The organism is Novosphingobium sp. HR1a, assembly GCF_015594425.1.
Taxonomy (GTDB): domain Bacteria; phylum Pseudomonadota; class Alphaproteobacteria; order Sphingomonadales; family Sphingomonadaceae; genus Novosphingobium; species Novosphingobium resinovorum_A.
The window spans coordinates 1-97,692 of the sequence record NZ_JABXWS010000049.1 but is presented as its reverse complement, the minus strand read 5'-3'; the positions used below and the strand labels follow the sequence as shown (position 1 = coordinate 97,692).

General features: G+C 67.2%; 83 protein-coding genes, 1 pseudogene and 1 riboswitch. Of the genes and pseudogenes, 49 read left to right on the top strand and 35 right to left on the bottom strand.

The annotated features are described in order from the left end of the window. Positions 1 to 3 precede the first annotated feature (3 nt). The 6 genes from HWN72_RS13180 to HWN72_RS13155 all read right to left on the bottom strand — a co-directional run bounded on the left by HWN72_RS13180 (position 4) and on the right by HWN72_RS13155 (position 5,288). Positions 4 to 636 (bottom strand): class I SAM-dependent methyltransferase, encoded by a 633-nt coding sequence (locus tag HWN72_RS13180; protein ID WP_008832590.1) that lies wholly within the window; start codon positions 634 to 636, stop codon positions 4 to 6. Between the two features lie 117 nt (positions 637 to 753). Beyond that, positions 754 to 1,098: an arsenate reductase (glutaredoxin) gene (gene arsC, locus HWN72_RS13175; RefSeq protein WP_008832591.1), complete on the bottom strand. Its 345-nt coding sequence runs from the start codon at positions 1,096 to 1,098 to the stop codon at positions 754 to 756. Next, complete coding sequence (locus tag HWN72_RS13170; RefSeq protein ID WP_008832592.1) at positions 1,095 to 1,634, bottom strand: (2Fe-2S)-binding protein; 540 nt, start codon at positions 1,632 to 1,634, stop codon at positions 1,095 to 1,097. Before HWN72_RS13170 ends, arsC begins: the two co-directional genes overlap by 4 nt. A gap of 1 nt (position 1,635) precedes the next feature. Next, entirely contained in the window at positions 1,636 to 2,370 is a 735-nt protein-coding gene (locus HWN72_RS13165; protein WP_008832593.1) for a metallophosphoesterase, read from the bottom strand. A 56-nt stretch (positions 2,371 to 2,426) separates the two neighbouring features. Then, positions 2,427 to 4,472 (bottom strand): TonB-dependent receptor, encoded by a 2,046-nt coding sequence (locus HWN72_RS13160; protein WP_037521355.1) that lies wholly within the window; start codon positions 4,470 to 4,472, stop codon positions 2,427 to 2,429. A 123-nt stretch (positions 4,473 to 4,595) separates the two neighbouring features. After that, positions 4,596 to 5,288: a fumarylacetoacetate hydrolase family protein gene (locus HWN72_RS13155; protein ID WP_211150415.1), complete on the bottom strand. Its 693-nt coding sequence runs from the start codon at positions 5,286 to 5,288 to the stop codon at positions 4,596 to 4,598. Positions 5,289 to 5,448: 160 nt separating this feature from the next. Between HWN72_RS13155 and HWN72_RS13150 the strand changes: the two genes are divergently transcribed. Next, on the top strand, positions 5,449 to 5,958 hold the full coding sequence (locus HWN72_RS13150) for a YqgE/AlgH family protein (RefSeq protein ID WP_008832596.1): 510 nt from the start codon (positions 5,449 to 5,451) through the stop codon (positions 5,956 to 5,958). On the opposite strand, the gene HWN72_RS13145 is transcribed toward HWN72_RS13150, so the two are convergent. The 5 genes from HWN72_RS13145 to HWN72_RS13125 all read right to left on the bottom strand — a co-directional run bounded on the left by HWN72_RS13145 (position 5,955) and on the right by HWN72_RS13125 (position 10,316). Beyond that, positions 5,955 to 6,509, bottom strand: coding sequence for an NTP transferase domain-containing protein (locus HWN72_RS13145; protein ID WP_008832597.1), 555 nt, complete (start codon positions 6,507 to 6,509; stop codon positions 5,955 to 5,957). The genes HWN72_RS13150 and HWN72_RS13145 overlap by 4 nt on opposite strands. Then, positions 6,506 to 7,531, bottom strand: coding sequence for an XdhC family protein (locus tag HWN72_RS13140; protein WP_008832598.1), 1,026 nt, complete (start codon positions 7,529 to 7,531; stop codon positions 6,506 to 6,508). Before HWN72_RS13140 ends, HWN72_RS13145 begins: the two co-directional genes overlap by 4 nt. Then, a complete protein-coding gene (locus tag HWN72_RS13135) occupies positions 7,531 to 8,148 on the bottom strand; it encodes a TetR/AcrR family transcriptional regulator (RefSeq protein ID WP_211150414.1) in 618 nt (205 codons plus the stop codon). The genes HWN72_RS13140 and HWN72_RS13135 overlap by 1 nt, the downstream gene beginning before the upstream one ends. A gap of 77 nt (positions 8,149 to 8,225) precedes the next feature. Then, the gene (locus HWN72_RS13130; protein WP_036526369.1) at positions 8,226 to 8,942 is read right to left on the bottom strand and encodes a murein L,D-transpeptidase catalytic domain-containing protein; all 717 of its coding nucleotides are present in this window, start codon (positions 8,940 to 8,942) and stop codon (positions 8,226 to 8,228) included. Between the two features lie 129 nt (positions 8,943 to 9,071). Continuing rightward, positions 9,072 to 10,316: a polyhydroxyalkanoate depolymerase gene (locus HWN72_RS13125; protein ID WP_036526367.1), complete on the bottom strand. Its 1,245-nt coding sequence runs from the start codon at positions 10,314 to 10,316 to the stop codon at positions 9,072 to 9,074. A 256-nt stretch (positions 10,317 to 10,572) separates the two neighbouring features. On the opposite strand from HWN72_RS13125, the gene HWN72_RS13120 reads away from it, so the two are divergent. The 14 genes from HWN72_RS13120 to HWN72_RS13055 all read left to right on the top strand — a co-directional run bounded on the left by HWN72_RS13120 (position 10,573) and on the right by HWN72_RS13055 (position 25,870). Further along, positions 10,573 to 12,372 carry an ABC transporter transmembrane domain-containing protein gene (locus tag HWN72_RS13120; RefSeq protein WP_069709215.1) on the top strand — a complete coding sequence of 600 codons (1,800 nt, stop codon included), beginning with the start codon at positions 10,573 to 10,575 and terminating at the stop codon, positions 12,370 to 12,372. Between the two features lie 249 nt (positions 12,373 to 12,621). Then, the gene (locus HWN72_RS13115) at positions 12,622 to 14,772 is read left to right on the top strand and encodes a M13 family metallopeptidase (RefSeq protein ID WP_008831598.1); all 2,151 of its coding nucleotides are present in this window, start codon (positions 12,622 to 12,624) and stop codon (positions 14,770 to 14,772) included. A 220-nt stretch (positions 14,773 to 14,992) separates the two neighbouring features. Further along, on the top strand, positions 14,993 to 15,805 hold the full coding sequence (locus tag HWN72_RS13110) for an undecaprenyl-diphosphate phosphatase (protein WP_008831597.1): 813 nt from the start codon (positions 14,993 to 14,995) through the stop codon (positions 15,803 to 15,805). Positions 15,806 to 15,809: 4 nt separating this feature from the next. Further along, positions 15,810 to 16,598 (top strand): polyphosphate kinase 2, encoded by a 789-nt coding sequence (gene ppk2 / locus HWN72_RS13105; protein ID WP_008831596.1) that lies wholly within the window; start codon positions 15,810 to 15,812, stop codon positions 16,596 to 16,598. Positions 16,599 to 16,754: 156 nt separating this feature from the next. After that, on the top strand, positions 16,755 to 16,922 hold the full coding sequence (gene rpmG, locus HWN72_RS13100) for a 50S ribosomal protein L33 (RefSeq protein ID WP_008831595.1): 168 nt from the start codon (positions 16,755 to 16,757) through the stop codon (positions 16,920 to 16,922). A 42-nt stretch (positions 16,923 to 16,964) separates the two neighbouring features. Next, positions 16,965 to 17,621: an outer membrane lipoprotein carrier protein LolA gene (locus HWN72_RS13095; protein WP_037520569.1), complete on the top strand. Its 657-nt coding sequence runs from the start codon at positions 16,965 to 16,967 to the stop codon at positions 17,619 to 17,621. Positions 17,622 to 18,222: 601 nt separating this feature from the next. Beyond that, entirely contained in the window at positions 18,223 to 19,011 is a 789-nt protein-coding gene (gene xth, locus HWN72_RS13090) for an exodeoxyribonuclease III (protein WP_008829120.1), read from the top strand. Further along, positions 19,008 to 20,069 carry a GTP cyclohydrolase II gene (gene ribA / locus HWN72_RS13085; protein ID WP_037518491.1) on the top strand — a complete coding sequence of 354 codons (1,062 nt, stop codon included), beginning with the start codon at positions 19,008 to 19,010 and terminating at the stop codon, positions 20,067 to 20,069. The genes xth and ribA overlap by 4 nt, the downstream gene beginning before the upstream one ends. Positions 20,070 to 20,204: 135 nt before the next feature. Beyond that, positions 20,205 to 21,017 (top strand): bifunctional DNA-formamidopyrimidine glycosylase/DNA-(apurinic or apyrimidinic site) lyase, encoded by an 813-nt coding sequence (gene mutM, locus HWN72_RS13080; RefSeq protein ID WP_008829122.1) that lies wholly within the window; start codon positions 20,205 to 20,207, stop codon positions 21,015 to 21,017. Positions 21,018 to 21,233: 216 nt separating this feature from the next. Beyond that, the gene (gene rpsT / locus HWN72_RS13075) at positions 21,234 to 21,494 is read left to right on the top strand and encodes a 30S ribosomal protein S20 (RefSeq protein ID WP_008829123.1); all 261 of its coding nucleotides are present in this window, start codon (positions 21,234 to 21,236) and stop codon (positions 21,492 to 21,494) included. Between the two features lie 592 nt (positions 21,495 to 22,086). After that, positions 22,087 to 23,523 carry a chromosomal replication initiator protein DnaA gene (gene dnaA, locus HWN72_RS13070; RefSeq protein ID WP_008829124.1) on the top strand — a complete coding sequence of 479 codons (1,437 nt, stop codon included), beginning with the start codon at positions 22,087 to 22,089 and terminating at the stop codon, positions 23,521 to 23,523. Positions 23,524 to 23,752: 229 nt separating this feature from the next. Next, positions 23,753 to 24,604, top strand: a complete 852-nt coding sequence (locus tag HWN72_RS13065; protein WP_008829125.1) for a GGDEF domain-containing protein — start codon at positions 23,753 to 23,755, stop codon at positions 24,602 to 24,604. 61 nt (positions 24,605 to 24,665) lie between these two features. Next, a complete protein-coding gene (locus HWN72_RS13060; RefSeq protein ID WP_008829126.1) occupies positions 24,666 to 25,082 on the top strand; it encodes a DUF983 domain-containing protein in 417 nt (138 codons plus the stop codon). Beyond that, on the top strand, positions 25,079 to 25,870 hold the full coding sequence (locus tag HWN72_RS13055; protein WP_008829127.1) for a HesA/MoeB/ThiF family protein: 792 nt from the start codon (positions 25,079 to 25,081) through the stop codon (positions 25,868 to 25,870). Before HWN72_RS13060 ends, HWN72_RS13055 begins: the two co-directional genes overlap by 4 nt. A gap of 91 nt (positions 25,871 to 25,961) precedes the next feature. Here HWN72_RS13055 and HWN72_RS13050 read toward each other — a convergent pair whose 3' ends face one another. Next, a complete protein-coding gene (locus HWN72_RS13050; RefSeq protein WP_036526351.1) occupies positions 25,962 to 26,663 on the bottom strand; it encodes an NAD-dependent deacylase in 702 nt (233 codons plus the stop codon). Positions 26,664 to 26,756: 93 nt separating this feature from the next. Between HWN72_RS13050 and dapB the strand changes: the two genes are divergently transcribed. The 3 genes from dapB to HWN72_RS13035 all read left to right on the top strand — a co-directional run bounded on the left by dapB (position 26,757) and on the right by HWN72_RS13035 (position 28,612). After that, positions 26,757 to 27,485 carry a 4-hydroxy-tetrahydrodipicolinate reductase gene (dapB, locus tag HWN72_RS13045; RefSeq protein WP_008829129.1) on the top strand — a complete coding sequence of 243 codons (729 nt, stop codon included), beginning with the start codon at positions 26,757 to 26,759 and terminating at the stop codon, positions 27,483 to 27,485. Then, positions 27,482 to 28,141 (top strand): endonuclease III, encoded by a 660-nt coding sequence (nth, locus tag HWN72_RS13040; RefSeq protein WP_008829130.1) that lies wholly within the window; start codon positions 27,482 to 27,484, stop codon positions 28,139 to 28,141. Before dapB ends, nth begins: the two co-directional genes overlap by 4 nt. Before the next feature lie 81 nt (positions 28,142 to 28,222). Then, positions 28,223 to 28,612: a hypothetical protein gene (locus tag HWN72_RS13035; protein ID WP_008829131.1), complete on the top strand. Its 390-nt coding sequence runs from the start codon at positions 28,223 to 28,225 to the stop codon at positions 28,610 to 28,612. Positions 28,613 to 28,732: 120 nt separating this feature from the next. On the opposite strand, the gene HWN72_RS13030 is transcribed toward HWN72_RS13035, so the two are convergent. Together HWN72_RS13030 and dapE are read right to left on the bottom strand one after the other, a co-directional pair. Beyond that, positions 28,733 to 30,052 carry a dicarboxylate/amino acid:cation symporter gene (locus tag HWN72_RS13030; protein ID WP_008829132.1) on the bottom strand — a complete coding sequence of 440 codons (1,320 nt, stop codon included), beginning with the start codon at positions 30,050 to 30,052 and terminating at the stop codon, positions 28,733 to 28,735. A gap of 148 nt (positions 30,053 to 30,200) precedes the next feature. Continuing rightward, positions 30,201 to 31,358: a succinyl-diaminopimelate desuccinylase gene (gene dapE / locus HWN72_RS13025; protein WP_008829133.1), complete on the bottom strand. Its 1,158-nt coding sequence runs from the start codon at positions 31,356 to 31,358 to the stop codon at positions 30,201 to 30,203. Positions 31,359 to 31,409: 51 nt separating this feature from the next. On the opposite strand from dapE, the gene HWN72_RS13020 reads away from it, so the two are divergent. The 3 genes from HWN72_RS13020 to HWN72_RS13010 all read left to right on the top strand — a co-directional run bounded on the left by HWN72_RS13020 (position 31,410) and on the right by HWN72_RS13010 (position 34,816). Then, the gene (locus HWN72_RS13020; RefSeq protein WP_008829134.1) at positions 31,410 to 31,856 is read left to right on the top strand and encodes a cupin domain-containing protein; all 447 of its coding nucleotides are present in this window, start codon (positions 31,410 to 31,412) and stop codon (positions 31,854 to 31,856) included. Between the two features lie 93 nt (positions 31,857 to 31,949). After that, positions 31,950 to 32,345, top strand: coding sequence for a peptide-methionine (R)-S-oxide reductase MsrB (msrB, locus tag HWN72_RS13015; RefSeq protein ID WP_008829135.1), 396 nt, complete (start codon positions 31,950 to 31,952; stop codon positions 32,343 to 32,345). Between the two features lie 245 nt (positions 32,346 to 32,590). Further along, positions 32,591 to 34,816: a PBP1A family penicillin-binding protein gene (locus HWN72_RS13010; protein WP_008829136.1), complete on the top strand. Its 2,226-nt coding sequence runs from the start codon at positions 32,591 to 32,593 to the stop codon at positions 34,814 to 34,816. Positions 34,817 to 35,036: 220 nt separating this feature from the next. On the opposite strand, the gene HWN72_RS13005 is transcribed toward HWN72_RS13010, so the two are convergent. From HWN72_RS13005 to hflK, 3 genes are all read right to left on the bottom strand, one after another. Continuing rightward, positions 35,037 to 36,578, bottom strand: a complete 1,542-nt coding sequence (locus HWN72_RS13005) for a Do family serine endopeptidase (protein WP_008829137.1) — start codon at positions 36,576 to 36,578, stop codon at positions 35,037 to 35,039. 171 nt (positions 36,579 to 36,749) lie between these two features. After that, a complete protein-coding gene (gene hflC, locus HWN72_RS13000) occupies positions 36,750 to 37,604 on the bottom strand; it encodes a protease modulator HflC (protein ID WP_037518486.1) in 855 nt (284 codons plus the stop codon). After that, complete coding sequence (hflK, locus tag HWN72_RS12995; protein WP_008829139.1) at positions 37,601 to 38,761, bottom strand: protease modulator HflK; 1,161 nt, start codon at positions 38,759 to 38,761, stop codon at positions 37,601 to 37,603. Before hflK ends, hflC begins: the two co-directional genes overlap by 4 nt. 215 nt (positions 38,762 to 38,976) lie before the next feature. Between hflK and HWN72_RS12990 the strand changes: the two genes are divergently transcribed. Genes HWN72_RS12990 through HWN72_RS12965 form a run of 6 tightly spaced genes read left to right on the top strand, consistent with a single transcriptional unit; the run spans position 38,977 to position 47,148 of the window. Beyond that, positions 38,977 to 39,981, top strand: a complete 1,005-nt coding sequence (locus HWN72_RS12990) for an Mrp/NBP35 family ATP-binding protein (protein WP_008829140.1) — start codon at positions 38,977 to 38,979, stop codon at positions 39,979 to 39,981. Then, the gene (locus tag HWN72_RS12985) at positions 39,981 to 42,251 is read left to right on the top strand and encodes a xanthine dehydrogenase family protein molybdopterin-binding subunit (RefSeq protein WP_069708215.1); all 2,271 of its coding nucleotides are present in this window, start codon (positions 39,981 to 39,983) and stop codon (positions 42,249 to 42,251) included. The genes HWN72_RS12990 and HWN72_RS12985 overlap by 1 nt, the downstream gene beginning before the upstream one ends. After that, complete coding sequence (hemH, locus tag HWN72_RS12980) at positions 42,248 to 43,279, top strand: ferrochelatase (RefSeq protein ID WP_008829258.1); 1,032 nt, start codon at positions 42,248 to 42,250, stop codon at positions 43,277 to 43,279. Before HWN72_RS12985 ends, hemH begins: the two co-directional genes overlap by 4 nt. Positions 43,280 to 43,339: 60 nt before the next feature. Then, positions 43,340 to 44,296, top strand: coding sequence for a hypothetical protein (locus tag HWN72_RS12975; protein ID WP_008829257.1), 957 nt, complete (start codon positions 43,340 to 43,342; stop codon positions 44,294 to 44,296). Positions 44,297 to 44,350: 54 nt separating this feature from the next. Then, positions 44,351 to 45,976 carry an NAD(P)/FAD-dependent oxidoreductase gene (locus tag HWN72_RS12970; RefSeq protein ID WP_008829256.1) on the top strand — a complete coding sequence of 542 codons (1,626 nt, stop codon included), beginning with the start codon at positions 44,351 to 44,353 and terminating at the stop codon, positions 45,974 to 45,976. Next, positions 45,973 to 47,148 (top strand): NAD(P)/FAD-dependent oxidoreductase, encoded by a 1,176-nt coding sequence (locus HWN72_RS12965; protein WP_008829255.1) that lies wholly within the window; start codon positions 45,973 to 45,975, stop codon positions 47,146 to 47,148. Before HWN72_RS12970 ends, HWN72_RS12965 begins: the two co-directional genes overlap by 4 nt. A 153-nt stretch (positions 47,149 to 47,301) precedes the next feature. On the opposite strand, the gene HWN72_RS12960 is transcribed toward HWN72_RS12965, so the two are convergent. Further along, positions 47,302 to 48,372: a LacI family DNA-binding transcriptional regulator gene (locus HWN72_RS12960; protein WP_008829254.1), complete on the bottom strand. Its 1,071-nt coding sequence runs from the start codon at positions 48,370 to 48,372 to the stop codon at positions 47,302 to 47,304. A gap of 60 nt (positions 48,373 to 48,432) precedes the next feature. After that, positions 48,433 to 49,761 (bottom strand): MFS transporter, encoded by a 1,329-nt coding sequence (locus tag HWN72_RS12955; RefSeq protein WP_008829253.1) that lies wholly within the window; start codon positions 49,759 to 49,761, stop codon positions 48,433 to 48,435. Positions 49,762 to 49,934: 173 nt separating this feature from the next. Between HWN72_RS12955 and HWN72_RS12950 the strand changes: the two genes are divergently transcribed. The 3 genes from HWN72_RS12950 to HWN72_RS12940 all read left to right on the top strand — a co-directional run bounded on the left by HWN72_RS12950 (position 49,935) and on the right by HWN72_RS12940 (position 57,052). Beyond that, on the top strand, positions 49,935 to 51,083 hold the full coding sequence (locus HWN72_RS12950) for a glycoside hydrolase family 68 protein (RefSeq protein ID WP_211150413.1): 1,149 nt from the start codon (positions 49,935 to 49,937) through the stop codon (positions 51,081 to 51,083). 16 nt (positions 51,084 to 51,099) lie between these two features. Further along, positions 51,100 to 52,002 carry an ROK family protein gene (locus HWN72_RS12945; protein ID WP_008829251.1) on the top strand — a complete coding sequence of 301 codons (903 nt, stop codon included), beginning with the start codon at positions 51,100 to 51,102 and terminating at the stop codon, positions 52,000 to 52,002. Positions 52,003 to 52,318: 316 nt separating this feature from the next. Further along, a complete protein-coding gene (locus HWN72_RS12940) occupies positions 52,319 to 57,052 on the top strand; it encodes an NAD-glutamate dehydrogenase domain-containing protein (protein WP_211150412.1) in 4,734 nt (1,577 codons plus the stop codon). Positions 57,053 to 57,107: 55 nt separating this feature from the next. On the opposite strand, the gene HWN72_RS12935 is transcribed toward HWN72_RS12940, so the two are convergent. Continuing rightward, on the bottom strand, positions 57,108 to 57,572 hold the full coding sequence (locus HWN72_RS12935) for an Lrp/AsnC family transcriptional regulator (protein WP_008829249.1): 465 nt from the start codon (positions 57,570 to 57,572) through the stop codon (positions 57,108 to 57,110). A 106-nt stretch (positions 57,573 to 57,678) separates the two neighbouring features. On the opposite strand from HWN72_RS12935, the gene phhA reads away from it, so the two are divergent. From phhA to maiA, 4 genes are all read left to right on the top strand, one after another. After that, positions 57,679 to 58,533 carry a phenylalanine 4-monooxygenase gene (gene phhA, locus HWN72_RS12930; RefSeq protein WP_036526326.1) on the top strand — a complete coding sequence of 285 codons (855 nt, stop codon included), beginning with the start codon at positions 57,679 to 57,681 and terminating at the stop codon, positions 58,531 to 58,533. After that, positions 58,530 to 59,630 (top strand): 4-hydroxyphenylpyruvate dioxygenase, encoded by a 1,101-nt coding sequence (hppD, locus tag HWN72_RS12925; RefSeq protein WP_008828271.1) that lies wholly within the window; start codon positions 58,530 to 58,532, stop codon positions 59,628 to 59,630. The genes phhA and hppD overlap by 4 nt, the downstream gene beginning before the upstream one ends. Positions 59,631 to 59,707: 77 nt before the next feature. After that, positions 59,708 to 60,262 carry a VOC family protein gene (locus HWN72_RS12920; protein ID WP_008828272.1) on the top strand — a complete coding sequence of 185 codons (555 nt, stop codon included), beginning with the start codon at positions 59,708 to 59,710 and terminating at the stop codon, positions 60,260 to 60,262. A 5-nt stretch (positions 60,263 to 60,267) separates the two neighbouring features. Further along, on the top strand, positions 60,268 to 60,933 hold the full coding sequence (gene maiA, locus HWN72_RS12915; RefSeq protein WP_197524355.1) for a maleylacetoacetate isomerase: 666 nt from the start codon (positions 60,268 to 60,270) through the stop codon (positions 60,931 to 60,933). Here maiA and HWN72_RS12910 read toward each other — a convergent pair. The 6 genes from HWN72_RS12910 to HWN72_RS12885 form a co-directional block, all read right to left on the bottom strand. Next, entirely contained in the window at positions 60,911 to 61,588 is a 678-nt protein-coding gene (locus HWN72_RS12910; protein ID WP_008828274.1) for an HAD family phosphatase, read from the bottom strand. The genes maiA and HWN72_RS12910 overlap by 23 nt on opposite strands. Before the next feature lie 102 nt (positions 61,589 to 61,690). After that, on the bottom strand, positions 61,691 to 62,944 hold the full coding sequence (locus HWN72_RS12905; RefSeq protein ID WP_069708212.1) for an N-succinylarginine dihydrolase: 1,254 nt from the start codon (positions 62,942 to 62,944) through the stop codon (positions 61,691 to 61,693). Between the two features lie 108 nt (positions 62,945 to 63,052). Next, positions 63,053 to 64,063: an arginine N-succinyltransferase gene (locus HWN72_RS12900; protein ID WP_008828276.1), complete on the bottom strand. Its 1,011-nt coding sequence runs from the start codon at positions 64,061 to 64,063 to the stop codon at positions 63,053 to 63,055. Continuing rightward, positions 64,060 to 65,265 carry a hydrolase gene (locus HWN72_RS12895; RefSeq protein ID WP_069708211.1) on the bottom strand — a complete coding sequence of 402 codons (1,206 nt, stop codon included), beginning with the start codon at positions 65,263 to 65,265 and terminating at the stop codon, positions 64,060 to 64,062. The genes HWN72_RS12900 and HWN72_RS12895 overlap by 4 nt, the downstream gene beginning before the upstream one ends. Continuing rightward, a complete protein-coding gene (gene astD, locus HWN72_RS12890) occupies positions 65,262 to 66,683 on the bottom strand; it encodes a succinylglutamate-semialdehyde dehydrogenase (RefSeq protein ID WP_211150411.1) in 1,422 nt (473 codons plus the stop codon). Before astD ends, HWN72_RS12895 begins: the two co-directional genes overlap by 4 nt. Then, on the bottom strand, positions 66,680 to 67,702 hold the full coding sequence (locus HWN72_RS12885) for a 2-oxoadipate dioxygenase/decarboxylase family protein (protein ID WP_036526438.1): 1,023 nt from the start codon (positions 67,700 to 67,702) through the stop codon (positions 66,680 to 66,682). The genes astD and HWN72_RS12885 overlap by 4 nt, the downstream gene beginning before the upstream one ends. A gap of 154 nt (positions 67,703 to 67,856) precedes the next feature. On the opposite strand from HWN72_RS12885, the gene HWN72_RS12880 reads away from it, so the two are divergent. Continuing rightward, positions 67,857 to 68,921: a nitronate monooxygenase family protein gene (locus HWN72_RS12880; RefSeq protein ID WP_036526312.1), complete on the top strand. Its 1,065-nt coding sequence runs from the start codon at positions 67,857 to 67,859 to the stop codon at positions 68,919 to 68,921. Positions 68,922 to 69,146: 225 nt separating this feature from the next. Here the strand turns inward: HWN72_RS12880 and HWN72_RS12875 are convergent, their stop codons facing one another. From HWN72_RS12875 to zwf, 5 genes are all read right to left on the bottom strand, one after another. After that, a complete protein-coding gene (locus HWN72_RS12875; RefSeq protein WP_036526310.1) occupies positions 69,147 to 71,957 on the bottom strand; it encodes a phosphoenolpyruvate carboxylase in 2,811 nt (936 codons plus the stop codon). Continuing rightward, positions 71,957 to 72,583, bottom strand: a complete 627-nt coding sequence (gene eda, locus HWN72_RS12870; protein WP_036526308.1) for a bifunctional 4-hydroxy-2-oxoglutarate aldolase/2-dehydro-3-deoxy-phosphogluconate aldolase — start codon at positions 72,581 to 72,583, stop codon at positions 71,957 to 71,959. Before eda ends, HWN72_RS12875 begins: the two co-directional genes overlap by 1 nt. Next, positions 72,583 to 73,575, bottom strand: a complete 993-nt coding sequence (locus HWN72_RS12865; protein ID WP_036526305.1) for a glucokinase — start codon at positions 73,573 to 73,575, stop codon at positions 72,583 to 72,585. The genes eda and HWN72_RS12865 overlap by 1 nt, the downstream gene beginning before the upstream one ends. Continuing rightward, a complete protein-coding gene (gene edd, locus HWN72_RS12860) occupies positions 73,572 to 75,386 on the bottom strand; it encodes a phosphogluconate dehydratase (RefSeq protein ID WP_036526302.1) in 1,815 nt (604 codons plus the stop codon). The genes HWN72_RS12865 and edd overlap by 4 nt, the downstream gene beginning before the upstream one ends. A 131-nt stretch (positions 75,387 to 75,517) precedes the next feature. Continuing rightward, positions 75,518 to 76,960, bottom strand: coding sequence for a glucose-6-phosphate dehydrogenase (gene zwf / locus HWN72_RS12855; RefSeq protein WP_008828285.1), 1,443 nt, complete (start codon positions 76,958 to 76,960; stop codon positions 75,518 to 75,520). Positions 76,961 to 77,273: 313 nt separating this feature from the next. Here zwf and HWN72_RS12850 point away from each other — a divergent pair, with 313 nt between their 5' ends. Continuing rightward, on the top strand, positions 77,274 to 78,260 hold the full coding sequence (locus tag HWN72_RS12850) for a cell wall metabolism sensor histidine kinase WalK (protein ID WP_036526301.1): 987 nt from the start codon (positions 77,274 to 77,276) through the stop codon (positions 78,258 to 78,260). Between the two features lie 114 nt (positions 78,261 to 78,374). Here the strand turns inward: HWN72_RS12850 and HWN72_RS12845 are convergent, their stop codons facing one another. Then, positions 78,375 to 79,754, bottom strand: a complete 1,380-nt coding sequence (locus HWN72_RS12845) for an OprO/OprP family phosphate-selective porin (RefSeq protein ID WP_248005990.1) — start codon at positions 79,752 to 79,754, stop codon at positions 78,375 to 78,377. Positions 79,755 to 80,259: 505 nt separating this feature from the next. On the opposite strand from HWN72_RS12845, the gene HWN72_RS12840 reads away from it, so the two are divergent. The 6 genes from HWN72_RS12840 to phoB are packed head-to-tail and all read left to right on the top strand — an operon-like array spanning position 80,260 to position 85,769. After that, the gene (locus HWN72_RS12840) at positions 80,260 to 81,306 is read left to right on the top strand and encodes a substrate-binding domain-containing protein (protein ID WP_036526299.1); all 1,047 of its coding nucleotides are present in this window, start codon (positions 80,260 to 80,262) and stop codon (positions 81,304 to 81,306) included. A 30-nt stretch (positions 81,307 to 81,336) separates the two neighbouring features. After that, positions 81,337 to 82,710 (top strand): phosphate ABC transporter permease subunit PstC, encoded by a 1,374-nt coding sequence (gene pstC, locus HWN72_RS12835; protein ID WP_036526298.1) that lies wholly within the window; start codon positions 81,337 to 81,339, stop codon positions 82,708 to 82,710. After that, a complete protein-coding gene (gene pstA / locus HWN72_RS12830) occupies positions 82,703 to 83,590 on the top strand; it encodes a phosphate ABC transporter permease PstA (RefSeq protein ID WP_036526297.1) in 888 nt (295 codons plus the stop codon). The genes pstC and pstA overlap by 8 nt, the downstream gene beginning before the upstream one ends. Before the next feature lie 4 nt (positions 83,591 to 83,594). Beyond that, on the top strand, positions 83,595 to 84,356 hold the full coding sequence (gene pstB, locus HWN72_RS12825) for a phosphate ABC transporter ATP-binding protein PstB (protein ID WP_008828291.1): 762 nt from the start codon (positions 83,595 to 83,597) through the stop codon (positions 84,354 to 84,356). A 25-nt stretch (positions 84,357 to 84,381) separates the two neighbouring features. Beyond that, positions 84,382 to 85,083: a phosphate signaling complex protein PhoU gene (gene phoU, locus HWN72_RS12820; RefSeq protein WP_008828292.1), complete on the top strand. Its 702-nt coding sequence runs from the start codon at positions 84,382 to 84,384 to the stop codon at positions 85,081 to 85,083. Beyond that, positions 85,080 to 85,769, top strand: a complete 690-nt coding sequence (phoB, locus tag HWN72_RS12815) for a phosphate regulon transcriptional regulator PhoB (protein ID WP_008828293.1) — start codon at positions 85,080 to 85,082, stop codon at positions 85,767 to 85,769. Before phoU ends, phoB begins: the two co-directional genes overlap by 4 nt. A 171-nt stretch (positions 85,770 to 85,940) precedes the next feature. On the opposite strand, the gene HWN72_RS12810 is transcribed toward phoB, so the two are convergent. The 3 genes from HWN72_RS12810 to HWN72_RS12800 form a co-directional block, all read right to left on the bottom strand. Then, on the bottom strand, positions 85,941 to 86,516 hold the full coding sequence (locus tag HWN72_RS12810) for a TMEM165/GDT1 family protein (protein WP_036526437.1): 576 nt from the start codon (positions 86,514 to 86,516) through the stop codon (positions 85,941 to 85,943). 95 nt (positions 86,517 to 86,611) lie between these two features. Further along, positions 86,612 to 86,722, bottom strand: a riboswitch (yybP-ykoY riboswitch). A 107-nt stretch (positions 86,723 to 86,829) separates the two neighbouring features. Continuing rightward, entirely contained in the window at positions 86,830 to 89,505 is a 2,676-nt protein-coding gene (locus tag HWN72_RS12805; RefSeq protein ID WP_211150410.1) for a TonB-dependent receptor domain-containing protein, read from the bottom strand. A 91-nt stretch (positions 89,506 to 89,596) separates the two neighbouring features. Continuing rightward, the gene (locus tag HWN72_RS12800; protein WP_211150409.1) at positions 89,597 to 91,222 is read right to left on the bottom strand and encodes a hypothetical protein; all 1,626 of its coding nucleotides are present in this window, start codon (positions 91,220 to 91,222) and stop codon (positions 89,597 to 89,599) included. A 307-nt stretch (positions 91,223 to 91,529) separates the two neighbouring features. Here HWN72_RS12800 and HWN72_RS12795 point away from each other — a divergent pair, with 307 nt between their 5' ends. The 7 genes and pseudogenes from HWN72_RS12795 to HWN72_RS12765 form a co-directional block, all read left to right on the top strand. Next, the gene (locus HWN72_RS12795) at positions 91,530 to 91,904 is read left to right on the top strand and encodes a hypothetical protein (protein WP_211150408.1); all 375 of its coding nucleotides are present in this window, start codon (positions 91,530 to 91,532) and stop codon (positions 91,902 to 91,904) included. Between the two features lie 288 nt (positions 91,905 to 92,192). Continuing rightward, entirely contained in the window at positions 92,193 to 92,537 is a 345-nt protein-coding gene (locus HWN72_RS12790; RefSeq protein ID WP_008831074.1) for a TrbC/VirB2 family protein, read from the top strand. A gap of 18 nt (positions 92,538 to 92,555) precedes the next feature. After that, positions 92,556 to 92,837 carry a type IV secretion system protein VirB3 gene (locus tag HWN72_RS12785; RefSeq protein ID WP_008831075.1) on the top strand — a complete coding sequence of 94 codons (282 nt, stop codon included), beginning with the start codon at positions 92,556 to 92,558 and terminating at the stop codon, positions 92,835 to 92,837. Positions 92,838 to 92,868: 31 nt separating this feature from the next. Beyond that, complete coding sequence (locus HWN72_RS12780) at positions 92,869 to 95,286, top strand: VirB4 family type IV secretion/conjugal transfer ATPase (RefSeq protein ID WP_211150407.1); 2,418 nt, start codon at positions 92,869 to 92,871, stop codon at positions 95,284 to 95,286. 5 nt (positions 95,287 to 95,291) lie between these two features. Beyond that, entirely contained in the window at positions 95,292 to 96,542 is a 1,251-nt protein-coding gene (locus tag HWN72_RS12775) for a type IV secretion system protein (RefSeq protein ID WP_211150406.1), read from the top strand. Further along, the gene (locus HWN72_RS12770) at positions 96,539 to 97,426 is read left to right on the top strand and encodes a TrbG/VirB9 family P-type conjugative transfer protein (protein ID WP_211150405.1); all 888 of its coding nucleotides are present in this window, start codon (positions 96,539 to 96,541) and stop codon (positions 97,424 to 97,426) included. The genes HWN72_RS12775 and HWN72_RS12770 overlap by 4 nt, the downstream gene beginning before the upstream one ends. Positions 97,427 to 97,429: 3 nt before the next feature. After that, positions 97,430 to 97,692, top strand: a pseudogene (locus HWN72_RS12765) (type VI secretion protein); the annotation flags it as partial.

The following is a 97,692-nucleotide window of genomic DNA, read 5'->3' as shown; positions in this document are numbered from 1 at the left end:
AGGTCAATCCTCGTCCTTCCAGCCCCACCACATGAAGCAGGGCGGGACGTTGATCGGTTCGATCGCGTCGTCGATGCGCTTGAAGTGCGGGGCCATGTAGCTGCGCGCCTTGGGGCGGAACTGGTAGACCAGGAACGCGCCGCCCTTGCGGATCACGCGGTAGGTGGCCGAGGCGATGGCGGGCGCCACGCCCTTGGGCAGGGTCGAGAACGGCAGGCCCGACAGGACGTAGTCCGCCTTTTCGTGCCCGTGCGCGCGCACGATCTCCTCGACGTCCGCCGCCGAGCCGTTGACCGCGACGAAGCGGCTGTCGCTGATCGTGCGGCGCAGGTAGTCGATGAACATCGGGTTGGTGTCGATGACGATCAGCATGCCGTCGCGCGGCAGGCGGTCGAGCACCGGCTGGCAGAAAGTGCCGACGCCGGGGCCGTACTCGACGAACAGCTTCGTGTTCGCCCAGTCCACCTTCGACAGCATGCGGTTGATGGTGAAGCGCGAGGACGGGACGATCGAGCCGACCATCACGGGGTTGCGGATGAAACCTTCGAGGAACACGCCCCAAGGCCCCATGCCCTGCTTGATCTTCTGCCTGATCCGGTGGGCCAAAGGCTGTCGGGCAAGCTCGGTGCTGGTCATGCTGAGGAAGGCTCTCGCAATATTGTCATGTCACGGATTTGCCATGCGGTGGCAGATTGTCCCTGCCAATGCAAGGCGATGGCGCGTTGCCGGAACGCGCCGGATGGGGAAACCGGGTCAGAGAATCTGGTGAACCGTTTCCTGTGGGCGACAAAGCCGCACGCCCTTGTCGGTCTCGACCAGCGGGCGCTCGATCAGGATCGGGTCGGCGGCCATCGCGGCGAGGACGGCGGCGTCGTCCGCTTGCGGCAGGCCCCGCTCCTCGGCATCGGTGCCGCGGATGCGCAGGCCCTGCTGCGGGCTGATCCCGGCGTCGCGGTAGAGCTGCGCCAGCTTTTCAGCGCTCGGCGGGGTCTTGAGGTATTCGATCACCGTAACCTCGACGCCCGGCGTTTCCTCGAGGATCGCCAGCGTCTTGCGCGAGGTGCCGCACTTGGGGTTGTGCCAGATGGTGGCTCTCATGGGGTCTGTCCTTTCGTGTCCGGGACCATCGCCGGAATTCTGCCAGAGCCGCCGGGGACCGGCGCGGCGTCGATCTTCTCTTCGCGGCGGGCGACGGCGGCGGCGCGCTGGATGGCGCGCACGAGCCGGGGCTGGACGCCGCAGCGGCACAAGTTCGGGATCGCCGCCTTGACCTCGGCCTCGCTTGGGTTGGCGTTGCGGGCGAGGAGGGCGGCGGCGCTCATCACGATACCGGGCGTGCAGAACCCGCACTGAACCGCCTGCTCGGCCACCATCGCCTGCTGCACCGGATGCGAGCGGTCGCGCGACAGGCCCTCGACGGTGACGACGAAGCGGCCCTCGCACTCGGCCAGCGTGATGAGGCACGATCGCAGCGCGGCGCCATCGACCATGACGGTGCAGGCATGGCAATCGCCCACACCGCAGCCGTACTTGGTGCCGGTGAGGTTGGCCGCATCGCGCAGCGCCCACAGCAGCGGCGTGCGCGGGTCCATCTCGAACTGGACGGGGCGGTCGTTGACGGTGAAGCGGGTCATCTCAGGCGTATCCCGTGGCCAGCGCGCGCGCCCAGTCCTCGCGCCCGCCCTCGGCAGCGCGGCGGGCGGCGGCGGTCCAGTCGTAAGCGACGGCGCGCAGCTCCGCTTCCCAGCCATCCGGCCCGCGCTCGATCACGGCATAGCGCGCTTCGGGCGAACCCGATTCGATGACGTAGGGATGCGGTTGGTCGTCGGCGAAGGCGGGCAGGCCGACCGAGCCGGGGTTCACCACCAGCCGCCCGTCATCGAGGCGCACCGCCCGCTGCTTGTGCGAGTGGCCGCAGAGCACCAGCGGGGCGTCGATCCCGCCCAGCCGCTCGGCGATCTCTTTTGGGGTGGCGGCGCGGCAGCCGGTGGGCTCGACCGTTTCCAGCAGGAATTCCAGATCGCCGCGCGGGGAGCCGTGGCAGGCGTAGAGGTCGCTCTCCAGCCACATGTCCACCGGCAGCGAGGCCAGCCATTCGCGGTGGCGCGGCTGCAGCACGGCATCGGTGGCGGCGTCGGAAAGGTTCATCTCGGCGCGCGATTGTTCGAGCAGCTGGCGCTCGTGGTTGCCCCGGATCGTCTCAAGCCCGAGTGCCATCAGCCGCTCCGCCGTGCCTACGCTGTCGAGCGGGCCGCTGAGGATGTCGCCGAGGTTCACCACCCGGCGCACCCCGCGCGCGGCCACGTCCGCCAGCACCGCGTCGAGCGCGCCGAGGTTGCCGTGAATGTCGGAGATCACCGCGATGGCCATGCCCTCGCGATGCCCCGCCTTGCCGATCAGCGCAACCCCAGTCAGTTCAGGCCCAGTCAGTTCAGGCCCAGCTTGAACCCCGCCCACAAGGTGCGCGGCTGGCCCAGATCCATCGAGCCGCCCGCATTGCGCGTCACGATCGTCTCGTCGGTCAGGTTCTCGGCGCGCAGGACCAGCGAGGCAAAGCGCGTGATCGGCACTTGCGCGTAAAGGTCCAGCGTCGTCGCGGCGGGCAGGGTGTCGACCTGAAGGTCGTCCTCGTACTGCGCACCGGTGCGGCGCAGGGTAGCAGCAAGGCGCCAGCCGTCGGCGGGTGCCCATGCCACCGTCCCGCTGGCCGCGAGCTTGGGCACCTGCGCCGGGCGCATGCCGTCGAGCGCGATCTGCGCGGCGGTCGCCTTCACCTTGGCGTCGGTCCACGACAGCGAGCCGGACAGATCGACCTTGCCCAGCTTGAGGTCGGCGCTTGCCTCGATCCCGCGCGCATGGATCGAATCGACGTTCTGCCGCTCGCGCACGGTGGAGGACAAAGTGACGTTGGCGATGGCGTCCTTGAGGTAGTTGTCGAAGGCCGTGATCGACAGGTTCAGCGCCTCGGAGGGGTGGAAGTCCACGCCCGCCTCGTAACCGCGCAGGCGTTCAGGCTTGAGGCCGGCATTGGCATTGGTGGTGATCGGGAACACCACGAAGGGCCGGTACAGCTCGTTCAGCGTCGGCAGGCGCAGCCCGGTATAGGCGGCGGCGCGCAGCGACACGGCGGTGCCGGCATTCCACACGATCCCGCCGCGCCCGTTGGCGTTCCAGCCGTCGCGGTCGGCGTAGCGGGTGTCCTGCGTCACCACGCCCGCGGGGTTCACCTGATGGTAGTAGCCGTCGGTGATGGTCCAGCGGTCGAGGCGGCCGCCAGCGGTCAGCACGAACTGGCCGATGGTCCAGTCGTCCTCGATATAGAAGCCGAGGTCGGACTGCCGCCCGCCCGCCTTGCGGAACGCGGTGGCGAGGCCGGTGACGGCGCTATAGGGCGCTTCCACGAGGTTCCCGCGCGAGAGCTTCACGTCGGTGCCGATGCGCAGCACGTGGTTTTCGCCCACCGGCGGGCGCAGTTCGGCCTTGCCGCCGACCGCCAGCGTCGGGGTCTTGGCCTGATCGAGCGTCTTCTTGTAGCTCGTCGAGCTGATGACGATGTTCGAGAAGTCCTGCGCCTGCACGAAGCCCAGCACGTCGAACTGCCAGTCGCCCCGGCCCACGAAACGCAGCGAGCCCTGCTGACCCGAGGACGTCGAATCCGCGCCCTTGAAGCGCAGCGTGCGCGCATCGTCATAGACGAGGCCCGATGCCTGAACCTCGATGTTGTCGGTCAGCGGCGCGACGGCGCGCAGCGAGCCCGACAGGCTTTCATACTTCGCGCGCGCGGTGGCGGCGACGCGCTGGTCCTTCGGCGTGGTCCAGAAGCCCTGGCCGCGATCCCACTGCACGCCCGCCACGACGAAGCCTTCGCCAAGGCGCGGCGCCACCGTGAGCGAGCCTTGCGTCTCGCCCCGGTTGTTGACCAGCGCCTCCGCGCTTACCGGGCCGAGTTCGTCAGGGCTCGCGCTTTCCATCTCGATCGTGCCGGAGACCGCGCCCGTGCCGAACGCGCCCATACCGCCGCCGCGCGTCACCCGCACGGAGCCGAGGCGGTCGGGGGTGAGGGCGCTCAGTGGAATATAGCCGAAGAACGGGTTCGCCACCGGCACGCCGTCCAGCAGCACTTGCGCGCGGCTCGATGCATTGCCGCCCAGTGCACGCAGGGTCACGCCCTGGTTCGAGGGGTTGGACGATCGGCTGTCGGAGCGGCGGAACTGCTGGAATCCGGCGACAGAGGCCAGCACATCCTCGATCCGGCCCGAGGCACTGGAAACCAGCTTGTCGCGGGCGATCGTCTGGACGTCGTAGGCGGGCGTCGCCGGACCTTCCGAAAGCCCGCGCCCGGTGACGACGATGGGCTCGCGCGGGGCGGCGTCATCGTCCTCGGCCAGCGCGGGATGCGCGAGCGCGACGAGGGGCAGGGCGAGCAGCGACCGGCCCACGGATGGCAAAATGCGACGTCGAATCGTTGTCATGTTCTTCCGGCTTTTAGGCATCGTTCTCCGCCCGGGTATGTCCAGCAACGCGCGGCGGCTGACAAGACGGACAAGAAGCAGGCGACCCAAGGGATAATCCCCCCCCGATTGGGGGAAGGAACGTCATTCCGCCTGGGCGATCTCTAGCCGCAGCGGGGTCAGGCCATCGATCGTGCCTTCCAGCACGTCGCCCACCGCCACTGGCCCGACGCCGGCCGGGGTGCCGGTATAGATCAGGTCGCCGGGCGCGAGGTGGTAGAGGCGCGAGAGGTCGGCGATCAGCTCGGGGATCGACCAGATCATGTCCGAGAGCACGCCGTCCTGCCTGACCGCGCCGCCCTGCGTCAGTGCGATGCGCTGGCCTTCAGGCGTGAACGCAGCGGCGGGCGTGATCGGCGCGATAACCGCGCCATTCTCGAAGTCCTTGCCGGTGTCCCAGGGATAACCCTTGGCCTTGGATGCGTTCTGCAGGTCGCGCCGGGTCATGTCGAGGCCGCAGGCATAGCCGTAGACCACCTCCATTGCCCCCTCGGGGGCGATCCGGAACGCGGGGGCGCCGATGGCGACGACCAGTTCCATCTCGTAGTGGCAGCTTTCGGTGCCCGGCGGATAGGGGATCGCCCCGCCGTCGAGGCACAGCGCTGCGGGCGCCTTGTTGAACCAGATCGGCGCCTCGCGGTCGACTGCGTTGCCCAGTTCCAGCGCGTGCGCGGCATAATTGCGCCCGACGCAGAAGATGCGGCGCACCGGATAGGCGGCCGCTTCGCCGACGACGGGCACGGCGGGGGCGACGGGAAGGTCGAAAAGCAGGGTCACGGGGCTGGGTTCTCCTTTGTGCCGGGGCATAGGCCGCTCCGTCGCATCGGGAAAGCGCTCTCTCGGATACGGGGGTTGTAGTCGGCGCAAGGGGGCATAGAGTGGGCGGGTGACGACGCAGCAGTATCTTGCAGGCCGCATCCTATTGGCAATGCCGGGGATGTTCGACCCGCGCTTCGAGCGCTCGGTCAACGTATTATGCGTGCATGACGAGGACGGCGCGCTCGGCGTCGGCATCGGCCATGTGCGTGAAGGCGTGCGTTTCCACGACGTGCTGGAGGAACTGGGCCTCGACCCGGGCGTCTCGCCCAACCGCGAGATCATGCACGGCGGCCCGGTTGAACCGGGGCGCGGCTTCATTCTGCACTCGACCGACTGGGGCGGCAGCGACACTATCGAGGTCGCGCCGCTTTGCGGGCTGTCCGCCTCGATGGACGTGCTGCGCGCGATCGCGGCGGGGCAGGGGCCGTCGCAGTGGATCATGGCGCTGGGCTACGCCGGATGGGGCGCGGGCCAACTGGAGGGCGAGATGCGGCACCACGGATGGTACGCCGCAGAGGGCCACCGCGAAGTCCTGTTCGAAACGCCGCCGGAGGGGCGCTGGTCCGCGACATGGCGGGCGGAAGGGATCGATCCCGCGCTGCTTTCGAACGAGACGGGGCGGGCTTAGGCCCCTTCGAGATCGCCCGGGCGGTCCACGTCGAAGTGGATCGCGGGCGAGGAGACCTCGACTCTCACCACGTCATCGCGGCTGCGCAGCAGGCGTCCCGCGCCCTCGTCTCCGGTGAGCGCGGCGATGGCGGGGAAGGCGGCGGGGGACAGCAGGACCGGATGGCCGGGCTTGCCCCCGTGGCAGGGCATCGCGGCATAGGCATCGCCGATCGCGGAGGCGAGTGTCGGTGCGACTTCTGCGGGAATGCGCGGCATGTCACCGAGGAAAACGAAGGCGGCCTTTGCCTCTCCGGCCGCCGCGATGCCGGCCTTCAGTGTCTCGGACAAGGCATCGCTCTCCAGCCGCAGTGTCTCCACCGCAGGCGTGCCGGGCCATTCGCCCGTATCGAGCCCGGGCCGCGCGACGACGATCACTCGCTCGACAGGTGCGGCGCGGGCGATGCGGATCGCGTGATGGAGCAGGGGCTCGCCATCGAGCCGGGCGGAGAGCTTGTCGCTGCCGAATCGGGTCGAGCGCCCGGCTGCGAGCACCAGTGCGACCGCGCTCAAGCCCGTTCCCGCGCCGGGTTCAGCGCCTGCATGATTTCGGCGATGATGCCGGTGGCGACTTCCCAGGGCGACTTGCCCAGCCCGGGGACGCCCGGCGAAAGCTGCAGCCGCGCCAGTTCCTCCGCGCTCGCGCCTGCCGCTTCCAGCGCGCCGAGGCGTTGGGCCGCGCGCGATTTCGCGCCGATCATGCCGACATAGCCCGCTCCGCCGCGCAGTGCGGCAAGGCAGCCGCCGAGGTCGTGGTGATCCTCATGCGTGGCGCCGAGGTAGGCAGTCCAGCGATCGACCTTCAGGTGGGCGAGGGCGTCTGCAGGCTCTTCGCGCAAGTAACGCGAGACGGGGAAGGGCGGCGGCGCATGCGGGCCGCCGGGGCGCAGCAGGATCGTCTCGAACTGCGCCATCGCCCCGAGCTTCGCGGCGGCGAGCGCGCCGGGATCGCCGCCCGAGACGATCAGGCGGCGCGGCGGATCGTATCGGCGGGCGATGCGGAACGGGTCTTCGTGAAGCGCGAGCAACGGGCCGTGGTCCTCGCGCGCCTCTTGCGTTTCGCCGTCGCTCGCCCAGAGGCAGGTGCGGCGCTCGGCGGCGTGGTCCAGCAGCGCGGCGGCGGCGGGCGAATCCGGCGCGATCCGTTCCAGCAACACGTGCAGCGCGCCGCCGCAGCGCAGGCGAAGGTCGATCCAGGGGCTGCCCATGCCGTAATGCAACCGCTTCGGCTTGCCGTCGGCAAGCACTTGCGCGGCGTGGTTGGCGACGTCGCCCTCGATGCAGTCGCCCGAGAAATAGCCGGTCGCCGCCACGTGCCCGCCGGCCCCTGCCGCGAACAGCATCTGCGCACCGGGACCGCGCGGGGCGCTGCCCGCGACCTTGTAGAGTGTCGCCAGCGCCACCGGACGGCCTGCCGCGAGGGCCGCGCGCAAAGCGGGGCGCACGTCGTCGATCCAGCCGAACTCGGGCCAGTCCGCGTCCTCGATCATGCCGCTGAGGGCAGGGTTAAGGACAGGGTCTTCGGTCAGCGTCATCACGCGCGCGCCGCCTGGCGCTCCACAGTGTCGCCGATCAGCGGGGCGATGACCAGACGGTGCAGGATCGTCGCCACTTCCTCGGGGCTGCGGGTGGAGGCAGGCTTGTCCCCGCCCTGCGCCAGCCACCACGCAAGGATGTCGATGGTCGCGCCGGTGCCGTGAATGGTCCCGAGGTCAGAGGGCAGCCAAGGGTGGTGCGACTGAGCGCTTTTCGCAAGGCCCAGCGCCTGGCGGATGAACTCCTCACGTACGATGCCCGCTGCACCGCCGATCAGCAGTGCTGACCACAGCATCGCGTGCTCGTGGACATGGCGGCAGACTTCCAGCGTCGATTCGTAGCTGTTGGCGGCGTAGAGAATCGGAATCGTGCGGCCGAGCAGATCCTCGATCTCGTGCGCGGCGACGTCGGCCAGCAGCGCTTCCTTGGTCGGATAATGTCGGAAGAAAGTGGCGTACCCGGTCCCGGCGCGGGCGCTGATCTCGCGGATCGTCAGTTGGTCGAACGGCTTGATTTCAAGCAGCGCCAGCAACGCCGAGGTCAGCGCCTGCCGCGAGCGGACCTGTCGTGCATCGGTGGGAGCCTCGCGCTTGAGGCCGGTCAGGCTGGTGTCCATGATACGATGCGTATCATTGCGACGGAGGCGTGTCTAACCGCAGGCGCCGTGAGACAGTCGCAACGCGGCGTTGAGATTCATCCTTCGCCGATGCGATCCGCGAACAGCAGGCGACCGCCGGAAAGGTGCCAGAGCGCTTCGTTGAAATCGTTGTCGCTCATGGCGAAGCAGCCCTCGCTGCGACCGAGCTTGCCCCACTTGTCGATCATCGAGGAGCCGACGTACCAAGCCGGATGCATGACGATCGCGCGCGGCAGCGCCATCGAATTGTCGTTGTCCAGACCCATCAGACGGATCGAGGTGCCGTACTTGCCCTTGTACCACTCGGCGGTGAGGTAGGCACCGCGCGAGGTCGCTTCCGAGCCGGGAACGTTGGAAAAGCTCTGCAGCCAGCCGCTGTGTGCCGGGTCGGAACCGCGCCCGTGCGCGACGAGGAACGAGCGCATCGTCCCGTTTTCCAGATTGGCGAAGTGGAGGCGCGGTTTCCACGAAGGTTGCGCAAAATCGACGATTCCGACCACGTCGGCGCGCCACAGATGATTGCGCACGCGCCCGGCCTGCTTCGACGCGACGTCGAGTACACGGCGCTCGTAAAGCGATAGTCCAGTGGGCGATGCGGGAACCGATGTCAGGCTGCTTGGAAAGGCACCGGCGAGCGGCGCAAGAGCCTCACCGGGCGCGGTCGAATCGGGAAGGACACCTTCGGAGGCGAAAGCCCGCGCGGGCAAAGCCAGACCGATGCCGGCGACAAGCCCGCCCTTCAGTATTTTCCTTCGACTATGTGCGCGATCCATAGTGGCGGTAATACCACAATCGGTCCCGGTGATCCACCATCTCGTCGCGCGATCGGCGCTGGGCGGGAGCGTTCCGCCGCAAAAAACGTTTGACGGGGCCGCGACTTAGGCGCGACCCCACCACAAAAATCAGGCAACCACCTTGAGCGCCTTGCGCTGGTGCTGGGCGATCCAGTCCTCCAGAACCGGGGCGATTCGCGTCCGCCACTTGCTGCCGTTGAAGATGCCGTAGTGGCCCACCTCGGCGGCGAGGTAGTACTTCTTGCGCTTCTCGGGCAGGTGGCTGGCAAGGTGCAGCGCGGCGCGGGTCTGGCCGATGCCGGAGATGTCGTCCCTCTCGCCCTCGATCGCCAGCAGCGCCGTGTCGCGGATGCCGGACAGGTCGATCCGCTCGCCGCGATGGACGAACTCGCCCTTGGGCAGCGAGTGGTTCTGGAACACGTGTTCGATCGTCTGCAGGTAGAATTCCGAGGTCATGTCGCAGACCGCGCGATATTCGTCGTAGAACGCCTTGGTGGCATCGGCGCTGTCACCGTCGCCCGCGACCATGTGCTTGAACATGCCGTAGTGGCTCATCATGTGGCTGCCGAGGTTCATCGCCATGAACCCGGCAAGCTGCAGGAAGCCCGGATAGACGCGGCGGCCGCCGCCCGGATAGGTCGCCGGAACTGTGGCGATGACGTTCTGCTGGAACCACGAAAGCGGCTGCTGCATCGCCACGTCATTGACGCTGGTGGGCGCCTCGCGCGTGTCGATCGGGCCGCCCATCATGGTGAGAGTGGCGGGACGGCAGGGGTGCTCCTTGGCGCCCATGATCGCGGCGGCGGCGTAGGCCGGAACCGAGGGCTGGCACACCGCGAGGACGTGGGTGCCGGGGCCGATGTGTTCGAGGAAAGAAATGACGTAATCGATGTAGTCGTCGAGATCGAAGCGCCCGGCGCTCATCGGCACCAGCTTCGCGTCGGCCCAGTCGGTGATGTAGACTTCGGCGCTTTCCACCATGCGCGCGACGGTGCCGCGCAGCAGGGTGGCATAGTGGCCGCTCATCGGTGCGACGATCAGGAGCTTGGGCGCGTCCTTGCCGAGTCCGGGATGCTCGAATCGAAGCAGGTTGCCGAACGGCTTGTGGAGCACGATCGATTCGGTGACCGGCTGGATCTTGCCGTCGACGGTCACGGTCTCGATGTCGAAGGAGGGCTTTCCGCGGGGGGAAGCGGCGTGCGCGAAGACGTCCAGTGCGGAGGCCATGACCGGGCCGAGACCCGAATAACCGAATGGAAGCGAGGGGTTGGTCAGCAGTTCGGCGCCAACCGACGCCCATGCGGCAGCGCTGCTCATCATGGCGCGCTGCAACTCGTAGGCATTGTAGAGCAAGTCGATTCTCCTGGCCGTTTCGGGGGCGAACGCGGCCTGTGTGCGGGGGTCTTACCTCATGATTAGGGAACTAGAGGTTACCGTTGCAACGCGGCAATTCCGATTTCAGGCAGGTGATCTTCGCAAGAGAGACACGTTTCGCCGCGAATCGGGCAGTATGTCCATGGCTACAAGGAAGCCTTTTCCTCCGCTTCGCTAGGCTGTAAGGCGCGGCGCCATGGATGGGACGCAAGGCAATGCCCCGGGGCAAGAGACCATGATCGAAGAGCCGAAGCGGCCCCGCCGCAGTCTCGGCCCGCTGCGCATGGTCTGGCGCGAGATGCTCAAGTATCCGGGCCGGATGGCCACGGCGGGCGGGGCGCTGATCACGACGGCGACCTCGACGCTGGCGATCCCTTATGGATTCCGGCAGATCATCGACAAGGGCTTCGCGCAAGGCGCCGACCCGAACGCGATCCGCTCGTGGTTCCTGATGCTGATGGGCGTGGTCGTGGTGCTGGCCGTTGCCACCGCGATCCGGTTCTACTCGGTCTCGTGGCTGGGCGAGCGCGTCGTCGGCGACATTCGCCTGCGCGTGCAGCGCCACCTGCTGACCTTGGCGCCGAGCTTCTTCGAGGAGAACAGCCCCAAGGAAATCTCCTCGCGCATGACCGCCGACACCGCGATCATCGAGCAGATCGTGGGCACCACCGTCTCGGTCGCGCTGCGTAACGCGATCATGGCGCTGGGCGGGGTGATCTATCTCTTCGCGCTGGAGCCGGGGCTGACGGCGTGGCTGGTCATCGCCATTCCGGTGGTGATCCTGCCGATCGCCGCTTTCGGTCGCAAGCTGCGCGCCGTCTCGCGATCCAGCCAGGACCGCGTGGCAGACATCGGCGCGCTGACTGCCGAAGTGCTGGGCGCATTGAAGGTCGTGCAGGCGTTCAACCAGGAAGGCCGCGAGCAGGGCCGCTTCGCCGCCGCTGTGGAGCGCACGTTCGATACCGGCCGTCACCGCATCATGATCCGCGCGATCATGACCGCGGTGATCATGTTCCTGATCTTCGGATCGATCACCATGATCATGTGGCGCGGCGCGATCGGCGTGGCCGAGGGCTCCATCACCGGCGGCACCATCGCCGCGTTCGTGGTAACGGCGGGCATCGTCGCAGGCGCGTTCGGCTCGCTCACCGAGGTCTACGGCGATCTCGTGCGCGGCGCGGGTGCGGCCAGCCGCCTCGCTGAACTGCTGAGCGAACATCCGACGATCGCCCCTCCGGCGCGCGCTCTGGTGCTGCCGAGCCCGGCGCGCGGCAAGCTGGCGTTCGAGCGCGTGACCTTCCGCTACCCCTCGCGGCCCGAACTTCCGGCGCTGCACGACTTCAATCTGACCATCGAGCCGGGCGAGACCGTCGCTATCGTCGGCCCCTCGGGCGCGGGCAAGTCGACGCTGTTCCAGCTGGCCGAGCGGTTCTACGATCCGCAGGGCGGCGCCATCAAGATCGACGGCGTGCCGCTCGCCTCCGCCGACCCGGCCGAGATTCGCGCGCGCATCGCTCTGGTCCCGCAGGAAGGCGTGCTGTTCGCCGCCTCCGCGCGTGACAATCTGCGCTACGGCAATTGGCACGCCGATGACGAGGCGATCTGGCAGGCGGCCCGCGCGGCCAACGCCGAAGGTTTCCTGCGCGCGCTGCCGCAAGGCCTCGACACGTTCCTCGGCGAAGACGGTGCGCGCCTTTCGGGCGGCCAGCGCCAGCGCATCGCCATCGCCCGCGCGCTGCTGCGCGACGCGCCGATCCTGCTGCTCGACGAAGCCACCAGCGCGCTCGACGCCGAGAGCGAGCGGCTGGTGCAGGACGCGGTCGAGACGCTGATGGCGCAGCGCACCACGCTGGTCATCGCTCACCGCCTCGCCACCGTGCGCAAGGCGGACCGTATCGTCGTGATGGATGGCGGCCGTATCGTCGAGCAGGGCACGCATGAAAGCCTGAGCGGGCAGGGCGGCCTCTATGCGCGGCTGGCCTCGCTACAGTTCGACGCTGTCGTCTCGGGGCAGCCGATCGCGCCGCTGGGCTGAGGCGCCCCTTTCGTCATTGCGAGCGCAGCGAAGCAATCCAGGGCAGCACTACGCCGCCCTGGATTGCTTCGCTGCGCTCGCAATGACGACGTGAGGGGAGCGTCCTCCCTGCCAGACAACGCGCGATTTACCTCCATCACTGCTGCTTTTTCACTGGCGTTGCGCGCGCGTGTAACTAAGTTACGCGCCATCGCCGGTCGTCCTGATCCGGCCGAAATATCCTGTCGCCCCCGTCCGAAAGGTCACGACATGCTTCGTTATGCCGGCAAGGCGCTCCTTGCGAGCGCCGCGCTTTCCGTTCTCGCCTTCTCCGCTCCCGTCTTCGCGCAGGACGCTGCGCCCGCAGCCAAGCCTGCGCTCGCGCCCTCGGCCGACTGGGGCAAGTTCGGCGTCCAGACCCAGTGGATCGACACTGGGGCCAAGCCGGGCGACGACTTCGACGCCTACGTCAACGGCGTGTGGAACAAGACGGCGGTGCTTCCCGCCGACCGCACCCGCTGGGGCTCGTTCATCGAACTGAGCGACCTTTCGGAAAACCGCGTCCATGGCATCCTCGACGATCTGCTTGCCGCCAACCCGGCGCCCGGCAGCGACGCGGCGCGTATCGCGGCGGCCTACAAGGCGTTCATGGACGTCGATGCAATCAACAAGGCGGGCCTCGCCCCGGCGCAGCCCTACCTCGCCGCGATCAAGGCGGCGAAGACCCCCACCGACATCGCCACGCTGTTCGGCAAGCCCGGCTATGCCTCGCCGATCGGCCTCTATGTCGGCGCCGACGACAAACAGAGCGACATCTACGCGCTCAATGCCAATATCTCCGGCATGGGCCTGCCCGACCGCGACTACTACCTGAAGACCGACGCACGCTCGATCGAACTGCGCGACAAGTACAAGGCCTACCTGACGTTCGTGCTCGGCAAGGCGGGCTACGCCGATGCCCCGGCCGCCGCCGCTTCGGTGCTGGCGTTGGAAACGCAGCTCGCCAAGGCCGACTGGGACCGTGCCGCCGCCCGCAACCCGGACCTCACCTACAACAAGGTGCCGCTCGCCGAATTCGAAGCAATGGGCTCGCCCGGCGTCGTCAAGGCGTTCCTGTCGGCCGTGGGCGCGGATAAGGCCAGCTACGTGCTGATCGGCGAGATGCCGCCGACGGCCGAGGAGTTCAAGGCCGCCGGGATCGACCCGACCAAGGCGGGCGACCAGTTCGGCCCCGGCATGCCGGCCGTCGTCAAGCTGATCGAGACCACCCCGATCGCCACCTGGCAGGCCTACCTCGCCGCGCACTTCCTGCGCGACAACGCCTCGGTCCTGCCCGGCGACATCGATACCGCCACCTTCGATTTCTACGGCAAGACCCTGAGCGGCCAGCCCGAGCAGCGCCCCCGCTGGAAGCGCGGCATCGCGGCGGTCGAGGGCATGGCGGGCGAACTCGTCGGCAAGCTCTACGCGGCGAAGTACTTCCCGCCCGCGCAGAAGGCGGCGATGGCCGACCTCGTCGCCAACTTGCGCAAGGCGATGGCCGCCAACCTCAAGGATCTCAAGTGGATGAGCCCGGTCACGCGGGTAAAGGCCGAGGAGAAGCTCGACGCCTTCACCCCCAAGATCGGCCAGCCGGACGTGTTCAAGACCTATGAGGGCCTGACCTTCTCGCCCACCGACCCGTTGGGCAACACCATGGCGGCGGGCAAGTGGCAGACCGCCTTCGACATGAACCGCATCGGCGGTCCGGTCGATCGCACTGAATGGGGCATGCTGCCGGAGACGGTGAACGCCTACTACAACCCAGCGATGAACGAGATCGTGTTCCCGGCGGCGATCCTGCAGCCGCCGTTCTTCAACCTCTCGGCCGACCCGGCGGTCAACTACGGCGGCATCGGCGCGGTCATCGGCCACGAGATGAGCCACGGCTTCGACGACCAGGGCGCCAAGTACGACGGCACCGGCAACTTGCGCGACTGGTGGACGCCGCAGGATCTCGCCGCGTTCCAGAAGCTGCAGGCGGCGCTGGCGGCGCAGTACGATGCCTTCTGCCCGTTCGACGACGGCAAGGATGGCAAGGCCTGCGTCAACGGCAAGCTGACGATGGGCGAGAACATCGGCGATCTCGGCGGCCTCAGTCTCGCCTACCGCGCCTACAAGCTCTCGCTGAACGGCAAGGAAGCGCCGGTGATCGACGGCGTCACCGGCGACCAGCGCTTCTTCATGGGCTGGGCGCAGGTCTGGCGTTCGAAGGTGCGCGAGGCGCAGGCGCGCCAGTTCCTCGTCACCGACCCGCACTCGCCGCCGCAGTACCGGGTCAACGGCATCGTGCGCAACTTCGACGAATGGTACAAGGCGTTCGGCGTGAAGCCGGGCGACAAGCTGTACCTCGCGCCCAAGGACCGCGTGCGGATCTGGTAAGGCGGAAGAAGGCCGACCCCTCCCGCAAGCGGGAGGGGAGCAGGTGAAGTACGCCCTCCCGCTTGCGGGAGGGCAGGGAGGCTTGAGAGCGAAGCGAACTAGCCGGACGGGGTGGGCACCGCCGCGCAGCGCCACCCCAACCCGTCTTCCACCTCACATTTCTGCAATGCAGCACGTCCCCGGTTGACTTGCCCGCCCGGTGCGGCATGACCTCCAGCTTATGGACCTGACCCTAACCGCGATCCTCCTCGGCATTGTCGAGGGCCTCACCGAGTTCCTGCCCGTCTCCTCGACTGGCCATCTCATCCTTGCCACCCGCCTGTTCGGCTATGATTCGAGCCAGTGGGCGACCTTCAACATCGTCATCCAGCTGGGCGCGATCCTGGCCGTGATCGTGCAGTTCTGGCGCACGTTCTGGGCCGTGGGCATGGGGCTGCTCAAGCTCAACCCCACCTCGATCCGCTTCGTGCGCAACGTGCTGCTGGCCTTCATCCCTTCGGCGGTGCTGGGCCTGCTGTTCAACAATTATATCGAGGGCCTGTTGGGCGAGCCCGCGGTGGTCGCCTGGGCGCTCATCATCGGTGGCATCGCGATCCTCGGCATCGAGAAGGTCGCCAAGCCCGGCCCGCTTACCGGCGTTTCGGAACTGCCCGCAGTCAAGTGCATCGGCGTCGGTTTCGCGCAGTGCCTCGCCATGGTGCCGGGCGTCAGCCGCTCGGGCGCGACGATCATGGGCGCGCTGTCGATGGGGATCGAGCGCCGGACGGCGGCCGAGTTCAGCTTCTTCCTCGCCGTGCCCACCATGGTCGGTGCCACGACTCTGGAACTTCTCAAGCACCACAAGGAACTGATGGCGGGCGCGGGGCCAGTGGGCTGGAACGAGATCGCGGTCGGCTTCGTCGTCTCGTTCATCGTCGCGCTGGTGGTGATCAAGGCGTTCATGGCCTTCGTCAGCAAATCCGGCTTCGCACCCTTCGCGTGGTATCGTATCGTCGCCGGCGCACTGGCGCTGTTCCTGCTGTCGAGGATCTGAAGACATGAGCAAAGAGGAGAAACTCGGCCGCAAGGATTACGAGAAGCTCCTCGAGCCGATGGAGGAGGAACTCGTCGGCATGGCGCGCTGGGCGCAGAAGAAGGGCGCGCGCATCGTCATCCTGTTCGAAGGGCGCGATACGGCGGGCAAGGGCGGCGCGATCAAGGCCGTCTCCGGCCAGCTCAACCCCCGCCAGTGCCGCACCGTGGCGCTGGCCGCGCCGAGCGAGCGCGAGCAGGGCCAGTGGTACTTCCAGCGCTACGTCGATCACCTGCCGGCCAAGGGCGAGATCGTCCTGTTCGACCGCTCGTGGTACAACCGCGCCGGGGTCGAGAAGGTGATGGGCTATGCCACCGAGGACGAGGTCGATGCGTTCCTGCGCCACGCGCCCACCTTCGAGAAGATGCTGATCGACGACGATATCCTGCTGTTCAAATACTGGCTCTCCTGCGATCAGGACAAGCAGGAGGAGCGCCTGCACGAGCGGCTGGACGACCCGCTCAAGCGCTGGAAGCTGTCGCCGGTCGATATCGCCGCGCGCGACAAGTACGGCGAATATACCAAGGCGCGCGAGGCGATGCTCAAGGCCACGCATACCGATCATGCGCCGTGGACGCTGGTGGACTTCAACGACCAGCGGCTCGGCCGTCTGACCCTGATTCGCGATCTGCTGGCGCGGCTGCCCGATACGAAAGTGGAAGCGCCCGAACTCGACCTGCCGCCGCTCGATGCCGAACCGAAGCGCGAGAAATTCGGCGTCCTGGAGCCGATAAAGCCGTTTCCGCTCTCCTGAGCATCACGCGAATCGGTGCCGCGCCCTTGACTTTGCGAGGCCAATCCAGCAAGGGGCGCAACCTTGAAGGGCGGCGCCTCGGTGTCGCCCCTTTATAGTTTTTCGTAACGCCGGCCTGCCAGGGCGGCTGCAACTTAGAAAGTACAGGATACCGCCATGGCGAAGCCCGCAACCGTCAAGATCCGTCTTGTCTCGACCGCCGACACCGGCTTTTTCTACGTGACCAAGAAGAATCCGCGGAACACGACCGAGAAGTTCAGCTTCAAGAAGTACGATCCCGTCGTGCGCAAGCACGTCGAGTTCAAGGAAGCCAAGATCAAGTAAGGTTCACGGTCGGTTCAAGGCTGTGGACCCAACGGGAAAGCCATGAACCACGTGACAAAAACCTTTCGATCCTGTGTGAGCGCGGCCGCTTTGGCCGCGCTTTCCGTGTCCGCCGCTCTCGTCCCCGCGCAGGCTGTCGCAGCCGCGCCCGATGACGCGAAACAAGTCGAGCAGGCCGTCGCGGCCTTGCGCGGCATCGGCACGATGAAGGCGGACTTCGTCCAGACCGACCGCTCGGGCCAGACCGTCAGCGGCGTGCTGACGATGAAGAGCCCCGGCAAGATCCGCTTTCAGTACCAGCCGAGCGCCAAGATGCTGATCGTTGGCGACGGCAGGGCGCTGAACTTCATCGACTACGAAGTGCGTCAGGTGCAGCGCTGGCCGATCAAGAACAGCCCGCTCGGCGCGCTGCTCGATCCCAGCCGCGACGTCGCGAAGTTCGGCAAGCTGATCCAGACCGGCAATCCGGGCGTCGTCAGCATCGAGGTGCGCGATCGCTCGCACCCCGAGTACGGCGTGATCACCCTGATCTTCACGCGCAAGGCGTCGGCCCCGGGCGGGCTGGAACTGACCTACTGGGTCTCGCTCGATTCGCAGAACAAGCGCACCACCATCAGCCTGTCCAATCAGCGCTATGGCGTCCCGGTGACCGACAACGACTTCCGCTGGAACGACCCGCGCCCGCGCAATCGTCGTTAAGAGCGTCTGGAAAATGCCTGCAGGGCATTTTCCACTGCGGCACCGGCCCACGCCCCCACCCGGCCTCCCATCAAGTATACTTCCGTGGGAGGCCGGGTAGGGGCGTGGGCCGGTGCCGCAAAATCCGCTTTCGGCGGATTTCAAACCCAACCCCTGATCGTCGATGACGGAAGGCGTTTTATCGCCGAATGTGCGGCTCTAGCGACAAACGGCGACAGTTTTCTTAACTTCGTTCACTTGGCAGTCAGGAGCCACGCCCCATATAGGTCTTGTCAGAACGGTTGTGAGGCGGGTTTCCCCCCTGTTGCCCGCGCCTCCTGAGTGACCGCTCTGATACTAGCGTGACGAACGCTTACAGGAACCCTCGAGCCTCTGCCCCCGGCTCGAGGGTTTTCTGTTTTCTTGGGTCAGGATTGGCCCATGCCGGGCTGCGAACGGCACCGTTCTCGCTCCGGCCTGAGCCAATCCTGACCCAAGAAAAGCACACGCATCCTCCCCGGAACGGGGAGGGGGACCATCCGCAGGATGGTGGAGGGGCACCCTCGGTTTATGCGAGGTCGGGGACTGGCAATTCCCGCAGGCGATGCCTAAAGCCACGCGCATGAAGATCGCCACCTGGAACATCAACTCCGTCCGCCTGCGCATCGACCAGGTCGAACGTTTCCTCACCGAGCAGGCCCCCGACGTGCTGTGCCTGCAGGAGATCAAGGTGGCGGAGCCCCTGTTCCCCCACGAGATGTTCGAGCGCCTCGGCTACACCCACCGCGCCATCCACGGCCAGAAGGGCTATCACGGCGTCGCGACGGTCTCGAAAGTGCCGTTCCGCGACTTCTCGAAGCACGACTGGCAGGACAACGGCGAGGCCCGCCACATCGGCGTCGAACTGCTCGGCCCCGGGCAGGGCATGGTGCTGGAGAACGTCTACATCCCGGCAGGCGGCGACATCGCCGACCGGGAGGTGAATCCCAAGTTCGGCCAGAAGCTCGACTTCCTCGAACGCATGTCCCGCTGGGCCGACAAGATCGACCGTCCGACCCTGATCGTCGGCGACTTCAACATCGCCCCGCTCGAATCGGACGTCTACGATCACAAGGCGCTGCTCAAGGTCGTCAGCCACACACCCATCGAGGTCGAGACGCTGAAGCGCCTGCAGGACGCGGCGGGCTTCGATGATCTCGGCCGCCGCTTCATCCCGGCGCCGGAACGCAACTATTCCTGGTGGTCCTACCGCAGCTACTGGCGCCAGAAGGACCAGGGCCGCCGCCTCGATCACATGTGGGCCTCGCCCGACCTCGCCCCGCAGGCGCGCGGGCACCACTTCGTCGAGGAAACGCGCCGCTGGGACCAGCCGAGCGACCACATCCCGCTCGTCACCGAGTTCGAACTCTGAGCGAGGAGGTCGCCTCGACGCGCCGCGTGGCGCTGGCGCTCGACGCGCTGCGCCATGGCTGGCCGGTGCGGGTGGCCGGCGCGGTGCTGCTTCCCGCCGAGACGGCCTTCGCGCCCGGCGTCACCGCCCCGCGCATGCTGATTTCGGCCGCCCGCGCGGCGACGCTGAAGCTCGCCAACCAGCGCGAGGCCGCCGTGCCCGAAGCGCCGGTCCTGATTCGCGCCGCCGAGCCCTTCGACCTCGACACCGGGCGCGCGGTGGCCGATCCTGCGCTCGACCTCGCCTACCCGATGAAAGGTCCCTTCGCGGCCGAGCATATCGAGGATGGCAATGCGGCGCACACCGCGATGGAACTGGCGCGGCTTGCCGGTATCCTGCCCGCCTTCCTCGTCGCGCCGAATCAGGATGGCGAGGCGCAGGACGTTTCCAGTGCCGACCTCGCCGCGTGGAAAGACACCGCGCACCTCGCGATAGCCTCGCGAGCGAAGCTGCCCGTCGAGGCGGCGGAGAATGCCGAGATCGTCGCCTTCCGCGCGCTCGACGACTTGCGTGAGCACGTCGCGCTCGTCATCGGCACGCAGGACGGCGACCGGCCGCCGCTGGTGCGCCTCCATTCCGAATGCCTGACCGGCGACATTCTCGGCAGCCTCAAGTGCGACTGCGGGCCGCAACTGAACGCGGCGCTGCGGGCAATGTCGGCGGAGGCCGGAGAGGGGGGCTGGGGCGTGCTGCTGTACTTGCGGCAGGAGGGGCGCGGCATCGGCCTCGTCAACAAGCTGCGTGCCTATGCGCTGCAGGATGCGGGCTACGACACGGTGGACGCCAACAACCGTCTCGGTCTGCCGACCGAGGCGCGCGATTTCCCGGTGGCGGCGCGGATGCTGGACCTGCTGGGGGTGCGGGCGATCCGGCTGATGACCAACAACCCGGCCAAGGTCGCGGCGCTGAAAGGCGTCGGTGTCGAGGTAGTCGAGCGGGTGCCGCACCAGTTGCCGCCCAACCCGCACAACGCGCGCTATCTCGAAACCAAGCGCGACCGGACGGGGCATATTCTCTGACCCTTCGACAAGCTCAGGGTGAGCGAGTTTGCGCTATACTCCCAGTCCCGCTCAGGCTGAGCTTGTCGAAGCCCCATCGGCAAAGCGCCGCGTTCACGATTGGCGTCCGGCCTCAAGCACCCTATCTACGGTCCGATGCCTGAACTTCCTGAAGTCGAAACCACCGTGCGCGGCCTCGAGCGCTTCCTCGACGGTGAGCGAATCGCGCGCGTCACGCTCAACCGTGCGGACCTGCGCCGTCCGTTCCCGCCCGATCTGGTGCAGGTACTGACCGGCGCGCGGGTTACCGGTATGGGGCGGCGGGCCAAGTACGGGCTGATCCATACCGACCGCGAACAGACCATGGTGTTCCACCTCGGCATGTCTGGTCGCTGGCGGATCGAGCCGGAGACGCCTGACAAGCACGACCACCTCGTGCTGGAGACGGGCTCCGGTCACGTATTGGCGCTCAACGATGCGCGGCGCTTCGGTTCGGTCGATCTGGCTCCGACCGCGACGCTCGACGCCTGGGGCGCGTTCGCTTCGCTCGGGCCGGAGCCGCTGGGCGAGGGCCTGACTCCGGCGCATCTGCGCGCGGCCTTCGCGGGGCGAATCGCGCCGATCAAGCAGATGCTGCTCGACCAGACCATCGTGGCGGGGCTCGGCAACATCTACGTGTGCGAGGCGCTGTTCCGTGCCGGGATACGGCCGGACAAGGAGGCGGGGCGCGTCAGCCTGCCCGCGCTGGCCCGGCTGGTGCCCGCGATCAAGCAGGTGCTGGGCGAATCGATCGCGGCGGGCGGCTCGACCATCAAGGACTACGCGCAGCCGAACGGCGAACTCGGCTACTTCGCGGCGTCGTGGCAGGTCTATGGGCGTGAGGGCGATCCTTGCGGTTGCGGCGCGCCGGTCCTGCGCTTCGTGCAGGGCGGGCGGAGCACCTTCTGGTGCCGGCGCTGCCAGCGGTAGCGCCGCACCGGAATGTACTATGGCCGCGCGGCGTCTGAGCGTGGCCGCTTGCGGCCACGAACGCCAGAAACAGGCGGTTTCGCGCCGCCGCCTCGGCTTGACGGAACCCCGCCCGAACTGTAAGGGGCGCGCTTTCCGGCGAGTCCGTTCGCCGAATAGATTCGTTAGGCAATTGGGGCCGCTCACCGTGTTGGCCGCCCAGACAGAGGAATATCGATGGCCAATACGCCGCAAGCTCGCAAGCGCATCCGTCGCAACGATCGCCGTGCAGAGATCAACACCAACCGCGTGAGCCGCATCCGCACCTTCCTGAAGAAGGTCGAAGGCGCCCTGGCCGGTGGCGACAAGGACGCGGCTGTTGCCGCCCTCAAGGAAGCGCAGCCCGAGCTGGCTCGCGGCGTTGCACGCGGCGTGCTCCACAAGAACACCGCAGCGCGCAAGATGTCGCGTCTGACGAAGCGCGTCGCCGCTCTCTGATTCGAGCCACCCTCTCCGATTCGAGAGGGTGATTCGCCGACTGGGATAGGTTGCTAGCTACCTGTCTCAGGACGAAACAAGAACGGAGCCGGGGTCGCCTGACCTCGGCTCCGTTCTCGTTTTTGCGGCATCGCAACATGGGGCAAAGCAAAGCCCCGGAAACACTGCGATTCGGAGTGCTGCAATGCGCAACGCGCTGATTTTTAAGCGTATTACAGTTTGGCTACGGATTTTAGGCACTCCCACGTGAGTCAACCTTCATAATTTTTTTTATTTGGGGATCGCCGTCTTGCCTGCGCTGCAAACCGGTTCCTAAAAGGGTCCCCGGCCGTTGCGGAACGGGCCGGGGATACAGCGATTCACAGTGGAACAACCGCCGCGGACAAGCGTTCGCGGTGAGGGGAAGTTTTTACTTTGGATGCGCTGGTCGCTCTGTTTCGCGTCACCGGCGGGATCACGCCAACACACGCGAACAAGGGGGTTCGAAACGATGTCGAATACATCAGCAGGACACCCCTCGGTGAATCCCCCAGTGACCGCGATGGTCGAAGGTACGAACTTGAATAGGAAGTCGAAGGCGGTGCGAGTGGCGATGGAAGAGGATCAGGAAGCCGTAAACCTGGCGGCGGACTGGGCGGACATCAGCCAGGGCCTGCGCAAGGATCTTGGGCATCAGGCTCACAGCCAGTGGATCAAGCCGATCCAGCCGGGCAACTGGTGCAAGGAAACCGGTACGCTCGATCTGTATCTGCCGACGGAGTTCTCGGCGAACTGGGTCAACGACCGCTTTGCCGATCGTCTGTCGCTGGCATGGAAGATCGCGCGGCCCGACGTGCGTCACGTGCGCATCCTCGTGCATCCCGGCCGTCGCCAGCTGCCCGAACTGCGTCTGGGTGGCGGTGGTGGCCGTCCCGCCAGCGCACCGGCCAACGATTCGGCCGCCGGCGTCGCGGACCCGCTGTCGGTTGCGCTTGCAGGCGAATCGTTCGCCTCGCTCGGCCAGGGTCCTGCAGGCATCGACGCTTCGCAGACCTTCACCAGCTTCGTCACCGGCACCTCCAACGTGCTGGCCTGCAACGCCGCGCAGCGCATGGCCGCTACCGAGCAGCCGCAGTTCTCGCCGCTCTACCTCAAGGCCGCTACGGGTCAGGGCAAGACGCACCTTCTGCACGCGATCGGTCACGCCTATCTTGCAGCGCACCCCCATGCGCGAATCTTCTACTGCTCGGCCGAGCGTTTCATGGTCGAGTTCGTGCAGGCGCTGCGCCAGAACCAGATGATCGAATTCAAGTCGCGCCTGCGCGGCTTCGACCTGCTGCTGGTCGACGACATCCAGTTCATCATCGGCAAGGCATCGGCGCAGGAAGAACTGCTCTACACGATCGATGCGCTGCTGCAGGAAGGCAAGCGTCTGGTCTTCGCCGCCGACCGTGCGCCCCAGGCGCTCGACGGCGTCGAGCCGCGCCTGCTCTCGCGCCTGTCGATGGGCCTCGTTGCCGACATCCAGCCCGCCGACATCGAACTGCGCCGCTCGATCCTCGAGAATCGCCTCGGCCGCTTCGCCTCGGTCGAAGTGCCTGCCGACGTCATCGAGTTCCTGGCGCGGACCATCAATCGCAACGTGCGTGAACTGGTCGGCGGCCTCAACAAGCTGATCGCCTATGCGCAGCTGACCGGGCAGGCGGTTTCGCTCCAGCTCGCCGAAGAGCAGCTGACCGACATCCTCTCGGCCAACCGCCGCCGGATCACCATCGACGAGATCCAGCGCACGGTCTGCCAGTTCTACCGCATCGACCGCACCGAGATGAGCAGCAAGCGCCGCGCGCGCGCCGTCGTGCGCCCGCGTCAGGTGGCGATGTACCTCGCCAAGGTGCTGACGCCGCGTTCCTATCCGGAGATCGGCCGCAAGTTCGGTGGCCGCGATCACTCGACGGTGATCCATGCGGTGCGCCTGATCGAGGAATTGCGCACGCGCGATGCCGACATGGACGGCGACGTACGCTCGCTGCTGCGCCAGCTCGAAAGCTGAGGCTTGTCCCGGCGCCATGCCGGGATATGAACGCCTTTGCACGGACTTGTCCGCGCATTTGTCCACAGGGGCCGAGGACGTGTTCCTCGGCCTTTTCGTTTGGGCGCCGTCAAAGGTTAACCGCCCGTTTCATCACGTAATTTAACGTTTGCATAAGATTCGGCTCCGTAAGCGGGAGGCGGCGCAATCGCGTTTCATTCTCAGCTTCAGCAGAAGAGGCATTCCCCCCATGCGCTTCTACCAGGCCACGACTTTCCTGTTCCCCCGCAGTTATGAGCGGCGGCTTCTTTTCGTATGCTTCGGCGCCGTTCACGTGCCTCTGATCGCCTGCATCGTGCTGCAGGCGACGACCGGGCATTGGCAACTCGATACCCTGCTCACGCTCCTCGTCGCCACGTTGGTGGGCACGGGCCTGGGGCTTGCGGCAATTCATGCGCTGCTCGCCCCGATCGCGCAGGCGACGACGATGCTCCAGTCGATCCAGATGGGCGAGCGGATCCCGCTGATCCCGCAAGGCGCGGACGATCTCGTTGGCCGCCTGCTGACCGGGGTGACCACGGCTGCGCATGAAAACGCGGCGCGCATCGAGCGCCTTGTCGATGCGGCCGAGCGTGATCCGCTGACCGGCATCCGCAACCGCCGCGGGTTCCTTGATTCGGCCAAGCAGATACTGCGCGGGCGCTCCAATGCAGTGCTGGCGCTGATCGACATCGATCATTTCAAGCGCATCAACGACGAGTGCGGCCACGATGTCGGCGACCTCGTGCTCAAGGCGCTGGCCCGCCGCATCGAGGACCACGTGCGCCGCAGCGATGTCGCCGCGCGCTGGGGCGGCGAGGAATTCGCCGTGCTCCTGCCCGACACCACGCTCGACGAGGCGCGCCTCGTCATGGAGAGGCTGCGGGCGACGGTCGCGCTCGATACCAATCTGGGCGTCGAGGATCGCGCCGTGACGTTCTCCTGCGGGCTGGCGTCGGTGCGGGACTTCGCGCTGCTGGAAGATGCCACGAAGCATGCGGACGCGGCGCTCTATGCGGCCAAGCACGGCGGGCGCAACCGCGTCCACGTGCTCAGGCCCTGACCCTTTTGCCGCCGGCGCAATCTGCTTCACCGTCCTGCCCGTATGATGTAGGCGCTTGGACATGATTCCCGCCACGTTCTCGCAGGCCCTGCTTCGCGGCCTTCGCAGCCGTTGCCCGCGTTGCGGCGAGGGCAGTCTGTTTTACAAGTGGCTCAAGCCGCGCGAGCGTTGCCCGGTCTGCACCATGGACCTCACGCCGCAACGTGCGGACGACTTTCCGGCATACATCTCCATGATCGTCACCGGCCACCTGATGGCGCCGCTGATCATAGCGCTTTCGGTGGACTACGACCTGGGGCCAATGGCGATGTTCGCGATCCTGGTGCCGCTGGCCATCGCGATGATGATCGGCATGCTCCAGCCCGCCAAGGGCGGCGTCATCGCGGTGCAGTGGTGGTTCGGCATGCACGGGTTCGTGAAGGAGCGGCTTGTGGAAGCGGCCGTGCCTGAAGCGCCCGGAGACGAACAGGCGAAATGACGCTCACCGCCGATCGTCTCGGCCGCTTCGCGCGGCATATCGTCCTGCCCGAAGTCGGCGGGGCCGGACAGGTCGCGCTGAGCGAGGCGCATGTGGTGCTGGTCGGCTGCGGCGGGATTGGCAGTCCTGTCCTGCAGTATCTCGCCGCAGCCGGCATAGGCCGTCTCACGCTGGTCGATGATGACGTGGTCGACGTCAGCAACTTGCAGCGCCAGACGATTTATACGCCATCGGATATCGGCAGGCCCAAGGCGGAAGCGGCGGCCGAATGGGTGCGGCGTTTTGATCTTGGCCTGAAGGTCGATCCCGTCGTTGCGCGGCTGGGGGATGACAACACGCGTGACGTCCTTTCCGGCGCGGACCTCGTACTGGACGGCTGTGACAACTTCGCGACTCGGCTCCTCGTGTCAGATACGTGCGTAAAATTGGGCATTCCGTTGACGACGGCGGCGATCGGGCGGTTCCAGGGGCAGGTCGCGAACTTCGCAGGTCATTTGCCGGGGTACGCCTGCTACCGTTGTTTCGTGGGCGATGCCTTCGACGCGGTGGACTGCGATACCTGCGCCGCCGACGGCGTGCTCGGGGCGATGGTCGGCATGGTCGGCACCTTCGCGTCGATGCACGCGATGCGGGTGCTGCTGGCGGGACACACGGTGCTTGGGGAGCCTCAGTTCGGGACCTTGCATCTGATCGACGGGCTGGCACCGTCGATGCGGCCGCTCAGGATCGCCAAGGATCCGGCATGCCGGGGCTGTAATGCGCATGGGGCTTCGACAAGCTGTGCTTGACCCTTCGACAAGCTCAGGGTGAGCGGAGGTAGTGCAAGTTTCCCAATTCCGCTCAGGCTGAGCCTGTCGAAGCCCCGTGCGGCAGGGCGCCTTACCGTGACAGAACCTCCTCCACCCACGCAGGCACCAGTGCGCTTGCCGGTCCATGCCGCGCCTCGTCGAACCATCCGGTGCCTTGCGAGGGTTCGAGATTGAGTTCCAGCGTCTCGACGCCCAGTTCCCGCGCGTTGCGCACGAAGCCCGCCGCCGGATAGACCGCGCCGGACGTCCCGATCGAGACGAACAGGTCCGCCTCTTCCAGCGCCGCGAATATCTCGTCCATGCGATAGGGCATTTCCCCGAACCATACGATGTCCGGCCGCAGCGCCGCTTCTCCGCATTCGGGGCAGGCGGGGCGGTCGATCAGTGGGCCGGTCCAGCGCGGGCGTTCGTCGCAGGCCATGCACCAGGCGTTCAGGTGCTCGCCGTGCATATGGAGCACGCGTTTCGCTCCGGCGCGTTCGTGCAGGTCGTCCACGTTTTGAGTGACGATCAGCAGGTCGCCTTCCCATTCCGCGTCCAGCTTTGCCAGCGCGCGGTGGGCAGCGTTGGGCTGCTTGGTCTGGATCGCTTCGCGGCGCATGTCGTAGAAGCGCAGGACGAGGTCGGGGTCGCGCGCGAAGGCCTCGGGCGTGGCGACGTCCTCGACGCGGTGCTGCTCCCAGAGACCGCCGCCGTCGCGGAAGGTGTCGATGCCGCTCTCGGCCGAAACGCCCGCGCCGGTGAGAATGACGATGTTGCGGATGCTGCTCATGGCTCACCTTAGCGTGCGCGCGGCGCTTGTCGAACCGGCGCGTTTGCGCCATGCGGCCGTGACAGGACTTTACGCCCGGACGGAGACAGCAGCGTGGCACGAATCGGAATCATCGGCAGCCAGGGGCGCATGGGGCAGGCGATCGCGGCCGCCATTGCCGATGCGGGCGAGGATCTGGCGGGCGGCGTCGACAAGGACGGTGACACCTCGGCCGTCGCAGCCAATGCCGACATCCTGATCGATTTCTCCAGTCCCTCGGCGCTCGAAGGCAACCTCGATGCCGCCATCGCCGCCAAGCTGCCGATCGTCATCGGCACCACCGGGCTGGAGGAGCGCCACCACTGGCTGATCGATTCGGCGGCCGAGCACATTCCCGTCCTGCAGACCGGCAACACCTCGCTCGGCGTCACGCTGCTCGCGCATCTGGTGCGCGAGGCGGCGACGCGGCTGGGAGAGGACTGGGACATAGAGATCGTCGAGACGCATCACCGCATGAAGGTGGACGCTCCCTCCGGCACCGCGCTGCTTCTGGGTGAGGCAGCCGCCGACGGACGCGGCGTCGGGCTGGCGAACAGCGCGGTACGTGGCCGCGACGGCATCACCGGCAAGCGCGAGGCGGGCACCATCGGTTTCGCGGCCCTGCGCGGCGGCACCGTCGCGGGCGACCACACCGTCCATTTTCTTGCCGACAACGAGCGTCTCTCGCTCTCGCACCTCGCCGAGAACCGGGGCATCTTCGCGCGTGGAGCGGTGAAGGCGGCGCAGTGGCTGCTGGCGCAGGGGCCGGGCCGCTACACGATGCCGCAGGTGCTGGGCCTTTGAAGAAGGCGGACGTCTTCGAGTTCTTCCGCCGTCTGGCGGAGGCCAATCCCTCGCCCGAGACGGAGCTGGAATTCGGCAACACCTATCAGTTGCTCGTCGCCGTCACGCTCTCGGCGCAGGCGACCGACGTGGGCGTCAACAAGGCGACGCGTGCGCTGTTCGAGTATGTGAAGACGCCGCAGCAGATGGTGGACCTCGGTGAAGAGGGGCTGAAGGAGCACATCAAGACCATCGGCCTGTTCAACACCAAGGCCAAGAACGTCATCGCCCTTTCGCAGATTCTGGTGGACCGGCACGGCGGCGAGGTTCCGGCGGATCGCGACGCCATGGTCGAGCTGCCCGGCGTCGGCCGCAAGACTGCCAACGTGGTGATGAACTGCGCCTTCGGGGCCGAGACCTTCGCGGTCGATACCCATATCTTCCGCGTCGGCAACCGCACGGGGCTCGCCAAGGGCAAGACGCCGCTGGCGGTGGAGAAGCAGCTCGAGAAGAAGGTGCCGCAGCCATTCCGGGTCGGCGCGCATCACTGGCTGATCCTTCACGGCCGCTACATCTGCAAGGCGCGCACGCCCGAGTGCTGGCGATGCCCTGAGGTGGACTTGTGCGCCTTCAAGGACAAGGTGCTCGACCGGGGTGCGAGGAAGGCTGCGGCCTGAGGCCTACGTCCTCTTGACGAAGGCGGCATTCGGGGAGCCAATGGGGCTTGCCGGACGTTCGCCCAGCGAGAGGATGAGCCGATGAGAACTCCCGTTGCCCTGCTGCTTGCCACCGTTGCCCTCGCCGCCTGTTCGCAGGAAGGTCCGGGTGAGACGCTGCCTCCCGAACCTGCCGCAGAGGCGACTGGGGCCGCCGTCGATTGCCTGTCGGTGACGCGTTTCAATACCACCCGCATTCGCGACGATCACACGATCGACTTCATCGGCGGTGCGGGCGGGCAAGTCTGGCGGGTGACGCTGCCCAACCGGTGCAGCGGGCTAAAGTCGGCGGGCACGTTTACGTATGAGACGTCGCTCTCGCAGCTGTGCCGACAGGACATCATCTATCCGCTGCAACAGATCGGCAACCAGTGGCAGCGCATGGGCGGCTGCGGCATGGGACCGTTCGTGCCGGTGAAGCTGGCGAAGTAGCGGGGCTTTTCGATCAGCGGATGACCGAGGGGGCTTCGACAAGCTCAGCCTGAGCGGGATTTAAAGACCTGCTCTCAAAACCGCTCAGGCTGAGCCTGTCGAAGCCCCCTCGGCCTATCCTTACCCCTCGTACTGCTCGGGATCGATGTTGAGCCCGCGCCGCCCGTCGGCGACGGTGTGCGAGGGTGAGTGCAGCACTTCCGCATCGGGGTCCATCAGCGGCTGCAGCATGCCTTCCGAGCGGGTGATCACCGCCGTCGCCACTGCGTTGCCCACCACGTTGGTGGCCGAGCGGCCCATGTCGAGGAAAGTGTCCACGCCCAGCAGCAGCGCGATGCCTTCGACCGGCAGGCCGAACTGCGTCAGCGTCGCGGCGATCACCACGAGGCTGGCGCGCGGCACGCCGGCGATGCCCTTGGAACTGACCATCAGCGTCAGCAGCATCAGGATCTGCGTCATAATCGGCACATGGATGCCGTAAGCCTGGGCGATGAACATCGACGCGAAGGTCATGTAGATCATCGAGCCGTCGAGGTTGAAGCTGTAGCCCAGCGGCAGGATGAAGCCCGAGATGCGGCGCGGCACGCCGAAGCGGTCGAGCTGCTCGAACAACTTGGGCAGGCTCGCTTCTGAGGAGGCAGTCGAGAACGAGAGCAGCAGCGGCTCGCGGATATAGCGGAACAGCGTGACCACGCGCTTGCCCAGGAACAGGCCGCCCGCGCAGAACAGCAGCACCCACAGGAGAGCCATCGCAAGGTAGAACTCGCTGACCAGCACACCGTAGGTCACGATGATGCCGAGGCCCTGCGTGCCGATGACGGCGGCGATCGCGCCGAACACCGCGAAGGGCGCAAAGCGCATGACGTAGCCGGTGATCTGCAGCATCAGTTCGGACAGCGCTTCGGTGGCGCGCACGATCGGCGCGCCGCGCTCCCCGATGGCGGTGAGGCCGACGCCGACGAAGACCGAGAAGACCAGGATCTGCAGGATGTTGTTCTCGGCCATCGCCGCCAATGGGCTGGCCGGGAAGATCTCGAGGATGAAGTGGCGCAGCGTCAGCTCGCCCATCTCGAGGTCCCCCACGTCGGCGCTGCTTTCGAGGCCGACACCGACGCCGGGCTGGAACAGGTTGACGAGGATCAGGCCGAGGCTGAGCGAGACGAGGCTGGCGGTGATGAACCAGCCCAGCGCCTTGCCGCCGATGCGGCCGAGCGCGGCGCTGTCGCCCATGCCCGCGATGCCGGTCACGATCGTCGCGAAGACCAGCGGCGCGAGGATCATCTTGATCAGCTTGAGGAACACGTCGGGCAGCAGCCGGAAATAATCGGCCCACTGCTTGAGGTGCGGATCGTCCGCCGGAAGGCTCGCGTGGAGCATGTAGCCCGCGGCGATGCCGAGGACCATGCCGATGAGAATGTAGAGCGTCAGGCGCCTGCCCATTGCGAACCCCTTGTTAATGGTGGCGTCGTGAAAGCGCCGGAGCCTATCAGTGTGGCCGGTGCGGTCAATGACGGGGGCGAGGTTTCACCCGGTTGCAAGACGCAGGGCCTTGCGTTTCGGCCCGCTCGCCTCCGAAACAAATCCCCCGTCAGCCCGCCAGAGCGGCCAGCGTCACCTGCTCGTAGATGCGGGCGAGGGCCTCGAGGTCGGCCACGGCCACGGCTTCGTCGCGCTTGTGCATCGTCGCGTTGCACAGACCGAACTCGATCACCGGCGAGAGATCCTTGAGGAACCGCGCGTCCGAAGTGCCGCCGCTGGTCGAGAGTTCGGGCTCTACCCCGGTCTCGGCGCGGATCGCTTCGGCCAGCATGGCGGAGAACGCGCCGGGCTGCGTCAGGAACGCCTCGCCCGAGATCACGGGGCGGGCGGTGCCGCCGTGCCGCTGCGCGATCTCGGCGACGCGCGCGGCAAGGCCCTCGCCGGTGTGCAGGTCGTTGAAACGGATCGAGATGCGCGCCGAAGCCTTCGCCGGGATCACGTTGGTGGCCGGGTTGCCGCAGGAAACGTCGGTGACTTCGAGGTTGCTCGCCTGGAACCAGTCGGTGCCCTCGTCGAGCACGATGGCGTCGAGTTCGGCGAGCATCGCCACCAGCTTGGTGATCGGATTGTCGGCGAGGTGCGGGTAGGCGACGTGGCCCTGCACGCCCTCGACTTCCAGCCAGATGTTGACGGAACCGCGACGGCCGACCTTCATCATGTCGCCGAGGCGGTTCACCGAGGTCGGCTCGCCGACGAGGCAAAGGTCGGGAATCTCGCCCTTTTCGCGCATCAGGTCGATGAGGGCGAGGGTGCCGAAGCGCGCCGGGCCTTCCTCGTCGCCGGTGATGATGAAGCTGACAGTGCCGGTTTCAGGCGGGATATGCGTGACGGCCGCGACCATGGCCGCGATCGAGCCCTTCATGTCCACGGCGCCGCGCCCGTACAGCAGTTCCTGCCCCTCGGGACCGCGCCTCTCGGGCAGGAACGGCGCGCTGGTCCAGCCTTCGCCCGGCGGCACCACGTCGAGGTGGCCGGCGAAGGCGAAGTGGCGCGAACCCTCGGGGCCGCGACGGATCGCGAAGAGATTCTCGACCGGGCCGTCCGGCGCTTCTCCCGCGATGAAGCGGGTGACCTCGAAGCCGAGCGGCGCCAGCTGGTTTTCCAGGCAGTCGAACACCATGCCGGTGGCCGGGGTAACGCTGGGGCAGGCGATCAGCGCCTCGGCGAGATCGGCGACGGTTGCGGCGAGAGGAGCGGTCTGGGACATAGGGGCAGCGCCATCGCATAATAGGCGCACCATGACCATAGGAGACCGTCCATGCCCCGGCTCGACATCGAGGCCATCCCGCAGGCCAACCGCACCGGCTATCCGGCGCCTTTCGACGCGGCGGTGGAGGGCCGCTGGTGGCGGCGCCTCGCTCCTGCCGGCGGACTGACGCAGATGGGCGCGAGCCATGTGGTGCTGAAGCCGGGCGCCTGGTCCAGCCAGCGCCACTGGCACGACGACGAGGACGAATTGCTGGTCATGCTCTCGGGCGAGGCGGTGCTGGTGGAAGACGGCGGGCGCACGCTGCTGCGCGCGGGCGACGTCTGCGCCTGGGCGAAAGGCGTGCGCGACGGGCACCACCTCGTGAACGAAAGCGAGGCCGACTGCACCTTCATCGCGATCAGTGCGGGCGATCCGAACGGCAGCGGCGCCTATTCGGACATCGACATGAAGTTCGACGGCGAGGGCTACTTCCACAAGGACGGCGCCCCGTACTGATTGGTCGTCGTCCCGGACCTGATCCGGGACGACGGACTCACTGGAATTTGGCCTCGTTCCGCCCCATATCGGCGCCAAAGGAGAGCCTCCCCGATGACCGACAAGATGCACCTCACCGACGAAGAATGGCGCGAGCGCCTGAGCCCAGAGCAGTACTATGTGCTGCGTCAGGCAGGCACCGAGCGGGCCTTCACCGGCAAATACGACGGCAACAAGCAGCAAGGGCTCTATACTTGCGCGGGCTGCGGTGCGCCGCTGTTCGAATCCGATGACAAGTTCAATTCGGGCTGCGGCTGGCCGAGCTACACCGCGCCGGTGGACGAAGCCGCGATCGACGAGCACCGCGATACCTCGCACGGGATGATCCGCACCGAAGTGACTTGTGCGAAGTGTGAAGGACACCTCGGCCACGTGTTCCCGGATGGCCCGGCGCCGACGGGGCTGCGGTACTGCATCAACAGCGCCTCGCTGGACTTCGAGCCGAAGTGATCGGTTCCTCCCCGAGCTAGTCTCGGGGAGGTGGCAGCGCGTCAGCGCTGACGGAGGGGGAAATGCCTCGCCTCTTCCCCTCCACCACCGCTTCGCGGCGGTCCCCCTCCCCGAGACAAGCTCGGGGAGGAAGTTCTTGCTCTGCCCTTTCCCCCGCACCCGTGTTCACCTCGGGTTACAAATCGCCATGCAAAGTGTAGGAGCGACCCGACACATCCGTCCTTATTGGGGTTTGCATCCTACCCATGGCCAAGAATTCCGGCCGCAGCCGCGCACCCCGCGGCGCATCGTCGCAAGCTGAAAGCAAGCCGCTCTGGCGCCGCATCCTGCGCGGCGTGTTCGTATGGGGCGGCGCGCTGGCGCTGCTCGGCGCGATCTTCCTGGGCACCGCCGTGTTCTTCACGATGCGCGAACTGCCCGACTATTCGGCGCTGAAGAGCAGCCAGAACGGCCAGATGATCGTCGTGCGCGCGCGCGACGGGCGCGAACTCGTCTCGCTCGGGCCGAGCTACGGCAAGTGGATGCCCTATGACGAGATCCCCGCGATCATGCGTGATGCCATCGTCTCGGTCGAGGATCGCCGCTTCCGCGAGCATCCCGGCGTCGATGTGATCGGTCTGGCCCGCGCGGTCTACATGTCGATCACCACCGACAGCCGCGCCAAGGCGACCTCGACGCTGACGCAGCAGCTGGCGCGCAACATCTTCCTCACCAACACCCGATCGTGGAACCGCAAGGCGCGAGAGATGGTGCTGGCGCTGGCGCTCGAGAGGAAGTTCACCAAGGACCAGATCCTCGAACTGTACCTCAACAAGGTCTACTTCGGCGGCGGCGCCTATGGCATTGACGCGGCGAGCCGCAAGTTCTTCGGCCACCCGGCCACCGAACTTTCGACCGCCGAATCGGCGATCATCGCCGGACTGGTGAAGGCTCCGTCGAACTACTCGCCGACCGCCGACGTCGAGGCTGCCAAGGGGCGCGGCAAGGTCGTGCTCGGCCTGATGGCGCGCGAAGGCGTGATCTCGCAGGCGGAGGCCGACAGCGTCGATTTCTCGGACGTGCAGGTCGCCAAGGAAAAAGGCCAGAACTCGGTCCGCTATTTCACCGACTGGGCGCTGCCGCAGCTCGACATGTTGCTCCCTGAGAACAACGAGCCGATCGAGGTGTGGACCACGCTCGACCCGGCGATGCAGGACGCGGCGACCAAGTCGATCGACGCCAACGTGCCCAAGGGGGCGCAGGGCGCGCTCGTCAGTCTCGACAAGGATGGCGCGGTGCTGGCGATGGTCGGGGGCACGGATTACGTGAACTCGAACTACAACCGCGCCACTTCGGCGCTGCGCCAGCCGGGTTCGTCGTGGAAGCTGTTCGTCTACCTTGCCGCGCTGGAGGCGGGCTACACCCCCGACGACCGCGTCGTGGACGAGCCGGTGACGATCCAGGGCTGGAGCCCGCAGAACGACGGCCGCAACTTCGCCGGCCAGATCGACGTGCGCACCGCCTTCGCCTATTCCAAGAACACCGTCGCCGCGCAGCTGGGCAACGAGGTCGGCTTCGGCACCGTCGCCAGCATGGCCAAGCGCTTCGGCATCACCACCAATATCAACACCAAGCCGGCGATGGTGCTGGGGACCTCCGAAGTGCGCGTGATCGACATGACACGCGCTTTCGCGGCGGTCTCGGCGGGCGGCACTTCGGTGGAGCCTTACGGCATCACCAAGGTCACCACGACTTCGGGCGAGCTGCTCTACGAGCACAAGTCGGTGCAGGGTCAGGTGCTGGTGCCGCATTACGTGGCGGCTGGCATTACCGACCTGCTGCAGACCGCCGTGGCGATCGGCACGGGCCGCGCCGCGCAGATCGGGCGGCCGGTGGCGGGCAAGACCGGCACCACCAGCTCGAACAAGGACGGCTGGTTCCTCGGCTTCTCCAGCGGCATCACCACCGGCGTGTGGATGGGCCGTGACGATGCCAAGCGGGTTGCGGGGCTCTCCGGCGGCCATGCTCCGGCGCGGGCGTTCTCGGACTATATGAAGGTCGCCGTCGCCAAGCGCCCGGTCGAGCAGTTCGACACCGAACTCAAGCTGCCCGAATGGCAGCTGGAGCCCGATGACGAGCAGATGCAGGGCAACCCTGACGACTATTATTACACCGACGAGAATGGCAACCTCGTCCACCCTGACGGCGCCACGCCGGACCAGCCGCCTTATGGAGGGGTTCCGAACGGGCAGGCGCCGAACGGCGGCGTGGTTCCGCCGGACTACGGGCCGCAGGGTGCGCAGGCCGGGCCGCCGCCCGCTGCGGGCAACGACTTCCTCGACCGCGCCACCGGGCGCGAGCGGGAAGATCCGGGCCTGCGTCCGGGGCAGGGCACCGGGGCCTATCCGGGGGCGCGTCCCACGCCGGTCCCGCGCGTGATGCCGACGCCGCGTCCTACGCCGACCCGGATACCCGGTACAACGCAGCCCTGACCGCCGCGTCGTTTCAAGCCAAACCGCGTCATCCCAGCGAAGGCTGGGACCGCTCGCCTATTACTGCCAACTATCGTTAGGGCGCCCTGCCGGTGGTTGGGTTTTACGCGGCCAGCGGTCCCAGCCTTCGCTGGGATGACGTTGGCCCATCTCCCACACACGAAAAGGCCCGCCGGATCGCTCCGGCGGGCCTTTTCCATTTACGCCTCGGCGCGTCGTGTCAGCGCAGGCGCACCGGCACGAAAGTCGCCTGCTGGCCACGCGGCTGGACGCGCAGGAGGAGGGCCGAGCGGCCTTCCGCCTTGGCGGCGTTGATCGCTGCGGTCAGGTCCGCTGCGGTCGTCACCGGACGGCCGTTGGCCTGCAGGATGATGAAGCCGCGCTGGAAGCCCTTCTGGCCCGCGTCCGAGTTCGGATCGACCGCGACGATGACCACGCCCTTGGTGCCGTCGGCCGCGCCGAGCTGGCGGGCGATGGTGGCCGTCAGCGGGGTCACGGTCAGGCCCAGCGAGTTCTCGATCACGCCCTTTTCCTGCTTCTGGGGCGGATTGTTGAACGCATCGCCGTCTTCGTCGCCATCGGGCGTGAAGGACTGCGAAAGCTCGTCCTCGCTCGGGCGCTTGGCGACCGTGGCGGTCAGCGTCTGGCGCTTGCCGCCGCGGATCACCTCGACCGGGATGCGTGCGCCCGGCTTGGTGTTGGCGACGATGTAGGACAGCGTCTGGTCCTTGGTGACTTCCTTGCCGTCGACCGTGACGACGACGTCGCCCGCCTGCATGCCGGACTTGGCCGCCGGACCGTCAGGCTCGACCATCTGGATGAACTCGCCCTTGTTGTGAGCGATGCCCAGCGAATCGGCGATGTCCTCGGTCACCGGCTGGATGCGCACGCCAAGATAGCCGCGCTCGATCGCCTCGCCCTTGATGAGCTTCTGGACGAGCGGGGCCGCGATCTCCGCCGGAATGGCGAAGCCGATGCCGACGCTGCCGCCCGTGGGCGAGAAGATCGCGTTGTTGATGCCGATCACCTGCCCGTTCATGTCGAACATGGGGCCGCCCGAGTTGCCCCGGTTGATCGCCGCGTCGGTCTGCAGGTAGCGGTCATAGGCGCCGCCGCTCTGGGTGGAGCGGTAGACGGCCGAGACGATGCCCGAGGTCACCGTGCCGCCGAGGCCGAACGGGTTGCCGATCGCGATGATCCAGTCGCCCACGCGCGCCTTGCGGCTGTCACCGAACTTGACGAACGGCAGGCTCTTGCCCGCGTCGATCTTGAGCACCGCAAGGTCGGATGCGGCGTCCTTGCCGATCAGCTTGGCGGGATACTCGGCGCCGTCGGGCATGGTGACGGTGATCGATTCGACCTGGCCCTTGCCCTCGGCGGTGATGACGTGATTGTTGGTCACGACATAGCCGTCCGCCGAGATGATGAAGCCCGAGCCGAGCGACTGGGCCTCACGCGTCTGGGGCGCGCCGTTACCGCCACCCTGTCCGCCGAACAGCCCCTCGAACGGAGTGCCCGCGAAGGGGTTGGCGCCGCCGCCCGCGACCTGCACCTTCTGGCGGGTCGAGATATTGACGACGGCGGGTTGCAGCTGCGCGGTGAGATCCGCGAAGCTGGCGGGGGCACCGGCACGCGGCACCACCTTCGAAATTTCGCTGGCCTCGTTCTGGGCCACCTGGGCACCTGCGGGGTAGCCGGTGACGAGCGATGCGGTAGCGCCTCCGATGAGGAGCGCTGTGGTCAGTCCATAGGCATATCGCACTGGCTTCACGTCCTTTGATTCCTCCGTTTCGGCGGCTTGCGCCAAGATCCGACTGGTAACCCCGAAGCGGTTTCACGCCCCGCGAGCTTAACCGGATTTGAATGATGCGGAAATCCGCCACTTTTACGAAGTTCCGGCCGCCAACTCCCGATGGGCAACGGCCGAAACCGCTCACGGCTCCCTGAAATGATTCAGATAGGCATTGTCCGGCGAGAGCAGGATGGTCTTGGCGCCGTTCGGGCTGCCGGGCGCGCCCTTGCCGAACGACACCGCGTAGCTCTGCATCGCGCGGTAGAAGTCGTAGAACTGCGCGTCCTTGCCGAAGCTGTCGGCGTAGATTTTCGCGGCCTGGGCCTCGGCTTCGGCGCGGATGATCTGCGCGTCGCGCTGGCCCTGCGCGGCGATCGTCTTAGCCTCTTCCTGGCGGCCCGCTTCCATGCGCACGAAGGCGGCGGCGAGCGCGCCCTCGGGCAGGTCGGCGCGCTTGATCCGCACGTCGACGACCTGCGCGCCGTATTCGGCGGCCTCACGGTCGAGCAGCTTGCGGATGTTCTCCATCGCCGCGCCGCGTTCGGCGGTGAGCAGCGACTGGAAGGTCCGCTTGCCCAGTTCCTGGCGCACGACCGAGGAGAGGATCGGTTCGAGCTGCTGCGTCACCCGCTCGCTGGTGCCGGCGGAGCGGACCATCTTGATCGGATCGACGATGCGGTAGCGGGCATAGGCGTCCACGTTCAGCCGCTGCTGGTCGGTGGAGAGCACCTGCTGTTGCTGCATGTCGACCGAAAGCAGGCGCTTGTCGATGCGGATCACCTGCTCGACCAGCGGGATGCGCCAGTGCACGCCCGCGCCGGTCTGCCCGTAGGCCGCGTTGGCGATATAGGGGTTGTAGACCCGCACCGGGCGGCCGGTCTGGACGACGACCGCCTGCTCGTCCTCGGGAACGACGATGGTGCTCATCATCAATCCGACGACGACGACGCCCGCCGCGATCCACGCGGCCTTGTAGTCATGCCACAGGTTCATCACTGACCTCCCGTGCTGGTCGGTACGCTGACCGAGGTGTCGGGAGCGGGTGCGGCACGGCGCTGCATCTCGGGCAGCGGCAGGACGGTGTTCACGCCCTTTTCGCCGACCACCGTGTCATTGTCGCGCAGGACGCGTTCCATCGTTTCGTAGTACATGCGGCGCTTGGTCACTTCGGGGGCGAGCCTGTATTCCTCGTAGACCTTGTCGAACGAGCTGGCATCGCCCTGGGCGCGGGCGATCACCTGCTGCGCCCAGGCGCGGGCTTCGGAGCGGTCGCGTTCGGCTTCCTGCTGGGCGACGTTGACGTTGTCGAACGCGCCCTTGGTCTTGGCCGGCGGATCGGCCTTCTTGATCTCGACGCCCTGGATGGCGATGCCCGAGCGGTAGAAGTCGAGGATGCGCTGCATGCGCTCGCCCACGTCCTGCTCGACTTGCGCACGGCCTGCACCGGACAGAGCCTGGCCCAGCGAGACTTGCGCGATCGAGGCGCGCATCGCGGCCTCGGCCACTTCCTGTACGGTGCCGTCTGGGTCGGCGAGGCGGAAGGTGTAGTCCTTCAGGCCCTTGATGTTCCAGCGCACGAGGTAGCTGAGATCGACCAGGCTCTTGTCGCTGGTGAGCATCAGCTTCTCGTTCTCGTTGTCGGGCACGGCCACGACCTGGAACGAGCTGACGTCGACGACCTTCACCTGCTCGATCGGCCAGGGGAGGGTCAGGCTCACGCCCGAATCGACGGTGCGCGAATACTGGCCGAGCGTGGTGACCACGCCCTGTTCCTTGGGGCCGAGCATGTGGACGCTGGAGAAACCGAGCACCACCAGCACGGCGGCGCCGATGCCGAGCGGCAGCCACGACTTGCCGTCCGGACGGCGCGGCAGGTTGGGGAAGCCGCCGGGGCCGCGCGGGCCGCCGCCTCCGCCACCGGGGCGCCGCTGGTCGCCGCGCCGAAAGATATCTTCGATGCTGGCCGAGCGGCGGGGCGGGGCGCCCTCTCCGCTGGGGAGCCAGGGATTGCGGGGGCCTTTGCGCTCGGGGGTTTCGGACTGCGGCTCGTCGGGCTGGCTGCCGGATGCGTCTGCGCCGTCGGACCCGTCGCCGTCTCCGCTACCGCCGCCGTCATTGCCGCCGCCGCCCCACGGGCTGTTGCGTCCCGTCATCTGGGAAATTCCCGTTCCGTCCCCCGGCACGCCGCCAGGCGTGTCTGCACCACCGATAGCTGTCATGAGGCTATCTATAAGAACCCCTCGGGCAAATAACAGTGCCTCTCTTGCCCTTTTTCCCCGCGTACGCCACCTGAGCGGCGAGCGCCGGGGTATCCCTCGGCCATGACGGACACGCCGGAAACGAACCGGCAATCTACTGGAGACGACGAGTGAGCAGCGCCGAAGGTCTTGGGGCAGGCACCGAAAGCGACGATCTCAAGGCGCTGCTTCGGCCCGATGCCGCAGCGCGTGTCCAGTCGCTGCGCGCGGCGGACGGCCGCGCGACGCTGGTTCTCGATGCGACCGGCCTCGATGCGGCGGCGCGGGCAGGACTGGAAGCGCATGTGCGCGATGCGCTTGGCGGCAAAGTCGCCGAAGTGCGCGTGGCGATGATGGCGGATAAAACTGAGCCCGCACCACCCAAGGGACCACGCATCATCGCGGTTGGATCGGGCAAGGGCGGCGTCGGCAAATCCACGCTTTCGGCCAATCTCGCGGTGGCGCTGGCCCGGATGGGACGGCGTGTTGGCCTCGTCGATGCGGACATCTACGGCCCCTCGCAGGCGCGTCTGCTCGGCACCGAGGGCCAGCGCGCCACGGCGCACGAAGGCAGGCTGGTCCCCGTCGAGAGCCGCTGGGGCGTCCCGGCGCTGTCGATGGCGCACCTCTCCAATGCCGGGCAGGCGATCGCCTGGCGCGGGCCGAAGATTTCCGGCGCGCTGCTCCAGCTGGTCGAGGGGCACTGGGAAGGCGCCGAAGTGCTCATCGTCGATCTGCCGCCCGGCACCGGCGACGTGCAACTCACCATGCTCCAGCGCTGCAAGCCTGCGGGCGCGGTGATCGTCTCCACCCCGCAGGACCTCGCGCTGATCGACGCGACCCGCGCGGTCGAACTGTTCGAGAAAGGCGGCGTCCCCGTCGTCGGCGTGGTCGAGAACATGGCGGGCTATGCCTGCCCCCACTGCGGCGAAGTCAGCGATCCCTTCGGCTGCGGCGGCGCGGAAGCCTCCGCGAAGGAGATGGACGTGCCCTTCCTCGGCCGCATCCCCCTCGACATCGCAATCCGGCGCGAGGCTGATGCGGGCACGCCCACCGCGGCCGGGACCGGCCCGCAAGCCGAAGCCTTCACCGGGCTCGCCGCGCAAGTCGCGGCCTGGCTGGACGCCAACCCCTGATGGCGGTGAGCCGCCGTAACGTGCTCATCGGAGCGCTGGCAGGCGGCGGGCTCGCGCTCGGCTACATGCTGCGCCCACGCAGCTATCCGCTGCCGCTGCAGCCGCGCGAGGGTGAATTCGCTTTCGATGCGTGGATCAGGATCGGTACGGACGGTGTCGTCACCGTTTCGGTCCCGCAAGTGGAGATGGGGCAGGGCGTCACCACGCTCATTCCGCAGATCGTCGCGCATGAACTCGGCGCGGACTGGCGGCAGGTCGCCGCCGAGCCAGCCCCCGTCAGTGCCCTTTACGCCAACCTCGCGCTGGCGGCGAAGTGGGCTCCGCTCTGGATGCCGCTGCTGCCCTCGCTGGCGGATGAACCGGACGACCTCCTGACCCGCCGCTGGGCCGAGAGCCACGTCTTCGACGTCACCGCTGACGGCACGGAAATCGCCGCCTACGAAGCCGGAGCCCGCGCCGCCGCCGCCTCTGCCCGCGCGATGCTGGCGCAGGCCGCCGCCGCCCGCTGGAGCGTCGCCTGGGAGGAGTGCGAGGTCGCGAACGGCTTCGTCACGCACGAAAACAAGAAGCTGCCTTTCGGCCCGCTGGCCTCCGAGGCTGCCCGCTTTTCCCCGCCCTCGACCCCGCCGCTGCGCCCCGAAGCCATGGCCGAGCGTCCCGGCGAATTCCCGCCCGGCGGGCGCCTCAGCTATCCGCGTCTCGACCTGCCCTCCAAGGTCGATGGCTCGTGGACTTTCGCAGGCGACGTGCGCCTGCCCGACATGGTCTTCGCCGCGATCCGTCACGGGCCGATCGGCAGGAAGACCTTCCTCTCCGACCTCGACGAGAGCGCGGCGAAGGACATGCTCGGCTTCCTGCGCACCGTCCGCAGCCCGGAAGGAGACGCCGCATGGGTCGCCGCCGTCGCCACCGACGGCTGGGCCGCCGAGCAGGCGCTGACCCGCATGGAACCGGGTTTCCGCGTCGCTGCCGGGGCTGAATCCGACGCCGTGGACACCGCGATGGACGAGGCGCTGCACAATGCCGACGCGCACCGCATCCATTCGGCGGGCGACATGGCGCTGGTGAAGGACCGCCTGCCGATCCAGCTCGGCTACGAAGTCTCTCCCGCAATCCACGTCACCATCGAAACCGCCGCTGCGACTGCGTGGCTCCACGACGGCAAGCTGGAACTCTGGGTCGGCACGCAGGCCCCGCAAGCCACGCGCGAGGCTGTCGCGGCGGCACTCGGCATGGCGGTGCGCGACGTCGTGCTCTACCCCGTCGCGATCGGCGGCAGCTTCGACCGCCGCCTTGAATTCGGCCATGCCGTGGAGGCCGCGCTGATCGCCAGGGAGGTGGGCAAGCCCGTCCAGCTCACCTGGTCCCGCCGTGAGGAATTCCGCGCCGGACTGCCCCGTGCGCCGGTCTCGGCGGTCATGGCCGCGCGTCCCGATACCGATGGCCAGATCGCCGGCTGGCGCGCGCGCATCACCGTACCCGCGACCGCGCGCGAGTTCGGCCGCCGCCTGCTGGGCGGCGCCGCGCCTTACGAAGCGCTGGAGTCGGTCGCGCTCGATGCCGATCCGATGGCGCTCGAAGGTGCAGTGCCGCCTTACGCCATTCCCAACTTCGCGATCGACCACGTTCCCGTGCGCGTCGACCTGCCCACCGCCCGGATGCGGGGCAATGCCCACGGCTGGACCGCCTTCTTCAACGAGAGCTTCGTCGATGAACTGGCCCACAAGGCCGGGCGCGAGCCCTTGTCCTATCGCATGGCAATGCTGGGCCACGACCCGCGCCTCGCCGCCTGCCTCCAGCGCGTCGCGGCGCTGGCGCAATGGGGCGGTGGCTCGGATGCCAGCGGGCAGGGGCTTGCCTGCCACGTGATAGGAAACGGCCGCATCGCCGTCATCGCCAGCGCCCGGCGCGAGGCCGAGGGCGTGCGCGTCGACCGCCTGAGCGCCGTCGCCGACGTGGGCCGCATCGTCAATCTCGACATCGCCCGCCAGCAGATCGAGGGCGGGCTGGTCTTCGGCCTCGGCCTCGCGCTCGGCTGCGCGGTGCGTTATGCAGGCGGGCGACCGGACAGCGAGAGCCTCGCCGCAATGGGCCTGCCGACGCTGGCCGACTGCCCCGCGATCGAGGTGGACTTCATCGAGAGCAAGGAAGACCCCGCCGATCCGGGCGAGCTGGGCGTCGCCGCCGTCGCCCCGGCCGTCGCCAACGCACTTTTCTCGGCGACGGGCCTGCGCCTGCGCCGCCTCCCCTTCTTTGCCGAGGACGTATGAAACCGCCTGAGCTTCCGCCAGAACACCCGTCCGTCGCGACCGGAGGCGTCGGCGTCCTTCTCGTCAACCTCGGCACGCCCGATGCGCCGACGCCCGATGCGGTGCGCCGCTACCTTGCCGAATTCCTCTCCGACCCGCGCGTGGTGGAGATCCCGGCGATCGCGTGGAAGCCGATCCTCCACGGCATCATCCTGCGCACCCGTCCGGCGAAGTCCGCCCATGCCTACAGCCAGGTCTGGACGCCCGAGGGTTCGCCGCTCGCCGCCATTACCGCCGCGCAGGCCCGCGCGCTTCAGGAGCGGCTGGGCGATACGGTCACCGTGGATTGGGCAATGCGCTACGGCAATCCCTCGCTCCCCTCGCGCCTGCAGGCGATGAAGGATGCAGGGATCGATCGTATCCTCGTTGCCTCGCTCTACCCGCAGTATTCGGGCGCGACGACGGCCTCGGTGATGGACAAGCTGGGCGACGCCCTGCGCGCCATGCGCTGGCAGCCCGCGCTGCGCACGCTGCCGCCCTACCACGACGATCCGGCCTATATCGCCGCGCTGGAGGAAGACGTCGTCGCGCATGTTTCCGCGCTCGATTTCACGCCCGAAGTGCTGCTGCTATCCTACCACGGCATGCCCGAGCGCACGCTGCACCTCGGCGATCCCTACCATTGCCACTGCCGCAAGACTTCGCGCCTGCTGACCGAGCGGCTGGCCCTGCGCCTGCCGGACCTGCGCGTCGAGACCAGCTTCCAGTCCCGCTTCGGCCGCGCCAAATGGCTCGAACCCGCGACCGAGACCGTGCTTGCGGCCGAGGCAAAGGCCGGCACCCGGCGCCTCGCCATCCTGGCCCCCGGCTTCTCGGCCGACTGCGTGGAAACGCTGGAGGAACTGGCGATCCGCGGCCGAGAGGTCTTCGAGGAAGCGGGCGGCGAGCGCCTTGCCGTCCTCCCCTGCCTCAACGCCCGCGAACCGGGCATGGCGATGCTCGAAGCCCTCGCGCGGCGCGAGTTGTCGGGCTGGGTTGCAGCAATTTAACTGTCGGTAGCGGCGCGTTTGTTCCAATTCTGTTCCCGTTCAGAGCGAAGGATTTGGATCATGCGCGCGGCGGACTATCTCCAGCCCGACTTTGCCTATGGCGGGCCGGAGAAATCGGCGTCCGGCGGCCCGGGCGTGGCGCTGTCGATCTACGCCAACCGCGCTCACTTGCGCGCAACCTTGCGCGAGGATGCCGACGCGGCCGGCATGCGCATCGTCGCTGCCGCACCCCTTGCCGACCTCGTTACCATGGGGGAAGGGCTGGCGCAGGCCCGCCTTGCCGACGTTGTGCTGGTCGATTGCCCGCAGGTCGATGCGGGGGTGCTGGCGGCGCTCGCTCGGCTGGACTTGCGCGCGGCAGGCGGCGCGACGCGGCTGATCGTCTCGACCGGGGTGGAGGCTCTGGACGATGTCTTCGCCTGCATGGACCAGTCCTCGCCCGTCTTGCTTGTCGATCCCGACCGCGCGGAGCGGGTACTGGCGCTGGGCCGCGTGCTGGCGACGATGCCCTCCGGACGTGTTCGCGAACTTTCCGACGACGACCGCCTGATGCTGCTGCGCCTGACCGAGCAGGTGGGCCAGATCGCGGGCCGTATCGATCGCCTTGATGCGGGCGGTATCCCCGCGCCGCTCCCCGCCGTCCCCGCCGCCGGTTTCTCGCCGGGTCAGCTTCCCGATGCGAGACTGGTCCGGCGGATCATCCGCCAGCGCCAATTGCGCGCGCGGTTCCTCGACAACGATCTCTTCGCCGATCCCGCCTGGGATATGCTGCTGGACCTCACCGCCTCGCGCCTCGAAGGCAAGCGGGTCTCGGTGACCTCGCTCTGCATCGCTTCCGGAGTGCCGCCGACCACGGCGCTGCGCTGGATCGGCCAGATGGTCGATGCGGGCCTTTTCGTGCGCCTCAGCGACGGCGCCGACAAGCGCCGCGCCTTCATCGACCTCAGCGAAAAGGCGCTGCAGGCCATGGCCCGCTATTTCACGGAGATCGCCCTCACGGCCCCGGCGCCGATCTGAGCGCCGCATACGCAGCCATGGCGTTCGGGCGCGCCAGCGTATAAAGGCGCGCGGATGCTTCGCCTCACCGACATTGCCCTGCCGCTCGACCATACGCCCGCCGACCTCGACGCGGCGGTCGTCCAGCGCCTCGCCATCACGTCTGCCGACCTCGAGCGCGTCACAGTGTTTCGCCGGGGCAACGACGCGCGGCGCAAGAATGCGATCAAGCTGGTCTATGCGCTCGACGTCACGGTGAAGGATGAAGCCGACGTGCTCGCCCGCTTCGCCGACGACCAGCATGTGCGGCTCACCCCGGACATTGCCTACAAGTTCCCCGTCCGCGCGCCCGAGGGCTGGGAAGGACCGCGCCCGGTCGTCATCGGCGCAGGCCCGTGCGGCCTTCTCGCCGCGCTGATCCTCGCGCAGATGGGCCTAAAGCCCATCATCATCGAGCGCGGCAAAGCGGTGCGCGAACGCACCAAGGACACCTGGGGCCTGTGGCGCCGCTCGGAACTGAACCCGGAAAGCAACGTGCAGTTCGGCGAGGGCGGGGCGGGCACGTTCTCCGACGGCAAGCTCTACAGCCGCATCAAGGACCCGCGCCATCTCGGCCGCAAGGTCCTGACCGAATTCGTCAAGGCCGGCGCGCCCGAGGACATCCTCACCGAAGCGCACCCGCACATCGGCACGTTCCGCCTCGTCACCATGGTCATGTCCATGCGCGAGACGATCGAGCAGCTCGGCGGCGAATACCGCTTCAGCACCCGCGTCGAGGATTTCGAGATCGAAGGACAGGGCGACGAACGCCGGCTCAAGGGCCTGCACCTCTCGACCGGCGAATACCTTCCCGCCGAGCACGTCATCATGGCTGTGGGCCACTCCGCGCGCGACACTTTCGAAGTGCTGCACAATCGCGGCGTCTCGATCGAGGCCAAGCCATTCTCCATCGGCGTGCGCATCGAACACCCGCAAAGCTGGGTGGACAAGGCGCGTTACGGGGCCTGCGCGGGCAACCCGATCCTCGGCGCGGCGGCCTATGCCATCTCGCACAAGGCGAAGAACGGGCGCACCGTCTATTCGTTCTGCATGTGCCCGGGCGGCCGCGTCGTCGCGGCGGCGAGCGAGGAGGGCGGCGTCGTCACCAACGGCATGAGCCAGTATTCGCGCGCAGAGTTCAACGCCAATTCCGGGCTGGTGGTGGACATCAGCCCCGAACGCGACTTCCCCGGCCATCCGCTCGCCGGGATCGCGCTGCAGCGCAAGTTCGAGAAGCTGGCCTACGTGGCGGGTGGATCGGACTATCGCGCGCCGGGCCAGAAAGTGGCGGATTTCATGGCGGGCCGCGCCTCGACCGAACTGGGTGAGGTCAACCCCAGCTACCAGCCTGGCATTCGCCTGACCGATCTGGCTGAGTGCCTGCCCGACTATGTGGTCGAGGCGATCCGCGAGGCGCTGCCGGTGTTCGGCCGCCAGGTGCCCGGTTACGATCATCCCGACGTCGTCATGACCGGGGTGGAAACGCGCTCCTCCTCGCCGGTCCGGATCGGTCGCGGCAAGGGCTGCCAGAGCCTCAACACGCGCGGCCTCTACCCGGCGGGTGAAGGCGCCGGCTATGCGGGCGGCATCCTCTCCGCCGCCGTCGACGGCATCCGCGTGGCCGAGGCGCTGGCGCTGGAACTGGTCGGTACGCCCGAATGATCGCGCATTACGATGCCATCGTTCTCGGCGCCGGGGCCGCCGGGCTGCTGTGCGCCGCCACCGCCGGGCAGCGCGGCCGCCGGGTGCTGCTGATCGACCACGCACCCGAGCCGGGTCGCAAGATCGTCATTTCCGGCGGCGGGCGGTGCAACTTCACCAACATCCACACCGCGCCCGACCGCTACCTGTCGAGCAACCCGCACTTCGCCAAGTCCGCGCTCAGCCGCTACACCGCCGCCGATTTCCTCGCGCTGGTCGAAAGCTACGACATCGCCTGGCACGAGAAGACGCTGGGCCAGCTGTTCTGCGACGGTTCGGCGAAGCAGATCGTCGCCATGCTGCTGGAGGAATGCGCCAAGGGCATGGTCGAACTCCGCTGCGGCGAGGCCGTGGGCGAGGTCGAGCATGCTGACGGCCTCTACCGCGTGCGCCACGGCGAGCAGTCATCGACTGCCCCCGCAATGGTGGTCGCCACCGGCGGACCGTCGATCCCCAAGATGGGCGCGAGCGGGTTCGCCTATGACCTCGCGCGCAAGTTCGGGCTCAAGGTGGTGCAGCCGCGTCCGGCACTGGTGCCGCTGACCCTGCCGGGCGACGAAGCGCTGTTCCGCGAACTCTCCGGCGTCTCAACCGAAATCGTGGCGCGATGCGGAAAGGCGGCGTTCCGCGAGGCGGCGCTGTTCACCCATCGCGGGCTGTCCGGTCCCGCCATCCTGCAGATTTCCAGCTACTGGAAGCGCGGAGACACCGTGACCGCGCAGTTCCTGCCCGACCGACCCGATGGCTGGCTACGCACGCTGAAGCGCGAGCGTCCGCGCCTCTCGTTCCGCAAGGCACTGGGTGACGGCCTGCCCGAGCGGCTGGCCGAAGCGCTGTGTGGGCGGCTCGGTCTCGAAGGCGAACTGGGCACCCTGACCGACAAGGCGCTGGGAAGCGCGGAAGCGCGGCTGGCGCGGTGGCCTTTCCTGCCCGATGGTTCGGAAGGTTTCGCCAAGGCGGAAGTCACCGCAGGCGGCATCGACACCGCCGAACTCTCGTCCAAGACCATGGAGGCGAAGCGCGCGCCGGGTCTCTACGCGATCGGCGAGGCAGTGGACGTCACCGGCTGGCTGGGCGGTTACAACTTCCAGTGGGCCTGGGCTAGCGCGCGGGCAGCGGGGCTGGCGCTTTAGCGCGCGATCTCGTTTAATCGAAATATGCGTAGTCATCCCCGCGCAGGCGGGGGCCCATCTGATGCCGGTGAAATAGGCTCTATTAGAAGATGGGTTCCCGCCTTCGCGGGAATGACCAAGATGTAATCCTGGCGATCACGCCCTGTTTCGTGGTCACGACCGCGTCGTATCGCGCGCAATGAGCGTCGGGGGCATGACCTTGCTGTGGCGCGTCTCGCCCTCGATCAGGGCGCGGATCTTCTCGACCATGACCTTGGCGCCCTGGCCGATCTCCTGCCGCACGGTGGTCAGCGGGGGGGAGGTCAGGCGAGCGAGCGGAAGGTCGTCGAAGCCCACGATCTGGACGTCGCCGGGTATCCTGCGGCCGCTTTCGTGCAGGACGTGCAGCGCCGACATGGCGATGAGGTCGGATGCGGTGACAATGCCGTCGAAGTCCGCTTCGGCGTCGGCGAGGGCGGCTTCGAGCTGCGGTCCCATCTCGGCGTCGGCGAGCTTGATGGGGACGTGCTTGATATGCAGGCCCGCAGCCTCTGCGGCCGCGCGCGCGCCGCGCAGGCGCATGGCGATCTCGATGCCTGCCGTATCGCCGAAGAAGGCGAGGCGCCGGGCGCCGCAGGCGATCAGGTGCTCGGCGGCGAGGCGGCCGCCCAGTTCGTTGTCGGTGCCGACGACGACGTGCTTCTGCCCTTCGCGGTGATTGCCCCAGGCGACGAGCGGGCGGTAATGCGAGACGACCTGATCGATCACGTCCGACTGGTCGGACTGGCCGATCAGCAGCACGCCGTCCACCATGCCCGAGCCGGTGATGCGCTCCAGCCAGTCGGTCGTCCCGTCCGGGATCGCGCGGCTGAGCATGAGGTCGTAGCCCGCCTCGGTCAGCTGGTCAGCAAGGTGGCCGAGCAGGGTCAGGAAGAACGGGTCGGAAATCTGCTGGCGCTTCTCATGCCCCAGCGGAATGACCACGCCGATGACGCCCGTGCGCCGCGAGCGCAGCTTGCTGGCCATCTGGTTGGGACGAAAGCCATATTGCCGGGCGAGGGCCTGGATCCGCTCACGAGTCTCGGCGTTGACGAGGGACTTGCCCGCCAGCGCGCGCGAAACCGTGCCTGCGGAAACGCCGGCCACGCGGGCCAGATCGGCAAGCGTGCGCACTTCCACATCAGGACCGGGTACATCCGGGCCAGACGCGTCCGTGCCGTCGTTCCCCACGTTGTTCTCTTCCATCCCTGCCGCCATGTTGCACAATGCCTTAGCACCCGGATTGGCGCGCCGGAAGTAACTTGTTCAGTTAGTTGCCAGTTTCGGCTCCGGCCTGCCTCCGGCCTCGACGAAGACGGTGGCAATTGCACCCGCCACCATCAGCAATCCGGCAAGTATCAGCGCATTGCGCGGGTCGTTGCCGAGAATGGGGCCGTAGATGAGCGGCATCGTCAGTGCCTCGATCAGCATGGGGATGACGATGAACAAGTTGAAAACCCCCATGTATATGCCGTTGCGCTGGGGAGGGATCGAATCGGCGAGGATTACGTAAGTATTGCCCATCATGCCCGCCCATCCGAAGCCGATGCCGATCATCAGCAGGCCGAGCAGCGGCAGTTCGCTGGTCGAGGGGATCACCAGCATCGACAGCCCCGATGCGGCGAGACAACCGACGTGCACCGATCGTGCGCCAAACCGGCTAACCACCGGGATCAGCCCGATCGCCGCGACGAAGGCGACCGAATTGTAGAGCGCGCCCAGTTGCTGCTCGGTCAGCACCGCCTCGCGGAAGCGGGCCGAATGGACGTCCCCGGTGCCGAACAGCGAGCGCGAGATGGCGAAGGCGATGTATTGCCAGTAGACCATCATCGCATACCACTGGCACAGCATGGCGAGCGCCAGCTGCCGCATCGGCCGCGGCATCTCGACCACGGCGTCGCGTACTTCACGCAAGGTGGCGGGCAGGGTAAGGGGAGAGGCGGCGATGCGCTCCTGCTCCTCGGGTGTGAGCGGAAGCTCGGGCACGCGGGTGATCGACCAGATCACCGTCGAGATCGACAGCACCGCGCCGATCACGAAGGCCATGCGCACGATCACGGGGATGCCGTTCGGTCCTAGCAGGTCGCGGTCCACGAACGTCGCCATGATCGAGGGCGCAAGGTAGGACAGGGTATGCGCCAGTCCGGTGAAGGCGCTCTGCACCATGAACCCGGTGGGCCGCTGGTGCGGTGCCAGTCGGTCGGCGACATAAGCGCGGTAAGGCTCCATCGTCACGTTGTTGCCGGCATCGAGCACCCAGAGCAGCCCCGCCGCCATCCACAGCGTGGAAGAATTGGGCATCGCCAGCAGGCTGAGCGAACACAGGATCGCCCCGATAAGAAAGTAAGGCGTGCGCCGTCCGAGGCGGGAGCGGGTACGGTCGCTCATCGCGCCGATCAGCGGCTGGATGATCAGGCCCGTCACCGGTCCCGCCAGCCACAGCAGCGGCATGCGCCCCTCGCTCGCGCCGAGGTAGCCGTAGATCGGCCCCATGTTCGCCTGCTGCAGGCCGAAGCTGAACTGCAGGCCGAAGAAACCCAGGTTCATCTCAACGATGCGGGGCAGCGACAGATGCGGCTTGAGGCCGAAGGGCATCCGCTTCTCCGAGTGCGACCGTTCCATGCCAGGCACCCCGGCAAGAACCCGTTGAATACCGGATGATATTCGTAAAGGCCAAGAAGAGATTGCACCACTTTCCCGCACTGCGAGCGCAATAATGGAGCAATTAACATTTGCAGATATTGCAAACGATTGTACATCAGCCGCCCATGAACCCTCACCCTGCGACGCTCGAGTCATATCCCACCTTGCAATGGACGGCTCGGGATCTCGCCCGGCTACGGGACATTTCAATCCCGCGCGCGCCCGTCTTCACGCCTTCCGACGTGCGCCGGATTGCCGGGAATCTCGACGTCTGGGACGCATGGCCGCTTGCCTCCATGCACGGAATTCCGGTGCGCTGGCGCGGCGGTGAACTGTGGTTCGCACTCGCCGCTCCGGCCTTCGATGATCCGGAGGAGCGGCACGGCGCCGCGCGGATTCATCACTTCCACCGGATCGACGGGCAGTTCCGCCATATTGGCGCGACTTTCGAGGAAGGGTTCACGCCCGGCAGCCGCGAATGGTCCGGTTCGGCGCTATTCGAGGACGGAGTCGTGACCTTCTACTTCACCGCCGCCGGAGAGCGGGGCGAGACGGAGCCGACCTTCCGTCAGCGCATCTTCGCCTGCACGACCGGGCTGGCCGAGACCGGCGACGCGGTCTTCACCGGCTGGTCCGATCCGGTCGAGCAGGTGATCCCCGCCAATATCGTCTACATGAATCGGCACGACGGCACGGGCGAACTCGGCGAGATCAAGGCGTTCCGCGATCCCGCGCCGTGGCGGGCCGAAGACGGCGTGGATCACCTCCTGTTCACCGCGTCATCGGCGCGGCATCTCGGGCTTCACAATGGCCTCATCGGCTGCGCGCGGCGCGGCGATGCCGATCCGGAAGGCGGCGTGTTCGAGAAGAGGCCGCCTCTGGTCGATGCCACGGGCGTCAACAACGAACTGGAGCGCCCGCATATCGTCGCGCATGGCGGGCGGCTCTATCTGTTCTGGTCGACGCAGGCGAAGGTCTTCGCGCCCGGTATCGACGCGCCGACCGGGCTCTATGGCGCGGTCGCGGACGGGTTCGCGGGGCCGTGGCGCCTGCTCAACGGCCATGGCCTCGTCTTCGCCAACCCGCAAGGCGAGCCGTTCCAGGCCTATAGCTGGTGGGTGCTGCCCGACCTTTCCGTGACCAGCTTCGTGGATTACTGGGGGATCGACGATGCCGCAGCGAAGCGCAAACCCGAAGGGCGCGCGCACTTCGGCGGAACCTTCGCCCCCTTCCTGCACTTGCGTCTGGAGGGCGACGTCGCCACGCTGAGGTGAAGGACGGAGAGCGATCATGCACAAGCTCGCGGGGATCGAACTGGGCGGCACCAAGACCGTAGTGGTCCTCGGCGCGCCGGGCCGCATCGACGAGCGGCTGGAATTTCCGACTACCGACCCGGCGGAGACGCTCGGCCGTGCGGTCGAGGCGATCGAGGGCTGGCGCGACGACAAGCCGGTGGACGCCGTCGGCATCGCCAGCTTCGGCCCGATCCGCGTCTCGCGCGAGGCGGCGGACTACGGCACCATGCTCGACACCCCCAAGCTGGGCTGGGCGGGGGCCGAAGTGCGCGCCAAGGTGGCCGAGGCGCTGGCCTGTCCGGTCGCGCTGGACACCGACGTCAACGGCGCCGCCATGGCCGAGCACCGCTTCGGTGCCGGGCAGGGCTGCGAAACCATGGTCTACCTCACCATCGGCACCGGCCTTGGCGGCGGCGTACTGGTCGGCGGGGTGCCGGCTCATGGCATGCTGCACCCCGAGATCGGCCACGTGCGCCTGCGCCGCGCCGCTGCGGATCGCTTCGAGGGTGCCTGCGCCTTTCACGGCGACTGCATCGAGGGCCTGTTGAGCGGCCCCGCGCTCGCCGCGCGGCTCGGCACGCACCCCTCGCGCGTCGATCCCGACAACCCGCTGTGGGAGCCGGTTGCGCACGATCTTGCCGAACTGCTGGCGATGCTGGTGCTGACCGTCTCGCCCCAGCGCATCGTCATCGGTGGCGGGGTCGCCGGTCGCCAGCCGCACCTGCTGCCGATGGCGGTGGCGCGCATGCCCGGCCTGCTCGGCGGCTACTTGCGTGACTGCACGCGCGAGCGGCTCGCGGGCATGGTGGTGCCGCCGCTGCTGGGCGACGACGCCGGGCCGATGGGCGCGCTGCTGCTGGCGGCGAAAGCGTTCGAAGGGCATGTCGTGGCGGCTTGAGGTCGCGCTGGCCTACTCCCGACCCCTCCCGCAAGCGGGAGGGGAGAAGAAGAGATCAGCCCTCCCGCGTGCGGGAGGGTTGGGAGGCTTGGCCCGAAGGGCCTAGCCGGACGGGGTGGGCATCGCGCAGCCTCACCAAAACGCCCGCGAACGAATATTGCGCGGTCAAGAAATCGTGTTACACCCGCCACCCATTGAAAAATCCTGCCATCACACGGATGCAGGATCAGTCCTATCGGCCTATATGGTCACAAAGCCGCAGTCCTGACGCGCAAGAAGCAGGCACGGCACACGTTGGAAGATCGCGGAGAAAGCAATGAGCGCAGGCGAACTGACCGTCCCCAAAAAGGCTTCGAAGAAGCGGGGGGCTCTCTCGCCCGCCGCCTTGCACAAGGCGCTTGCCGGAGAGGTCTGCGACGCGCTGCTTCCCGGCGATGATCCGGAAGGATCGTGGATCGACGAGGCCGTGCGCTTCCTGCTCGCCACCGCCGAAGTGCGCGAGGCGGGCGAGCCGGTCATCGACCTGACTTCCGCCAGTGAGGAGCGCCGCATCCTGCGCATCGCGCTGATCAACGACGACATGCCGTTCCTCGTCGACTCGGCCGCCGCCGTGCTGGCCGAGGCCGGGCTGGTGATCGATCGCCTCGCGCATCCGGTCGTGCCCGTGCGCCGCGACGACAAGGGCCGCCTGATCGACATTCCCGCCGACCCGGCCGAGGCGACCGGCCGCGAGTCGATGATCTACATCGAGACGCCGCGCGGCGATGCCCGCCAGCGCCGCGAACTGCTGCGTGCGCTCGAAAGCGCCATGGCCGACGTACGCGCCGCCGTCACCGACTGGCCGCAGATGGTCGAGGCGATGCGCGCCGATGCGGACCGGATCGAGGATACCGAGGGCGCCGAACTGCTGCGCTGGTTCGCCGGGACCATGCTGACCCAGCTCGGCCACGTCACGCGGGGCCGGGACGGCAGCCGCAAGCAGCGCCTCGGCATCTGCCGTCGCCGCCAGGAGGACGTGCTCTCCGACGCCAGCTACGACCGCGCTTTCGCGGCCTTCGACGAGGCGCTTGCCGCAGGCAAGGTCAGCGCGCCGCTGGTGGTCAAGGCCAACCGCATCGCCACCGTCCACCGCCGCGTGCCGATGGACCTGTTCCTCGTCCCCGTGATCGAGGACGGCAAGGTCGCCGCGCTGTCCGTCCACGCGGGCATCTGGACCAGCGCCGCGCTCGCCACCCCGCCCGACCGCGTGCCGCGCCTGCGCCGCCACCTCGCCGCCTTCGCCGAGCGGCTGGAGTTCGACCCCAAGGGCCACACCGGAAAAGCGCTCGCCCATGCGCTGACCAGCCTGCCGCATGACCTCGTGCTGGGGCTGGGCGAGGCCGACGTCGAGCGTCTGGCGATGACCATGACGGGCCTTGTCGACCGTCCGCGCCCGCGCCTGCTGCTGACGCGCTCGCCGCTGATGCGCCATCTCTTCGCCTTCGTGTGGCTGCCGCGCGACCTGCTTTCCACCCAGATGCAGCGCCGCATCCAGACCATGATCGAGGAGGCCGCGCAGGCCCCGACGCTCGACTGGAGCATGCAAGTCGAGGCGGGCAACCTCGCGATGCTGCGCTATACCCTCGATATTCGCGACGGCGTGCACGAGCCTTCCGAAGAGGAACTGGACCACAGCCTCCAGACCCTGCTGCGCGGCTGGACCGAGGCGGTCGAAGCGGCGCTGGCGACGATGCTGGAGCCGGGCCGCGCGGCCGCAGTCGCGGGCCGTTATGCCGAGGCGTTCCCGATCGGTTACCGCACCGATTTCGGCCCGCACGAAGCCGCGACCGACATCGCCGTGCTGCGCCGCATCGCGGTCGGCGAAGGCACCGAGGGTGAGGCCGCCGCGCACCGCGACGTGCGCTTCCACAAGCGCGAGGGCGATCCTGAAACCTGGGTCCACCTCAAGATCTACCAGTCCGAAGGCGGCTTGCCGCTGTCCGATGCGGTGCCTGCGCTGGAAAACTTCGGCTTCCGCGTCATCGCCGAAGTGCCCACCGCGCTGGAGAAGGGCAAGCTGGGCGTGATCCACGACTTCGTGCTCGAAACGCTCGACGGCCGTGCCCCGGCTGAAGTGCTGGATCAGGCCGCCTCGATCGAGGACGCGCTGCGCGCCGTGCTTAACGGTTCGGGCGAGAACGATGCGTTTAATCGCCTCGTCCCCGGCCTCGGGCTCGATAGCGGCGAGGCGAACTGGCTGCGTGCCTGGTATCGCTACTTGCGGCAGGCGGGAACGCATTTCGGTATCCCCACCGTGGTCGATGCGCTGCAGGGTGCGCCTGCCGTCACGACCGCGATCATCGCGCTGTTCCGCGCCCTCCACGACCCCGCGTTCGAGGGTGACCGGGCCGAGGCGCGCGCGCGATCTGAAGAGGCTATCCGGGTCGGGCTGGCGAACGTCAACGCGATCAACGACGACCGTTTGCTGCGCGCCTATCGCGACATCGTGCTGGCCATGCTGCGCACAAATGCCTTTGCCGCAGCAGGCGAGACGGCGCTGGCCTTCAAGTTCGATTCCGCCCTTGTCCCGGGCCTGCCCAAGCCGGTGCCATGGCGCGAGATATTCGTCTATTCGCGCCGGGTGGAGGGCATCCACTTGCGCGCGGGACCGGTGGCGCGCGGCGGCCTGCGCTGGTCCGACCGCCGCGACGACTTCCGCGTCGAGATCCTCGGCCTGATGAAGGCGCAGCGCGTCAAGAACGCGGTGATCGTGCCGACCGGGGCCAAGGGCGGGTTCTATCCCAAGCAGTTGCCCGACCCTTCGCGCGACCGCGCCGCATGGGCGGCCGAAGGTCAGGCGAGTTACGAGGTCTTCGTCGACACGCTGCTGTCGATCACCGACAACATCGTCGGCGACAAGGTGGTCCACCCCGAGGGGGTCGTGATCCGTGACGGCGAGGACCCGTATTTCGTCGTCGCCGCCGACAAGGGCACGGCCAAGTTCTCCGACGTCGCCAACGGCATCGCCGACCGCCGCGACTTCTGGCTTGACGATGCTTTCGCCAGCGGCGGCTCGAACGGCTACGACCACAAGGCGATGGGCATCACCGCCAAGGGCGCGTGGCTCTCGGTCCAGCGCCACTTCCTGGAAATGGGCGTGGACGTGCAGGTCGATCCGGTCCGCGTGATCGGCTGCGGCGACATGTCCGGCGACGTGTTCGGCAACGGCATGCTGCTGTCGAAGGCGCTCAAGCTGGTCGCGGCCTTCGACCACCGCCACATCTTCCTCGACCCCGAACCCGATCCGGCGAAGGCCTGGGCAGAGCGCCAGCGCCTGTTCGACCTGCCGGTGTCGAGCTGGAACGACTACGACAAGGCGCTGATCTCGAAGGGCGGCGGCGTCTTCCCGCGCAGCCTCAAGTCCATCCCGCTGAGCGAGGAAGTGCGCGCGACGCTGGACATCTCGGCCACCGAGATCGACCCGGATTCGCTCATCACCGCAATCCTCTCGGCGCCGGTGGACCTGCTGTGGTTCGGCGGCATCGGTACTTACGTGAAGTCCTCGGCCGAAAACAATGTGCAGGTCGGCGATCCCACCAACGACGCCTTGCGCGTCAGCGGCAACGAGCTGCGCGTGAAGGTGATCGGCGAGGGCGCGAACCTCGGCGTCACGCAGGCGGGCCGCATCGAGTTCGCATCGAAGGGCGGGCGCATCAACGCCGACTTCATCGACAACTCGGCGGGCGTCGACTGCTCGGACAACGAGGTCAACATCAAGATCGCGCTCGCCGCCGCCAAGCGCGCGGGTAAGCTGCCCGAAAAGAAGCGCGTCGAACTGCTGCGCGCGATGACCGACGAGGTCGCGGCACTGGTGCTGGAGGACAACCGCCTCCAGGCGCTCGCACTCTCCATCGCCGAGCGGGGCGGGGCGCAGGCGATCCCCTCGCACATCCGCCTGATCGAGACGATGGAGGAAAGCGGCCACCTCGATCGCAAGACCGAGGGGCTGGCCGACAACGATGTGCTTAGCCGCCGCGTGCAGGACGGGCGGGGCCTGACCCGGCCGGAATTGGCGGTGCTGCTCTCCAGCGGCAAGCTGCAGCTTCAGGCCGCGATCGAGGACAGCGCGCTGGCCGCCGATCCGGCGCTGACCGGGCTGCTGCTCGCGGCGTTCCCGCAGCCGATGCAGGACAAGTACGGCAAGTTCATCAAGGGCCACCGCCTCGCGAAGGAGATCATCGCGACCAAGCTGGCCAACCGCATCGTCAACCGCCTCGGCATCGTCACGCCGTTCGAACTGGCGGAAGAGGAGGGCGCGCACCTCTCGCAGGTCGCTGCCGCCTTCGCGCTGGCGGATGGCCTGTTCGGGTTGACCGCGCTGTGGGAGACGCTGGAAACCGCGCCCATGGCCGAGACGGCGCGCGTTGCGCTGTTCGATACCGTCGCCGTCGCGGTGCGGGGGCACATGGCCGACCTGCTGCGCGCGGGCGCGGGCCAGATCGCCCCTTCCGAACTTTCCGCAAGGCTGCAGAAGGGCATTGCGGCGCTCTCGACCGACACGGCGGAACTTCTCGGCGAGCGCATCGCCGCGCATTCGCGCAAGCTGCGTGACGGGCTGGTCGAACTCGGCGCGCCCGAGGATGTGGCGACCGAAGTGGCGCATCTGTTCGACCTCGACGGCGCGGTGGGGATCGCCTCGCTCTCGGCCGAGACGGGGATTGCGCCGCGCCGTCTCGTCACCGCCTTCACGCGGGTCGGTGCGGGGCTGGGCCTCGACTGGGCGCAGGCTTCGGCGGCGCTCATGAGCCCGTCGGACCCGTGGGAGCGCTTGCTGGTTGCGGGCCTCGCGCGCGATTTCCAGCAGATGCGGCTGGACTTCCTGCGCGGGCTTGCCCGGACCAAGGCGGGCAAGAGCGATCCGCTCGCCGCCACCGAGGAATGGGGCCGCCAGCACAAGAGCGCCATCGATGCCTTCCGGGGCATCGTCCACCGCGCGGAGAATGCGGTGGCGATCACGCCCGCGATGCTGGCGCAGATCGCCAGCCAGGCGCGGAACCTGCTGGGGCGGTGATTCCGCCCACCCCCAACCCCTCCCGCTTGCGGGAGGGGTTGGGGGTGGGCCTTTTCTATATTTCCACCGGAACCGCGCGGTCTTCCTTGATCGTCTCCAGCACGATGATCGACTTCACGTCGCGCACCCCCGGGATCCGCAGCAAGGTGCGCAGCGTGATCTGCGAGAGATGCTCCACGTTGCGCGCGATCACCCGGACCAGATAGTCCATGTCCCCGGTCACCGCATGGCAGGCGATCACGTAGGGATTGTCGGCGATCGCCTGCTCGAACCGGGCGATGTTCTCGTCCACATGGGCGACGAGGTTGATCAGCACGTAGGCTTCCAGCTCGAAGCCCAGCCGCCTCGGGTCGAGCACAGGTGCATAGCCCCGAATCACGCCTTCATCCTCCAGCCGCTTGATGCGGCGGCTGACCGGCGTTGCGGAAAGCGCCACCCGCTCCGCCACTTGCGCCACCGGCATGCGCGCATCTTCCTGCAACGCCGCGATGATCCCGCGATCGAATTCGTCCAGTTGCACGGATCACCTCTCTAGGCTGGTTTTATTGGGTGATTCCACCAATAGCACGTCTCTATGCCCTCGCAATCGCACGGAACTGAAGCGGGGCCTCTGGTATTGTACTCCTATGAAGAAGCCGTCGACGATCACGTCAAACAGCGGCCTTCGGGGAGAGTACGACCGGGCCGCCGACGACTATACCGTCGCGCAGGACTGGCATGCCTATACCCCGGAGATGCATGCGCGCTGGCGCCGCCTCTACGCGCGCCAGTCCGCGCTGGTCCGCACCCATGCCTGTGCATCGTTCCGCGAGGGGCTGGCACGGCTGGACTGCGCCGAGGGCATCCCGCGCTTCGCCGACGCCAACCGCGTGCTTCAGGCGGCGACCGGCTGGCGGCTGGTGGCGGTGCCCGGCTTCATCCCCGATGCGGTGTTCTTCGACCACCTCGCGCACCGCCGCTTCCCGGTGACCCGCTGGCTGCGCGAGGAGCACGAGCTGGACTATCTCGCCGAGCCGGACGTGTTCCACGATTTCTTCGGCCACGTGCCGATGCTGCTCGATCCGACCATAGCCGATTTCCTGGAGCTTTACGGCAAGGCCGGGGCGCGGGCGATGGCGATGGGCGCGCTGGACATGCTGGCGCGCATCTACTGGTACACCATCGAGTTCGGACTGGTGCGGGAGGACGGCGCGCTGAAGGTCTTCGGCGCGGGGATCATCTCGTCGGCGGGCGAGACGCGCTTTTCGATCGAGGACCGCGAGGTGCTGCGGCTGCCGTTCGACCCGGTGCGGGTGATGCGCACCAGCTACATGATCGACAGCTTCCAGAAGACCTACTTCGTCCTCGAAAGCCTGCCGCAACTGATCGAGGCGCTCGTCAGCCTCGATTTCGGCCCCGTCTACGAAACCTGGCGGCACGAACCGCCGTTACCGGCAGGCGAAGCGTTGCCGGAAGAAACCCCGATAGGAGCACTCGCATGACCGACCTTTTCGACAATCCCATCGGTCTCGACGGGTTCGAGTTCGTGGAATTCTCCGCGCCGGACAAGGGCGTGCTGGAGCCGGTGTTCGAGGCCATGGGCTTCACCCGGATCGCGCGCCACCGCTCCAAGGATGTGGAACTGTGGCGGCAGGGCTCGATTAACTTCATCACCAATTACGAACCCGGCAGCCCCGCGTGGTTCTTCAGCCGCGAGCATGGCCCGTCCGCCTGCGGCATGGGCTTTCGCGTGCGCGATGCGCGCGCCGCCTATGCAGAATTGCTGGCACGCTCGGCCGAGCCGGTGCAGGTGGCGACCGGGCCGATGGAACTGCACCTGCCGGGCATTCGCGGCATCGGCAATTCGATCATCTACCTGATCGACCGCTACGAGCGCGGCGGGGACGGCGCGCTGTCGATCTACGACATCGACTTCGATTACCTGCCCGGCGTCGATCGCCACCCGGCGGGCGCGGGCTTCGCGGAGATCGATCACCTCACGCACAACGTCTACGGCGGGCGCATGGCCTACTGGGCGGATTACTACGAGAAGCTCTTCAATTTCCGCGAGATCCGCTACTTCGACATCAAGGGCGAATACACCGGCCTGACCAGCCGCGCGCTGACCGCGCCCGACGGCAAGATCCGTATCCCGCTCAACGAGGAAGCCGAAGGCGGGAAGGGCCAGATCGACGAATTCCTGCGCGCCTTCAACGGCGAGGGCATCCAGCACATCGCGCTGATCTGCGACGATCTTCTCGGCGCGTGGGACAAGCTCAAGGCGCTCGGCGTGCCGTTCATGACCGCGCCGCCCGAGACGTACTACGAGATGCTGGAGGAGCGCCTGCCCGGCCACGGCCAGCCAGTCGAGGCGCTGAAGATGCGCGGCATCCTGCTCGACGGTACGGTCGAAGGCGGCCAGCCCCGCCTCCTCCTGCAGATATTCGCCGAAGCGCGCGTCGGGCCGGTGTTCTTCGAGTTCATCGAGCGGCGCGGCGACGACGGTTTCGGCAATGGCAACTTCAAGGCGCTGTTCGAGAGCATGGAACGTGATCAGATCCGGCGCGGTGTGCTCAAGGTTAGCGAGCCGGCGGAGTGACATGACCCACCCCCTCTCGTCATTGCTTCGCTACGCTCGCAATGACGGGGCAAGGGGGAAAGATCGGGAGAGAACCTATGACCAATACCGCACCCACCCTCGGCGGCATCCATCACGTGGCTTACCGCTGCAAGGACGCCAAGCAGACCGTGGACTTCTACCGCGACGTACTCGGCATGGATTTCATGCTGGCGATCGCCGAGGACACGGTGCCCTCCACCGGCGCGCCCGATCCCTACATGCACGTCTTCCTCGACTGCGGCGGCGGCAATGTGCTGGCCTTCTTCGAACTGCCCAATGCGCCCGACATGGGCCGCGACGAGGCCACCCCCGCATGGGTCCAGCACATCGCCTTCAAGGTGGAGAGCGAGGGCGACCTCGTTTCCGCCAAGGCCCGCGCCGAGGCCGCCGGGCTGGAGGTGATCGGCCCGACCCACCATGGCGTGTTCAAGTCGATCTACTTCTTCGATCCCAACGGCCATCGCCTCGAACTCGCCTGGCAGTTCGGCACCGTGGACCAGATGGCGTCCCTGCGCGCCGTCGCCGACGACATGCTCGACGAATGGGCGCGCACTCGCAAGGCGCCGCGCCATGCGGCGTGGCTGCACGAGAAGATCGCGGCGGAAAGCTGAGTGCCATGCTGCGGCTCCACGGCTACTGGCGCAGTTCGACGAGCTACCGGGTCCGCCTTGCGCTGAACCTCAAGCGGCTCGATCATGAGAACGTGCCGGTGAACCTGCTGGCGGGAGAGCAGCGGGGTGAGGGTTATCGGGCGCTGAACCCTTTCGCGGGCGTGCCGGTGCTGGAAGCGGACGGTGCGGTGCGGGCGCAGTCGATGGCGATCCTCGAATGGCTGGACGAGCGCTATCCCGAACGCCCGCTCTTGCCGGAGGGCATCGAGGAGCGTTTCGCGGCGCGCGAACTGGCCTCGGCTATAGCCACCGAACTGCACGCACCGCTCAACCTGCCGGTGCTGCAGTACCTAAAGCACGACCTCGGCCATGCTCAGGCGGACGTGGACTTGTGGTACTGGCACTGGCTGGAGAAGACCCTGACCGGCGTGGAGGCGCGGCTGGCGCAGCGCGGCTCGGGCGATTTCCTGTTCGGCGCGCCGGGCTACTTCGAGTGCGTCGCCTTGCCGCAGCTCTACAATGCGCGGCGCTTCGCGTTCGACCTCTCGGGCTATCCGCGCCTCACGCGGATCGAGGCGGCGTGTCTGGAACTCCCGGAATTCCTGGCGGCGCACCCGGACCATCAGCCCGAAGCGAGCGGGACGACAATCAGCCCTCGACCGGCGCCATGAGCAATTCGCGCAGGGCGTCGAGGCTGGGCAGAACGGTCGCTCCGGCAGCCGTCATAGCCTCGGTCGCGGGCAGCAGATCGGGAACCATGACCGTGGCGATGCCCGCCGAGGTGGCGGACAGCACGCCCGCGTAGCTGTCCTCGATGGCAACGCAGTGCGCCGGATCGACGCCGAGGCGCTCGGCGGCCAGCAGGTAGGGTTCGGGGTGCGGCTTGGCCTGCGACACGTCGCTGCGGGTGACGATGACGTCGAAGTAGCCGAGCAGGCCCGCCTTCTCCAGTCGCGGCGGCACCAGTTCGCCCGCCGTCGATGTGCAGAGCGCCAGCGGGATGCCCGCCGCGAGGAAATGTTCGAGGATCGGCACCGCGCCGGGGCGCAGGTCGACGCCTTCGTCCAGCATGGCCATGAACAGCGCGTCCGCCTCTTCATAGAAGCGCGCCAGCGGGAACTCGGGGCCCAGGCGCTGGGCGAGCATGACCTCGTTGAGATCGCGGCTGACGCCCACCATCGTATCGAGAATCTCCTCCCCCAGCGGCCAGCCGATCGCCTGGGACGTCAGCGCATAGCTGCGATGGTGCGCGGCCTCGGTGGCGATGAGGGTGCCGTCCATGTCGAAGATGGCGGCGCGGATGGGATCGGGGAAGGACTTGGGCATAGTCTCAATATGTAGGCGCGGTGCGGCGGGGCTATTGCAAAAAACGGAACTTGGCGGAGGGTTTGTGCAAGTGAGGCCACCCCGTCCGGCTAGGCCTGAACCTTACCCCGCGAGTTCCTCCAGCCCCAGTTCCACGCACAGGGCCGAGCGTGCTTCCACGCAGGCGGCCCACAGCGCCGGGCTGGCGAGGTCCCCCACCGCGATGTGCTCGGGCCACAGCCTTGCGACCAGTGCCTCGATCCGGTCCAGCTTTTCCGGCGTCGCGATGAAGCGCGGGTCTACCGTCGCCGGGTCCGCCACCACCCGCAGGCGCAGGCAGGCGGGGCCGCCGCCGTTGGCCATGCTTTCGCGCAGGTCGTGGACGAAGAGGTGGCGGATCGGGCCGTTCCCGGCGACGTGCGCTTCCAGCCAGCGCCAGACCGAGGGCGTCTCGCGCGCCTCGCCGGGGAGCACCAGCGCGGCCTCTCCCGAGGGCAGCGTCACCAACTGGGCGTTGAACAGGTAGGAGGTGATCGCGTCCGCAAGGCTGACCTCGGCGGCGGGGACTTCGACGATCTCGATCTCCGGCAGCTTCGCACGCAGCTCGGCATAGAGCGCATCGCGGTCAGCGAAAGCGAGTTCGTGGGTGAACAGCACCCGCTCGTTGGCCACGGCGACGACATCGTTGTGGAACGCGCCCGCCGCGATCGCCTCGTCCGACTGGCGGGCGAAGACAGTGCGCGTCGGCGAGAGGCCGTGAATGCGCGCGACGGCTTCGCTTGCCTCGCGATGCTGGCGGGCGGGGTAGGGGCCTCCGGTCACGCCATAGACGAAGACTTCGATGCCCGGCGTGTCGTGGCCCGCGCACAGCCGCATGTGGTTGGCCGCGCCCTCGTCGCCGAAGGGCGCAGGGATCGGCGCGTGGACGGCGAAGTGCGCCTCGTTTGCGAAGGCGATCTGAAGTTGCGCCAGCGTTTCGCGCCATTCGTGGCTGCGGTGAGGCATCGTCACGAGGTTGGCGACGGTGAGGTGGCAGCGTCCGTCCGCCGTGTCTGCCGCGGGCGAGACAGTCGCCGCGTTCGCCGCCCACATCGAGGAGGCCGACAGGGAGTTGGCGCGCAGGACCGCGTCTGCGGCCTCGACCGTGGTGCCGAGCTGGTGCAGCCACACCTCGTCGGGGCGGCGCTGGGGGAGGAAGAAGCCCTGCGCCAGCCCGCGCTCGAGATTGGCGCGCATCTTCGCCAGCCCCTGCAGCGCGGCGGTGCGCGGGGCGGACACCTTGCCGAAGTTCTTCGTCGAGGCGAGGTTGCCCAGGCTCAGTCCTGCATAGTTGTGGCTGGGGCCGACGATGCCGTCGAAGTTGATCTCTGTGCGCATGGAATTGAGCCTAGCTGGATGGGGTTATTGCGCAAGGCCCACCCCGCTGCGACTAGCGCACGAGACTTGGCAGCTTGCTGCCTAGCCGCAGCGGGGTGGGTTAGGCGTTCACGCCGGAGCGACCGTCACCGCATCGCCCACGCCGAGGCCAAGCAGCGCCGCCGCCGCCTCGTCCAGCGCGCCATCCTCGCTCACGCAGCCGAGGCAGGCACGGAATTCCGCCAGCCGCCCGGTCGCGATCAGGTGCGTCGGTTCGTCCTCCCGCACCGGGACCACCGCCGATACCGTCACCGTCTTCGCCTGTTTCACCGTGCGGATGCCATCGGTCTTCGCGATCATCGTCGGGCCGCCGTCGAAGATGTCGATGTAGTTCTGGAAGGCGAAGCCCTCGCTTTCCAGCATCCGCATGGCCGGGCGGCCGGAATAGTGCGGCTGGCCCATCACCTGCCGTGCGCCTTCGGAGAGCAGCGCAGTGTAGATCGGGTGCTTGGGCATCAGGTCGGCGATGAACTGGTTGCCGTGCTTGGCGTTGAACTCGTCGGCGTCGCGGAAACTCATGTCGAAGAAGCGGCCCGCGAGGCCGTCCCAGAACGGCGAGTTGCCCGCATCGTCGATGGCGCCGCGCAGCTCGGCCAAGGTCGTCTCGCCGAAACGCTCGCGGTGCATGGCGATGAACAGGTAGCGGCTGCGGGCCAGCAGCTTGCCGACACCCGCCGAACGCTCGGTAGCGTCGAGATAGAGCCCGCCGACTTCGCTCGCCCCGTCGAGGTCTGTGGACAGGGTCAGCATCTCGGCGCGGAAGGTGCGGTCGAGTTCCTTGGAATGCTGGGTGATGCGGCCGATGCGGTAGGAGTAGAACGGCAGTTCGGTGCCCACTTGCGAGAACGCCTGACAGGTGCCACGCACCTTCCCGGTTTCGGTGTCTTCGAGGATGAAGGCGAAGAGGTCGTTGGCGATTTCGCCGTCATCGCGGGCGAAGCATTTGGCGGCGCGTTCCAGCTTGCCTTTCAGCGTCGGCTTGTCGGGCGGCAGGTTGGTGAAGCCGCCGCCGGTGCCCTTGGCCATGCGGTAGAGCGCTTCGAGATCGCCCTCGCGCGCGGTGCGCAGCAGGAAGGTCATGCGTGTAGTGCTCCCCTGTCGAGACGGTGCAGGACGAGGGCCGTAAGGCGGGCGCGGGCGTCTAGCGAACTGGCGATCATGAACTCCTGCGGTGAATGGATCGAGCCCCCCAGCGCGCCCATCGTGTCGAGCACGGGAACGCCGCAGGCGGCGATGTTGTTGCCGTCGCACACGCCGCCGGTGTCCTGCCAGCGCATCGGCTGGCCCAAATCGGCGGCGGCCTTGCTGACGAGGCCGAACAGCGCCTCGGTCTTCGGCGTGATCGGCTTGGGCGGGCGCGAGACGTGGCCGTGGAGGTGGATATGGACGTCGTGCACCGCGCTGACCTCGGCGACGGCGGCCTCCAACAGCGCGCGGGCGACTTCCGCCAGTTCCGGTGAGCGGGGGCGCAAGTTGAAATGCAGGATCGCGAGGTCGGGCACAGTGTTGTTGGGCGCGCCGCCCTCGATCCGGGCAGGGTTGATGGTGAGGCCGTCACGAATGCCCGCCGCAAGCCGCAGCCCGAGGTCGCCGGCGGCGAGCACGGCATTGCGCCCGTCCTGCGGATTGCGCCCGGCATGGGCGGAAAGCCCGGTGACGACGGCGGCGTAATTGCCCGAACCCGGCCGCGCGCGGGCCATCGAGCCGTCGGGAAGGCCGGGCTCATAGGTCAGCGCGGCCAGCTTGACTTGCGCCAATTGTGCGATCAGCGCGGCGGAGGACAGCGAGCCGGTCTCCTCGTCGCTGTTGATGAGCACGTCGTAGCCCATCATCGGCGTACCCTGCTCGAAGGCGAGAAGTCCGGCGAGCATCAGCGACAGGCCGCCCTTCATGTCGGCGGTGCCGGGGCCGTTCAGGGTGTCCGCGTCGAGCCAGGTGCAGCTCTGGAACGGGTGCTCGCGGGCGTAGACGGTGTCCATGTGTCCGGTCAGGATCACCCGGTGGTCGGCCTCGGGGCGGACCGACAGGACGAGGTGGCGACCGTGGCCGACCTCGCGCAACTGGCCCTTGCCGTCGACTTTCTCGACCGGCGCGGGATCGACGAGGCGGACCTCGCCCGGCAGCGCGGCGAAGGCGTGGGCCAGCCGGTCGGCCATCGCCGCAAGGCCGTCCAGATTGCCCGTGCCGCTGTTGATCGCGGCCCAGTCCAGCGTCCGGTCGAGGATCGGCGCGTGCTCGATCGCTTCGAGCAGGTCCAGTTCCTCGCCCGACAGCGCGCTCATGGCCTGAGCTTGCCGTTCAGGGCGCCTGCGTTGCCCGAGGCGTCCGTCGCCTCGAAGCTGGCGACTGGGTAGGCGCAGTAATCGGCGGCATAGTAGGCGCTCGGCCGGTGGTTGCCGCTCTCGCCAAGCCCGCCGAAGGGCATCGAGCCCGCCGCGCCGGTGGTCGGGCGGTTGCGGTTGACCACGCCCGCGCGGCATTCGACGAGGAAGCGCTCCCACAGTGCGTCGTCGGCGCTTACGAGCCCGGCGGAGAGACCGAAGCGGGTGTTGTTCGCGGCTTCCATCGCGGCGTCGAAGTCCGGCACGCGGCTGACCTGCAGGACGGGGGCGAAGATTTCCTCGTCCGGCACGAACACGCCGGTCACGTCGAGCATGGCGGGGGTGACGAAGGCGGCGGAGCGGCCCTCGACCCCGGTGAAGGGGCGGATGACCTGCGCGCCGCGTGTCACGAGGCCGTCGAAGCGGGCCTTCGCGGCGGCGGCAGCAGCATCGGAGATCAGCGGGCCAATCCACGGCTCGGGCGTCTCGTTCCAGGCACCGATGACGATGCGGTCGGCGAGGGCCGCGACGGCCTCCACCAGCGCGGAGCCGAAGGCGGTGTCGGGCACGATCAGCCGCCGTGCGCAGGAGCAGCGCTGGCCGGTGGTGATGAAGGCCGATTGCACGACGACCGACGCGGCCTCGTCGACGTCGCCGTCCCAGGCCACCAAGGGATTGTTGCCGCCCAGTTCGAGGGCGAGGATCACGTCGGGCCGGTCGGCGAAGACGCGGCGGAAATGCGCGCCCGCGCCCGCCGAGCCGGTGAAGAGCAGCCCGTCGATCGCGCCCGCGACCAGCGCCTCGCCGGTTTCGCGCCCGCCCTGGATGCACTGGAAGACGTGGGGGTGATCGGCAAGGGCCTCGGCCCAGCACTCGGCCATCAGCGCGCCGGTGGCGGGCGTCATCTCGGAGGGCTTGAAGACCACCGTGTTGCCCGCGAGCAGGGCTGGCACGATGTGGCCATTGGGCAGGTGGCCGGGAAAGTTGAACGGACCGAGCACCGCCATCACGCCGTGGGGACGGTGACGCAGCACGGCCTGCCCGAACGGCATGTCGGTGCGCTTCTCGCCCGCGCGCTCAGCCTGCGCCGCGATCGAGATACCGACCTTGCCGATCATCGAGGCGACTTCGGTGCGGGTTTCCCAGAGCGGTTTGCCGGTTTCGCGCGCGATGGTTTCGGCGAGCGCGTCCTTGCGGGCCTCAAGCGCGCTTCTGTAGCGTTCTGCCGCCTTTGTGCGGGTTTCCACAGGGAATGAGCCCCAGTGAGCAAATGCCTTGCGCGCGCGAAGAAGCGCGGCCGAAACCACTTCGGAATCGGCAACTTCGCCTTCCCAGACAAGCGTGCCGTCAACCGGATCGAAGGATTTGAGGGTGGTCATGCCTGCTGCCTCGTCACCGCGAAGATTCCGGTCGCATTGCCACTGTCGAACGTGAGGTCGAGGAGGCCGGTTTCCGGGTCGATGTCGCGTGAAATGAACTCGTAGAACGACCCCGGAACTTCGCGGATGACCTCGCTGCCGTCGGGCAGGCGGAAGGGCCGGGCGACTTTGTCGGCCAGGATTGCGGTCTGCCGCACGCGGCCATTGCGGGAAATCTCGACGGCCGGTTTCAGCGGATAACCCTCTGATTTCAAAGAATCGGAATGAGCCTCGACGTCGGGGACGCGGGTGGTCGCATGGTTGAAAGCATTGCCCTCGGTGGCGATCCAGGCACCTTCCTTGCTATGCTCCAGCAGCGCTTCGTAATCCGCCAGCGTCGGGGCAGCGTGCTGCCGGTCGAAGGCACGCAAGGCCCCGCGCAGAATGGTCACCCCGTCCTCGATCCAACAGTCCCCATCGCGCGCGAGCACATCGAGTGCGGCCCACTCGGCCTCCCCCAAGGGATCGACGGAAGCGCCGAATATGGCGGCCGCGGCGGCCTGCGCGGTGCCGGGAAGCTGGTCGATGTGCAATTCGGAAACGAAGAACTGCGGCACGGAGGCGGGCAGGTCGACCTGCACATAGGCGCGGCCGGTCATCGTCAGCGCGGGCAGGGGGTAGAGCCCGCGCACTTCATAACCCAGCGGAGCGAGGAAACGGCCGAAAGCCTCATGTCCCGAGGGGAGCGCGCCGGTCGCACCGTCGATCGTGCGCAGGGCGCCGTGGTCGAAGACAATCGGCTCACCAGCGGCGCGCATCCGGTCGATATAGCGGGCGGCGGTCGGCACTCGCTCCAAAAGGTCGAGGAAAAGCACGGCGTTGAGCGCCATGGCCACTTGCGCGCGGCTGGTGCGCTCGGCCGATCCGGCCAGTTCCGGTGCGATCCGAAGCGTCTCCAGAGCGTCTTGCGCCTTGGCCTCACCGACAATCGGCCCGAGCAGGCGAGCGAGCGTTCCAAAGTCCGAAGATACAGGAATCATCGATCCCCCGTTGTTCATTTATTGCGTGTACGGGAAACATAGGAAAGCCATTTGCGGAAGTCCATGCCCCTGCGAAAGAAGCCTGCGAGGCAGCATCTTTGTGTTTTCACGGTAGGCGCTTAGAAGGCCATCAGGTCAATGGATGGAGCGGGTTATGGTGTTTCTCGAAAGGCTCGGCGTGAGCCTGCCCCTCATTCAGGCACCGATGGCCGGGACCAGCACTCCGCTGCTGGCGGCGGAAGTCTCGAATGCCGGGGCGCTCGGCTCGATCGGCGTCGGCGCGACGGATGCTGGCGGCGCGCGGGCCATGATCGGGGAACTGCGCGAGCGTACGGATCGCCCCTTCAACGTGAACCTGTTCGTCCATCGCACGCCAGTTGCCGACGCCGCATGCGAGGCGGCGTGGCTGGACTGGCTGCGCCCGCTCTTCGCCGAGTTCGGGGCCGAGCGGCCACAAACTCTGCAATCGCCTTATACGAGTTTCGCGGATGATCCTGCGATGCTGGCGATGTTGCTGGAGACCCGGCCGCCGGTGGTGAGCTTTCATTTCGGCCTGCCCGCCGCCGATGCCATCGCCGCGTTGCGCGAGCGCGGCATCGTGATGCTGGCGACGGCGACGAATATCGATGAGGCGCGCGCCATCGCGGCAGCCGGGATTGACGCCGTGGTCGCGCAAGGAATCGAGGCGGGCGGTCATCGCGGTATGTTCGATCCCGGAGCGCCCGATCCCGGGCTCGGCACCATGGCGCTGACGCGGCTGCTGGTGCGCGAAGCCGGACTACCGGTGATTGCCGCGGGCGGCATCATGGACGGCGCCGGGATCGCCGCCGCGCTCGATCTCGGCGCGGTGGCGGCGCAACTCGGGACCGCCTTCATCGATTGCCCGGAATCGGCGGCGGACGAGGGCTATCGTGCAGCGCTCAAGGGGCCGGGTGCGTGGCACACGACACTGACGCCGCTGGTGTCAGGGCGCCCCGCGCGGGCGCTGGCGAACCGGTTCACGGCGCTCGCAGCAGAGGTGGGCGGGCGGCAGGTGCCGGACTATCCGATCACCTATCACGCCGGGAAAGCACTGAATGCTGCGGCCAAGGCGAAGGGCGAGTACGGGTTCGGAGCGCAGTGGGCCGGTCAGGGCGCACCGCTGGCGCGGACAATGCCTGCAGCCGAGATGGTCGCGGTTCTGATGGCGGAACTGAAAGCCGTGAGGACGCGGGGCTAGCCCGGATCCGCGATCTTTCACCCATTTCCCGTCACCCTGAACTCGTTTCAGGGTCCATTTCGCCGATAGTGCGGTAGCTGGATCAGCAAACCGACAGCGCGGCGTAAGCAGCGACGCTCCGGCACCAATTGCTCGATGGACCCTGAAACGAGTTCAGGGTGACGGGGGCGTTACAGGTGTGGGAGGGCGTGGTTCCGGCTCGGGAACCACGCCCTCAAATCCCCATCACCCGTGCGCGCCGAACTCGTTCGCCAGCGCGGTGGTGATCCGCAACGACAACGCATAGGACCGCGCGATCGGGTCGATGAAGTCCTTGTGGATCTGCGCATAGCCCGTCGCGCTGGAATCCGGGTAGTCGCTGGGGGCGTCCACCGCGAAGTCGCTGATCGAGGGGAAATGCACCGGGAAGGCGCGGCGCAGCTGGGCCAGGCCGTCCTCGACGCGCAGGGTGAAGAACATCTCCAGCACGTCGTCGCGGCTGATGTCGTTGGCGCGGCTGAACTGCGGGGTCATCACCGAGCGCAGGAACATGTGCTGGAACAGCGCGATGCGCAGCGCATGGAGCACGCCGAGCGAACGGCGCGTATGCTCGCGGTCGGCCTGCGGAGCCTCGTCCGGGACGAGATCGAGCAGGCGGTGCAGCTTCAGCGCATCGACGCGCAGGCGCGAGGCGAGGCGGCGGTAGACACCGGCGCGGTCGTCCTTGGTCAGATATTCCGCCAGCTTGAGGCAGGCGTCCGCAATGTTCTCCTCACCACCGCGATAGGGACGGCTGGCCCAGTAGGCCGAGTTGAACAGCTCGCCATAAGCCGAGACGGTCTTGATCGAGGCGAGCGCATTGGCGGCGCGGGCGAGGCGCACGATCTGGCGGCCTCGCGCGGATTCGCGCAGCAGGCCGGCGATTTCCTCGCGGTTTCCGTCGGCCGCCGTGCCGATGCCGGCGATCACGTTCACCGGGTAACCCAGCTGCTGCAGGATCGCGTTATGCGGGATCGCGCGGATCTGGCGCAGGTTCATCGAGCGGTCGGAGGCAAGGTCCGACTGGCGGCGCGACTTGCGGCTGCCGGTATCGTTCAGCAGGCCGAGGCCGAACGCGGTGATCGCGCGGCTGTAGGTCGAGCTTTCCAGATGTTCGTGCTGGACCGAACGGATCGCGCGGTAGAAGTCGAGGCTGAGGTCGGTGCGGCGGTAGAACAGGTCCGTCGGCACGTTGACGTCGGCGTCCCACAGCGGGCGCTCGGCCATGCGGGTGAGGGTGGCCAGCGCCAGTCCGTCCGAGCCGAACCAGAGGTAGCCGTCGCCGCCCTGGAAGCTGACTTCGGGCTCCAGCCTGATCCCTGCGCGCAGAAAGCGGCGGCGGGCCCAGGGCGACATCTGCCAGTCGAACCGGTCGTCGATGCTGGAGGGGTGGCAGCCGCGACCCATCGATTCGCCGCCGGTGTTGAAGATCAGCGCGCAGACGTCGGACAAGCCGTTGGCGGCCATGGCTTCCGACAGGCGGCCCTGCAGGCGTTCGATGGCGAGCGCGGCAGGCACCTGACCCACGAAGCGGCCTGCGTCGGAGAAGCCGGTCTGGATTGAGACGCGGCCACGCCGCCTTGCGTAATCGCGGTAGGCGGGCTCGGCCAGCACCGCGTCGAGGAAGCGGCCGCCGTGTTCCAGCGCGGTTTCGGTCTCGAACAGCGGCGAGACGTCGACCTTCTCGTCGATACCGAACATGCGCGCGAAATAGAGCGCGGCGAGCACGGTGGTCGGCTCCTCGCACTCGGCCACCAGCATGCGGATCGGCGCGTCGGCGTCGATGTGGCCGAGGATCTGCGCCATCGCGAGGAACTGGCGCACGGCGGTGCTGTTCTCGATCGCCAGCGCCGCGAAGTTGGACTTGAGCGGCTTCACTTCGGCCAGCAGCTCGCGCATCCGCACCAGCGCGGCCTGGCTGGCAAGGCTGAGCTTGCCGTCCGGATCGATGCGGCGGCGGATCGCGTTCTGCAGCTGCGAGGCGTTCACGCGGAAGTGGATGCCGCCCATGCCGAGGCCGTCGGCGCGCATCGCGGCGGCGGTGACGAGGAGGGCGCGCGCCTGCTCCTGATCGGCGTGGCGGGCCTCGTCCTCAAGCCGGGTGATCACGCCTTCGAGGCTGATGATCTTGTCGGCGTGCTCGGCGGTGAGGCCGTTGGCGGCGGCGGACAGCGCCTCGGGATCGGTGAGATCCTGCTTGAAGGCAGCGACGGCCTCTGCCGTGTGGGCGTGGGCGCGGGAGAGCTGCGCCGCGATTTCCGGTGCGGCCTGCTCCAGCGCTTCGGCGTAACCGGCCAGACGTTGGGCCTTTTCCTCAAGCCGGTAGCGGATCGAGGTGGACCACGAGATGTCGGTGCGGCCGTCCATGTCGTAGCCGACCCAGTGGGCGAAGCGCACCGGCATCGGGTTCAGGCCCTTCCAGCGCTTGGGCCAGCGGGCGGCGGCAAGGTCGAACAGGCGGGCGTTGATGCGATCACGCGCCTTCTGGCCGCGTGCCATCGCCGCCATCGCCGCGTCATGCTCGGAATCGAGCGTGATCGTGTCGCGAGCGGGCGAGGCGACGCAGACCGAGGCTACGCTGAAATCGCCGTTGGAGGCGGAGGTGGTGACGGCTTCGGTCTGCGCGGCGGTCAGCAGGAAGGTCGGGTGCGCGGTGAAGACGACATGCGCCGCCGGGCGCTGCCAACGCACCGCGAAGGCGGTGAAGTCGTCGTCATCGGCGGTCTTGGCGGCAAGTGCGTCGAGCGCCTTGTCGTTCTCCGCGATGGGCATGGTGCCCAGAATGCGGTCGAGCCGGGAAGCGCGGGCGCGCAGCCCCTCGCAGTCCATTTCGGAAACGAGCGCCTCGATGTCGTCGAGGGACATCTCGCCGTTTTCCAGTGCCCGCGACAGTTCCAGTCCGAGCTGGAACACGGGGTTGAACAGCGGCGTCACCGCCGTGAGCTTGTGCAGCTCCTTGAGGCGGGCGTCGAGAGCATCGACGGTGCCCAGCGCCAACTGGCCCGACCCGGCCGCCATCAGCGGGCGAGGCCCGCTGCGAGGCGTGCTTCGGCCTCGATCTTGGCGACGTCCGGCTTGCCCTTGGGGACCATCCAGCTGCCGCCGACACAGATCACCGCGTCCAGCGCCAGCCATTCGGGCGCGTTCTGCGGGGTGACGCCGCCGGTTGGGCAGAATTTCGCGGCCATCAGCGGGGCGGAGATCGCCTTCAGCGCGGGCGGGCCGCCGGCTGCCATCGCCGGGAAGAACTTCAGGCGGTCGAACCCGCATTCCAGCGCGAACATCACGTCGCTGGCGTTGGCGGTGCCGGGAAGGAAGGGGATCTTCGACTTGTAGGCGGCTTCGGCGAGGTTCGGCGTCAGGCCGGGCGAGACGATGAACTCGGCGCCCGCGTCGATCGAACGCTTGAGGTCGTCCGGCGTCAGCACCGTGCCTGCGCCGACGACGGCGCCGGGGACCTGCTTCATCACCTTGATCGCCTCGATCGCGCATTCGGTGCGCAGCGTCACCTCCAGTGCGGGCAGGCCGCCGGCGACGAGCGCCTCGGCGATCGGCAGGGCGTGCTCGATGTCCTCGATGACCAGAACCGGGATCACCGGGGCGAGGCGCATGACCTTCTCGACGGCTTCTGATACGCTAGTCATTACTGGAGGTGCTCCCTTGCGAAGGCGGCCGCTGCGCCGAACAGGCCGGGCTGCGGATGAGTGATGAGCTTGACGGGCAGGGTGGCCATCAGGCCGGCGAAGCGGCCTTTGGCGCGGAACCGCTCGGCAAAGCCCGAGGTCTTGATGGTCTCGCGGATGCGGTAGCCAAGGCCACCGGCGATGACGACGCCGCTGGCGCCCTGCGCCAGCGCGCAGTCGCCCGCCGCCGCGCCGAGCGCGAGGCAGAAACGGTCCACGGCGGCGACGGCAAGGCTGTCCGTGCCTTCCGCGGCGGCGGTCCAGATCTGCACGTCGGTCAGTTCGTGGATCGCCTTGTGCTCCATCGCGGCCAGCGTCGCGTAGATATCGACGATGGCCGGGCCGGAGACGACGCGCTCCACCGAGACGCGGGTGTGGCGCTTGCGCAGACGGGCGAGGATGGCGTCCTCGATCTGGTCGAGCGGGGCGTAGTCGGTGTGGCCGCCCTCGGTCGCCTGGACGTGGTAGCTGCCCCCCTCTGATTTAGGACGGCCATCGCGGTAGAGGTGCGCCACGCCAAGGCCGGTGCCGGGGCCGAGGATGCTGAGCGTGCCCGATGCGGGCAGCGCCTCGTCCGGGCCGGTCAGATAGAGGAAGTCGCTCTCGTCCGCGCAGGCGACGGCGTGGGCGACGGCCGCGAAGTCGTTGATGATGGTCTGGCGCGTGGGGCCAAGCATCTCCTGGATCTTCGCGGGGCGCAGGATCCAGGGGTTGTTGGTGAACTTGATGACCTCGTTGCCGACCGGGCCTGCCACCGACATGGCGACGGCATCGGGCAGGGTGCCGCCGTTCATGGCGCGGAACGCCTCCCACGCCAGCTGGAAGCTGCCGTGGTCCTTGGTGTGCAGCGTGGCGGGTTCGCCCAGCGTGATCCGGCCGTCATCGCCGATAGTGGCGATGGCGAAGCGGGCATGGGTGCCGCCGATGTCGACGGCTACGATTTCCGTCGTCACAGCCCGGCAACCTCCAGCATCGACGAGCCGCCGTGTTCGGCGCTCGACGCGTTGATGCGGAACATCGCGAAGAGTTCGCGGCCGGTGCCCATCGCGGGCGGCGGGGTCGGCGCAGGTTCGCGGCCCGAAAGGTCGGCGGTGGTGGAGATCGTGCCGTCCTCTGCCGAGAGACGCACGATGTCACCGTCGCGCAGGTACGCCAGCGGACCGCCCGCGAAGGCTTCAGGGGTGACGTGAATGGCGGCGGGCACCTTGCCCGAAGCGCCCGACATGCGCCCGTCCGTCACGAGCGCGACCTTGTGACCGCGATCCTGCAGGACGCCCAGCGGCGGGGTCAGCTTGTGCAGTTCGGGCATGCCGTTGGCGCGCGGGCCCTGGAAGCGGACGACGACGATGACGTCCTTGTCCAGTTCGCCGGCCTTGAACGCCTTCGCCACGCCTTCCTGATCGTCGAACACGCGGCACGGGGCCTCGATCGTCCAGCGTTCGGCATCGACCGCGCTGGTCTTGAAGGTGCCGCGGCCCAGGTTGCCGTCCACCAGACGCATGCCGCCATCGGGCAGGAACGGGTTGGAGACCGGGCGCAGCATCGTGTCGTCGCCGCTGACCGCCGGGGCGGGGGTCCAGCCCAGTTCGCCATCGACCATCACCGGCTCGTCCGCATAGGCGCTCATGCCGCCTTCGGCCACGGTCAGGATGTCCCGGTGGGCGAGGCCGCTGTCGAGCAGCTCGCGGATCACCCAGGCCATGCCGCCCGCCGCGTGGAAGTGGTTCACGTCGCCCGAGCCGTTGGGATAGGCGCGGGTGATGAGCGGGACCACGCCCGAAAGCTCGTCGAAGTCCTGCCAGTCGATCAGGATGCCGCCCGCGCGCGCCATGGCGGGCAGGTGGATCGCGTGATTGGTCGAGCCGCCGGTGGCGAGCAGACCGGCGATGGCGTTGACGATCGCCTTTTCGTCCACGACCTTGGCCATCGGGCGATAGTCCCCGCCCTTGCGGGTCATCGCCGCCAGACGGTGCGTGGCCGAGCGGGTCAGCGCGGTGCGCAGCGGGGTGTTCGGCGGCACGAACGCGGCGTTCGGCATGTGCAGCCCCATCATCTCCATCATCATCTGGTTGGAGTTGGCGGTGCCGTAGAAGGTGCAGGTGCCCGGCGAGTGATAGCTGGCGCTTTCGCTGGCGAGCAGTTCCTCGCGGCCGACCTTGCCTTCGGCGTAGAGCTGGCGGACCTTCTGCTTCTCCTTGTTGGAGATGCCGGTGGGCATCGGGCCGGACGGCACGAAGATCGCGGGCAGGTGGCCGAAGCGCAGCGCGCCGATGACGAGGCCGGGGACGATCTTGTCGCAGATGCCCAGCAGCGCCATGCCGTCGAACATCGCGTGGGACAGGGCGACGCCGGTGGACAGCGCGATGACGTCGCGGCTGAACAGCGACAGCTCCATGCCGTCGAAGCCCTGCGTCACGCCGTCGCACATGGCGGGCACGCCGCCCGCGACCTGGGCCGTGGCGCCCACTTCACGCGCGAACAGCTTCATCTGCTCGGGGTAGCGGCCGTAGGGCTGATGCGCCGAGAGCATGTCGTTGTAGGCGGTGACGATGCCGAGGTTGACCGCCTTGTTCCCGGCGATCGTCGCCTTGTCCTCGCCCGAGGCGGCGAAGCCGTGCGCGAGGTTGGAGCACGAGAGGAAGCTGCGGTCGGAATGGCGGTCCGTCTCGCGGGCGATCATGTCGAGATAGCGCGCGCGGCTGTCCTTCGACCGTTCGATAATACGGTCGGTGACGCGCGCGACCACCGGGTGGAGGTTGGTCATGGTCTACTCCTGGTCTTTCGCGACATCCGGCTTCTTCCCGCCCCGCATGTGCGCGGGACGGTAACCGGTGTCAATCGCTATATTCCGGCCCGTATGGGCCTGCTCAAGCAAACTTCGGTGCTGGCACGAGGTCACTCGTGCCAGGTTACTCCGTCACGTTCGGCGAGGGCGATCGCGGCGGACGGCCCCCAGCTTCCGGCAGTGTAAGTCTTGGGCTCCTGCGCCTGTTCCTCCCAGCCGGAGCGGATCGCGTCGATCCATTCCCATTGGGCTTCCACTTCGTCGCGGCGCACGAACAGGGTCTGGTCGCCTTCGATGAGGTCAAGCAGCAGGCGTTCGTAGGCGATGCGGCGCTGGTGGTCGGCGAAGGCGTCGGGGCGGGTGATCGCCAGCGGCACCGAGCGCAGGCCGTAGCCGTCGCGGTCCAGCCCCGGCACCTTGGCCATGAGCGAGAGGGTGATGTTCTCTTCCGGCTGGATGCCGATGACGAGGCGGTTGGGCACCGTCTTCGCGCCGCGACCGTGGAAGATCGAGTGCGGCACGTCGCGGAACTGCACGACGATCTCGGTCGTGCGCTTGGGCAGGCGCTTGCCGGTGCGCATGTAGAAGGGCACGCCCTGCCAGCGCCAGTTGTCGATGAAGCCCTTGATCGCGACGAAGGTTTCGGTGTTCGAATCCTTGCCGAGTTCTTCATCATAGCCGGGAACGGCCTTGCCGGTGATCGCGCCTGCGCGGTACTGGCCGGTGACGGTTTCCTCGGGCTTCACCTTGCGCAGCGAGTGAAGGACCTTGACCTTCTCGTTGCGGATCGAGGTGGCGTTGTACGAAACCGGCGGCTCCATCGCCACGAGCGCGAGCAACTGGAGCATGTGGTTCTGCACCATGTCGCGCAAGGCGCCGCTGTCGTCGTAGTAGGCGACGCGCGATTCGAGGCCCACGGTCTCGGCCACGGTGATCTGCACGTGGTCGATGTGCGCGGCGTTCCACAGCGGCTCGAACATCAGGTTGGCGAAGCGCAGCGCCAGGATGTTCTGCACCGTCTCCTTGCCGAGATAGTGGTCGATCCGGAAGATCCGGTCCTCGGGGAAGGCGCTGGCCACCGCGTCATTGATGACCTTGCTCGATGCGAGGTCCACCCCGAGCGGCTTTTCGAGCCCGATGCGCACGTTGCCGCTGGCAAGGCCGCTCTTTTCGAGGCCGTGGATGGTCGGTTCGAACAGGCTGGGCGCGGTGGACAGGAAGATCGACAGGCCCTGCTTCGGGGTGCCCACCTTCTCGGCCAGCGCGTGGAAGCTGTCGATGTCGTTGGCGTCGAGCGGCTGGTAGCTCAGCCGGTTGAGGAACTGCGCCAGGCTGCCTCGGCGACCGGCGGGCAGGAACTGCTCCAGCGATTCGCGCGCGAAGTTGCGGAAGCCCTGGTCGTCCATGTCCGACCGGGCGGTGCCGATGATTTCGATGTCAGGACCCAGCAGGCCTTCCGCGTCGAGCGCGCAAAGCGAGGGGAGGAGCATCCTGCGTGAAAGATCGCCCGTGGCGCCGAAGAGGAGCAGGCGATCGGAAGTGAATTGCGTCACGGTACCCTTTCCACCGGACGACCGCGCTCCTCCTCGCAGCCGTTGATGATTGTTCTCAAGGCTGCACGGCGTCATGTCCACTTGTGGGCGGACTGCCATGCGGTTGCGCCATAACAAAGGCCGCCGCCGAGCGCTAGGGCGCTGAAGGCATGCAAGCACGTTTTCCAAACTCGCCGAGGGGCGAATGGACACGGAAATGTCATTTCCGGCGTTGGTGAATACGAATGTTGCAACAATAGTGTCTTGGAACCATGTCACGCGCGGATTTGAATCTTCGGTGCACACCCACCGCGACCTCAGGAGCATTACAGGCATGAGCATCGAGGGCGTCCACCTCCTCGAACATCTCCAGACCCCCGCGATGATGATCGTGCGGGGGCAGGTGCGCTTCGCCAACAGCGCGGCGAAGGCACTGCTGGGCGCGCATATCGTCGGGCAGGACGTGCGCATCGCCATTCGCGAGCCGCGCGCGGTCGCCGCGATTCTCAGCGACGAGGGCGGTTCGGCGCGGGTCAAGGGGCTGTCCACCGGCGGGTCGGTGTGGGAAGTCGACTGCAAGGTCGTCGGTCTCTACGAGCGGCTGGTCAGCCTCTACGACTTGTCGGAGCGGGTCAGCGTGGCCAAGTCCCACGCCGATTTCGTCGCCAATGCCAGCCACGAACTGCGTACCCCGCTCGCCAACGTCATCGGTTATTGCGAGACGCTGATGAACCCCAAGGCGGGCGGCGACGAGGCGTTGCGCAACCGGTTCCTCGGCACCATCCGCCACGAGGCGCAGCGGATGCAGGCGCTGATCTCGGACCTCATGTCGCTCTCGCGCATCGAGGCGGTGAAGCACGAGGCGCCGTCGGACAGCGTCGATCTGGTGGCGATGGCGAACGAGGTCGCGGGTGAATTCAAAGGCGCCATGGAGGTCCATGTCCGCGCCAACCAGCCCGATACGGTCATCGCCGGAGATCGCGGCCAGCTTTCGCAGGTCCTTCGCAACCTGATCGACAACGCGCGCAAGTACGCCAGGCCGGGCGGGCCGGTAGAGGTCTCGGTGGAAGCCGCCAGCACCGGCTGGGTGCTCGTCACCGTGCGCGACGAGGGGGAGGGCATCGCACCCGAGCACTTGCCGCGCGTGACCGAGCGCTTCTACCGCGCCGACACCAGCCGCAGCCGGGCGGCGGGCGGAACGGGGCTGGGCCTCTCGATCGTCAAGCACATCGTCGAGCGGCACCGCGGCCGCTTCGACATCGAGAGCCGGCAGGGCATCGGCACCACCGCCTCGCTGATGCTGCCGCTCAAGGGAGAGTAAGGTACGGCCGAGGGAGCTTCGACAAGCTCAGCCTGAGCGGAGGCAGGGTAAACTTCCCAATTCCGCTCAGGCTGAGCTTGTCGAAGCCCCCTCGGCGCACAGCGTCACCCAGTCTCAGAAATCAAGCTCGAAGCGCGTGCCCACCACGTTGGCGTCGTAGCTGCGCTCGCCTGAGGGCAGCGCCGCCGCTCCGTTATAGCGCATCAGCGCGTAATTGACGTTGAAGCGCAGGTACTGGATCGGCGACCACACCAGTGCGGCGATATAGCCGTTCTGCGTTCCGCCGCGAATGTCGCGGTCGTTGAGGTCCAGCCAGTCGTAGCGCAGCGCCACCTGGATCGAGCCGGGGCCGTCCTTGTCGAGCGGATGGGCAGGCGCGTTGGTCGTGAAGATGCCGCCCTTGTACCCGCGCGAATCGCCCTCGGTGAGGAAATAGCCGACTTCGCCGTAGGCCCCCTGGAAGCCCACGGTTGGCAGGCCCACGCGGTCGGCGGCGAGGTGGTAGTATTCCGCCGCGCCCCACCAGCGGCCGGAGATCGCCGCCATTTCCGCGCCGTACATCGTCTCGTCCTCGACGTTCATCGCGGGCGTGCCGATCAGGCGGGTGTTGGTGCCGTGGGCATAGGGACGCTGCCGATAGCGGGTGCTTGCCTCGGCCAGACGCCCGAGCCGGCGCCAGTGCGCCGAGCCTGCCAGATGCAGCTGGATCTTGCCCAGCCTGGGCGCGAACACCAGCCGTCCATCGACCGAATAGCTGTTGTTCTCGTCCCCGCCGTTGACCCCGTCGGTTGAATTGGCGAGCGAAGTCGGATCGTCGGTGAACACGCCCAACTGCGCGATCCACGGACCCTTGCCGTACTGCATGCCAAGGCCGAGGCGTCGCTCGAAGTTGAAGGCGTCGGTGAAGGCGGCCCGCTCCATGACGCTGCCCGAGGTGTCGCCGGTCAGTTCGTCGAGCGACCAGAACGCATTCTGGTTGCCAATCTGCACCTGCCACGGCCCGTTCCTGTACGTGATGAAGGTATCGACGAGGTCCACCGCGTTGTCGGAAAGCTCGAACTCCAGTTTGTACGAGAGATTGCGGGTCAGCGATCCCTCGCCGCCAAGCCTCAGGCGGCGCATCTCGCTGGAGAAACCCAGTCCCCGGTCGTCGAGTCCCCCGGGGGCGGAAACGAATCCGGCATCGGCCTGGATGCGGCCCTTGACCTTGAAGGCCTTGCCGCCTTGCGTGAATTGCGGACTGCCCTTCCATGCGATCGCGGTTTCGTCGTCGGACTTCACAATCGGATCGGTCGTGGCGGCGAGAATGGGCGCCGAGGTGTTGGTCTGCCGTGTGACGGAGTCCGTTGCCGCGGTCTGCACGTCCGGTGTCGAACCAAGTCGGCGTTCCAGGGCTTCGAGCCGAGCGCGAAGAGCCCGGACCTCGGTACGCAGCGCTTCGGCGTCCTCCCCGTTCGCGGGGTGTGCAAAGGCAGGCACGGCCATGGTTGTCATGACGAGGGCCATGGCGGTTCCGGCAGCAAATGTGCGCATCGGCGTCGGTTTCTCTCGCAAGGAATCGGGTGTCTTGCGGGTGGCCAGTATGTCCTCAAAATGACGGTTAAATGACATTTCCGAGACAGCCTCTCGCATTCCGCCAGCGGATGGGGCCGTTTTGCGGGCGTTACGGAAGGTTTCGGTGCGAGAACGTTGCAAAATAATGACAGGTGCTTGCGTCTTCGACCGATGCCCGCCCTGATGCGTCAGGGCGATTCGAAGGCGGCAAAGCGCTTTCATCGACGTGCTTGCCATCGGTTGCGCTCACTCGTAGACCCCGTCCAAGCGCATGTATCTGCAAGGTCGGGCAAAACCCGTCCGGGCATGGCGGGGAAACGGCCGCCTGGGCACCGTTGGGACGGGCAATTTTATCAGGCCGCGCAACGATGTCATCTTTTTGTCATGGAAGTGTCATTGAAGCCCAATAGGGGCGTCCCAGGATAGAAGCCCAAGGGGTTTATCAATGCGTACGACCAAGACTTTCATTTTCGCCGCCGTCTCGCTTGCCGCTCTCAGCGCTTGCGGTGGTTCGGGTGGTTCCTCGGCCGGTTCGCGCGATTTCGTGCGCGCCGTCGGTTCCTCGACCGTCTACCCGTTCGCCACTGCGGTTGCGGAAGGCTACGCCAAGGCTGCTGGCGTGAAGTCGCCGGTCATCGAATCGACCGGCACGGGCGCGGGCATGAAGCTGTTCTGCGCCGGCGTCGGCGCCCAGCACCCCGACATCGAGGACGCCTCGCGCCGGATGAAGAAGTCCGAGTACGAGGAATGCCAGAAGAACGGCGTCAAGGAGATCGTCGAGGTCCAGGTCGGCATCGACGGCATCGCCTTCGCCGAATCGAAGAGTGGCCCCGGCTTCCAGCTGACCCCGACCGACATCTACAAGGCGCTGGCGGCCAACCCCTTCGGCAAGCCCAACACCGCGAAGACCTGGAAGGACGTCAATCCGTCGCTCCCCGCCGAGCCGATCCTCGTCTACGGCCCGCCCTCGACCTCCGGCACGCGTGACGCGCTCAAGGAACTGATCCTCGAGGCCGGTTGCAAGACCGATGCCGCCACCAAGGCGCTCAAGGACAGCGACAAGAACAAGTACGAGGCAGTCTGTCACGACATTCGCGAGGATGGTCCTTATGTGGACGCCGGCGAGAACGACAACCTGATCGTCCAGAAAATCTCGCAGAACCCCAAGGCCGTCGGCATCTTCGGCTACTCGTTCCTCGAAGAGAACCCGGACAGCCTGAAGGGTATCCCGATGTCGGGCGTGACGCCGACTTACGCGACGATCTCGGACTATTCCTACCCTGGTGCGCGTCCGCTCTACATCTACGTGAAGAAGCAGCACCTCGCGCCGATCAAGAGCCTGCAGGGCTACGTCGCCGAGTGGGTGAAGTCGTGGGGCCCCGATGGCCTGGCCCAGAAGAAGGGCATGGTCATTTCGCCGGACGACGTGCGCAAGAAAAGCGCCGACATCGTCGCGAACATGACCCCGCTCGACCCTGCCGAGCTGAAGTAAGCACTTGAGGAAAGGGCCGGGCGGCCAGACATGATACTCACCGGAGTTCTCCTGGCCGTCCTCGGCCTCGGCCTTGTCGGCTGGTTCGCCGCGCGCGGCCGGGCGCGGCTGCTCTATACCGGCCGGGGGTCGATGCACTCGATGCCCGCCTATCACGGCTGGCACCTGGCGCTGTGGATCGTCGTCCCGGCGCTGGTCGCCTGGCTGGTGTGGCAGGCGGTGATGCCCGGCCTTGTCCAAGGCGCGGTCTTCGCCACCCCCGCCGCGCATGGCCTGCCGACCGACCCGTTCCAGCTGGGCGCCATCGTCGCCGAGGCGCAGACCATCGCCTCCGATCCCAATGCCGTCGCCTTCAACCCGGAGGCGCAGGCGCTGGTCGAGCCGTTCCGGCAGGCGCAAGTGAAGTTCGGCCTGATCGGCGCGGTGATCGTGCTGATCGTCGCCTTTGCGGGCGGCGCCTTCGGCTTCACGCGCATCCGCCCGGACTTCAAGGCCCGTACCCATGTCGAGCGCTTGGTGCTGGGCGTGCTGCTGGCAGCCTCGCTGCTGGCGATCCTGACCACCTTCGGCATCGTCGCCTCGCTGGTGTTCGAGGCAGGCATGTTCTTCAAGGACGTGTCGCCGATCGCCTTCCTCACCGGCACCCACTGGTCGCCGGCGAGCACGATGGGCGACAACATCAACAACAACTTCGGCGCGGTGCCGCTGTTCTGGGGCACGATCTACATCGGCGCGATCATCGCCATGATCGTCGCGATCCCGCTCGGCCTGATGAGCGCCATCTATCTGACGCAGTACGCCACGCGCGACGTGCGCAAGTGGGTGAAGCCGCTGCTGGAGATCCTCGCGGGCATTCCCACGGTGGTCTACGGCTACTTCGCCGCGCTGACGGTCGCCCCGCTGATCCGCGACTTCGCTGCTTCGCTGGGCATGGCCAACCCCTCGACCGAGAGTGCGCTCGCCGCTGGTCTCGTCATGGGCGTGATGATCATCCCGTTCGTCTCCTCGATGGCCGACGACGCGCTGGCCGCGGTGCCCCGCGCGATGAGCGACGGTTCGCTGGCCCTTGGCGCCACCCGCTCGGAGACGATCAAGAAGGTGCTGCTGCCCGCCGCGCTGCCCGGCATCGTCGCGGGCGTGATGCTGGCGATCAGCCGCGCCATCGGCGAGACGATGATCGTCGTCATGGCGGCCGGTGCCGCCGCCAACCTTTCGGCGAACCCGTTCGCCTCGATGACGACCGTGACCTACCAGATCGTCCAGATGCTGACCGGCGACCAGGAGTTCAACAGCCCCAAGACGCTGTCGGCCTTCGCGCTCGGCCTGGTGCTGTTCATCGTCACCCTCATCCTCAACATCGTCGCCCTGCGCGTCGTGAAGCGGTTCCGCGAAGCCTATGAGTAAGTCAGACTGGAATTCGCCCGAGGCGGTCCGCCGCCTCGCGAAGCGCCACGCCGCCGAGAAGCGCTTCAAGCTCGTCGGGCTGGGCGCGATCGTCCTGAGCCTCGGGTTCCTGGCGCTGCTGCTCGTCATCATGCTGAAGAACGGCGTCGCCGGGCTCGACTGGGACTTCCTGTCCGGCTCGGACTCGACCGATGCCACCACCGCAGGCGTGTGGGGCGCGGCCAAGGGCTCGCTGCTCACCATGATGGTGACGCTGCTGCTCAGCTTCCCGATGGGCGTGCTCGCCGCGATCTATCTGGAAGAGTTCGCGCCTAAGAAGAAGTGGATCGAGTGGGTCGAGGTGTCGATCAACAACCTCGCCGCCGTGCCTTCGATCATCTTCGGCCTCTTGGGCCTGGCGGTGTTCATCAACACCTTCCAGATGCCGCGTTCCTCACCGCTGGTCGGCGGTCTGACGCTGGCGCTGATGACGATGCCGGTCATCGTCATCTCGGGCCGCAACGCGATCAAGGCGGTGCCGCCCTCGATTCGCGAGGCCGCCTACGGCATCGGCGCCAGCAAGGTGCAGACGACCTTCCACCACGTCCTGCCGCTGGCGCTGCCGGGCATCCTGACCGGCACCATCATCGGCATGGCCCGCGCGCTGGGTGAGACCGCGCCGTTGCTGATGATCGGCATGCGCGCCTTCGTCGTCACCCCGCCGGACAGCCTGACGGCTCCGTCGAGCGTGCTGCCGATGCAGATCTTCCTGTGGTCCGACGAAATAGACAAGGCTTTCGTCCAGAACACTTCCGCCGCCATCATCGTGCTGCTGGTCTTCCTGCTCGCCATGAACGGCATCGCCATTTACCTTCGAAACAAATTCGAAGTCCGCTGGTAGAACCATGACCGAAGCCAAGATCACCGCCCGCAACGTTGACGTCTTCTACGGACAGAAGAAGGCGATCAACGACGTCTCGATCGACATCGACAACGGGATCGTCACTGCCTTCATCGGCCCCTCGGGCTGCGGCAAGTCGACGTTCCTGCGCACCCTCAACCGCATGAACGACACGATCGCGGGTGCCCGCGTCGACGGCCAGATCCTGCTGGACGGCGAGGACATCTATGCGTCCACCATGGACTCGGTCGCTCTGCGCGCCCGCGTCGGCATGGTGTTCCAGAAGCCGAACCCGTTCCCCAAGTCGATCTACGAGAACATCGCCTACGGCCCGCGCATCCACGGCCTCGCCAGCGCGAAGTCCGACATGGACCGCATCGTCGAGAACGCGCTGACCAAGGCGGGCCTCTGGGAAGAGGTCAAGGATCGCCTGACCGACGCCGGCACCGCGCTGTCGGGCGGCCAGCAGCAGCGCCTGTGCATCGCGCGCGCCATCGCCGTCAGCCCCGAAGTCATCCTCATGGACGAGCCGTGCTCCGCGCTCGACCCGATCGCCACCGCGCGCATCGAGGAACTGATCGACGAGTTGAAGGAGAGCTTCGCCATCGTCATCGTCACCCACTCGATGCAGCAGGCCGCGCGCGTGTCGCAGCGCACCGCCTTCTTCCACCTCGGCAGCATGGTGGAATACGGCGAGACCGACCAGATCTTCACCAATCCGCGCGAAACGCGCACCAAGGACTACATCACCGGCCGCTACGGCTGAGTGTTGGCATAAGCAGGGACACGCCATGGTAGACCATACCGTCAAGGCCTTCGACTCCGAGATCGGGCAGCTTCGCGGCCTCGTCGCCGAGATGGGCGGGCTCGCCGAAGTCGCCATCCGCGACGCCATCACCGCGCTCGTCCATCATGACGAGGAACTCGCCGCACAAGTCGTCGCCGCCGACGCCAAGCTGGATGCGCTGGAGGCCGAGGTGGACCGCCTCGCCGTGCGTACCATCGCGCTGCGTGCTCCCATGGCCGACGATCTGCGCGACGTCATCGCCGCGCTCAAGATCTCGGGCGTGATCGAGCGCATCGGCGACTATGCCAAGAATATCGCCAAGCGCGTCAATGCGCTGGAAGGCCGCACCAAGATCGACCCGGTCACGCTGGTCCCGGCCATGGCCGAGATCGCCGAGTCCATGGTGCGCGACGTCCTCAACGCCTACGGCTCGCGCGATGCGCAGCTGGCGGTGGAGGTCATCAAGCGCGACCAGAAGCTGGACCAGTTCTACAACACGCTGTTCCGCTCGCTGCTGACGCACATGATGGAGAACCCCGCGACGATCACCAGCGCCGCGCAGCTGCTCTTCATCGCCCGCAACCTGGAGCGCATCGGCGACCATGCCACCAACGTGGCCGAAATGGTCTACTACGCCGCGACCGGCGAATACTGCACGGAGCGCGACTCTTTGACGGATGATACCAGCTCGGGAATGCTGTCGTGAGCGCCGCCTCGATCCTCGTCGTCGAAGACGACGTCGCCCTCAGCGAACTGCTGACCTGGAACCTCTCGGCCGAAGGCTACGACGTGCGTTCCACGCCCGACGGTGAGGAAGCCCTCGTCATGGTGCGCGAGCAAACGCCCGATGCCATCGTGCTCGACTGGATGATCGAGCAGGTGCCCGGCATCGAGGTTTGCCGCCAGCTGCGCAAGGACAAGGAAACCGCCTCGGTCCCGATCATCATGCTCACCGCACGCGGCGAGGAAGAGGACATGATCCGCGGCCTCAAGACCGGCGCTGACGACTATGTCACGAAGCCGTTCTCCCCGCGCGAGCTGATGGCCCGCATCGAAGCGCTGCTGCGCCGCGCGCGGCCGTCGCTGGCGGGCAGCGTGCTGTCGTGGGGGGATATCGAACTCGACGCCACCAGCCACCGCGTGCGTCGCGGCGGCGAGGCGCTGCATCTTGGGCCGACCGAGTTCCGCCTGCTGCGCTACTTCATGGAGCGTCCGAACCGCGTGGTCTCGCGTCAGCAGATCCTCGACGGCGTCTGGGGCATGGACTCGGATATCGACGAGCGCACGGTGGACGTCCACATCCGCCGCCTGCGCAAGGCGATCAACCGCGATGGCGAGACCGATCCGATCCGCACCGTGCGCGCGGCGGGCTATGCGATGGACGTGGCGTAAGGCCTGGGCTGAGGGGGCTTCGACAAGCTCAGCCTGAGCGGAATTGGGAGGTTTACTCTACCTCCCGCTCACCCTGAGCTTGTCGAAGGGTCAGGCGCAGCCTGTCGAAGCCCCATCGGCACAAACCGACGCAATCTAAAGGGGCCGCCTTGCCGCGGCCCCTTCGTCGTTTCAGCCCAGCAGGCCCGCCGTCTGTGCGAGCAGCCACAGGCCGATCACCAGGAACAGCAGCGCCGCCACCGTACGCACGACGTTCAGCGGCACCTTCTTGATGAGGGCATTGCCGAGGAACACCGCCGGCACGTTGGCGATCATCATGCCGATGGTGGTGCCCATCATCACCGGCACCACGCTCTGGAAGCGGGCGCCCAGCGCGATCGTGGCGATCTGGGTCTTGTCGCCCATCTCGACCAGGAAGAAGGCGATGGCGGTCGCCAGGAAGGGGCCGAAGCGGCTGGGCTTGGCTTCCTCGTCTTCGTCGAACTTGTCGGGGATCAGCGTCCAGCCCGCCATCAGGATGAAGCTGGCGGCGACTAGGTAGCGGAACCACTGCCCGTCGAGGAAGGCGGCCGCCTGCTCGCCCACCAGTGCGGCGAGGAAGTGGTTGGCGATGGTAGCCACGAAGATGCCCGCCACGATCGGCCAGGGCCGCTTGAAGCGCGTGGCGAGGACGATGGCGAGAAGCTGGGTCTTGTCGCCGATCTCGGCGAGGGCGACCACGGCGGTCGATGTGAGCAGGGCTTCCAAGGTCATGGTACTCCGGGCCGGGCGGAAACGAAACGCAACGACGCATTCGGAATCCGCCCGGCCGAGCGAAACCGCATGCGTCATTGGTCTCGCCCGGACGTTTGGAAACGTCCTCCTGCGCGCCATGGCCTCTCGACCAAGTGTGTTGACGGCAGGTCCCGCAAAATGCGCGGGCGGCTACTCCCCAGATGACGGACCCGCGCTTACCGATGTTCTGCCGTTTTGGGAAGCGCAAAAAGAAAGGCCCGGTCGCTGGGCGACCGGGCCATGAGGTTGCCGTCGGGAGGGCAGGTGCCTCCCCGGAAAAGACGGCTTAGAAAGTGATCGATGCCGAGAGCGAGAACACGCGGCCCACGTCGTACGTGTTGACCTGGATGCGGCCGCCTTCGAAGTCCTGATATTCCGAGTGTTTACGCCCCGTGAGGTTGCGTGCCTCGAACTTCACCTCGATGTCGGTGCCTGCCAACTCGATGCCCTGGCGCGCCACGAAGTCGATCGTGAAGCCGGGGTTCTCGAAGATGTCGTTCTGGCCCGACTGGTTGAGGCCGCGGCTCGTCACGCGCTTGCTGGCGTAGTTGAACAGGAAGGTCTGCTGCGAGAGCCCACCCTGCTGCTCGAGGCCCAGCTGCACGTTGGCGATGTGCTCCGACTGGCCCGTGAGCGGTGCGCCGTCTCGGAAGTAGTCGAGCGCATTGTTGGTCGAGGCGCCGTACACCGCCGTCGTGTCGCCCTGCTTCACGCTGAGCTTGGACTTGGTGTAGGTGTAGTTCGCGGCCAGCAGCAGGCGGCGATCGGCGAAGAGGTCGAAATACTTCTGCAGTTCGACTTCGGCGCCGTAGAGGTTAGCCGAAGGCGCGTTGGCATACGTCGTCACGAAGTCGTTGCCCGGACGGACCAGGAACGTTTCGATCGGGTTTTCCAGACGCTTGAAGAAGCCGCCGATGGACACCTTGTCCTTCGTAGTCATGTAGTACTCTAAACGCGCTTCGGCGTTGTAGAGCTGGCTGTCCGTCAGCAGCGGGTTACCGCGATAGCTGCGGTTGCTGTCGGGATCGAAGAAGGATTGATAGAGCAGCTCGCGGAACTGCGGGCGTGCGATCGTCTTCGAACCGTTGACGCGCAGCTGCATGCCGGGCTGCAGCTCGTACGTGAGCGTCAGGGCGGGCAGCCAGTATTCGCGCTCGATGTTGGTGTCGGGGATGGCCGTGCCGGTGGCTGCGATCGGCTTCACGCCCGCGAACTGGGTCGCATATTCCCAGCGCACGCCGAGGTCGAAGCTGAGGGCGTCGGTGAGCTGGCCGTTCAGCTTGGCATACCACGCGTGGTTGTTCAGCCTGGCGTCGAACACTGCACCGGCATAATCGATCTCGTTGGTCAGCAGGTGGTAGTCCACCGCACCGCCCGTCGCCTGGTCGATGAAGAACATGCCGGGCTGGAACAGCACGTCCGGCCGCAGCAGGCCGAAGGCACCGATCAGGCGCGTATCGCCCTGCGCACGGATCTGGAACGAGCGGCGCGAGGTGCGGCGATCGTTGAGCTGGTAGGCGTAGCCGACCGTGCCCTGCCAGCCCGCACCGAACGAGTGCGAAAGGTCGACGCCCGCCGACCAGACGTCCTCGTCCAGATTCGAGAAATCGACCGTCGCGTCACCCTGGTTGCCGCCGTCGAGCCGGTTGATGAACTGGTCGCCGTTGGTGCCGCTGTTGAGGCGGACGTACTGCAGCGAGATCTCGTAAGGCGCCTTGCGCTTGGAGTTGGCGTAGCCGCCGCGCACGTCCAGCTCGGTGTCGCCGCCCAGCTTGAACTCGCCGACCAGCTGGGTGTCCATCAGCTGACGCTCGTACCAGCCGGTATCCTGGTACAGGTAGTCGATCGTCGGCGTCGCGTTCTGGTAGCCCAGCGAGAGCGAGGCGCGCTTGACCGTGTCGTGGATGTACACGTTGGTCCAGCGGATCTTGTTGTCGCCCCACTCGAGGCCGACACCGAGCATGGCGTTGGCGACGATGCGGTTCTCGGTGACGACCTGCTGGAAGTCCTGCTCGCGCGTGTCGTAGTCGAGACCGGCGATACGCTGGGTGGTGATGTCCTTGGTCTGCAGCTTGTTCGAGTAGCTGGCCGCCGCGATCACGCCGAGGCGTGCTTCGCCGATATCGGCGTAAGTGCCCGCCGAAAGGCTGCCCGAGAAGTTGACCGGAAGATGGTTGTCGGTCTGGACTACAGCGTTGCGGCCGTTCATCAGCGTGCTGCCGATGGCGCGCGCCTGGTCGCTCGTGCCGTCGAGCAGGGTTCCGCTGCCGAGATAGTCCTTCATCTCGACGGACTTGTTGCGGTTGCCGTTGTCGTAGCCCGTCCAGTCGGTCTTGCTGCCGTAGTAGGTGTAGCCGAGCTTGTTGGTCGTCTCGGTATCCCACGAGGCGCCGCCGCCGATCGTCAGGAACGGCTTGTCGGGCACGGCGCGGGTGGTCAGGTTGATGACGCCGCCGCCGAATTCGCCGGGGAAGTTCGCCGAGTAGCTCTTCTGGACGAGCGAGGAGGCGATGATGCTGGTGGGGAACAGGTCCAGCGGGACAACGCGCTTGAGCGGCTCGGGGCTGGGCAGGGGCGAGCCGTTGAGCAGCGCCAGCGAATAGCGATCGCCCAGGCCGCGCACGTAGACGTAGCCGTTGCCGACCACCGAAAGGCCGGTCACGCGGCCGAGGGCGCCGGCGATGTCGCCTTCGCCGGTGCGCGCGATTTCCTCGTTCGAGAGGACCGAGACGACCTGCGGGGCATAGCGCTGCACATTGCGCGAGCGCTGGCCGGTGACGAGAATCTCGCCGCCCGGGATCGAGACGTCGGGGGCGTCGCCCTCTTCCGGATCCTGGTCGGCGGGCGCTGTGCTGCCGGTCGAGGTGTTGTCGGTCGTGGTGCTCTTCTGCGCCCATGCCATCGTCGGCATGGTCATCGCGCTGGAAAGCAGCAGCGCCGCTACGAGCCGCGGCTTGGTCATTTGGTGTCCCCCTGGAACAGAGAATTGGATGCAAATGAGGGGACGGCCTTCGCGGACCGCCCCCCCTTTCATTCGACTAAGGGCGGTTGCCTCAGGTGACCGGCAGGGCCGTGCAGGCGCTGTTCGAACCGAAGTTCGCGGTCGCGGTGTCGCAGGTCCAGCCGCGATACCAGGTGTCGCTCGCGTCCTTGACGGCGCCGATGTAGGTCACCGCGTCGAAGAAGCTCGAGATCGACTGGAGGTTGGCATAGGCCGCCACCCCGTTTTCGTTGGCGCCGTTGACGAACGTGCTCGTCAGCGTCGACGTGAAGGCCGAGTTGTTGTTCGTGCCCGCGTCGAATGCGGCCTTGACGGTGGCGGCGGTGTAGCTGCCGGTGCCCAGGAATTCCTGGCCGCTGCGGCAGGAGATCACGACGGAGTCCGCAGCCAGCGTTGCGCGGGTTGCGGTGGTGCCGGTGCCGTTGATGCGGATGCAGGCATCGGTGTTCGTGTCGGAGTTGGCCGCAATGTTGGGAGCCACGATCACGCCGTTGACCAGGTGGAGGTCGGCGTTGCCGCGCACGAAGATGGCCGCATCGTTCGAGTTGTTGTTCGCGCCGTTCTGGATCGCGGTGAAGTTCGCGACGGTGCTCTTCTGGCGCGGGGTCTGGTCTTCCCTGCCGTTGCTGTCGACTTCCATCAGCGAGTCGCCGTCGGCATTGCGCTGGGCGATGATGACGTACTGGAAGTTGCCCTGCACGCCGGTATCGATGTCGAGGCTGTCGTCGTCGGCGTTGACGGCGATGTAGTGCTTCATGTTGACCGCGCCGCCGAAGAATTCAGCGCCGTCGTCCGAGCTGTTCACGCTCTGGATGAAGTCGAGCGTGGTGCCGGTGCCGACGCCTTCGCCGGTCAGGGCCTGAAGCTCGGTATCCGAGCCCAGCACGTAACCCGAGAAGCGGATCTGGACATACTTCATGATGCCGGCGTTGTAGCTGTTGTCCTTGCCGCCGAAGATGGCCGGGTTGGCCGAACCTTCGGTGTCGCGCTCGCAGGTCACGTCGGTGACGTTGCCGCCGGCGGTGCAGTCGGTGGTGATGCCGCGGCCCATCAGCACGACGCCGCCCCAGCGGCCGTCGGTGGATTCGGTCGCGGTTCCGCGCACGTTCTCGTACGTGGTGAAGATGATCGGCTGGGCGAGAGTGCCCGTGGCATTGATCTTGTTGCCGCGGTTGACGGCAAGCCATGCCGGTTCGGCGCCGTTCTGGCCATAGACGATCACGCCCGGCTCGATGGTGAGCGTGACGTTGGTGTCGGAGGTCAGCGAGCGGCCGCCGCAGCTCAGCGTCTTGGTGGCGAACGGAGCCGCCGTGGTCGGGGCGGTCAGGCCGCCATCGCAACCGACGTCGACGCGGCCGTTCATGCGGTAGAGGACGCCGTCAACCTTGGGCAGCGTGGTGTTCGCGTTGATCAGCGAAGGCAGGGTGCAGACGCGCCAGGTGCCTTCCGGGCCTTCGATGGTGCCGCTGTTGGTGAGGCCGCCGGTGGCGCCGATCGCCGGGCAGTCCGCAGCCGCTTCGACCAGGCCGGTGCCCGGGGTTGGCGTGGGGGTCGGCGTCGGATTGGTGATCGGAACGTTGATCGAGCCGGCGCCCGGCGAGGAAATGTCGTCGGCGCCGCAGCCGGCGAGAGCGAGAGCGCTGCAGCCCATGAGCAGCAGACCGGAAATTTTCTTCACGATGAATCCCCCGTGTTCAGGTCGAACAGATCGAACGGGGGCGATCACGATTCCGCCCCTCGCTGACCGAGGCGTCTAGGCCGCGCGGGTGACGCTTTGTTGGCATTACAATGACACTAATATGCACTTAAATGACAGTGATGTGACGTTGCGAATTAGCCGCAGGTTAGCTGCCCATCGAGTCGGCGGTGGCTTTGGCGATCACAGGTTGATTGCAGTTTTATGACACTAACGTCATTTTGTTGATGGGCGGCGATTTCCGGCAGACGATGACGGGGTATCGACATAGTCCACGGGAGAAATCGCAATGTCCCTTACCGCACTCGCCGCCGCCGTTCTGATGGGTCAGTCTGCGTTTTCGCTCGTCGTCGAGCGGCCGGCATCGCAGGCCCATGACGTCGCCTATGCGGAACTTGCCTCCGGCCGCACGCAGCAGGCGATCACCAAGCTCGAGGCCGACGGCGGCACCAGGTCGGACGATCCGGCGACGCTCATCAATCTCGGGGCCGCCTATGCCCGCACCGGAATGAGCGGCAAGGCGCTGTCCGCCTTCCGCGCGGCGGTATCGACGCCGGTGCGCTACGATCTCGAACTGGCTGACGGAACCTGGGTCGATTCGCGCTTCGCGGCGCGGCGTGCGCTCAGCGGTCTGCTGGCGGCGAACCGTATGGCCTCACGCTGAAATCCGGGCGTTGAAATCCGGTTTCCGGCGGGGATGAGGGGGCGTTCCGAAAGGAGCGCCCCTTTTCCGCGCTCATCTCCTCTCGATCCCCGGCTGGATCGGGTCGGGTCCTTCGAGGTCGCGGCAGCCACGACGGCGCGCATATAAACAAAGCCAAGCGCCGCGCGGATGCCTCTGAAATAAAACCGTCATCCGTTCATCATCTGCGACGAGATTTACGATCCGTTCGCAGCACTGTCGTCACACACCTGTCATCCTGCTAGCGCACTGCGCGCTCATACGGAGGGTATGGTGATTCGATACGCACATCTTCGCAGCCGTTTCGCGCGCTGCTTCTACGCAGTTTCAGCCGTGGTCGCGGCCCAGCTTTCGCCTTCGCTGGCCCATGCTCAGGCCGTTGCGGCCGATCCTGCAGGTTCCGGTCCCATCGTCGCGGCACTCGGCTGGCTGCAGGGTACGCTGCTCGGCAACGTGGCGACCGCGGTTGCCGTCATGGCGGTGGCGGCCGTCGGTTTCATGATGCTGACAGGCCGGATGAACTGGCGCTTCGGCGCGACCGTGATCATCGGCGTGTTCATCCTGTTCGGCGCGGGTGCGATCGTGACCGGCATCCAGTCGGCGGCGGTGGGCTGAGCGCATGAGCCCGATCCTATGACCTTGGCCCGCTATCCGGTTCACCGCGCGCTGACCCGCCCGCAGATGTTTGCGGGCGTGACTTACAGCTTTTTCATTATCAATTTCGCCGTGGTGACCGAGATATTCCTCATCACCAAGAGCTTCTGGACGCTGCCGGTCATGCTGGTGATCCACGGCATCGGCTATCTGGCGTGCCTGCGCGAGCCGCGGGTGTTCGATCTGTGGATCGCCAAGGTCAGCAAGTGCCCGCGCGTCGCCAACTGGCAGCGCTGGGGCTGCAACAGCTACGCGCCGTAAGCGACTGCGCGCGCGGGGGACGACAGTTTTTATGGCCAAGAGCTTCAAATCGCCGTTGAAGGGCTGGGGAGCCAAGGAAGTGCTCGCCGGCGACCGCCTGCCTTACGCCGGGCTCGTGGACGATAACGTCGTGCGCCTGCGCGACGGCTCGGTCATGCTCTCGCTCATGGTGCCCGGCCTCGCGTTCGAGACTGCCGACAGCGACGAACTCAACGCCCATGTCGCCACGCGCGAGGTGCTGCTGCGCTCCTCGCTCGATGCGAGGTTCGTACTGTATCACCACGTCATCCGCCGCCGCGTCGAGATCGAGATGGCGGCGCAGTTCGACGATCCGCTCGCCGCGCATATCGACGCGCGCTGGCGGGCGCGCACGGGTTCGGGCGCGCTGTTCGTCAACGACCAGTTCATTACCCTGGTGCGCCGTCCGGCGCGCGGCAAGGCGGGCTGGGCGGACAAGCTCAGCCGCTTCATGAAGAACAAGGGTGCGGAAAACGCCGAGGTCGATCCTGGCGACGTTCGCGCGCTCAAGGCCGCAGCTTCGGCGATGGTCGCCTCGCTTGGCGCCTATGGAGCGCGCCTGCTGGGCGACTACGATGCGCCTGCGGGCCGCTGCTCGGAAGTGCTCGAACTGCTTTCCGCGCTCTACAACGGCGAGATGCGCCCGGTGCGTCGTCCCTCGGACGAGACCGACATCGGCCACATGCTGCCTTACCGCCGCGTGAGCTTCGGCATGGACGCGCTGGAACTGCGTGGCGCGACCGGCGGCACCTTCGGCTCGATCGTGAGCCTCAAGGACTACCCCGATTCGACTGCGCCGGGCCTCACCGACGCACTGCTGCGCCTGCCTTGCGAACTGGTGCTGACCGAAACATACGCTCCGGCCGACCGCCAGATCGCGCGCGAACGCATCGACCTCTCGATCCGCCGCCTGCGCAGCGCCGATGAGGAAGCCGTGGCCGAGCGCCGCGAAATGTCCGCCGCGCGCGATGCGCTGGGCACCGGCTCGGTCGGTTTCGGCGATCATCACCTCTCGGTTCTGGTCCGCGCCGATTCGCTCGATGCGCTGGACGAGGTTACCGCGATGTGTGCCGCCTCGCTGGCCGACGCGGGCGCCGTCGCGGTGCGCGAGGAAGTGAACCTCGAACCCGCGTTCTGGGGCCAGCTTCCCGGCAACGAGAGCTTCATCGTGCGCCGCGCTCTGATCTCCAGCGCCAACATGGCCTGTTTCGGCTCCTTGCACGGTTTCGCGATGGGACAGGCGAGCGGCAATCACTGGGGCGACGCGGTCACGCTGTTGTCCACCACCAGCGCTACGCCGTTCTTCTTCAACTTCCATCAGGGCGACCTCGGTAACTTCACCGTCATCGGTCCGTCGGGTTCGGGTAAAACGGTCGTCATGAACTTCCTCGCCGCGCAGGCGCAGAAGTTCGCGCCCCGCACGATCCTGTTCGACAAAGATCGCGGAGCCGAGGTGTTCCTGCGCGGCATCGGCGGCACCTACAGCCGCGTCGCGGCGGGTCATCCGACCGGCTTCAACCCGCTCGCGCTGCCCGACACCGCCCACAACCGCGCCTTCCTGCGCGACTGGCTCGGCGTTCTGCTCGCAGCCAAGGGACCGGAAGAACTCTCGACGATCGCCAGTGCGGTCGACGCGGCCTATCACAACGATCCGTCGCTGCGCCGCCTCTCGCACTTCCGCGAGCTGCTGGCGGGCGCGCGCCGTCCGGAACCGGGCGACCTCGCCTCGCGCCTCGACGCCTGGCTGCAGGGCGGCGAGCATGGCTGGCTGTTCGACAACCAGCACGACCGTCTGGACCTGAGCCAGCGCGTGCTCGGCTTCGACATGACCGCGCTGCTGGAAAGCCCGCGCCTGCGCACGCCGGTCATGATGTACCTGTTCCATCGCATCGACGAGCGCCTCGACGGCGAGCCGACGATGATCCTGATTGACGAGGGCTGGAAGGCGCTCGACGACGAGGTCTTCGCCGCGCGCATCCGCGACTGGCTCAAGACGCTGCGCAAGCGCAACGCGCTGGTCGGCTTCGCGACCCAGTCGGCGCGCGACGCGCTGGATTCGAAGATCGCCACCGCCCTTGTCGAGCAGACCGCGACGATGGTGTTCATGCCCAATTCGCGTGCGCGGGCCGAGGATTATTGCGAGGGCTTCGGCCTGTCGCAGCACGAACTCGACGTCATCCGCACGCTGCCCGCGCATTCGCGCTGCTTCCTGATCCGCCAGTCGGACTCCTCGGTGGTAGTGCGCCTCGACCTTTCGGGCATGCCCGAGGTGCTTACCGTCCTGTCGGGCCGCGAGAGCACCGTGCGCAAGCTCGACACTCTGCGCGAACGCTACGGCGATGCGCCGGAAAGCTGGTATCCGGTGCTCACCGGCATGCAGTGGCCGGGGGAACTGGACGAAGACGCGCCCTGGACGGCGGCGGCGGAGTAAGCCTCATGGCGAACGCCTGCGAACAGCTTACCGAATACGCCTCCGCCGGGGTCGCTCCGGCGCTGCGCGCGGTCGATTGCGTGGCGAACGAGATGGCGGCGGGCGCCTTCGGGCGGCTGTTCGGGGCAGGGGGCGCGATGGCCCCGGTGCTCACGATCGTGCTGACGCTCTACATCGCGTTCTTCGCGTTCTCGCTGCTGACGGGGCGTTCCAGCCTCGGCATCTCGGCGCTGAGCCCGCGCATGCTGCGGCTCGGCGTGGTGCTGACCTTCGCGACCAGCTGGGTCGCCTATCAGGGCGTCGTCTGGAACCTCGCGATCGGCGGGCCGGACTGGATCGCCGGCATGCTGATGGGCGCCAAGGGCTCGGCGACGCAGCTGTTCGGCGACCGCATCGACATCGTCTTCTCGGCGATCAACCAGATTTCCGAAGCGACCTCGCAAGGCGCGCAGGCGGCCAAGGAGGGCGGCGAAGCTGCTGGCGGAGCCGCAGGCGCGGCCATCGCCGCCAAGGGCGCGGGCGGGCTGTTCACGCCTGAAAGCGTCATGTGGATGGGCGCGCTGTTGCTGCTGCTCGGCACCGTGGGCGTGCTGCTCACGGCGCGCATCGCGCTGGCGGTGCTGCTCGCGCTCGGGCCGATCTTCGTGGTCATGGCGCTGTTCGGCGGCACGCGCGGCCTCACCGCGGGCTGGCTGCGCGGCGTCGTGCTCACCGCGATCACGCCGCTCTTCGTCGTGCTCGGCGGCGGGATCACGCTGGAACTGCTGGTGCCGATCATCTCGGGCCTGGTCGAAAGCGCCAATGCGGGGGAGATCGACGGACGCGGTGCGATGGCGTTCTTCCTCGTCGCCTCGGTCCACGTCGCGCTGATGGTCATGGTGGTGAAGGTCGCCGCGACGATGGTAACCGGCTGGCAGGTCTTCGGCCTTGGCGCTTCCGAGCGTGATCGCGCCGCGCCGCAGGGCCACGCCGCTGCTCCGGCCCCGGCCGCCGCGCCCGCATCCTCTGTATCCGCCTACCAGAGCCGCACCTCGACCGTATCTGCGGCTGCCGCGGCGGCGGCGGGTGCTTCGGTGACGGGCGGCGACGGTGCAGCACGTTCAAGCGACCGGCGAACCGTGGTAACGCAAGTCGTGGGCGGGGGAATCGAACCTCTGCGTCAGGGCGATTCGGCCACGCGCGCCAAGGGGATCGGCAGCCGGTTCCGCAGTGCCTCGAACGACACCGGCAAGTTGCCGAAGGAGAAGACACGATGACCCGCGCAACGCTGCGCAAGACCGTCCTTGCGGGCAGCCTGATGGCGCTCGCGCTGGCGGCTCCCGCTCGGGCGGACGACCGCCTGCTCGCCCACGCTTACAGCGAGAGCGAAGTCGTGCGCATCGACGGCAAGGCCGGCGTGCAGGCGACCATCGCCTTCGGCGAGGGCGAGGCGATCGAGAACGTCGCGGTCGGCGATTCGCAGGCCTGGCAGATCACGCCGAACAAGCGCGCCGACCTGCTCTTCGTGAAGCCGCTCGAAGCCACCGCGCGCACCAACATGACGGTGGTGACAAACCGCCACACCTATTTCTTCGACCTCGTCGCCTCAACCAAGGCGAAGCCGCTCTACATGCTGCGCTTCACTTACAAGGATGAGCCCAAGCCGCAGGCCGCGCCTGCCGCCGCAGGGCTGGATGCATCCGAGGTCGCGCTGGCGCTGGGCGATCCTTCAGCCGTGCCCGCCGATCCGGCTGCGCTGAACTTCGCGTGGAAGCGCGTCGGGTCGGAAAAGCTGCTGCCTTCGCGCATCTATGACGACGGCCAGTCTACCTACCTGCTGTGGCCCGAACAGACTTCGGTTCCCGCGATCCTCGTAACCAACGAGAAGGGTGACGAAGGCCCGGTGAACTATGCGGTGCGGGGCGCGACGATCGTGATCGACGACGTGCCGAACACGCTGATCCTGCGTTCGGGCAAGACCAAGGCGGAACTGGTGAACACGCTGCCGCTCGCCTCGCGCCCGGCCAAGCCCCTGAGCCAACCTGCGCCGGTCGCTCCAGCAGCGGCGCCGACTGTCGCGGCGAATTCGCCTGCACCGCAAGCTGCGCCGACTGTCGCTCCCATTGCCCCCGCCACTGCACCCACGTCACAGGGAAACTGATCCATGGCGCCGAATTCCTCGTCCAACTCGGCCTTTCGTGAGCGCTTTTCCGGCGATGCGGCTACCGACCCGCGTGAGGGCGAAGGTGCGCAGGTCATCGATCTGGCGACGCGCAACGTCCTGCCGCAAGTCACCCAGCGCAAGAAGGCCGACGGCCTCGGCCTTGCCGCCGGTGTGCTGATCGTGGCGGCGCTCGGCGGCCTGACGCTGTGGTCGATGGACTCGGCCCGCAACGGCACTGCCGACCTCAAGCCCGCCGCACCCGC

Coding starts and splice junctions, on each gene's coding strand:
- HWN72_RS12790 (WP_008831074.1), top strand. CDS start 92,193: ATGGTGATTCGATACGCACATCTTCGCAGCCGTTTCGCGCGCTGCTTC.
- HWN72_RS13020 (WP_008829134.1), top strand. CDS start 31,410: ATGCCCCGGCTCGACATCGAGGCCATCCCGCAGGCCAACCGCACCGGC.
- HWN72_RS12845 (WP_248005990.1), bottom strand. CDS start 79,754: ATGACAACCATGGCCGTGCCTGCCTTTGCACACCCCGCGAACGGGGAG.
- HWN72_RS12965 (WP_008829255.1), top strand. CDS start 45,973: ATGATCGCGCATTACGATGCCATCGTTCTCGGCGCCGGGGCCGCCGGG.
- maiA (WP_197524355.1), top strand. CDS start 60,268: ATGCTGCGGCTCCACGGCTACTGGCGCAGTTCGACGAGCTACCGGGTC.
- phhA (WP_036526326.1), top strand. CDS start 57,679: ATGAAGAAGCCGTCGACGATCACGTCAAACAGCGGCCTTCGGGGAGAG.
- arsC (WP_008832591.1), bottom strand. CDS start 1,098: ATGAGAGCCACCATCTGGCACAACCCCAAGTGCGGCACCTCGCGCAAG.
- HWN72_RS13140 (WP_008832598.1), bottom strand. CDS start 7,531: ATGACGCTGACCGAAGACCCTGTCCTTAACCCTGCCCTCAGCGGCATG.
- HWN72_RS13165 (WP_008832593.1), bottom strand. CDS start 2,370: ATGGCCATCGCGGTGATCTCCGACATTCACGGCAACCTCGGCGCGCTC.
- HWN72_RS12900 (WP_008828276.1), bottom strand. CDS start 64,063: ATGACCTTCCTGCTGCGCACCGCGCGCGAGGGCGATCTCGAAGCGCTC.
- HWN72_RS12840 (WP_036526299.1), top strand. CDS start 80,260: ATGCGTACGACCAAGACTTTCATTTTCGCCGCCGTCTCGCTTGCCGCT.
- pstB (WP_008828291.1), top strand. CDS start 83,595: ATGACCGAAGCCAAGATCACCGCCCGCAACGTTGACGTCTTCTACGGA.
- HWN72_RS13130 (WP_036526369.1), bottom strand. CDS start 8,942: ATGGATCGCGCACATAGTCGAAGGAAAATACTGAAGGGCGGGCTTGTC.
- HWN72_RS13035 (WP_008829131.1), top strand. CDS start 28,223: ATGAGAACTCCCGTTGCCCTGCTGCTTGCCACCGTTGCCCTCGCCGCC.
- hemH (WP_008829258.1), top strand. CDS start 42,248: ATGAAACCGCCTGAGCTTCCGCCAGAACACCCGTCCGTCGCGACCGGA.
- HWN72_RS13060 (WP_008829126.1), top strand. CDS start 24,666: ATGATTCCCGCCACGTTCTCGCAGGCCCTGCTTCGCGGCCTTCGCAGC.
- hflK (WP_008829139.1), bottom strand. CDS start 38,761: ATGACGGGACGCAACAGCCCGTGGGGCGGCGGCGGCAATGACGGCGGC.
- HWN72_RS12850 (WP_036526301.1), top strand. CDS start 77,274: ATGAGCATCGAGGGCGTCCACCTCCTCGAACATCTCCAGACCCCCGCG.
- edd (WP_036526302.1), bottom strand. CDS start 75,386: ATGACCAACCTCCACCCGGTGGTCGCGCGCGTCACCGACCGTATTATC.
- dnaA (WP_008829124.1), top strand. CDS start 22,087: ATGGAAGAGGATCAGGAAGCCGTAAACCTGGCGGCGGACTGGGCGGAC.
- HWN72_RS12985 (WP_069708215.1), top strand. CDS start 39,981: ATGGCGGTGAGCCGCCGTAACGTGCTCATCGGAGCGCTGGCAGGCGGC.
- HWN72_RS12940 (WP_211150412.1), top strand. CDS start 52,319: ATGAGCGCAGGCGAACTGACCGTCCCCAAAAAGGCTTCGAAGAAGCGG.
- HWN72_RS12960 (WP_008829254.1), bottom strand. CDS start 48,372: ATGGAAGAGAACAACGTGGGGAACGACGGCACGGACGCGTCTGGCCCG.
- HWN72_RS12795 (WP_211150408.1), top strand. CDS start 91,530: ATGTCCCTTACCGCACTCGCCGCCGCCGTTCTGATGGGTCAGTCTGCG.
- HWN72_RS12920 (WP_008828272.1), top strand. CDS start 59,708: ATGACCAATACCGCACCCACCCTCGGCGGCATCCATCACGTGGCTTAC.
- HWN72_RS13170 (WP_008832592.1), bottom strand. CDS start 1,634: ATGACCCGCTTCACCGTCAACGACCGCCCCGTCCAGTTCGAGATGGAC.
- phoU (WP_008828292.1), top strand. CDS start 84,382: ATGGTAGACCATACCGTCAAGGCCTTCGACTCCGAGATCGGGCAGCTT.
- HWN72_RS13050 (WP_036526351.1), bottom strand. CDS start 26,663: ATGAGCAGCATCCGCAACATCGTCATTCTCACCGGCGCGGGCGTTTCG.
- HWN72_RS13095 (WP_037520569.1), top strand. CDS start 16,965: ATGAACCACGTGACAAAAACCTTTCGATCCTGTGTGAGCGCGGCCGCT.
- xth (WP_008829120.1), top strand. CDS start 18,223: ATGAAGATCGCCACCTGGAACATCAACTCCGTCCGCCTGCGCATCGAC.
- HWN72_RS13065 (WP_008829125.1), top strand. CDS start 23,753: ATGCGCTTCTACCAGGCCACGACTTTCCTGTTCCCCCGCAGTTATGAG.
- mutM (WP_008829122.1), top strand. CDS start 20,205: ATGCCTGAACTTCCTGAAGTCGAAACCACCGTGCGCGGCCTCGAGCGC.
- HWN72_RS12775 (WP_211150406.1), top strand. CDS start 95,292: ATGGCGAACGCCTGCGAACAGCTTACCGAATACGCCTCCGCCGGGGTC.
- HWN72_RS13160 (WP_037521355.1), bottom strand. CDS start 4,472: ATGACAACGATTCGACGTCGCATTTTGCCATCCGTGGGCCGGTCGCTG.
- HWN72_RS12975 (WP_008829257.1), top strand. CDS start 43,340: ATGCGCGCGGCGGACTATCTCCAGCCCGACTTTGCCTATGGCGGGCCG.
- HWN72_RS12780 (WP_211150407.1), top strand. CDS start 92,869: ATGGCCAAGAGCTTCAAATCGCCGTTGAAGGGCTGGGGAGCCAAGGAA.
- HWN72_RS13135 (WP_211150414.1), bottom strand. CDS start 8,148: ATGGACACCAGCCTGACCGGCCTCAAGCGCGAGGCTCCCACCGATGCA.
- HWN72_RS12895 (WP_069708211.1), bottom strand. CDS start 65,265: ATGAGCGCGCTGTCGGGCGAGGAACTGGACCTGCTCGAAGCGATCGAG.
- HWN72_RS13110 (WP_008831597.1), top strand. CDS start 14,993: ATGGACCTGACCCTAACCGCGATCCTCCTCGGCATTGTCGAGGGCCTC.
- dapE (WP_008829133.1), bottom strand. CDS start 31,358: ATGTCCCAGACCGCTCCTCTCGCCGCAACCGTCGCCGATCTCGCCGAG.
- pstC (WP_036526298.1), top strand. CDS start 81,337: ATGATACTCACCGGAGTTCTCCTGGCCGTCCTCGGCCTCGGCCTTGTC.
- HWN72_RS13010 (WP_008829136.1), top strand. CDS start 32,591: ATGGCCAAGAATTCCGGCCGCAGCCGCGCACCCCGCGGCGCATCGTCG.
- HWN72_RS13030 (WP_008829132.1), bottom strand. CDS start 30,052: ATGGGCAGGCGCCTGACGCTCTACATTCTCATCGGCATGGTCCTCGGC.
- HWN72_RS12945 (WP_008829251.1), top strand. CDS start 51,100: ATGCACAAGCTCGCGGGGATCGAACTGGGCGGCACCAAGACCGTAGTG.
- HWN72_RS12955 (WP_008829253.1), bottom strand. CDS start 49,761: ATGCCCTTCGGCCTCAAGCCGCATCTGTCGCTGCCCCGCATCGTTGAG.
- HWN72_RS12910 (WP_008828274.1), bottom strand. CDS start 61,588: ATGCCCAAGTCCTTCCCCGATCCCATCCGCGCCGCCATCTTCGACATG.
- ppk2 (WP_008831596.1), top strand. CDS start 15,810: ATGAGCAAAGAGGAGAAACTCGGCCGCAAGGATTACGAGAAGCTCCTC.
- HWN72_RS12970 (WP_008829256.1), top strand. CDS start 44,351: ATGCTTCGCCTCACCGACATTGCCCTGCCGCTCGACCATACGCCCGCC.
- HWN72_RS12880 (WP_036526312.1), top strand. CDS start 67,857: ATGGTGTTTCTCGAAAGGCTCGGCGTGAGCCTGCCCCTCATTCAGGCA.
- astD (WP_211150411.1), bottom strand. CDS start 66,683: ATGACCACCCTCAAATCCTTCGATCCGGTTGACGGCACGCTTGTCTGG.
- HWN72_RS12950 (WP_211150413.1), top strand. CDS start 49,935: ATGAACCCTCACCCTGCGACGCTCGAGTCATATCCCACCTTGCAATGG.
- HWN72_RS12805 (WP_211150410.1), bottom strand. CDS start 89,505: ATGACCAAGCCGCGGCTCGTAGCGGCGCTGCTGCTTTCCAGCGCGATG.
- eda (WP_036526308.1), bottom strand. CDS start 72,583: ATGACTAGCGTATCAGAAGCCGTCGAGAAGGTCATGCGCCTCGCCCCG.
- hppD (WP_008828271.1), top strand. CDS start 58,530: ATGACCGACCTTTTCGACAATCCCATCGGTCTCGACGGGTTCGAGTTC.
- HWN72_RS13150 (WP_008832596.1), top strand. CDS start 5,449: ATGTTCGACCCGCGCTTCGAGCGCTCGGTCAACGTATTATGCGTGCAT.
- HWN72_RS12770 (WP_211150405.1), top strand. CDS start 96,539: ATGACCCGCGCAACGCTGCGCAAGACCGTCCTTGCGGGCAGCCTGATG.
- HWN72_RS13115 (WP_008831598.1), top strand. CDS start 12,622: ATGCTTCGTTATGCCGGCAAGGCGCTCCTTGCGAGCGCCGCGCTTTCC.
- HWN72_RS13180 (WP_008832590.1), bottom strand. CDS start 636: ATGACCAGCACCGAGCTTGCCCGACAGCCTTTGGCCCACCGGATCAGG.
- rpsT (WP_008829123.1), top strand. CDS start 21,234: ATGGCCAATACGCCGCAAGCTCGCAAGCGCATCCGTCGCAACGATCGC.
- HWN72_RS12905 (WP_069708212.1), bottom strand. CDS start 62,944: ATGCGCACAGAGATCAACTTCGACGGCATCGTCGGCCCCAGCCACAAC.
- msrB (WP_008829135.1), top strand. CDS start 31,950: ATGACCGACAAGATGCACCTCACCGACGAAGAATGGCGCGAGCGCCTG.
- HWN72_RS12785 (WP_008831075.1), top strand. CDS start 92,556: ATGACCTTGGCCCGCTATCCGGTTCACCGCGCGCTGACCCGCCCGCAG.
- HWN72_RS12885 (WP_036526438.1), bottom strand. CDS start 67,702: ATGATTCCTGTATCTTCGGACTTTGGAACGCTCGCTCGCCTGCTCGGG.
- pstA (WP_036526297.1), top strand. CDS start 82,703: ATGAGTAAGTCAGACTGGAATTCGCCCGAGGCGGTCCGCCGCCTCGCG.
- HWN72_RS12875 (WP_036526310.1), bottom strand. CDS start 71,957: ATGGCGGCCGGGTCGGGCCAGTTGGCGCTGGGCACCGTCGATGCTCTC.
- HWN72_RS13120 (WP_069709215.1), top strand. CDS start 10,573: ATGATCGAAGAGCCGAAGCGGCCCCGCCGCAGTCTCGGCCCGCTGCGC.
- HWN72_RS13055 (WP_008829127.1), top strand. CDS start 25,079: ATGACGCTCACCGCCGATCGTCTCGGCCGCTTCGCGCGGCATATCGTC.
- rpmG (WP_008831595.1), top strand. CDS start 16,755: ATGGCGAAGCCCGCAACCGTCAAGATCCGTCTTGTCTCGACCGCCGAC.